General features: G+C 37.2%; 123 protein-coding genes, 7 tRNA genes and 2 riboswitches (2 of these 132 running past the window's edge). Of the genes, 93 read left to right on the top strand and 37 right to left on the bottom strand.

Features of this window, described 5'->3' with window-relative positions:
* Nucleotides 1-1,171, top strand: partial view of a peptidoglycan D,D-transpeptidase FtsI family protein gene (locus GH754_RS10030; RefSeq protein ID WP_153728570.1) — the 3' portion only. The gene continues 569 nt to the left of window position 1, outside the view; the window shows 1,171 of its 1,740 coding nt (coding positions 570-1,740); its start codon lies beyond the left edge, outside the window; its stop codon occupies nt 1,169-1,171.
* A 7-nt stretch (nt 1,172-1,178) separates the two neighbouring features.
* On the opposite strand, the gene GH754_RS10025 is transcribed toward GH754_RS10030, so the two are convergent.
* Nucleotides 1,179-1,424 carry a KTSC domain-containing protein gene (locus tag GH754_RS10025; protein ID WP_153728569.1) on the bottom strand — a complete coding sequence of 82 codons (246 nt, stop codon included), beginning with the start codon at nt 1,422-1,424 and terminating at the stop codon, nt 1,179-1,181.
* A 204-nt stretch (nt 1,425-1,628) separates the two neighbouring features.
* On the opposite strand from GH754_RS10025, the gene GH754_RS10020 reads away from it, so the two are divergent.
* Both GH754_RS10020 and mtnN read left to right on the top strand, forming a co-directional pair.
* Nucleotides 1,629-2,426 carry a YrrS family protein gene (locus tag GH754_RS10020; RefSeq protein WP_194841327.1) on the top strand — a complete coding sequence of 266 codons (798 nt, stop codon included), beginning with the start codon at nt 1,629-1,631 and terminating at the stop codon, nt 2,424-2,426.
* A 1-nt stretch (nt 2,427) separates the two neighbouring features.
* Nucleotides 2,428-3,123, top strand: a complete 696-nt coding sequence (gene mtnN, locus GH754_RS10015; RefSeq protein WP_323741958.1) for a 5'-methylthioadenosine/S-adenosylhomocysteine nucleosidase — start codon at nt 2,428-2,430, stop codon at nt 3,121-3,123.
* 66 nt (nt 3,124-3,189) lie between these two features.
* Here the strand turns inward: mtnN and GH754_RS10010 are convergent, their stop codons facing one another.
* From GH754_RS10010 to sda, 9 genes are all read right to left on the bottom strand, one after another.
* Nucleotides 3,190-3,363: a hypothetical protein gene (locus GH754_RS10010; RefSeq protein WP_228550211.1), complete on the bottom strand. Its 174-nt coding sequence runs from the start codon at nt 3,361-3,363 to the stop codon at nt 3,190-3,192.
* 84 nt (nt 3,364-3,447) lie between these two features.
* Nucleotides 3,448-4,116: an RNA polymerase sporulation sigma factor SigK gene (sigK, locus tag GH754_RS10005; RefSeq protein ID WP_153728606.1), complete on the bottom strand. Its 669-nt coding sequence runs from the start codon at nt 4,114-4,116 to the stop codon at nt 3,448-3,450.
* 453 nt (nt 4,117-4,569) lie between these two features.
* On the bottom strand, nt 4,570-4,917 hold the full coding sequence (mnhG, locus tag GH754_RS10000) for a monovalent cation/H(+) antiporter subunit G (RefSeq protein WP_153728566.1): 348 nt from the start codon (nt 4,915-4,917) through the stop codon (nt 4,570-4,572).
* Nucleotides 4,898-5,200, bottom strand: coding sequence for a Na(+)/H(+) antiporter subunit F1 (locus GH754_RS09995; protein ID WP_153728565.1), 303 nt, complete (start codon nt 5,198-5,200; stop codon nt 4,898-4,900). The genes mnhG and GH754_RS09995 overlap by 20 nt, the downstream gene beginning before the upstream one ends.
* 1 nt (nt 5,201) lies before the next feature.
* Nucleotides 5,202-5,678: a Na+/H+ antiporter subunit E gene (locus GH754_RS09990; RefSeq protein ID WP_153728564.1), complete on the bottom strand. Its 477-nt coding sequence runs from the start codon at nt 5,676-5,678 to the stop codon at nt 5,202-5,204.
* Nucleotides 5,679-5,683: 5 nt separating this feature from the next.
* The gene (locus GH754_RS09985; protein ID WP_153728563.1) at nt 5,684-7,162 is read right to left on the bottom strand and encodes a Na+/H+ antiporter subunit D; all 1,479 of its coding nucleotides are present in this window, start codon (nt 7,160-7,162) and stop codon (nt 5,684-5,686) included.
* Nucleotides 7,155-7,493, bottom strand: coding sequence for a Na(+)/H(+) antiporter subunit C (locus tag GH754_RS09980; protein WP_153728562.1), 339 nt, complete (start codon nt 7,491-7,493; stop codon nt 7,155-7,157). Before GH754_RS09980 ends, GH754_RS09985 begins: the two co-directional genes overlap by 8 nt.
* A gap of 2 nt (nt 7,494-7,495) precedes the next feature.
* Nucleotides 7,496-9,835, bottom strand: a complete 2,340-nt coding sequence (locus tag GH754_RS09975) for a Na+/H+ antiporter subunit A (protein WP_153728561.1) — start codon at nt 9,833-9,835, stop codon at nt 7,496-7,498.
* A gap of 175 nt (nt 9,836-10,010) precedes the next feature.
* Nucleotides 10,011-10,151: a sporulation histidine kinase inhibitor Sda gene (gene sda / locus GH754_RS09970; RefSeq protein ID WP_153728605.1), complete on the bottom strand. Its 141-nt coding sequence runs from the start codon at nt 10,149-10,151 to the stop codon at nt 10,011-10,013.
* Between the two features lie 434 nt (nt 10,152-10,585).
* Between sda and GH754_RS09965 the strand changes: the two genes are divergently transcribed.
* Genes GH754_RS09965 through GH754_RS09930 form a run of 8 tightly spaced genes read left to right on the top strand, consistent with a single transcriptional unit; the run spans nt 10,586 to nt 15,620 of the window.
* The gene (locus GH754_RS09965) at nt 10,586-11,101 is read left to right on the top strand and encodes a YqeG family HAD IIIA-type phosphatase (protein ID WP_153728560.1); all 516 of its coding nucleotides are present in this window, start codon (nt 10,586-10,588) and stop codon (nt 11,099-11,101) included.
* A 3-nt stretch (nt 11,102-11,104) separates the two neighbouring features.
* Nucleotides 11,105-12,202: a ribosome biogenesis GTPase YqeH gene (gene yqeH, locus GH754_RS09960; protein WP_153728559.1), complete on the top strand. Its 1,098-nt coding sequence runs from the start codon at nt 11,105-11,107 to the stop codon at nt 12,200-12,202.
* A gap of 15 nt (nt 12,203-12,217) precedes the next feature.
* On the top strand, nt 12,218-13,066 hold the full coding sequence (aroE, locus tag GH754_RS09955) for a shikimate dehydrogenase (RefSeq protein ID WP_153728558.1): 849 nt from the start codon (nt 12,218-12,220) through the stop codon (nt 13,064-13,066).
* Nucleotides 13,066-13,356: a ribosome assembly RNA-binding protein YhbY gene (gene yhbY / locus GH754_RS09950; protein ID WP_153728557.1), complete on the top strand. Its 291-nt coding sequence runs from the start codon at nt 13,066-13,068 to the stop codon at nt 13,354-13,356. Before aroE ends, yhbY begins: the two co-directional genes overlap by 1 nt.
* Nucleotides 13,357-13,370: 14 nt before the next feature.
* Nucleotides 13,371-13,940 carry a nicotinate-nucleotide adenylyltransferase gene (locus GH754_RS09945; RefSeq protein WP_153728556.1) on the top strand — a complete coding sequence of 190 codons (570 nt, stop codon included), beginning with the start codon at nt 13,371-13,373 and terminating at the stop codon, nt 13,938-13,940.
* Entirely contained in the window at nt 13,927-14,496 is a 570-nt protein-coding gene (yqeK, locus tag GH754_RS09940) for a bis(5'-nucleosyl)-tetraphosphatase (symmetrical) YqeK (protein WP_153728555.1), read from the top strand. The genes GH754_RS09945 and yqeK overlap by 14 nt, the downstream gene beginning before the upstream one ends.
* Nucleotides 14,497-14,510: 14 nt before the next feature.
* Nucleotides 14,511-14,876 (top strand): ribosome silencing factor, encoded by a 366-nt coding sequence (gene rsfS, locus GH754_RS09935; RefSeq protein ID WP_153728554.1) that lies wholly within the window; start codon nt 14,511-14,513, stop codon nt 14,874-14,876.
* Nucleotides 14,877-14,882: 6 nt separating this feature from the next.
* Nucleotides 14,883-15,620: a class I SAM-dependent DNA methyltransferase gene (locus tag GH754_RS09930; RefSeq protein ID WP_153728553.1), complete on the top strand. Its 738-nt coding sequence runs from the start codon at nt 14,883-14,885 to the stop codon at nt 15,618-15,620.
* A 100-nt stretch (nt 15,621-15,720) separates the two neighbouring features.
* On the opposite strand, the gene comER is transcribed toward GH754_RS09930, so the two are convergent.
* Nucleotides 15,721-16,539 carry a late competence protein ComER gene (gene comER / locus GH754_RS09925; protein WP_153728552.1) on the bottom strand — a complete coding sequence of 273 codons (819 nt, stop codon included), beginning with the start codon at nt 16,537-16,539 and terminating at the stop codon, nt 15,721-15,723.
* A 62-nt stretch (nt 16,540-16,601) separates the two neighbouring features.
* On the opposite strand from comER, the gene GH754_RS09920 reads away from it, so the two are divergent.
* The 3 genes from GH754_RS09920 to GH754_RS09910 all read left to right on the top strand — a co-directional run bounded on the left by GH754_RS09920 (nt 16,602) and on the right by GH754_RS09910 (nt 20,164).
* Nucleotides 16,602-17,225, top strand: a complete 624-nt coding sequence (locus GH754_RS09920; protein ID WP_153728551.1) for a helix-hairpin-helix domain-containing protein — start codon at nt 16,602-16,604, stop codon at nt 17,223-17,225.
* Nucleotides 17,226-17,309: 84 nt separating this feature from the next.
* Nucleotides 17,310-17,879, top strand: a complete 570-nt coding sequence (locus GH754_RS09915) for a ComE operon protein 2 (RefSeq protein ID WP_153728550.1) — start codon at nt 17,310-17,312, stop codon at nt 17,877-17,879.
* 8 nt (nt 17,880-17,887) lie between these two features.
* Nucleotides 17,888-20,164 carry a DNA internalization-related competence protein ComEC/Rec2 gene (locus GH754_RS09910; protein WP_323741957.1) on the top strand — a complete coding sequence of 759 codons (2,277 nt, stop codon included), beginning with the start codon at nt 17,888-17,890 and terminating at the stop codon, nt 20,162-20,164.
* 61 nt (nt 20,165-20,225) lie between these two features.
* Here the strand turns inward: GH754_RS09910 and GH754_RS09905 are convergent, their stop codons facing one another.
* Entirely contained in the window at nt 20,226-20,363 is a 138-nt protein-coding gene (locus tag GH754_RS09905; RefSeq protein WP_323741956.1) for a YqzM family protein, read from the bottom strand.
* Nucleotides 20,364-20,705: 342 nt separating this feature from the next.
* Between GH754_RS09905 and holA the strand changes: the two genes are divergently transcribed.
* On the top strand, nt 20,706-21,731 hold the full coding sequence (holA, locus tag GH754_RS09900) for a DNA polymerase III subunit delta (protein WP_153728548.1): 1,026 nt from the start codon (nt 20,706-20,708) through the stop codon (nt 21,729-21,731).
* Nucleotides 21,732-21,775: 44 nt separating this feature from the next.
* Here the strand turns inward: holA and rpsT are convergent, their stop codons facing one another.
* Nucleotides 21,776-22,042 (bottom strand): 30S ribosomal protein S20, encoded by a 267-nt coding sequence (gene rpsT, locus GH754_RS09895; protein WP_153728547.1) that lies wholly within the window; start codon nt 22,040-22,042, stop codon nt 21,776-21,778.
* A gap of 164 nt (nt 22,043-22,206) precedes the next feature.
* Here rpsT and gpr point away from each other — a divergent pair, with 164 nt between their 5' ends.
* The 12 genes from gpr (at nt 22,207) to GH754_RS09835 (ending at nt 36,475) form a co-directional block, all read left to right on the top strand.
* On the top strand, nt 22,207-23,313 hold the full coding sequence (gene gpr, locus GH754_RS09890; RefSeq protein WP_153728546.1) for a GPR endopeptidase: 1,107 nt from the start codon (nt 22,207-22,209) through the stop codon (nt 23,311-23,313).
* Nucleotides 23,314-23,480: 167 nt separating this feature from the next.
* Entirely contained in the window at nt 23,481-23,828 is a 348-nt protein-coding gene (locus GH754_RS09885; protein ID WP_153728545.1) for a hypothetical protein, read from the top strand.
* A gap of 329 nt (nt 23,829-24,157) precedes the next feature.
* Nucleotides 24,158-25,969, top strand: coding sequence for a translation elongation factor 4 (gene lepA / locus GH754_RS09880; RefSeq protein WP_153728544.1), 1,812 nt, complete (start codon nt 24,158-24,160; stop codon nt 25,967-25,969).
* A gap of 78 nt (nt 25,970-26,047) precedes the next feature.
* Nucleotides 26,048-27,193: a radical SAM family heme chaperone HemW gene (gene hemW, locus GH754_RS09875; protein ID WP_153728543.1), complete on the top strand. Its 1,146-nt coding sequence runs from the start codon at nt 26,048-26,050 to the stop codon at nt 27,191-27,193.
* Between the two features lie 130 nt (nt 27,194-27,323).
* Nucleotides 27,324-28,355 (top strand): heat-inducible transcriptional repressor HrcA, encoded by a 1,032-nt coding sequence (hrcA, locus tag GH754_RS09870; protein ID WP_153728542.1) that lies wholly within the window; start codon nt 27,324-27,326, stop codon nt 28,353-28,355.
* A 130-nt stretch (nt 28,356-28,485) separates the two neighbouring features.
* Nucleotides 28,486-29,067: a nucleotide exchange factor GrpE gene (gene grpE, locus GH754_RS09865; protein WP_323741955.1), complete on the top strand. Its 582-nt coding sequence runs from the start codon at nt 28,486-28,488 to the stop codon at nt 29,065-29,067.
* A gap of 35 nt (nt 29,068-29,102) precedes the next feature.
* Entirely contained in the window at nt 29,103-30,947 is a 1,845-nt protein-coding gene (dnaK, locus tag GH754_RS09860) for a molecular chaperone DnaK (protein WP_153728541.1), read from the top strand.
* A gap of 176 nt (nt 30,948-31,123) precedes the next feature.
* Complete coding sequence (gene dnaJ / locus GH754_RS09855; protein WP_323741954.1) at nt 31,124-32,254, top strand: molecular chaperone DnaJ; 1,131 nt, start codon at nt 31,124-31,126, stop codon at nt 32,252-32,254.
* 66 nt (nt 32,255-32,320) lie between these two features.
* Nucleotides 32,321-33,262, top strand: coding sequence for a 50S ribosomal protein L11 methyltransferase (gene prmA / locus GH754_RS09850; protein WP_153728540.1), 942 nt, complete (start codon nt 32,321-32,323; stop codon nt 33,260-33,262).
* A 21-nt stretch (nt 33,263-33,283) separates the two neighbouring features.
* Nucleotides 33,284-34,036, top strand: a complete 753-nt coding sequence (locus GH754_RS09845; protein ID WP_323741953.1) for a 16S rRNA (uracil(1498)-N(3))-methyltransferase — start codon at nt 33,284-33,286, stop codon at nt 34,034-34,036.
* 6 nt (nt 34,037-34,042) lie between these two features.
* Complete coding sequence (mtaB, locus tag GH754_RS09840) at nt 34,043-35,398, top strand: tRNA (N(6)-L-threonylcarbamoyladenosine(37)-C(2))-methylthiotransferase MtaB (protein WP_323741952.1); 1,356 nt, start codon at nt 34,043-34,045, stop codon at nt 35,396-35,398.
* A 513-nt stretch (nt 35,399-35,911) separates the two neighbouring features.
* A complete protein-coding gene (locus GH754_RS09835; RefSeq protein WP_153728539.1) occupies nt 35,912-36,475 on the top strand; it encodes a histidine phosphatase family protein in 564 nt (187 codons plus the stop codon).
* Nucleotides 36,476-36,528: 53 nt separating this feature from the next.
* Here GH754_RS09835 and GH754_RS09830 read toward each other — a convergent pair whose 3' ends face one another.
* Nucleotides 36,529-37,728: an MFS transporter gene (locus GH754_RS09830; RefSeq protein WP_267206656.1), complete on the bottom strand. Its 1,200-nt coding sequence runs from the start codon at nt 37,726-37,728 to the stop codon at nt 36,529-36,531.
* A 175-nt stretch (nt 37,729-37,903) separates the two neighbouring features.
* Here GH754_RS09830 and GH754_RS09825 point away from each other — a divergent pair, with 175 nt between their 5' ends.
* On the top strand, nt 37,904-38,515 hold the full coding sequence (locus GH754_RS09825) for a YpjP family protein (RefSeq protein ID WP_153728537.1): 612 nt from the start codon (nt 37,904-37,906) through the stop codon (nt 38,513-38,515).
* Nucleotides 38,516-38,642: 127 nt separating this feature from the next.
* The gene (deoC, locus tag GH754_RS09820) at nt 38,643-39,314 is read left to right on the top strand and encodes a deoxyribose-phosphate aldolase (protein ID WP_153728536.1); all 672 of its coding nucleotides are present in this window, start codon (nt 38,643-38,645) and stop codon (nt 39,312-39,314) included.
* Nucleotides 39,315-39,378: 64 nt separating this feature from the next.
* Here deoC and GH754_RS09815 read toward each other — a convergent pair whose 3' ends face one another.
* Nucleotides 39,379-40,305: a Na/Pi symporter gene (locus GH754_RS09815; protein ID WP_153728535.1), complete on the bottom strand. Its 927-nt coding sequence runs from the start codon at nt 40,303-40,305 to the stop codon at nt 39,379-39,381.
* A gap of 194 nt (nt 40,306-40,499) precedes the next feature.
* On the opposite strand from GH754_RS09815, the gene rpsU reads away from it, so the two are divergent.
* The 22 genes from rpsU (at nt 40,500) to GH754_RS09705 (ending at nt 59,917) form a co-directional block, all read left to right on the top strand.
* Entirely contained in the window at nt 40,500-40,673 is a 174-nt protein-coding gene (rpsU, locus tag GH754_RS09810; RefSeq protein ID WP_153728534.1) for a 30S ribosomal protein S21, read from the top strand.
* Nucleotides 40,674-40,690: 17 nt separating this feature from the next.
* Nucleotides 40,691-41,137, top strand: a complete 447-nt coding sequence (locus tag GH754_RS09805; RefSeq protein WP_323741951.1) for a GatB/YqeY domain-containing protein — start codon at nt 40,691-40,693, stop codon at nt 41,135-41,137.
* Nucleotides 41,138-41,326: 189 nt separating this feature from the next.
* Nucleotides 41,327-42,655, top strand: coding sequence for an NfeD family protein (locus GH754_RS09800; RefSeq protein WP_153728533.1), 1,329 nt, complete (start codon nt 41,327-41,329; stop codon nt 42,653-42,655).
* Between the two features lie 14 nt (nt 42,656-42,669).
* A complete protein-coding gene (floA, locus tag GH754_RS09795; protein WP_153728532.1) occupies nt 42,670-43,659 on the top strand; it encodes a flotillin-like protein FloA in 990 nt (329 codons plus the stop codon).
* Between the two features lie 30 nt (nt 43,660-43,689).
* Nucleotides 43,690-44,160 carry a hypothetical protein gene (locus tag GH754_RS09790; RefSeq protein ID WP_153728531.1) on the top strand — a complete coding sequence of 157 codons (471 nt, stop codon included), beginning with the start codon at nt 43,690-43,692 and terminating at the stop codon, nt 44,158-44,160.
* A gap of 81 nt (nt 44,161-44,241) precedes the next feature.
* Complete coding sequence (yqfC, locus tag GH754_RS09785; protein ID WP_407690662.1) at nt 44,242-44,523, top strand: sporulation protein YqfC; 282 nt, start codon at nt 44,242-44,244, stop codon at nt 44,521-44,523.
* Between the two features lie 99 nt (nt 44,524-44,622).
* Nucleotides 44,623-45,855, top strand: a complete 1,233-nt coding sequence (yqfD, locus tag GH754_RS09780; RefSeq protein WP_194841325.1) for a sporulation protein YqfD — start codon at nt 44,623-44,625, stop codon at nt 45,853-45,855.
* Nucleotides 45,856-45,857: 2 nt separating this feature from the next.
* A complete protein-coding gene (locus GH754_RS09775; protein WP_153728528.1) occupies nt 45,858-46,817 on the top strand; it encodes a PhoH family protein in 960 nt (319 codons plus the stop codon).
* A gap of 76 nt (nt 46,818-46,893) precedes the next feature.
* Nucleotides 46,894-49,017, top strand: coding sequence for an HD family phosphohydrolase (locus tag GH754_RS09770; RefSeq protein ID WP_153728527.1), 2,124 nt, complete (start codon nt 46,894-46,896; stop codon nt 49,015-49,017).
* Entirely contained in the window at nt 49,017-49,484 is a 468-nt protein-coding gene (gene ybeY / locus GH754_RS09765) for an rRNA maturation RNase YbeY (protein WP_153728526.1), read from the top strand. Before GH754_RS09770 ends, ybeY begins: the two co-directional genes overlap by 1 nt.
* Entirely contained in the window at nt 49,459-49,842 is a 384-nt protein-coding gene (locus GH754_RS09760) for a diacylglycerol kinase family protein (protein WP_153728525.1), read from the top strand. The genes ybeY and GH754_RS09760 overlap by 26 nt, the downstream gene beginning before the upstream one ends.
* A gap of 223 nt (nt 49,843-50,065) precedes the next feature.
* The gene (gene era, locus GH754_RS09755; protein ID WP_153728524.1) at nt 50,066-50,974 is read left to right on the top strand and encodes a GTPase Era; all 909 of its coding nucleotides are present in this window, start codon (nt 50,066-50,068) and stop codon (nt 50,972-50,974) included.
* A gap of 114 nt (nt 50,975-51,088) precedes the next feature.
* Complete coding sequence (locus GH754_RS09750) at nt 51,089-51,232, top strand: YqzL family protein (RefSeq protein WP_153728523.1); 144 nt, start codon at nt 51,089-51,091, stop codon at nt 51,230-51,232.
* A 25-nt stretch (nt 51,233-51,257) separates the two neighbouring features.
* Nucleotides 51,258-52,007, top strand: coding sequence for a DNA repair protein RecO (gene recO / locus GH754_RS09745; protein ID WP_153728522.1), 750 nt, complete (start codon nt 51,258-51,260; stop codon nt 52,005-52,007).
* Between the two features lie 134 nt (nt 52,008-52,141).
* Nucleotides 52,142-52,771, top strand: coding sequence for a helix-turn-helix transcriptional regulator (locus tag GH754_RS09740; RefSeq protein WP_153728521.1), 630 nt, complete (start codon nt 52,142-52,144; stop codon nt 52,769-52,771).
* A gap of 23 nt (nt 52,772-52,794) precedes the next feature.
* A complete protein-coding gene (locus tag GH754_RS09735) occupies nt 52,795-53,598 on the top strand; it encodes a pyruvate, water dikinase regulatory protein (RefSeq protein WP_153728520.1) in 804 nt (267 codons plus the stop codon).
* A gap of 452 nt (nt 53,599-54,050) precedes the next feature.
* Nucleotides 54,051-55,874: a DNA primase gene (dnaG, locus tag GH754_RS09730; RefSeq protein WP_153728519.1), complete on the top strand. Its 1,824-nt coding sequence runs from the start codon at nt 54,051-54,053 to the stop codon at nt 55,872-55,874.
* Between the two features lie 23 nt (nt 55,875-55,897).
* Nucleotides 55,898-57,016 (top strand): RNA polymerase sigma factor RpoD, encoded by a 1,119-nt coding sequence (gene rpoD / locus GH754_RS09725; RefSeq protein WP_153728518.1) that lies wholly within the window; start codon nt 55,898-55,900, stop codon nt 57,014-57,016.
* A 107-nt stretch (nt 57,017-57,123) separates the two neighbouring features.
* On the top strand, nt 57,124-57,453 hold the full coding sequence (locus tag GH754_RS09720) for a hypothetical protein (RefSeq protein WP_153728517.1): 330 nt from the start codon (nt 57,124-57,126) through the stop codon (nt 57,451-57,453).
* A 174-nt stretch (nt 57,454-57,627) separates the two neighbouring features.
* A complete protein-coding gene (cccA, locus tag GH754_RS09715; protein ID WP_153728516.1) occupies nt 57,628-58,008 on the top strand; it encodes a cytochrome c550 in 381 nt (126 codons plus the stop codon).
* Between the two features lie 92 nt (nt 58,009-58,100).
* Nucleotides 58,101-58,793 (top strand): tRNA (adenine(22)-N(1))-methyltransferase, encoded by a 693-nt coding sequence (locus tag GH754_RS09710; RefSeq protein WP_228550209.1) that lies wholly within the window; start codon nt 58,101-58,103, stop codon nt 58,791-58,793.
* 2 nt (nt 58,794-58,795) lie between these two features.
* On the top strand, nt 58,796-59,917 hold the full coding sequence (locus GH754_RS09705) for a Nif3-like dinuclear metal center hexameric protein (RefSeq protein WP_153728514.1): 1,122 nt from the start codon (nt 58,796-58,798) through the stop codon (nt 59,915-59,917).
* Nucleotides 59,918-59,965: 48 nt separating this feature from the next.
* Here GH754_RS09705 and GH754_RS09700 read toward each other — a convergent pair whose 3' ends face one another.
* Entirely contained in the window at nt 59,966-60,913 is a 948-nt protein-coding gene (locus tag GH754_RS09700) for a 4-hydroxy-3-methylbut-2-enyl diphosphate reductase (protein WP_153728513.1), read from the bottom strand.
* A 244-nt stretch (nt 60,914-61,157) separates the two neighbouring features.
* Between GH754_RS09700 and GH754_RS09695 the strand changes: the two genes are divergently transcribed.
* The gene (locus GH754_RS09695) at nt 61,158-62,492 is read left to right on the top strand and encodes a DEAD/DEAH box helicase (RefSeq protein WP_153728512.1); all 1,335 of its coding nucleotides are present in this window, start codon (nt 61,158-61,160) and stop codon (nt 62,490-62,492) included.
* 16 nt (nt 62,493-62,508) lie between these two features.
* Nucleotides 62,509-63,402, top strand: coding sequence for a deoxyribonuclease IV (locus GH754_RS09690; RefSeq protein WP_153728511.1), 894 nt, complete (start codon nt 62,509-62,511; stop codon nt 63,400-63,402).
* A 30-nt stretch (nt 63,403-63,432) separates the two neighbouring features.
* On the opposite strand, the gene GH754_RS09685 is transcribed toward GH754_RS09690, so the two are convergent.
* Entirely contained in the window at nt 63,433-63,717 is a 285-nt protein-coding gene (locus tag GH754_RS09685) for a DUF2624 domain-containing protein (protein ID WP_153728510.1), read from the bottom strand.
* 162 nt (nt 63,718-63,879) lie between these two features.
* Between GH754_RS09685 and GH754_RS09680 the strand changes: the two genes are divergently transcribed.
* Nucleotides 63,880-64,335 (top strand): hypothetical protein, encoded by a 456-nt coding sequence (locus GH754_RS09680; RefSeq protein WP_153728509.1) that lies wholly within the window; start codon nt 63,880-63,882, stop codon nt 64,333-64,335.
* A 35-nt stretch (nt 64,336-64,370) separates the two neighbouring features.
* Here GH754_RS09680 and ispG read toward each other — a convergent pair whose 3' ends face one another.
* The gene (gene ispG / locus GH754_RS09675; protein WP_323741964.1) at nt 64,371-65,468 is read right to left on the bottom strand and encodes a flavodoxin-dependent (E)-4-hydroxy-3-methylbut-2-enyl-diphosphate synthase; all 1,098 of its coding nucleotides are present in this window, start codon (nt 65,466-65,468) and stop codon (nt 64,371-64,373) included.
* Nucleotides 65,469-65,648: 180 nt separating this feature from the next.
* The gene (locus GH754_RS09670) at nt 65,649-66,035 is read right to left on the bottom strand and encodes a LysM peptidoglycan-binding domain-containing protein (RefSeq protein ID WP_153728507.1); all 387 of its coding nucleotides are present in this window, start codon (nt 66,033-66,035) and stop codon (nt 65,649-65,651) included.
* Nucleotides 66,036-66,152: 117 nt separating this feature from the next.
* On the opposite strand from GH754_RS09670, the gene GH754_RS09665 reads away from it, so the two are divergent.
* The 19 genes from GH754_RS09665 (at nt 66,153) to GH754_RS09575 (ending at nt 81,381) form a co-directional block, all read left to right on the top strand.
* Nucleotides 66,153-66,785: an NfeD family protein gene (locus GH754_RS09665; protein WP_228550208.1), complete on the top strand. Its 633-nt coding sequence runs from the start codon at nt 66,153-66,155 to the stop codon at nt 66,783-66,785.
* Between the two features lie 87 nt (nt 66,786-66,872).
* Nucleotides 66,873-68,618: a methyl-accepting chemotaxis protein gene (locus GH754_RS09660; RefSeq protein ID WP_153728506.1), complete on the top strand. Its 1,746-nt coding sequence runs from the start codon at nt 66,873-66,875 to the stop codon at nt 68,616-68,618.
* 213 nt (nt 68,619-68,831) lie between these two features.
* Complete coding sequence (locus GH754_RS09655; RefSeq protein ID WP_153728505.1) at nt 68,832-70,472, top strand: Na/Pi cotransporter family protein; 1,641 nt, start codon at nt 68,832-68,834, stop codon at nt 70,470-70,472.
* Nucleotides 70,473-70,704: 232 nt separating this feature from the next.
* Nucleotides 70,705-70,779: transfer RNA gene (locus tag GH754_RS09650), tRNA-Asn, on the top strand.
* A gap of 3 nt (nt 70,780-70,782) precedes the next feature.
* Nucleotides 70,783-70,859 (top strand) — tRNA-Met (locus GH754_RS09645).
* Between the two features lie 11 nt (nt 70,860-70,870).
* A tRNA-His gene (locus GH754_RS09640) sits at nt 70,871-70,946 on the top strand.
* Between the two features lie 14 nt (nt 70,947-70,960).
* A tRNA-Ile gene (locus GH754_RS09635) sits at nt 70,961-71,037 on the top strand.
* A gap of 7 nt (nt 71,038-71,044) precedes the next feature.
* Nucleotides 71,045-71,137, top strand: a tRNA-Ser gene (locus GH754_RS09630).
* A gap of 4 nt (nt 71,138-71,141) precedes the next feature.
* A tRNA-Phe gene (locus GH754_RS09625) sits at nt 71,142-71,217 on the top strand.
* A gap of 230 nt (nt 71,218-71,447) precedes the next feature.
* On the top strand, nt 71,448-72,059 hold the full coding sequence (gene sodA, locus GH754_RS09620) for a superoxide dismutase SodA (protein WP_153728504.1): 612 nt from the start codon (nt 71,448-71,450) through the stop codon (nt 72,057-72,059).
* A 136-nt stretch (nt 72,060-72,195) separates the two neighbouring features.
* Nucleotides 72,196-73,488: an MFS transporter gene (locus tag GH754_RS09615; protein ID WP_153728503.1), complete on the top strand. Its 1,293-nt coding sequence runs from the start codon at nt 72,196-72,198 to the stop codon at nt 73,486-73,488.
* A gap of 74 nt (nt 73,489-73,562) precedes the next feature.
* A complete protein-coding gene (locus tag GH754_RS09610) occupies nt 73,563-75,671 on the top strand; it encodes a peptidoglycan D,D-transpeptidase FtsI family protein (RefSeq protein ID WP_228550207.1) in 2,109 nt (702 codons plus the stop codon).
* 137 nt (nt 75,672-75,808) lie between these two features.
* A complete protein-coding gene (locus GH754_RS09605; RefSeq protein WP_153728502.1) occupies nt 75,809-76,828 on the top strand; it encodes a PstS family phosphate ABC transporter substrate-binding protein in 1,020 nt (339 codons plus the stop codon).
* Nucleotides 76,829-76,926: 98 nt separating this feature from the next.
* Nucleotides 76,927-77,871 carry a phosphate ABC transporter permease subunit PstC gene (gene pstC / locus GH754_RS09600; protein WP_153728501.1) on the top strand — a complete coding sequence of 315 codons (945 nt, stop codon included), beginning with the start codon at nt 76,927-76,929 and terminating at the stop codon, nt 77,869-77,871.
* On the top strand, nt 77,871-78,749 hold the full coding sequence (gene pstA, locus GH754_RS09595) for a phosphate ABC transporter permease PstA (protein WP_153728500.1): 879 nt from the start codon (nt 77,871-77,873) through the stop codon (nt 78,747-78,749). Before pstC ends, pstA begins: the two co-directional genes overlap by 1 nt.
* Before the next feature lie 34 nt (nt 78,750-78,783).
* The gene (gene pstB, locus GH754_RS09590) at nt 78,784-79,575 is read left to right on the top strand and encodes a phosphate ABC transporter ATP-binding protein PstB (RefSeq protein WP_407690665.1); all 792 of its coding nucleotides are present in this window, start codon (nt 78,784-78,786) and stop codon (nt 79,573-79,575) included.
* Between the two features lie 19 nt (nt 79,576-79,594).
* A complete protein-coding gene (gene phoU / locus GH754_RS09585) occupies nt 79,595-80,254 on the top strand; it encodes a phosphate signaling complex protein PhoU (protein ID WP_153728498.1) in 660 nt (219 codons plus the stop codon).
* Between the two features lie 376 nt (nt 80,255-80,630).
* A complete protein-coding gene (locus tag GH754_RS09580) occupies nt 80,631-81,083 on the top strand; it encodes a DUF4871 domain-containing protein (protein WP_323741950.1) in 453 nt (150 codons plus the stop codon).
* 133 nt (nt 81,084-81,216) lie between these two features.
* Nucleotides 81,217-81,381, top strand: a complete 165-nt coding sequence (locus GH754_RS09575) for a hypothetical protein (protein ID WP_153728497.1) — start codon at nt 81,217-81,219, stop codon at nt 81,379-81,381.
* A 192-nt stretch (nt 81,382-81,573) separates the two neighbouring features.
* On the opposite strand, the gene GH754_RS09570 is transcribed toward GH754_RS09575, so the two are convergent.
* Together GH754_RS09570 and GH754_RS09565 are read right to left on the bottom strand one after the other, a co-directional pair.
* Complete coding sequence (locus GH754_RS09570) at nt 81,574-82,089, bottom strand: MltG/YceG/YrrL family protein (protein ID WP_228550206.1); 516 nt, start codon at nt 82,087-82,089, stop codon at nt 81,574-81,576.
* Complete coding sequence (locus GH754_RS09565) at nt 82,086-82,478, bottom strand: hypothetical protein (RefSeq protein ID WP_153728496.1); 393 nt, start codon at nt 82,476-82,478, stop codon at nt 82,086-82,088. Before GH754_RS09565 ends, GH754_RS09570 begins: the two co-directional genes overlap by 4 nt.
* Before the next feature lie 234 nt (nt 82,479-82,712).
* On the opposite strand from GH754_RS09565, the gene rpmG reads away from it, so the two are divergent.
* From rpmG to GH754_RS09550, 3 genes are all read left to right on the top strand, one after another.
* A complete protein-coding gene (gene rpmG, locus GH754_RS09560) occupies nt 82,713-82,862 on the top strand; it encodes a 50S ribosomal protein L33 (protein ID WP_153728495.1) in 150 nt (49 codons plus the stop codon).
* Between the two features lie 80 nt (nt 82,863-82,942).
* Nucleotides 82,943-83,503, top strand: a complete 561-nt coding sequence (locus GH754_RS09555) for a 5-formyltetrahydrofolate cyclo-ligase (RefSeq protein WP_153728494.1) — start codon at nt 82,943-82,945, stop codon at nt 83,501-83,503.
* 377 nt (nt 83,504-83,880) lie between these two features.
* Nucleotides 83,881-85,446 carry a rhomboid family intramembrane serine protease gene (locus GH754_RS09550; protein ID WP_194841324.1) on the top strand — a complete coding sequence of 522 codons (1,566 nt, stop codon included), beginning with the start codon at nt 83,881-83,883 and terminating at the stop codon, nt 85,444-85,446.
* Here GH754_RS09550 and GH754_RS09545 read toward each other — a convergent pair.
* Complete coding sequence (locus GH754_RS09545; protein ID WP_153728492.1) at nt 85,417-86,286, bottom strand: hypothetical protein; 870 nt, start codon at nt 86,284-86,286, stop codon at nt 85,417-85,419. The two genes, GH754_RS09550 and GH754_RS09545, sit on opposite strands and share 30 nt — an antisense overlap.
* A 163-nt stretch (nt 86,287-86,449) precedes the next feature.
* Between GH754_RS09545 and GH754_RS09540 the strand changes: the two genes are divergently transcribed.
* The 4 genes from GH754_RS09540 to GH754_RS09525 all read left to right on the top strand — a co-directional run bounded on the left by GH754_RS09540 (nt 86,450) and on the right by GH754_RS09525 (nt 91,784).
* Nucleotides 86,450-87,904: a spore germination protein gene (locus GH754_RS09540; protein WP_153728491.1), complete on the top strand. Its 1,455-nt coding sequence runs from the start codon at nt 86,450-86,452 to the stop codon at nt 87,902-87,904.
* Between the two features lie 341 nt (nt 87,905-88,245).
* Nucleotides 88,246-88,452, top strand: coding sequence for a YqgQ family protein (locus GH754_RS09535; RefSeq protein ID WP_153728490.1), 207 nt, complete (start codon nt 88,246-88,248; stop codon nt 88,450-88,452).
* Between the two features lie 5 nt (nt 88,453-88,457).
* Nucleotides 88,458-89,417 (top strand): ROK family glucokinase, encoded by a 960-nt coding sequence (locus tag GH754_RS09530; protein WP_153728489.1) that lies wholly within the window; start codon nt 88,458-88,460, stop codon nt 89,415-89,417.
* Nucleotides 89,418-89,909: 492 nt separating this feature from the next.
* A complete protein-coding gene (locus GH754_RS09525) occupies nt 89,910-91,784 on the top strand; it encodes an LTA synthase family protein (RefSeq protein WP_153728488.1) in 1,875 nt (624 codons plus the stop codon).
* A gap of 100 nt (nt 91,785-91,884) precedes the next feature.
* Here GH754_RS09525 and GH754_RS09520 read toward each other — a convergent pair whose 3' ends face one another.
* Complete coding sequence (locus GH754_RS09520) at nt 91,885-92,055, bottom strand: DUF2759 domain-containing protein (protein WP_153728487.1); 171 nt, start codon at nt 92,053-92,055, stop codon at nt 91,885-91,887.
* Nucleotides 92,056-92,205: 150 nt separating this feature from the next.
* Here GH754_RS09520 and GH754_RS09515 point away from each other — a divergent pair, with 150 nt between their 5' ends.
* Together GH754_RS09515 and GH754_RS09510 are read left to right on the top strand one after the other, a co-directional pair.
* On the top strand, nt 92,206-92,826 hold the full coding sequence (locus GH754_RS09515) for an MBL fold metallo-hydrolase (RefSeq protein ID WP_153728486.1): 621 nt from the start codon (nt 92,206-92,208) through the stop codon (nt 92,824-92,826).
* A 169-nt stretch (nt 92,827-92,995) separates the two neighbouring features.
* Nucleotides 92,996-94,129: an SAM-dependent methyltransferase gene (locus tag GH754_RS09510; protein WP_153728485.1), complete on the top strand. Its 1,134-nt coding sequence runs from the start codon at nt 92,996-92,998 to the stop codon at nt 94,127-94,129.
* A gap of 34 nt (nt 94,130-94,163) precedes the next feature.
* Here GH754_RS09510 and GH754_RS09505 read toward each other — a convergent pair whose 3' ends face one another.
* From GH754_RS09505 to comGA, 10 genes are all read right to left on the bottom strand, one after another.
* The gene (locus tag GH754_RS09505) at nt 94,164-94,406 is read right to left on the bottom strand and encodes a DUF2626 domain-containing protein (RefSeq protein WP_153728484.1); all 243 of its coding nucleotides are present in this window, start codon (nt 94,404-94,406) and stop codon (nt 94,164-94,166) included.
* 150 nt (nt 94,407-94,556) lie between these two features.
* Nucleotides 94,557-95,246: a helix-turn-helix transcriptional regulator gene (locus GH754_RS09500; protein WP_323741949.1), complete on the bottom strand. Its 690-nt coding sequence runs from the start codon at nt 95,244-95,246 to the stop codon at nt 94,557-94,559.
* Nucleotides 95,247-95,362: 116 nt separating this feature from the next.
* Nucleotides 95,363-95,434: transfer RNA gene (locus GH754_RS09495), tRNA-Gln, on the bottom strand.
* Nucleotides 95,435-95,473: 39 nt separating this feature from the next.
* Entirely contained in the window at nt 95,474-95,881 is a 408-nt protein-coding gene (gene comGG / locus GH754_RS09490; protein ID WP_153728483.1) for a competence type IV pilus minor pilin ComGG, read from the bottom strand.
* Nucleotides 95,835-96,314, bottom strand: a complete 480-nt coding sequence (gene comGF / locus GH754_RS19660; protein WP_153728482.1) for a competence type IV pilus minor pilin ComGF — start codon at nt 96,312-96,314, stop codon at nt 95,835-95,837. The genes comGG and comGF overlap by 47 nt, the downstream gene beginning before the upstream one ends.
* Complete coding sequence (locus GH754_RS09480) at nt 96,259-96,597, bottom strand: hypothetical protein (RefSeq protein ID WP_153728481.1); 339 nt, start codon at nt 96,595-96,597, stop codon at nt 96,259-96,261. The genes comGF and GH754_RS09480 overlap by 56 nt, the downstream gene beginning before the upstream one ends.
* A complete protein-coding gene (comGD, locus tag GH754_RS09475) occupies nt 96,578-97,027 on the bottom strand; it encodes a competence type IV pilus minor pilin ComGD (RefSeq protein WP_153728480.1) in 450 nt (149 codons plus the stop codon). Before comGD ends, GH754_RS09480 begins: the two co-directional genes overlap by 20 nt.
* Nucleotides 97,020-97,307, bottom strand: coding sequence for a competence type IV pilus major pilin ComGC (gene comGC, locus GH754_RS19655; protein ID WP_153728479.1), 288 nt, complete (start codon nt 97,305-97,307; stop codon nt 97,020-97,022). Before comGC ends, comGD begins: the two co-directional genes overlap by 8 nt.
* Before the next feature lie 18 nt (nt 97,308-97,325).
* Nucleotides 97,326-98,396: a competence type IV pilus assembly protein ComGB gene (gene comGB, locus GH754_RS09465; protein ID WP_153728478.1), complete on the bottom strand. Its 1,071-nt coding sequence runs from the start codon at nt 98,394-98,396 to the stop codon at nt 97,326-97,328.
* The gene (gene comGA / locus GH754_RS09460) at nt 98,362-99,369 is read right to left on the bottom strand and encodes a competence type IV pilus ATPase ComGA (RefSeq protein WP_153728477.1); all 1,008 of its coding nucleotides are present in this window, start codon (nt 99,367-99,369) and stop codon (nt 98,362-98,364) included. The genes comGB and comGA overlap by 35 nt, the downstream gene beginning before the upstream one ends.
* 175 nt (nt 99,370-99,544) lie before the next feature.
* Here comGA and GH754_RS09455 point away from each other — a divergent pair, with 175 nt between their 5' ends.
* A complete protein-coding gene (locus GH754_RS09455) occupies nt 99,545-100,045 on the top strand; it encodes a shikimate kinase (protein WP_153728476.1) in 501 nt (166 codons plus the stop codon).
* A gap of 45 nt (nt 100,046-100,090) precedes the next feature.
* Nucleotides 100,091-100,279 (top strand): YqzE family protein, encoded by a 189-nt coding sequence (locus GH754_RS09450; RefSeq protein WP_153728475.1) that lies wholly within the window; start codon nt 100,091-100,093, stop codon nt 100,277-100,279.
* 14 nt (nt 100,280-100,293) lie between these two features.
* Here the strand turns inward: GH754_RS09450 and GH754_RS09445 are convergent, their stop codons facing one another.
* Together GH754_RS09445 and GH754_RS09440 are read right to left on the bottom strand one after the other, a co-directional pair.
* Nucleotides 100,294-101,118 (bottom strand): YqhG family protein, encoded by an 825-nt coding sequence (locus tag GH754_RS09445; RefSeq protein WP_153728474.1) that lies wholly within the window; start codon nt 101,116-101,118, stop codon nt 100,294-100,296.
* A complete protein-coding gene (locus GH754_RS09440) occupies nt 101,096-102,763 on the bottom strand; it encodes a DEAD/DEAH box helicase (RefSeq protein ID WP_153728473.1) in 1,668 nt (555 codons plus the stop codon). Before GH754_RS09440 ends, GH754_RS09445 begins: the two co-directional genes overlap by 23 nt.
* 173 nt (nt 102,764-102,936) lie before the next feature.
* Nucleotides 102,937-103,030: riboswitch (glycine riboswitch) on the top strand.
* Between the two features lie 3 nt (nt 103,031-103,033).
* A riboswitch (glycine riboswitch) is annotated at nt 103,034-103,117 on the top strand.
* 77 nt (nt 103,118-103,194) lie between these two features.
* Between GH754_RS09440 and gcvT the strand changes: the two genes are divergently transcribed.
* The 3 genes from gcvT to gcvPB are packed head-to-tail and all read left to right on the top strand — an operon-like array spanning nt 103,195 to nt 107,121.
* Nucleotides 103,195-104,298 carry a glycine cleavage system aminomethyltransferase GcvT gene (gene gcvT, locus GH754_RS09435; protein ID WP_153728472.1) on the top strand — a complete coding sequence of 368 codons (1,104 nt, stop codon included), beginning with the start codon at nt 103,195-103,197 and terminating at the stop codon, nt 104,296-104,298.
* A 14-nt stretch (nt 104,299-104,312) separates the two neighbouring features.
* Nucleotides 104,313-105,662, top strand: a complete 1,350-nt coding sequence (gene gcvPA / locus GH754_RS09430) for an aminomethyl-transferring glycine dehydrogenase subunit GcvPA (protein ID WP_153728471.1) — start codon at nt 104,313-104,315, stop codon at nt 105,660-105,662.
* A complete protein-coding gene (gcvPB, locus tag GH754_RS09425; protein ID WP_153728470.1) occupies nt 105,655-107,121 on the top strand; it encodes an aminomethyl-transferring glycine dehydrogenase subunit GcvPB in 1,467 nt (488 codons plus the stop codon). Before gcvPA ends, gcvPB begins: the two co-directional genes overlap by 8 nt.
* A 51-nt stretch (nt 107,122-107,172) precedes the next feature.
* Here the strand turns inward: gcvPB and GH754_RS09420 are convergent, their stop codons facing one another.
* On the bottom strand, nt 107,173-107,547 hold the full coding sequence (locus tag GH754_RS09420) for a rhodanese-like domain-containing protein (RefSeq protein WP_153728469.1): 375 nt from the start codon (nt 107,545-107,547) through the stop codon (nt 107,173-107,175).
* A 514-nt stretch (nt 107,548-108,061) separates the two neighbouring features.
* Between GH754_RS09420 and GH754_RS09415 the strand changes: the two genes are divergently transcribed.
* Nucleotides 108,062-110,635: a vitamin B12-dependent ribonucleotide reductase gene (locus GH754_RS09415; protein ID WP_153728468.1), complete on the top strand. Its 2,574-nt coding sequence runs from the start codon at nt 108,062-108,064 to the stop codon at nt 110,633-110,635.
* 396 nt (nt 110,636-111,031) lie between these two features.
* Nucleotides 111,032-111,922, top strand: coding sequence for a patatin-like phospholipase family protein (locus GH754_RS09410; protein WP_153728467.1), 891 nt, complete (start codon nt 111,032-111,034; stop codon nt 111,920-111,922).
* Nucleotides 111,923-111,938: 16 nt separating this feature from the next.
* On the opposite strand, the gene GH754_RS09405 is transcribed toward GH754_RS09410, so the two are convergent.
* Entirely contained in the window at nt 111,939-112,322 is a 384-nt protein-coding gene (locus tag GH754_RS09405; RefSeq protein ID WP_153728466.1) for an SA1362 family protein, read from the bottom strand.
* 434 nt (nt 112,323-112,756) lie between these two features.
* Between GH754_RS09405 and GH754_RS09400 the strand changes: the two genes are divergently transcribed.
* The 4 genes in view from GH754_RS09400 to efp are tightly spaced (at most 55 nt apart) and all read left to right on the top strand, a layout consistent with a single transcriptional unit that may run on beyond the window.
* On the top strand, nt 112,757-113,278 hold the full coding sequence (locus GH754_RS09400; protein ID WP_153728465.1) for a YqhR family membrane protein: 522 nt from the start codon (nt 112,757-112,759) through the stop codon (nt 113,276-113,278).
* Nucleotides 113,279-113,333: 55 nt separating this feature from the next.
* Nucleotides 113,334-113,768 carry a type II 3-dehydroquinate dehydratase gene (gene aroQ, locus GH754_RS09395; RefSeq protein WP_153728464.1) on the top strand — a complete coding sequence of 145 codons (435 nt, stop codon included), beginning with the start codon at nt 113,334-113,336 and terminating at the stop codon, nt 113,766-113,768.
* A gap of 14 nt (nt 113,769-113,782) precedes the next feature.
* Nucleotides 113,783-114,844, top strand: coding sequence for a M24 family metallopeptidase (locus tag GH754_RS09390; protein WP_323741948.1), 1,062 nt, complete (start codon nt 113,783-113,785; stop codon nt 114,842-114,844).
* A 22-nt stretch (nt 114,845-114,866) separates the two neighbouring features.
* Nucleotides 114,867-115,343, top strand: the 5' portion of a protein-coding gene (gene efp, locus GH754_RS09385) for an elongation factor P (RefSeq protein WP_153728462.1). Its footprint extends 81 nt past the window's final position; the window shows 477 of its 558 coding nt (coding positions 1-477); it begins with the start codon at nt 114,867-114,869; the stop codon falls past the right edge of the window.

Raw genomic sequence — 115,343 nt, 5'->3', positions numbered from 1 at the left:
GCAAAAGGCGTTTGACTCTTTCCTAATCGAAGGCGAACAAGAGCAGCTTCTTTTCCATGTGGATGGGAATGGACGCCCAATGTTTGGTTTTGACTTAAAATATACTGGATATGAAAATGGCTTCTATCCTGTAAAAGTCAAAACAACCATTGATCAAAATTTGCAACAAAAAGCAGAGGAGCTACTAAATAAGTATGAAATCAACAAAGGCGGTATCGTTCTACTAGATGTAAAAACTCGAGATGTGCTGGCAATGGCAAGTCGTCCTCATATCAATCCTAATAACCCCTATCAGAAGGAAAGTATTCGAAACCAAATGCTAACTCAACAGTTCCCTGGCTCTGTGTTTAAAACCGTTATTGCAGCAGCTTCGATTGAAGCAGGTTTGGTAGATGAGGCGAGGTCATTTGATTGTTCATTACATATGTATGGGAAAAAGAAATCATCAAGAGACCTTGGAAACTTAAATTTTGAACAAAGCTTTGCGGAAAGCTGTAATCGTGCATTTGGACAGCTCGGAATCGAATTAATGAATCAAGATAAAGAATTGATTGAAAAATATGCAGAAAAGCTTGGGTTATTAGGTCCAGTAGGTTGGCGTGGAGATGTATTTCGTTATCAGGGTTTTGAACAATTTCCAGAAGAAGAACAGGGACAAATATGGGGGAATGAAGCTGACCAATCTGTTGAAAAAGCCATTATCCAAACATCAATTGGCCAAAAAAATGTGAAAGTAACACCATTGGCTGTTGCCAACATGATGGCTACAATTGCTAGCAATGGCAAGAAAAAAAGTGTGCGAGTTGTCGATCGTATTTTATATCAAAATGGTGCGACAATGACTACATTTGCAGAACAAACACAGGACCAAAGTCAAATAGAGCCCTACACCGCAACAAAATTAAAGCCATTACTTCATCTTGTTACAGAATCAGGAACAGCCGAATCATTAAAGGGCTTGTCAGTCGCTGGTAAAACGGGAACAGCTGAAATGGATACAGACGGGGATAATAAAACAGACTTTGAGAACTATTGGTTTGGTGGTTTCTTTCCATATGAAAAGCCTAAATACGCTATGGTGGCTGTAGATCTACACCACCAACCCAATAGCTCATCGAATATATATTCTGTTTATAAAGACATGGTACAGTTTATAAACGATATAGAGTAACAATTAATTATATCGAGATTGAAACATCATTTTGATGCTGAATAAAAGGGAACTGCGCTTTAAATATTTCAACTAATTTTTCCTTGTCGCAGGCTGTAATGAATTGAAAAATGTCTTGTTCACTAATAGAATGAAATTCAACTATCTGCCCATTCAAATAAAAGATAAAAAGCTTTTGACTCTCTTTATCATATCCGATTTCTTTGAACTCAGTTAGGTTCCATAAGTCTTGGTTAAATATGGTTTTTTTCATATTCAATCCCCTTTCTCACATAGAATATTAGATGTATATGTAGCAAGTCCTTCCGTTATGTCAAAACTAGAAAAATTTTGACATAAAAAATGGGGAATCGACGAAGGGGAACTTGCAGGTATGCTAAAATAATTGTAATAGAGATGTAAGTTTACAACTGGGACAACCATCGGTATACTTTTGTTGAAGGGAGAGGGATATGTCGTGTCTAATTCATTCTTTGATGATGATTCTAGGGTAGATAAGTACAGTAAACGGAGGAAAAATACAAAATTAATTAACTCTCTAATTATTTTAGCTGTGTTATTAGGAGTATTTCTCGCCTTTACTTGGATTTTTGATGACGAAGAAGAACAAGCGACAACAGATTCCGTAAACGAACAAGAGAATGAAGCGAGTAGCAGTGGGGAAGAAGCAGAGGAAGCAACAAGTGAACCGTCAGAAACTGAAGACGAGAACAACCAATCAGAAGATTCTACTGTAGAAAACGAGGATGAATCAACAAATACGAGCGAAGAATCAGCTGAGCAAAACAATGAAAATGAGGATTTACCTGAAACATCCAGTGAGAATATCAGCACAAGTGAGGACCCAAATGTCTTACGAGTGATTGAAAGAGATTGGCAGCCGATTGGCACAGAACAAGAGGAACCACATACAACCACATACGAAAAAGGAACAGTGGACTGGGAAGAGATGTGGCGAGCTGCAGCATATGGAGCAGGTTTAAGTGAAGGTGATACCATCAATTGGTGGGTAACAAATGGTGGTGACCCACAAAGAGTTGTCACAACGATTTCAGACAAAGCTGAAACACAAACCTATCGTGTGTATTTACAATGGGTTGCAAATGAAGGATGGCAACCGACAAAAGTAGAAGAATTAAAAGAAAACGATCAAAAAGACCGATTTGCAAATGATGAAGGTGAACAAGACGATCAAGCTAATCAAAATGATGTAAATACAGAGGAACAAACCGAACAACAAGAAAGTGGTGAATAGTGTGACTGTAGGCATAATTGGAGCAATGGATGAAGAAATAGAGCTAATAAAATCAAAAATGACTATAGAGTATGAAGAAAAAGTTGCAGGTTCTTTATTCTATCAAGGTCAATTACATGGTATTCAGGTGGTTTTACTTAAATCGGGGATTGGAAAAGTCAATGCGGCCATGTCTACTACCATTTTAATGGAGCGATATCAACCTGAATATATTATTAATACAGGGTCAGCAGGTGGTTTTGCAAAGCAATTAGAGGTAGGGGACATTGTGATTTCCGACAGGATTGTACATCACGATGTAGATGTAACGGCATTTAATTATGACTATGGACAAGTACCACAGTTGCCTACTTATTTTGAAGCGGATGAGAACCTTATTTCCTTGGCAATAAAAGCGGCAGAGAGTCTACCTGATGTACAGACTGTAAAAGGATTAATCGCAACAGGTGATTCATTTATGGACGATGCGGAACGTGTTCAATTTGTGCGAGAGAGGTTTCCGAAAATTGAGGCAAGTGAGATGGAAGCAGCAGCTATCGCTCAGGTTAGTCATCAGTATCAGGTGCCTTTTGTCATTATTCGCTCATTATCAGATATTGCAGGAAAGGACTCGTCTGTATCCTTCGATCAATATTTAGATAAAGCTGCTAAGCATGCAGCGACCCTTATTATGAATATTATTGATCAGTTATCATAGAAAAAAGGGGACCTTCTCGAATTCAAGAGAAAGTCCCCTTTTTGCTTGTGAAGGACTGTAGCTTTTTTATAGATAGTATTGATAATAATAATAACCGCCGAAAATGAGCAAGAGTATCAATAGGACTACTGCTAGAGCTAACCAAAAGCCACCATACCCATTGTATCCATAAGGCCCATAAGGCTCAGGGTATCCATAGCCATACGGTGAGCCATATGGTATATAGCCGTCATAGAACAATGCCATCACCTCATTTTAGTGCTCTTATCCATACCATATGCAGAGGTGAACTTAATTGTATAGGACAATGCCTAATGAAGCTGCTTAGTTGTTGGATTTTCTTTGTTCCCGATGAAAGGCATGATAAATTTTCATAAGTGCTCTTTTTTCAATTCTTGATACATAGCTTCTGGATATCCCTAGGTTTTTAGCAATTTCTCGCTGTGTTAGCTCCTTAAAATTTCCTAACCCATACCGCTTCATGATCACATCTTTTTCTCTCTCATCCAAAATATTTAAAAATTCATGCACCTTTTCAATTTCCATATTTGTTTGGATACGATCCACAATATCAGGATTATCCATTTTTAATATATCCATTAATGAAATTTCATTTCCCTCTTTATCCTGTCCAATTGGGTCATGTAAGGAAACATCCTTTCTCGTTTTCTTTAAAGAGCGTAAAAACATCAAAATTTCATTCTCAATACAACGCGCTGCATATGTGGCTAGTTTAGTCCCCTTATCAGGTGAGTAGCTTTCGATTCCCTTAATAAGTCCAACTGTACCGATGGAAATTAAGTCTTCCTGGTCTTCACGGGTGTTCTCATACTTTTTTACAATGTGAGCAACGAGTCGCAGGTTGTGTTCAATTAACATATTCCTTGCGTGTTCATCACCCTGCTGCATCAATCTTAAGTATTTCGCTTCATCCTCTGACGAAAGGGGTTGAGGAAAAGCATTATTTTTAATATAGGAGGCAAAGAAGAACATTTCTTTCACAAATAATGCTAACGTTTTTAATATACTGAGCAATTGCAACACCTCCGTTAAGCATTTAGGCAAAAGCCTATATCTTCACACTATGAGGAGATGTTTTATTTTGTGTCTGTCCAAAAACGAATTTTTTGATGGTATTTTTTTACTTGATTCCCTTGTGGGGCTTTGTTTTCTGAGTGAGATAGACAGCTCGGAGCTGCTTTTAGCAAATGAGAGAGGATGTTCATGTATTTTGGGCTAAACTTTAGCGTCATCACTGCCATTATCATCATCAAGTGTCATTTCTTCAGCAAATTCATCCTCCTTAAGCATTTATCTTCAATCTTTAGCATTCTACCTAGGAACTTCAGCACAACACCGCACAAGCACTACACCCACACACGCAGCACAACAACCCCCATAAACACAAAAAAACACAGCCCCATCACTGAAGCTGTGTCCTCCCTATTAATGATTTTTCATACTCTCCTTATTCTCATCAAAATCATCCTTAACACTACCTTCCCAAAGCCTGACCCCACTATTGTGGGCTGCTCGGGAAATCATGTGTCCAGAGACCGGTGCGGTTAGTAGAATAAAGATAATACCTAAGATTAGTTTCCCACTAACAATTTCCGCATCGAAATACATGAATAGAAAAGCGGCGAGTAGTATACTGGCTACACCTAATGTCGATGCTTTTGTCGCAGCATGCAATCTAGTATAAACATCGGGAAATCGTAAAATACCGAGTGAACCAGATATCACAATAAAGGTGCCAATCAATAATAGAATACTAATTATGATCTCGGTCAATGATAACACCCTTTTCTAAAAATTTTGCGATAGCAATTGTGCCGATAAACAGTAAGATACCGATTAATAATATGACATCATTAAATTGAGTAGTAACTAAAAAGATAGCAAGCAATCCAGCAAGAGCCATTAAATTAATGCCAATAGTATCTAGTGCAACGGCCCGATCAGGATTCGTGGGTCCCTTTAGCACGCGATACAATAAAATAAAAATGGAAATGGATATTCCAACAATGCAGATAATGACGACTGTTTCTAACAGGGGTGATAGCTCATGTTCCATATTATCTGGTCACCTCCAGAATAGCTTTTTCAAACGTTTCTTTAATCGAATTAATCTCTTCCTCTGCATCTGGTATATCCATAGCGTGTATATAAAGATAGGCGTGATCATGGGAGACTGCTATGGATAATGTACCAGGTGTTAAGGAGATTAAGTTTGCAAGTAAGGTAATCTCCCAGTTGCTTTTAAGGTCTGTAGGTAAGGCGAAAATACCAGGCTGAAAATTTAGCTTTGGTTTATAAACTAGCTTTAATATGTTTATGTTTGACAATATCAATTCTTTTACGAATAAAAAAATTAGCTTAATTATGCGAAAGACACGTTTCATGTAGAATGTATCAGGAATAAAACGCTGCATGATTAATAATAGGAAAATCCCGACAACATACCCTACGAAGAATTGGGTGAATGTGTAATCTTCCTGCAAAAACATCCACATAATCGCAATTATTAAATTAAAAACAATTTGTAATGGCATCGCTTTTACTCCTTTAACACAGAATCAATATAGCTACCTTGATCAAGTAATTCAGTCGTAATTGTATCGACGTGAGGGTAAAACCACTCAGCCCCGATACCTAATATAATAGAAAGAGTCAACAGGAATACAGCTGGCATCATCAACTTACGAGCTTGTTTAGGCTGCACCTTTATATCCGGTTTTTCTCCCCAAAAGCCTCTCATAAAAATGCGCATCATGGATAATAAGATGAGCAAGCTTGTGAGTAAGCCTATGACTACAATGACAAATCGTTCTTCTTCAATACCTCCACGCAATAGCAATAGCTTTCCGATAAAGCCACTAAATGGCGGAATCCCAGCTAGTACGAGTGAACCAATGAAAAACATCCAACCTAAAAGAGGATAGTGGTGAATCATACCCTTCATTTTCGTTAAATCAGATGTTCCGGCCAGATAGGCTAAAGCTCCAACCATTAAGAATAATGCCGCCTTAATGATCATGTCATGGATTAAGTAATAGACAGAGCCGGAAATACCCGCATCATTCAGTAATCCAATCCCCATTAGCATAAAGCCAACAGCTGGGATGATGTTATAAGCAATGATAAGCTTAATATTATTTGTTGAAAGAGCGCCAATAACACCGAATAGCATGGATAATGCAGCTAACCAAATAAACAGTTCATGGGTCACTCCAGTATCGTTCGTGAACATTAAAGTAAAGGTTCTTAAAATCGAATAAATCCCCACTTTGGTTAACAGAGCCCCAAATAAAGCTGATACAACAGTGTTTGGTACGATGTAGGACTTTGGCAACCAAAAATAAAGCGGGAATATCGCCCCTTTTGTTGCGAATACGAAAAACAACACAATTCCGATAGTCGTTAGAATCCCAGTTTGTTCAACCTCTTGAACGCGTTGAGCAATCTGTGCCATGTTTATCGTACCGACAACGGAATAAAGAAAGGCTACGGTTGTAACAAAGAGCATGGAAGAAAATAGATTTAAGAGAACATACTTAAGTGATTCTCTTAGTTGAACTCGTTCTCCTCCTAAAATAACTAACCCATAAGAAGCCATTAGTAAAACTTCATAGAAAACGAAAAGGTTGAATAGGTCACCGGTAAGAAATGCTCCAGATACCCCTGTAATTAATAGGAAATAGAATGTGTAGAAATAAAATTGTTCCTGCTTAAGAGATAATGAATGCTGCGCAAAAAACACACAGGCTGTTGCAATAATATTCGTGGTTATGACCAAGAAAATGGCTAAGCGATCTGCGACCATTACAATGCCGTATGGAGCAACCCAATCCCCGGTTTCTAACACAACTGTTCCATTTTGAATGACATAATAACCAATCCATACTGCTACTCCTAAGTTTAAAAGGGTCACTAATTTAGCAAAGAATCGTACAGCTTTTATTTTTTTATGAAAAAAGATGGTAATAATACCTGCTACTAACGGTATTAAAATCGGTAAAACTGCTATGTTACTCATGTTCACTTCCCCTTAATTCTTCCATATTATCAGTCTTATTTAATGTTGATGCCCGGTAAGCAAGCACTAATAAAAAGCTTGTGACCCCAAAGCTAATTACAATGGAAGTCAATATTAGAGCCTGTGGCAGGGGATCTGTAAAAGGACCTGCCCCTTCAACAATAATGGGTGGGTCCCCTCGCTTTAGTTTCCCCATTGTTAAGATAAAGAGGTGGGCACCGTGCGATAGAAGCACAGTCCCAATAATAATTCGTAAAATTTGTTTTTGGAGTAAATTATAAATCGCTGTTGCAAACAGAAGTCCAGCGAGTACTGCCATAATAATTTCCATGTTTATTTCGCCTCCTTATCATGGCGAAGTTTGATGAGAGCATAGATAGCAAGTGCTGCAATACCTAACACCGTGATTTCAAACAAGGTATCTAGACCACGCATATCAACTAAAATGACATTGACAACATTATGACCTCCGCCTAAAGGAACCGACTCTTCTATGAAATACTCCGAAATAGGGCTAAATAGTTTGGAGCTGTGAGAACTAATTCCAATTAGCGTAACTAAAACCCCAAAGCCTACAGAAATTAAAAAGTTAATAGACTTAACACCTGGATGTGACGGTAGGTTTTTAAGCTCTGGCAGATGCTTAAAGCAAAGTAAGAATAAGGCTACTGTGACCGTCTCCACAATTAATTGAGTTAAGGCCAAATCAGGTGCCCGATAAATAACAAATAGCACAGAGAGACCATAACCAACTACACCGACAATAATAATGAGAGATAAGCGATTGTTCGTAAAAATCGATGCAATTGCAGCAATAGCCATTGTAAGACCTACTAAGATTTCAGGAATGGTGATCGGTGCTAAATCATCGAATTCAATCGTAACCCCATTGGTGATAAAAAGAATGGCACCTGTAATGATTAAAATTGAGCCTAAAATATATGAAACATAGTGACGAATAGAGCCTGTCATATAGGTTTCTGTAATCTTAGTTGAGCCCTTTTCTATGGAATCCACAATATAGTTGTAGAGTTCATTAAAGCTTAGCCTTCTAGGGAACACCGTATAAACGGAAGTCCATTTCTTTCGTGTAATAGCTAGTATCGTACCTACACCTACCACAATTAAGGACATGCGAAGAGCAGGGGATTCCCACCCGTGCCAAAACTTCACCTCATGTGCATGAAATCCGTCTCCAAATACAGCTGTAGCAGCATGAGCTAGGAAGGATTCATTGACCATGTTCGGGAATAATCCGATTAAGATAACTCCTAGAACCAAAATGGAAGGTGAAATCAGCATACCTAAAGGCGCTTCATGTGGCTTTGTTTTTAATTCATGTTCTTTATATTTACCTCTAAATGTACTAAAGAACAGGTACATGGAATAAACAAATGTGAAAATACTCCCGATGACAGCGATGTATGGAATAGCTTGCTGCAAGAACTCAACAAAGGCGCCACTAAAGCCTGGTAGGTCAATAGCTGATTCAAAAAATAACTCTTTACTATAGAAACCATTAAAAAATGGTAAAGGGACACCAGCCATAGAAAAGACACCGAATAAGGCTAAAGTTGCTGACATAGGCATAAAGGTCATGAGTCCGCCAAGCTTACGAACGTCTCTTGTCCCAGTTTCATGGTCAACAATACCTGCAATCATAAACAAACTACCTTTAAAGGTTGCGTGATTCAAAATATGAAATACCGCAGCAAATATGGCGACATCTGTACCAAAACCGAGCATTGCCATAATCATGCCTAATTGACTGACTGTTGAAAAAGCAAGGATTCCTTTTAAATCGGTTTGACGAACCGCCATAAAGGATGCCCAGAACAGGGTAACGATTCCAAAAAGGCTGACGATAATAAAGAAACTCGGTTCTCCGCCTAATATAGGTGAAAATCGTGCCACTAAGAATATACCTGCTTTAACCATCGTGGCTGAATGCAAGTAAGCACTAACAGGTGTTGGTGCCTCCATCGCGTCAGGTAACCATATATGAAACGGAAATTGAGCTGATTTTGTAAATGCTCCTAACAAAATGAATACTAGAATTAATGGGAACAAGCTATGGTTTACAATAAGATCCTTTTGCTCAATCATAGCTTGAATACTGGTGGTTTCGGTAATCACAGATAAGGTGATTAATCCCCCAAAAAGACTAAGGCCACCAAAAACTGTGATGAGCATTGATTTCAATGCGCCATAGCGTGAACGTTCACGGTAATGCCAATACCCAATGAGTAAAAAGGATGATAAAGATGTGAACTCCCAGAAAGAATAAAGCACAAACACATTATCTGAAAGGACAACACCAAGCATGGAAAACATAAAAATATATAAGTAAATATAAAATTGCTTTAATTGTTCTGACTTATGTAAATAATAGATGGAATAGAGGACGACGAGAGAGCCAATACCACTTATGAGCAGAACGAAGAGTAGGCTTAATCCGTCCAGGTAAAAATCAATTGAAATATTAAGGGAAGGAATCCAAGAATAGGATTCAGAATGTGGTGTAAAGTTTTCACCGACAAATTGAACAAAGTAAATGAAAATTAAAATTGGAACAGGTAGTATGAACCAGCCCGTATGTACTCTCTCTTTCCATTTACTCAATAATGGTATGAGCAATGTTATGATTAAAGGGGCAAAAACTGCATAAATCATCTAAACAAAATCCTCCCTATTCAGTTTATAAAATATCTTTTTCATTCTAACTGATTTTAAATTATATATACAAACATATTGTAGCTTTAAATTATTAACTGAATCAAATAAAAACCCCCTTATTACAAAAAGTATTTGTAATAAGGGGTATATATAAACGAAAAGATTTTTTACGTTAACCACTTTGTCTAATTTTGTGAAATAATGATCTTCTTTGTATTTCATCCTCGATTAATTGAATAAATTCTTTACTTAATTTAAGTTCACATGCCTTATGATATGATTCAATTAACAGCTCGTCCGACAAATGTTCCATAATTATGAAGCCAATATGTTGGCCGCTCACCTCCTGTACAAAACTCTTTCTTAATAAAAAATTTGTGAGCTAATATGAGGTCTTAAAACCCCGCTTATTAAGGCATATAGAAACTTCAGCAAGACTAAATTTTCTATATTTTTACTCTATCACGAATGGGGGTAATGCACAATAACGCCGATATCCACACTGTACTGTGAATAAGTTGTGAGTTATTAATTGGAAATGTTGTTTTTATGCTGTTGATTATGTTAATAAAGTTATCCACAGTCGTGATATGGCGCAATTTGTCGAAAGGTTTTTGGTCATTTAAACTGAATTTCAACATAAAATAGTTAGTTTATTTATGATTTATTTTGAATCAAATCCGTAAATTGTATATGATGTTAGATGATACCAACATTGAATAGATGCTTAAGTTAGAGGTGAACAAGTTGTTAAAAAGGTTTTTACCTAATGAACATGTCAAAACAGTATTTGAAGTCACGCCTGAAGAATTAAAGGAAAAAGGAATTAATGGAATTATTACCGATTTAGATAATACCTTAGTTGCTTGGGACCAAAAAGATGCGACTCCTGAGATTATTGAATGGTTCAAACTCATGAAAGACCACGGTATCCAAGTGACGGTCATGTCCAATAATAATGAAGAGAGAGTTCGACATTTTTCAAAGCCTTTGGACATCCCCTTTATATATAAAGCCCGAAAACCATTATCACGAGCTTTTCGGAAGGCTCAAAAGGCAATGAACCTGCCAAAAGATCAAATTGTAGTAGTTGGAGATCAGCTGCTTACAGATGTCTTGGGTGGGAATTCGGCTAAATTTTATACCATTTTAGTTGTCCCCGTTGTAAAAACGGATGGTGTTGTGACAAAATTTAACCGAAGAATTGAACGCATGCTCCTAAACTGGTTTCGAAAAAAAGGCTTAATTACGTGGGAGGAATAGAGAATGAGTGAAATTATATGTCACGGTTGTGGTGTTGAAATACAAACCGAGGATAAAAAAGGGCTAGGTTATGCACCTCCTTCTGCTTTAAATCGCGAAGAGATTACCTGTCAACGTTGTTTTAGGCTAAAGCATTATAACGAAGTGCAGGATGTCTCTTTAACAGATGATGACTTTCTGAAAATGTTAACGCAGATTGGCGATTCTAACGCTTTAGTTGTTAAGGTCATCGATATCTTTGATTTTAATGGAAGCTTTATTCCAGGTCTTGCAAGATTTACGGGTCAAAATCCAATTATATTAGTTGGAAATAAAGTTGACTTATTACCTAAATCCATTAATCCTAACAAGGTGAAAAATTGGATGAGAAAAGCGGCAAAGGATTTAGGTCTGAAAGTTGAGGATGTCTTTTTAGTTTCAGCCAAAAAAGGTATAGGGATGGATGAAGTTGCTACTGGGATTGAAAAGATTAGGAATAATCAAGATGTCTATGTAGTGGGTTGTACAAATGTTGGGAAGTCAACCTTCATTAATTATTTAATTCACGAAACGACAGGAGAAAAAGAAGCGATTACGACATCCTATTTTCCAGGCACAACTCTTGGCTTTATTGATATTCCTCTAGATGAAAGAACGTCGATGTACGATACACCAGGAGTGATTAATCGACATCAGATGGCTCATTACATATCAGAACAGGATTTAAAAGTAATCACACCGAAGAAAGAGATTAAATCACGAGTCTATCAACTCAACGAGGGACAAACTTTATATTTCGGAGGCTTAGCACGTCTTGACTTTGAAAAAGGGGATCGGAAATCCTTTGTCTGTTACTTTTCAAATGAGTTGATGATTCATCGGACAAAAACGGAAAAAGCTGATGAGCTCTATCAAAATCATATAGGTGAATTGCTGGAGCCGCCTAATGCTGATACTTTAGAGGAATTACCGACACTTAAGCCCCAATCCTTTCATATAAAAGAAAAAACAGATATTGTGTTTTCGGGATTAGGCTGGGTGACAGTGACAGAAGGGGGAACAACGGTGACTGCCTATATTCCTGAGGGGGTTCGTGTTTCCCTAAGAGAGGCTTTAATTTAAGGGGGAAGAGAGTTTATGGGTTACGAGCTAGGTGTCATTGGCAATCCGATTAAGCATTCCTTATCACCTTGGATTCATGGACAATTTATGGAGATGGCAGAAGTAGAAGGCCGTTATTTACCATATGAGATTCAAGAGGAACAATTAGAAGAGAGAATCTCAGAGTTCAAGCTTATGAAGATGGATGGTTTTAATGTAACCATTCCCTATAAGGAAAAAATAATGGAACTTATCGATGAAGTAGAGGAGAGTGCCAAGTCAATAGGTGCCGTTAATACCGTTGTTTACAAAAATGGAAAACTGATAGGCTATAATACGGATGGGAAAGGGTATATTTCATCTTTAAAAAATAGCTATCCAGATTTGTTTGACCAGACCGGTGATAAAAAGGTTCTTATGATTGGAGCGGGAGGTGCCGCTAGGGGAATTTATGATGCCCTGAACCGTGAAGGCTTTACAATGATTGATATTGCCAATCGCACATTAGAACGTGCAGAAAAGATACGTTCTATTAAGCAACCAGATGTTGATACAACCATATTGTCGTTACAAAAGGCTGAGGAAAATATCAGTAAATACGACCTAATTGTGCAAACGACAAATATAGGAATGACTCCGGATGTTGGATTGATGCCAATAGAATTGCAAAATATAAGGAATAATACGGTTATAAGTGATATTATTTATAATCCAATTGAAACAAAATTCTTACAAACAGCTAAGAAAAAAGGAGCTCGAATCCATTATGGACATGGCATGCTCTTATATCAAGCAGCATTAGCATTTGAATTATGGACAGGTCAAAAAGTGGATCCATCTAACTTGCTAGAGCGACTTGAACAAAAATTGAAAGGTGGTTCATGATGTTAACTGGAAAACAGAAACGCTTCTTGAGATCAAAGGCACACCATTTAAAGCCTATTTTCCAAGTAGGAAAAGCAGGTGTAAACGATAATTTAATTACACAAATCAATGAAGCACTCGAAAAACGTGAATTAATAAAAGTAAGCATATTACAAAATTGTTTTGAGGATAAAGACGAGGTTGCTAAAGAGATAGCAGAAAAGTCTAACAGTCAACTAGTCCAATTAATTGGGCTCACAATTGTATTATATAAAGAATCTGTTGAAAATAAACAGATTGAATTACCGTAGAAAAGGTAGATGTTATGAGAAAAATAGGATTATTAGGTGGAACATTCGACCCGCCGCATATTGGACATCTTATTATCGGGGAAGAGGTATATCAGAAGCTGAAACTGGATGAGATTTGGTTTATACCTTCCTCTGTTCCTCCGCATAAGGATACAACAACAACCGAACCTGAACATCGAAAGGAAATGGTTGATCTGTCAATTCGGGAAAATCCTCACTTCCGTTTAGAGACATTTGAACTTGAGCGGGAGGGAAGGTCGTATACAGTTGATACGATAAAAGCTCTACAATCTAGCCATCCTGATGATGAATTCTTCTTTATTATCGGTGCAGACATGGTGGAGTATTTACCTAAATGGCATAAAATAGATGAATTGATGGGTATGGTCCAGTTTGTAGGTGTAGCAAGAGAAGGTTATTCTTTAGCTAGTGCTTATTCCATTACAGAGGTTGAAATCCCCATGATTGAGATTTCATCTACCGAAATCAGGAAACGCTTGGATGCTGGAAACCCGGTATATTACTGGATTCTAAATGAAGTGTTGGATTATATAAGGGAGCAGGAATTATATGGATTTAAATGATGCGTTGGAGATTGTACGTCCGCATTTAAAAACACAACGCTATGAGCATACAGTGCGAGTTGTTGATACAGCGGTAAAATTAGCAAAGCAAAATGATGTTGATCAACATCAAACAGAGTTAGCTGCAGCTTTTCATGATATTGCTAAATACCATCCAAAGGAAGAGATGGAGCGTACCATTTCGAGTGAACCCAAACTTCCAAAGGATTTATTGGAATATCATCATGAATTATGGCACGGTCCTGTGGGAGCTTATGTAATAGAAAATAAGTATGGGATAAATGATGAACAAATATTAAATGCGATTCGATACCATACGACCGGACGTGCTCATATGGGGACACTTGAAAAAGTTGTATTTTTAGCTGACTATATTGAGCCAGGTAGAAAGTTCCCTGGCGTTGATGAGGTTAGAGAATCTGCTTGGAAAGATTTAAATCAAGGCTGTCGACACGCCTTAAAAAACACGATAAATTTTTTGATGAGTAAAAAGCAGCCGATTTATCCGGACACATTTCAGGCTTATAATGATCTAACCAGATATTTAAATAACTAATGGAGGATGATGGGATGGATAGTAAAGAACTACTACAATTAGCAGCCAAAGCATGTGATGATAAAAGAGCAGAAGATATTATTGCACTTGATATGAAAGATGTTTCATTAATCGCGGATTATTTTCTTATTTGCCATGGTAGCAATGAACGTCAAGTACAGGCTATTGCTCGTGAAATTAAAGAGCAAGTTGCAGAACAGGGACATGAAGTGAAAAAAACAGAAGGCTTTGAACAATCGCGTTGGGTTTTAGTTGATTTAGATGATGTTGTTTGTCATATTTTCCATAAAGAGGAGCGTCGGTATTATAACCTGGAACGTTTATGGGGAGATGCCGATCTCGTGCCTGCCAGTGATTTGTTAGTTAGTAGTGAGGGGTAAGGTAACATGACCTATCAAAGTTTCGCACATTATTATGATCAGTTAATGGATCAGGCACCCTATGAACAATGGCTGTATTTTACCCAAACAATCATCAAACAATATCAATCCAAAACGACGTCTATTTTGGACTTAGGGTGTGGTACAGGTGAGATTTCCGCTCGATTAGCAAAGTCTGGATACGATGTCACAGGTGTGGATTTATCGTCTGAGATGTTGTCCATTGCCAATCAGAAAACGCAGGAACGTAATTTATCTGTTACCTGGGTAGAACAGGATATTCGAACCTTTAACAGTTCCATGAAATATGATTTAGCCGTCAGCTATTGTGATGTCGTGAACTACATTACGGATCCACAAGATTTAAAATCTATGTTTACACATATTTATCAAGCACTACAAACAGATGGCCTATTTATGTTTGATATACACTCGGAAAATTATATAGAATTTTTAACAAATCAGACCTTTGCCGAGGTTCGAGACGAAGTGTCTTACATTTGGTTTTGTGACGAAGGGGAAGAGCCATTATCGGTTCAACATGATTTATCTTTTTTTGTGAAAAATGATCGGGGTTCCTATGACCGTTTTGATGAATTTCACGAACAGCGGACATTTCCAGTAAGCTTTTATCAGGAAACTTTACAGCAAATCGGGTTTGATATACTTGGCACTTATAGTGATTTTTCAACCGATTCTTTAGATGAACAAGCAGATCGAATCTTTTTTGTCTGTAAAAAATAATGTAAAAGAGGAAGCGAAATGCTTCCTCTTTTATATTTTCGGATAAATTTTTGATTTTCGTCATACTAAGAAGGATATTATCTATTCATGTCGAATGTTATTACTTGGATAACTGATTTGCTACATGATGACGATCCTCACCATACTTATCGTGGGTAGCTTGGAGTAAGTGATAAAATAAGTCCCCTAATTCATCATCGAAAACCTTCAAACCTGCACCTGTAACGCCACCTTTAACCGTTACCTTCTCCTGAAGACTTTTTAGTGAATAATGTCCTTCCTCAATTAATTTACCAAAGCCAACAATCATTTTCTCAGCAAATAAGGTCCCATTTTCCTCATCTAACCCGTAATCCTTAGATGCCCTTATGAATGCTTGAATAAGATAGCTTAAGAATGCGGGTCCACACGATACAATATCAGATGATACTCTTGTGACGGCCTCATCTATCTCAACAGGAATGGAAAACAATTTACAGCTTTGAATGAGATAGGCTTTCATCGTTTCCTCTATTCTATCGGAAAAGGTTAATAATGTAGCACCTGCTGTCGCTCGATTTGTAATACTTGGAATAATGCGTGCTGTTTGACAAGGAACAACCTGGTCGAGTTCTTGAACAGAAATTGGACTAGTTATAGAAACTATACATTGTTCAGGGCGTAGGTGTTTATTGATTTGATTTAAAAAAGGGATTACTTGTAGGGGCTTGACACATACAAAAATAATATCGGCATTCTTAACTACTCTTTCGGGTGTCGTACAAACATTAATAGACGGGTAATGATCCTTTATGTCAAAGGCCTTCGCTAATGTACGATTATGAATCCATAGGTCATCCTCAGCAACAACCCCACTCGTTAACCAAGCGTCAATTAAAACACTTCCCATGTTTCCTGTTCCTATGACTCCCCATTTCATATCTGTTCCCTCCTTTACACCCATGTATCTCTTTTTATTTGTATGAAGGCAAAACATTAATTATGAAAGAAGGTAGAATTAAAAAAGTGAAAGTGAACAAACGAATACTGTTTAAATTGTGGATTGGTTTTATTTTGGTAATATTTGTTCTTGTAGTTGTAATGACAAATCGTGGAGAAGAGGCTGAAGTAGAACAGGTCATCTTAGAGAAGGAACCAGATGTAAAGGTGGAAGAGGATTCTCTTGGCAAAAGTGAAAATTTTGAGGTAGAGCAAGTGAAAGTAGATGTGAAGGGTGCGGTTCACCATCCCGGGGTATATCAGTTATCTTCAGATGCTCGAGTAAATGATGCCCTTACCTTGGCAGGTGGAATGACAGAACAAGCGGATCCTTTGTCAGTGAATTTGGCTGAGCGTGTATATGATGAAATGGCTATTGTTGTATTGAAGGCTAATGAAGAAGTTGAATACACCACGATAAATGAAAAGAGTGGCAAGATTCGTATCAATCATGCCTTAGTACAGGATTTATTAACCCTGCCAGGTATTGGTCCTGCCAAAGCGGAAGCTATCATTCAGTATCGGGAGGAAAATGGACCGTTTCAAAGTAAGGATGACATAGTAAATGTAACAGGTATTGGTGAAAAAACGCTTGAAAAATTTATTGATAAAATTACCGTGCCGTAATTGCGCGAATGATGTAGAATCGGTAAACTAGCTAATATGGAACAAGTTATCAGGTTGAACAGAACTTACTAAGGTGGGGATAGCATGGAAAGAATCTCGTGGGACCAATATTTTATGGCTCAAAGCCATTTGTTAGCATTAAGAAGCACATGTGAGCGTTTAGCAGTAGGAGCAACGATTGTTCGAGATAAAAGAATTATTGCTGGAGGGTATAATGGTAGTGTATCTGGTGGAGTTCATTGTATTGATGAAGGCTGTTATGTCATAGAGGGGCATTGTGTTCGAACCGTCCATGCAGAGGTAAATGCCTTATTACAGTGTGCGAAATTTGGTGTACCTACCGACGGTGCAGAGGTCTATGTAACACACTTCCCTTGTTTGCAATGCTGTAAATCTCTAATTCAAGCCGGAATTAAACGAGTTTTTTATGCGGAAGATTATAAAAATCATCCTTATGCAATTGAATTGTTTGAAGATGCTGGTGTAGAAGTTGTGAAAGTAGAGCTTGATTATTTAAACATTGATACAAAAGCAAAGGAAAAAGTATTATTTTATTCCAAACTGTTTCAGCAATTAGAAGATGCAGGTCTTTCTTCTGATGAAATGGAAGAATTACGTGCGGAAGCAAATCGTCTATTTACGAATCTAGATTAAGAAAAAAGGTGGATATATTGAAGGGAAAATGGCATTGGATTTTTATCCTTTCCTTGTTCTCATTGTGGAACGAGTCCCAGATCGTTTGGCTAGGATTGTGGTTTTTGCTTATTTTATTTTATATACACCAAAGGCGAAAACCTAAATCCTGGCTCTTTTTTATTCTTTCCTCAGCTTCAATCCTATTCTTCTCCCATTATTCTTCATTTGAGGACACCCATTATGAAGTTAACAAAGAAAATACCTTTATTGAGGGGGAAATTCGTTCAAACCCAGAAATACACCCGACACATATAACGTTTACCCTGAATGATAGCTTAACGAAAGAGAAGATTCTCATAAATGTCTATGATTATAATGAGCGGTATACAGACAGTTTTCAGTATGGGGCATCCTGTCAAATCACAGGTACCCTTACTACTCCAATTCCAGCACGAAATCCTGGAGCATTTGATTATCAGTCCTATTTACAGTCAATGGGTATCTTTGTACAAATGAACGTTAAAGAAACTGACATTGAATGTACAGGACAGGGGTGGATTGCCTTTCCACTGAACATTAAACAACAAATTCTGACCTCATTAGAATTACGATATGAGTCCTCTAGTTACAATTGGATAAAGGCCCTAATATTCGGGGATAAGAGTCAACTATCTGCGCATTTAATCACGGATTTTCAACACTGGAACCTCTCTCATCTACTAGCTATATCAGGTCTTCATGTGGGGTTAATTATCTTATTTCTGTATTTATTGTGTACTCGAGTATTTCAAATGTCTGTTGAAAGAACTAAGTATCTTCTCCTCATTTTGCTCCCTATCTATGCAATCCTTGCTAATGGTGCTCCGCCTGTCTTAAGAGCTGTTTTCATGGCAGAGGTTTTGTTTCTGTCCTCTCTTTTTAAATGGAGATGGTCCTTAATCGATGTAATTAGTGTTACGGGGATCTTCTTTATTATTCTTGATCCAACTTTAATTACACAGTTAAGCTTTCAATTTTCCTTCCTAGTCACCTTTTCCTTAATATTGTCGAGCAAAATTTTAGTAATGACACCATCTTTCCTTTGGGGGAGCCTGTATGTTAGTTTTATCAGTCAAATGGTTCTCATTCCACTGCAATTGCTTCACTTTTATTATGTTAGTCCTCTTTCTTTACTCGCTAATCTTTTGTTTGTTCCGTATTTTTCCTTTATCGTGATCCCGATAACCTTAATCGCTGTGCTCTTGTCCTGGACTCCTACTTTGCTTACCCTTCCGATTGACTTTTTTTTAACGAATATACATGAACCATTTTTAAATACCTTACTCAGCTTTGCAAATGGGCAAAAATTTTTGTGGGTCATTGGGGAAATATCCCTTCTTACAATTGGGGTTTATTATGCCTTGTTTTATGTTTTCATGAAGCAACTTGAGGGTAATAGAAGAAAACCTGCTCTTGTTTTTGCATCGTTACTTGTACTCCTTCTGTTAGCTGAACAATTGAAACCCTATTTTAATCCTCACGGGCAGGTAACGATGTTAGATGTGGGGCAGGGCGATACCATTGTTATAGAACTACCAAAACGGAAGGGTATTATCATGATTGATGCAGCAGCCGAAGTTACGCTTCCATTTGATGATGAAACCGAAGTCGAGGAAAATGCAACAGCGAAACGAATCATTCAACCTTTCTTGTGGTCTAAAGGAATTACGAAAATCGACCATCTCATCATCACACACGCAGATCAAGATCATGCAGGCAGTTATCCTTTTATTATGGAGCAATTTGATGTGAAAAATTTATATACACATCGGGATATGAAAATAGACAAAAAACTTTCCACTTCAGCACAATACCAGCCTCTTTCTGAAGGAATGAAATTAAATATTGCTGGTACATCCTTCTATGTACTTCATCCCAAACAGGAATATGAATACCAATCCGAAAATAACAAATCCATCGTGCTTTTGACCCGCCTAGGCAATCAGTCATTTTTATTTACTGGTGATATTGATTCGGAAATTGAACATAAACTGATGGAACGTTATCCAAAACTACAAGTGGATATATTAAAAGTTGCCCATCATGGGAGTGAATTTTCTACTTCTGAACGCTTCCTAAAAAGCACGCGACCGAAACATGCACTAATTTCTGTTGGAAGGAATAACATATACGGACATCCAGCCTACGAAGCAATCACCCGCTTGCAACAACAACAAATTAATATCCATCGAACAGATAAACATGGTGCAATTATTTATATTTTCACCGCAAATCAAGGAACGTTTTCACACATGTACCCATAAAATACGAGTGAGTTCAAAAAAATAGAGAGACTTTGTTTAAAGTCTCTCTACATTTGGCGATTTAGAATTTGGCTACAACTTCAAAGACCACGCCGATAAAGAAAATGATAAAAAAGAAGAGAAATGAAAATCCAAATCCTTTAATGGAGTCAATTACATCATGGTTTTGGGATTGTACCTGTTTTTCAAATTCATTCACTGTTACCCCTCCTATATCATGTCTTAGTATAGTCGATTTACTTTAAAAAATCTATATGATCAGCAAAAGTTCATAAATCATTTCCAAATCCTGCTTTGTCAACACTTTACACCTATATTTCAATTCAATAAAACACACTCTATGTATGTAAGCAAACATCGTCTAAATGACAGTTTCCCGGGACTGGACGTTTAGGCGTTCATATAGATTTTGGGGGGAATGGCTCGCACCCATTTCCCTCTTTATCATATCATAAAAATGACTCGGTTGATAAATTTTGTAGCCATTCAAATAAAATTTCTTTATACTGAATGAAGACAAGCTATTTTTGGGGTGAAAACCGTGTCTTATTTTGAAGCTATTCAGACTATACATAATGGAAATAATATCCCTTTGTATTTACTATTTGGAAGCGAAACCTATTTAATACAAGATTTACAACAAAAGATTATCAAAAGTACGCTGGATGATCCAGACGATGATATGAATTTTTCATCATTCGATATGGAAGAAACACCGATTCAGGATGCTATTTTAGATGCAGAAACCTTCCCTTTTTTCGGGGATCGAAAAGTGTTGTTACTTAAGAACGCCTTCTTTTTTAAAGCCAATCCAGATAAATCGAAAGTGGAGCATCAGTTGGAAGTACTGGAGAATTATCTTGATCATCCAGTTGACCACACCGTTGTTATCTTGGTTGCTCCCTATGAAAAGATTGACGAAAGAAGAAAAATCGTTAAGAAAATGAGGAAGGTTGGACAAGTCGTCAAATGTGCGCCACCAAAGGAATATGAGTTGAAAAAGTGGATTGATTTATTGGCTAAAGATCTCAAAATACATATTGAACCGAATGCCATACAGCTCTTGATTGATGAAGTGGGTACAGATTTAATGTCTATGCAAAAGGAATTAGAGAAGTTTTCTCACTATGTAGAAGGGAATGAGCCTGTTACAAAGGAAATAGTGGAAAAGCTAGTATCGAGGCATACGGAATCATCAGCATTTAAAATGATTGATGCTGTCATGAATAGGAATGTAGTTGCATCGATTGGTGTTTTTAAAGATTTACTGAAACAAAATGAGGAGCCAATTGCCTTAGTGGCGTTATTAGCCTCTCAAATTAGATTGATTCTACAATGTAAACTGTTAAAAAATAAAGGCTATACGAAACCACAAATGGATAAAAAGATTAAGTCTCATCCATATGCCATTAAGATGGCCTTGGAGCGGGAACGTAATTTTAGTGTTGAACAGTTATATAAGATGATGTCACTGTTGACGAAAACCGATGAACAAATGAAACGTGGAGAGGTCAACAAAGAATTAGCGTTTGAGCTACTTTTATATAATTTCGTTGAACAACATTAAGATCAAAAAAGGAGCAGTCCCAAATGGGATTGCTCCTTTTCGTTTTATGCGCCAAGACCGTTTACTTTTTTATAAAGACTAGATTTCTTACGGTCACCATTGTTTTTGTGAATGATTCCTTTTTGAACAGCTTTATCAATTTTGCTGACTGCATCTTTTAGTGCATCTTTAGCTTGCTCAGCATTTTTTTGTTCAACTAGATCTTCTACGCGTTTAACAGAAGAGCGCATTTCAGATTTGAATGCTTGCTGTTGATTACGACTGTCTTCATTAATTCTTACACGTTTAATAGCGGATTTAATATTTGGCATTTATTTCACCTCCTGAAGAAGCTCTTTAATGTCTGATAGTAGAACAAAAGACATTTTACCAGAGCATAATAAAGTTTTCAATAGAAAGTGTCAAGATTCCCTCCTTGTCGTATAAGAAACTTTTCAAATGGAAAACATGAAATAATGAAATGGAGGGACGTTGTATGGAAAAAAATGAAAAATTGTATCAAGTACGAACCGACCTTGCGATAGAGGCAAGAGAAATGGTTGTTGAACAAGAGGATACAGCCAAACAAACGGAAGAAATTAAAGGGGTAAAAGTAAAGGAACGCCAAGAGGGCGATATGAAAATAACATATGTAGACATTGATGAAGAAGGATCGAAAGCAATTGGAAAAAAAGCTGGATCTTATTTAACTCTAGAAACACAGAGTATACGAAATCAGGATACTAAGATGCAGACCGAAACCTCTAATGTTGTTGCCAGGGAATTGGAGCGCTATTTATCCATGAACAATATTGCACCGGATGCCTCTTGCTTAGTGGTAGGGCTGGGTAATCGTAATGTTACACCTGATGCTCTTGGACCCTATACCGTAGAGGAGCTGCTCGTTACAAATCATTTATTCAAGCTGCAACCAGAGTATGTATCTGAAGGCTACCGTCCTGTTTCTGCACTTTCTCCAGGGGTGATGGGACTGACAGGTATTGAAACGAGCGATATTATTTTTGGTGTCATCAATAAAGTGAAACCGGATTTTGTTATTGCTATTGACGCGCTTGCTTCAAGGTCAATTGAACGAGTCAATGCAACTATACAAATCTCAGACACAGGTATTCACCCAGGTTCTGGTGTGGGCAATAAGCGAAAGGATTTGAGTAAGGAAACGCTAGGGATCCCAGTCATCTCGATCGGAATTCCAACCGTTGTGGATGCAGTTACTATCACAAGCGATACGATTGACTTTTTACTTAAGCATTTTGGAAGAGAAATGAATGAACAAGGGAAGCCATCCAAAGCGTTAACCCCATCTGGAATGACCTTTGGGGAAAAGAAAAAATTTACTGAAGAGGACCTTCCAGATGATGAAAAAAGGAAAACCTTTATGGGGATTGTTGGGGGACTTGCAGAAGAAGAAAAACGTCAATTAATTAAAGAGGTGTTAGCCCCCTTAGGTCATAATTTAATGGTTACGCCAAAGGAAGTTGATGGATTTATAGAGGATACGGCTAATCTTTTAGCTGCTGGCATAAATGGTGCTTTACACGAGGCAGTTCGTAAAGAAGACAAAGAAAATTATACGAAGTAGGAAGACAATTGCGGAACGAGCAATTGTCTTCTCAAAACTAGCAGTAAAAAAATAGTTCTATTTCCTAGCTATTCTCCATATAAATTTTAATAGAGTAAATAGATTCGAAGCTCGCCTTGAGAAAGCGTTGGAGATAGAGCTTATTTTTACAATTGGGAGTTGATCATATGGTACGGTTTACCATTACATTTTTCGTTATGGTTATATTATTTTTAGGTGGTGTCATTGTTGGGTTTGATCAAGCTGGAACAGGCATGAATAACTTGAGCGGAAATGACGTTAATGAATATGATGCAGTAGAGGCCTCTAAGCAAGGTGACGATTATCAAGTAGACTTGCTAGGTGAATCCTTTGAACAGAAGCCTATAGAAGAGAAGAAAGAAGAGTATCAGGACATTAATCAAGGATTATTTACGGAAAAATTAGCGGCAACTGTTGAAGGTGGCGTGAAATGGTTTTTCAATATGTTAATTGAAGGTGCCTACCAAATATCTGAATTATTCTATCGTGTTTAGCAACCTGTATCAATCAGGTTGTTTTATTTTATGGTCAGGTTTGCGTGAATAATATAAAAGCGGTGCAATTTTAGATATCTAGGCTTAGTCACTGAGTTTCGGCTTCAAAAGGTTTTCTAGATTTAGAAAAGCAATTCATAGCAAATCAGATTCAATAAATTTCGCAAATGATTCAATGAATCAATTCCCATTATTAGGCTACAATTCCAGTGATTTGGTTTTTTCTGTAATTTTATATTAAGCAGTACCCTCAACATTGATTGTTTCGTTCCCTATTGCTATAATCGAACCTAGCATTGTGCGTGTTTTAAAACAGGAGTGATGGGATTTTGACAAACGTAAAACAAAAAAACATAAGAAACTTTTCAATCATCGCACATATAGACCATGGGAAATCGACTTTAGCTGACCGAATTTTAGAGCAAACTAAAGCATTATCTCAACGTGAAATGAAAGAACAATTTCTTGATGCGATGGATTTAGAACGAGAAAGAGGAATTACTATTAAACTGAATGCTGTTCAATTACAATACACGTCTAAAGCCGGTGAGGACTATGTCTTTCACTTAATCGACACTCCAGGGCATGTCGATTTTACATATGAGGTTTCTAGGAGCTTAGCCGCATGTGAAGGGGCGATATTAGTTGTTGATGCAGCTCAAGGGATTGAGGCTCAGACACTTGCCAACGTCTATTTAGCCCTTGACAATGATTTAGAGATCATCCCTGTCATTAACAAAATTGATTTACCAAGCGCAGACCCTGACCGGGTTAAGCAAGAAATTGAAGATGTTATTGGGATTGATGCTGATAATGCCATCTTAGCTTCAGCAAAATCAGGAATAGGGATAGATGACATTTTAGAGAGGATTGTTGAGGAAATCCCACCACCTGCTGGCGAACCTGAAGATCCATTAAAAGCACTTATTTTTGATTCCTTATATGATCCATACCGAGGTGTCATTGCTTATACATGTATTAAAGAAGGCAGTGTAAAGATCGGCGATAAAATTAAGATGATGGCAACTGGAAAAGAGTTTGAAGTGAATGAGGTCGGTGTGTTTAACCCTAAACCAGTTCCAAAAACAGAACTTTCAGTTGGAGATGTTGGGTATTTGACGGCTTCAATTAAAAACGTAGGGGATTCTCGAGTAGGGGATACCATTACCCTTGCTAATAACCCGGCAGCAGAACCATTACCAGGTTATAAACGCCTTAACCCGATGGTATATTGTGGGTTATTCCCAGTTGATGCGAATAACTATAATGATTTACGTGAAGCTCTGGAACGTTTGGAATTGAATGATTCTGCACTACAATATGAGGCCGAAACATCACAGGCATTAGGATTTGGTTTTCGTTGTGGCTTCTTGGGCCTTCTACATATGGAAATTATCCAAGAAAGAATTGAACGAGAATTTAATATTGATTTAATTACGACAGCGCCAAGTGTTATCTATGAAGTAGAAATGACAGATGGCGAAATAAAAGAGATTGAGAACCCATCTCTTATGCCTGATCCGCAACTGATTTCCGAAATTCGAGAGCCATTCGTAAATGCCACCATTATGGTTCCAAACGATTTCGTTGGGGCAGTTATGGAAATTTGTCAGAAGAAACGCGGTGATTTTATTGATATGCAATATATGGATGAACACCGTGTCAATATCGTTTATGATATACCACTATCTGAAATCGTTTATGACTTTTTTGATCAGCTTAAGTCTCAAACAAAAGGCTACGCATCATTTGATTATGAATTAAAAGGGTATAAACCTTCTAAGTTAGTGAAAATGGATATTCTTCTGAATGGGGAACAAATTGATGCCTTATCCTTTATTGTTCATCATGATTTCGCTTATGACCGTGGGAAGATCATTGTTGAGAAATTAAAGAAAATTATTCCTAGACAACAATTTGAGGTTCCGGTACAGGCTGCGATTGGAAATAACATTGTGGCACGTTCCACCATTAAGGCGATGCGAAAAAATGTACTTTCAAAATGTTATGGTGGAGATATCTCCAGAAAACGTAAATTACTCGAGAAGCAAAAAGAGGGTAAAAAGCGAATGAAGATGGTTGGGAAGGTAGAAGTCCCTCAAGAGGCATTCATGACTGTATTACAAATGGATGAAGATTAAAGTGAATCATCAAACCATGCCGCAGGATTCCGTCTTGCGGCTTTCGCTATTCTATACAATGAGAAAAGGGTGTAGTCATTGATTCAATCAGTTTATATTCATATCCCTTTTTGTCATGAGATTTGTCATTACTGTGATTTTACGAAAAACTACTACAATGAATCACAAGCTGACCAATATCTCGATGCACTGAAAAAGGAAATGGAGCTTTATATAGGTACAGAAAAGAAACAAGTAAAAACCATCTACATTGGTGGAGGCACCCCAACAAGTCTGTCAGATGCACAATTTCAGAGACTTTTGTCTATCGTTAATGACTACTTTGATGTCGGTCAAGCGACCGAATTTACAATAGAAGCAAATCCAGGTGAATTCTCATCTGAAAAGGCAAAAATGCTAAGAAATTACGGGGCCAATCGTATTTCCCTCGGTGTACAAGTATTAGATGATGAATTTTTAAAAATGCTGAATCGTAACCACCAAGTTCGTGATGTTGAAGAAACAGTGGCCAAGCTACAAGCAAACAACCTATCGAATATTAGCATGGACTTTATTTATGCACTGCCAGGACAATCTATTGAGCACTTTGAGCGTACGTTGAATTCAGCTTTAGCTTATCAGCTACCTCACTATTCGGCTTATGCCTTACAAATTGAACCCAAAACTGTGTTTTATATGCGATATCAAAAAGGGAAGCTATCTAAGCCACCTGAGGAGGATGAAGCTGAGATGTATGAACTGCTCGTTTCGAAAATGGAGCAAAACGGTCTTCATCACTATGAAGTGAGTAATTTTGGAAAGCCTGGATTTGAAAGTCAGCATAATCTAACCTATTGGGACAATGAGTATTACTTTGGATTTGGGGCAGGAGCCCATGGATATTTACAGGGAAAACGAATCGTTAACCTGCGCCCCATCAATCATTATATAGAACGGTTAAAGGGTAACGAGAAACCTATTTTACATGAAGAAATCATTACGAAAAAAGAAGAGATTGAAGAGCAAATGTTTCTTGGACTTAGAAAAGCAGAAGGGGTTTCTAAGAAGCTATTCAAATCCAAATTCCAGATAAATATGGATGTTCTATACAATGATGCCATTAGGGAGTTAAAGCAGAAAAAGTGGCTTGTAGAAGATGATGAATTTGTCAAACTAACACCTGAGGGCATGTTGTTTGGAAATGAAGTATTTAGCATGTTTTTACTGGATGAGGATTTCGAATAAGTCCAGTCAACAAGCTGTTTTGAGACGATATTCCATTTAGGTCTAGATTATTGACAATCGTATTTCGGTTTGATAAGTTATTATTAGAATTAGCACTCGATAAACATGAGTGCTAACAGGGGTGATCATCTTGCTTACAGAACGTCAGCTACTTATATTACAAGTGATTATTGATGATTTTATCCATACTGCCCAACCGATAGGATCTAGAGCTATTTCAAAAAGGGAAGATGTGAAGTATAGCTCTGCTACCATCCGGAATGAGATGGCCGATTTAGAGGAGATGGGCTTTTTAGAAAAAACCCATTCCTCTTCTGGCAGGATTCCATCTGAACAAGGGTACCGTTTTTATGTAGATCATTTAATGTCCCCGTTTTTATTATCAGGGCAGGACATGAATTTGATTCAAAGTATGTTTGGGGATCAGCTGATGGAATTTGAGCGAGTTGTGAACAAATCCGCCCAAATTTTATCTGATTTAACCAACTATACTTCCATCATTTTGGGGCCAGAAGTGTTTGAGACAGAGTTGAAACAACTTCAGATTTTGCCATTAAACAACCAATCTGCAGTGGCCATTCTAGTCACAAATACAGGTCATGTAGAGCATCGTTCCTTTACCATTCCTGTAGGCCTAGAGCCATCAGATCTGGAAAAAACGGTCCGAATTTTAAATGACAAACTTAAGGGTGTACCCATCTATAAATTAAATGAAAAAATTGAACGAGAAGTTGTGACTCTTTTGAAGAAGCATACGACCGATTTTAAAAAGTCCTATGACTATATTCAAGCGGCCCTGTTTAGTGAGGAGCCTACACAGCTGTATGTCAGTGGTAAAACAAATATTATGATGCAGCCGGAATTTAAGGACATTGAAAAGGTTCGGAATTTGTTTTCAGCCATTGAGGAGGAAAATCAAATTGCACCTCTCCTACGTTCACAAAACAAAGGTATCAATGTCATCATCGGTCATGAGAATGAGCATGCAGCAATGAGAGACTGTAGCTTAATAACAGCTTCCTATGCACTTGGTGAAGAGCATATGGGAACAATTGCTTTGTTGGGCCCAACTCGGATGGAATACTCAAAGGTTATCTCTCTATTGAATGTCCTATCCAATCAAATGACAAAAACGTTTAAGAGTTGGTATCAAAACTCCTAGTATCGGTAATAGATAATAGATGGGGAAAAGGATTTCTCCCCATCCATCTTTTTGCTTTAAATCTGAAATGTTTCATGATATATTCTTAAACGGTTAAATAGTTGCACTAGAAGAAAGCGAGGTGACAGGAGTGGAAGATCAGCACAAAGAAGAAATGGTAGATGAGGAAGTAGAAAACGAAGAAACTGAAAATGTGGAAGAAGTAACAGTAGAGGATGTTTCTGTTGAGGAAAAAGAAGATAGCCAGCAACTAGATTCTCTTCAATCTGAGCTCGAAAAGGTGAAAAAGGAAAAAGATGAGCTTTATCAAAAGATGCTTAGAGCTCAAGCTGATTTTGACAATTACAAGCGCCGTTCAAAAAAAGAGCGTGAAAACGACTTAAAATATAAATCTCAAGACGTTGTGACAGAGATATTACCTGTCTTAGATAATTTTGAGAGAGCATTAAAGACCGCGGTTGAAGATGAAGGTGTAAAATCCTTTGTTGACGGAGTAAATATGGTGTATAACCAGCTTGTTACAGCCTTGGAGAAAGCGGGAGTAGAAGAAATTGAAGCAGATGGAAAACCATTCGACCCTCAATTTCACCAAGCCGTTATGCAAGAATCTGATGAAGAAAAAGAATCAAACACCGTTACCGAAGTATTACAAAAAGGATATCTGTTAAAGGATCGTGTAATCCGTCCGGCAATGGTAAAAGTAAATCAGTAAGACTTACATAAAGAAATAAAGGAGGAACATGAACCATGAGTAAAATAATAGGTATTGACTTAGGGACAACAAACTCATGTATCGCTGTAATGGAAGGCGATGAATCAAAAGTAATTCCAAATCCTGAAGGTAATCGTACAACACCATCTGTTGTAGCATTTAAAAATGGTGAAAGACAAGTTGGGGAAGTAGCAAAGCGTCAAGCAATTACAAACCCTAATACCATTCAGTCTATTAAACGTCACATGGGTACGGACTATAAAGTGGAAATTGAAGGTAAAGAATATACACCTCAAGAAATTTCAGCTATTATTCTACAACACCTTAAATCTTCAGCTGAAGATTATCTAGGTGAAACAGTTGAAAAGGCAGTTATTACAGTACCTGCTTACTTCAATGATGCAGAACGTCAAGCAACTAAAGATGCAGGTAAAATTGCAGGACTTGAAGTTGAAAGAATTATTAACGAGCCAACTGCAGCTGCACTTGCTTACGGTATTAACAAGGATGAAGATCAAACTGTACTAGTTTATGACCTTGGTGGAGGAACATTTGACGTTTCTATCCTTGATATTGGCGATGGTACTTTTGAGGTTGTTTCAACTGCTGGTGACAACCGTCTAGGTGGAGATGACTTTGACCAAGTAATCATCGATCATATGGTTTCTGAATTTAAAAAAGAAAATGGCATTGACTTATCCAAAGATAAGATGGCCCTTCAGCGCTTAAAAGACGCTGCTGAAAAAGCGAAGAAAGACTTATCTGGTGTTACTCAAACGCAAATTTCACTACCATTTATTACAGCAGGTGAAGCAGGCCCATTACACTTAGAGATGAATCTAACTCGTGCTAAATTTGAAGAGCTTTCATCTGATTTAGTAGAACGTACAATGGGACCTACACGTAAGGCGCTTCAAGATGCTAGCTTAAGTGCAGGTGAAATTGACCATGTTATTCTAGTAGGTGGTTCAACTCGTATTCCAGCCGTTCAAGAAGCCATTCGTAAAGAAATTGGTAAAGATCCTTCTAAGGGTGTAAACCCAGATGAGGTTGTTGCACTTGGTGCGGCTATCCAAGGTGGAGTTTTACAAGGTGATGTACAAGACGTTGTATTATTAGACGTAACACCATTATCTCTAGGGATCGAAACAATGGGTGGAGTAACAACAAAATTAATTGAACGTAACACAACTATTCCAACAAGTCATTCACAAGTTTTCTCAACTGCAGCCGATAATCAAACAGCCGTTGACATTCACGTCTTACAAGGGGAACGTGAAATGGCTCAAGATAACAAAACATTAGGCCGTTTCCAATTAACAGATATCCCACCTGCACCACGTGGAGTACCACAAATCGAGGTATCCTTTGATATTGATGCTAACGGTATTGTGAACGTTCGTGCGAAGGATATGGGTACAAACAAAGAGCAATCCATCACCATTAAGTCTTCTTCTGGTTTATCTGATGAAGAGGTAGACAAAATGGTAAAAGAAGCAGAAGAAAATGCTGAAGCAGATAAAAAGCGTCGTGAGCAAATCGACCTTCGTAACGAAGCAGATCAGCTAATCTTTACTACCGATAAAACCATTAAAGACTTAGGTGAACAAGTCTCTGATGATGAAAAAGCAAAAGCTGAGGAAGCGAAAGAAGCATTACAAAAAGCACTTGAAGGTGAAGACTTCGAAGATATTAAAGCGAAGAAAGAAGCTTTAGAAGAGCAAGTACAAAATCTATCTGTAAAGCTTTATGAACAAGCTCAACAACAAGCACAAGCTCAGGCAGGTGCTGAGGGTGCTGGCCAAGGTGCTAATGGCGGCGGAGACGATGTTGTAGACGCAGACTATGAAGAAGTAAATGATGACCAACAAAACAAGTAAGGTTGTCAAAATACGATAAGCAATGAGTGAAACAAAAAAAGTCAAAGTCAGGGGATATCTTGGCTTTGACTTTTTTACTAGAAAACCACTAAATTGGTTCGTTCACCATTGCACATGAATAATTACTAATGTTATGATAATCTTTATGTGATAAGATTCGGGAGAGTGATGGGCAAGTGAGTAAAAGAGACTATTATGAAGTACTTGGAGTATCCAAGGACGCTTCTAAAGATGAAATCAAAAAATCATATCGTAAGCTTGCACGGAAATATCACCCGGATGTAAGTAAAGAACCGGATGCAGCTGATAAATTTAAAGAGGTAAAGGAAGCTTACGAGGTCCTAAGTGACCAACAAAAGCGAGCGCAATATGATCAATTTGGTCATGCAGGCGCAAATGCAGGTGGCCAAGGCTTTGGTGGATTTGGTGCAGAAGACTTTGGTGGATTCGGAGACATTTTTGATATGTTCTTTGGCGGCGGTGGAAGACGTCGTGATCCAAATGCACCAAGAAAAGGTGCAGACCTGCAGTATACGATGGATCTAGAATTTGAAGAAGCCATTTTCGGTAAAGAAACAGACATAAAGATACCAAAAGAAGAAACATGCGAAACATGTAATGGTTCGGGAGCAAAAGCGGGCAGTAAGCCTGAAACATGCTCACACTGTCAAGGTTCGGGCCAACTAAATCAAGAGCAAAATACACCATTTGGCCGAATTGTCAATCGCCGTGTATGTCACTACTGTGAAGGAACTGGACAAATTGTGAAAGATAAATGCCGTACTTGTGGTGGCGCAGGTAAGGTGAAAAAACATAAGAAAATTCACATCAATATTCCTGCAGGTATTGATAACGGTCAACAAATCCGCGTAGCGGGGCAAGGTGAACCAGGCGTAAATGGTGGACCTTCTGGGGATTTATTTGTTGTTGCTCGCGTACGACCACATGAGTTCTTTGATCGTGAGGGCGATGATATCCACTGTGAATTACCGCTAACCTTTGCACAAGCAGCCTTAGGAGACGAAATTGAAGTCCCAACAGTTCATGGACGTGTAAAGTTAAAAATTCCTGCTGGCACCCAAACCGGAACACATTTCCGATTAAGAGGAAAAGGCGCACCTAACGTACATGGTCAAGGTAAGGGTGATCAGCATATTCGTGTTCGAGTGATGACTCCTAAGAAGCTAACGGATCGACAAAAGGAACTATTACGTGAATTTAATGAAATTGAAGGAAATGAGTCAACAGAAGAACAACAAGACAATATTTTTCAACGCATGAAAAGGGCTTTTAAGGGCGAAGAATAATAGTTTAGCTGAATGAGAATCGGCATAAGGTTGATGAAGATATTAAGATGAAGTGAGTTGATTCCAATGAAATGGTCAGAAGTCTGTATTCATACGACAAATGAAGCGATTGAACCTATCTCCAATATTCTACATGAGACAGGTGCAAGTGGTGTTGTGATTGAAGATGCTCTCGATTTAGTAAAGGACCATGATTCACTCTACGGAGAAGTGTTTGAACTAAATCCAGATGACTATCCAGACGAAGGGGTTTATGTGAAGGCCTATTTGCCTGTAAATAGCTTTCTTGGAGAAACGGTGGAACAAATCAAGCAAGCCATTACTAATCTTATTCAATTTGATATTGATATTGGGGCTAATAAGGTCACGATTAGTGAAATCAATGAACAAGAATGGGCAACTGCTTGGAAAAAGTACTACAAACCGGTAAAAATCTCTGAAAAAGTAACGATTATTCCAACTTGGGAAGACTATGAACCAGTTGAGAGTGATGAAATTATAATTGAGCTTGACCCTGGCATGGCTTTTGGTACGGGCACCCACCCAACTACAGTTTTAAGTTTACAAGCATTGGAACAACACATTCATAAAGATGATCTTGTCATTGATGTCGGTTCTGGTTCAGGTGTGTTAAGTATTGCATCCGTATTATTTGGTGCAAAGCAAGTCTATGCTTTTGATTTGGACGATATTGCGGTAAAGAGTACGACCATTAATGCAAAACTAAATCAAGTAAATGCACAAATCGAAGCACAGCAAAATGACCTCCTTAAAGGTGTGGAGGTAGAGGCTGATGTTGTAGTGTCCAATATATTAGCAGAGGTCATCGTACAGTTTACACATGACGCATTTGACCGTTTGAAGCCTGGTGGAATCTTTATTACATCTGGAATCATTCAAGGGAAAAAAGATGTCGTCAAGGAAAGCTTATTAGATGCTGGTTTTGAGATAGTAGAGAAAAACCAAATGGAAGATTGGATTTCATTTGTAGCTAAAAAACCATCATAAATGTGAAGGCAGGTAGGTATTGTGCAACGTTATTTTATACCTCAATCCGGATGGACAAACCAGCAAGTTGAGATCACAAATGATGATGCACATCATATATCAAAAGTGATGCGTATGAAACCAGAGGATCAAATTTATTGCTGCCATCCTGATGGAAAAACAGCCTTATGCGAAATAGAAGAAATAACCAATGGCAAAGTCATTTGTCATATTGTAGAATGGATAACTGAGCATAAGGAATTGCCAGTCCATATAACAATTGCCCAAGGCTTGCCTAAAGGTGACAAGCTTGATTTAATTGTTCAAAAAGGGACAGAATTAGGGGCATCTGCCTTCATTCCTTTTAATGGTGAGCGTTCGGTTGTGAAATGGGATGATAAAAAGGCAAATAAGAAGATCACTAGACTTTCCAAAATTGCTAAGGAAGCCAGTGAGCAGTCTCATCGAACGAAAATTCCCACTATACATGAACTCGAAAGTTTTTCAGGACTCTTGCAGAAAAGTGAAGCATTTGATCATTGTATCGTAGCGAGTGAGGTTGAAGCGAAGAAGGACACTCCTACCTACATAAGTGATTTGATAGAAGGTATTCAACCAGATGATCATGTGTTAGTTGTGATTGGACCTGAAGGCGGCTTTTCAGATCAAGAATTGGCTAAACTTGCTGAAAAAGGTTTTGGTTTTACCCGTTTTGGACCTAGAATATTACGTACCGAAACGGCCCCGCTGTATTTCCTAGCCGTTATGTCGTATCAATTTGAAGAACTGAGGTGAGCTAGAGTGACTACTGTAGCCTTTCATACATTAGGATGTAAAGTAAATCATTATGAAACTGAAGGTATCTGGAACCACTTTAAAGAGCAGGGCTATGAACGGGTTGATTTTGATCACAAGTCTGATGTTTATGTTATCAATACCTGTACAGTTACTAATACCGGCGATAAGAAAAGTCGTCAAACGATTAGACGGGCGATTCGTAAAAATCCGGATGCAGTCATTTGTGTAACGGGATGCTATGCCCAAACCTCTCCAGACGAAATCCTAGAGATTCCTGGTGTTGATGTCGTTGTAGGTACACAAGACCGGAAAAAAATGATTGACTATATTGAGCAATCTAAACAGGAACGCGGACCGATAAACGGTGTTGGTAAAATCATGAAGACTCGTGAATTTGAAGAAATGGATGTGCCTGTGTTTACAGACCGCACAAGAGCATCTCTTAAAATTCAAGAGGGCTGTAACAACTTCTGTACATTCTGTATTATTCCTTGGGCTCGTGGCTTACTCCGTTCACGTAAACCAGAAGATGTGATGAATCAAGCCCAACAGCTTGTAGATGCTGGTTATAAGGAGATTGTTCTAACCGGAATTCACACTGCTGGTTACGGCGAAGATATGAAGGATTATAACTTTGCTCAGCTTTTACGTGATTTGGAGAACAATATTAAGGGGCTTAAGAGAATACGTATTTCCTCTATTGAAGCAAGTCAAATAACTGATGAAGTAATTGAAGTGTTGGATCAATCCGAAAAAATTGTTCGCCACTTGCATATTCCACTTCAATCAGGATCAGACACGGTTTTAAAACGGATGCGTAGAAAATATACAACAGCGTTTTACAAACAAAAAATTGATAAAATTAAAAAGGCATTACCAGGTCTTGCGATTACATCAGATGTAATTGTAGGTTTCCCAGGTGAAACAGAGGAAGAATTTATGGAAACCTTTAATTTTATTAAAGAAATTGGCTATTCTGAACTGCACGTATTCCCTTACTCTAAACGTACAGGAACCCCAGCAGCAAGAATGAAGGACCAAGTAGATGATGATACGAAAAATGAGCGCGTTCATCGTTTAATCGAACTTTCCAATCAATTAGCCAAGGAATATGCCTCTAAGTATGAGGGTGAAGTATTAGAAGTTATACCAGAAGAGCATTCGAAAGAGGATCCGGATAGTAACATTTATGTGGGCTACACAGATAACTATCTAAAAGTGAAGCTCGAAGCAACGGAAGATATGATTGGTAAAATTGTTCGTGTGAAGATTACGAAAGCGGGTTATCCATATAATGAAGGACAATTTGTTCGCGTAATGGACGATGCAACAATGGATGAGGTTTCATTATCTTCTTAAGTCAGCGGAGGTTAACCAATATTTTTGGTTAACTTCTTTTTTTATACATAGCTGTATTCGTAAGCGTTTTTGTTTTTTATACTTTGCAGTAGATGTAAACTGCGACGTAGCCAAATTTAGACTATTCTGTACTGAATAATATGAGTGCATGGATACCGTTCCGGCAGAATACTTCGCTTTCCATGGGCACAGCCTCAGCCTCCTCGGAAGCAAAGACTGCTTCCTGCCGGGCCTTCACCACGCTTCCTCCCATAGGAGTCTCCGTATTCTGCCTCCACTATAGGAGTGTTCTGATTCTTGTGATTTTAAAAGCTATGGACATACAAAATGTTTCTCCTTCAAAATGAACAAAGTACTGTTTTTAGCGAAGTGTATTTCCAGAGCGATGGTTTAGCACTCATCTTATAGATCATTGGAAAAAAGTCACGCTAGAGATATGTCGCATTTTATATCTTCTATGTATTAGAAAAGAGAGTAATGATTTAATCGTAAGCTATAAGGAGAGGACTTTATATGACAACCAACCTCTATTTAGTCAGACATGCACATTCGACTTATACACCAGATGAGTTGGGTCGACCGTTGTCGGTACAAGGGTTGAAAGATGCGGAGACGGTTACGAAGCTATTAAAAAATGTTCAGGTAGATAAGGTGATATCAAGCCCCTATAAACGTGCGAAACAAACAGTTGAAGGTATAGCTGAACACATTGGGCAAGAGATAGAAATGATGGACGCCTTTAAGGAGAGAAGGTTAGCAGAAGAATCGGTTGAGGATTTTCATACAGCTATCGCTAAAGTTTGGGAGGATGAAACCTTTTCCTGGAAGGGTGGCGAGTCTAACCTTGTAGCTCAAAGAAGAGGTGTTGAAGCCATCCATCAACTATTAAAAAAATATAATGGCAAATCAATTGTTATCGGTACGCACGGAAACATCATGGTACTGATCATGAATTACTTTGATCAAAGCTATAACTTCAAATTTTGGCAAGAGCTAGAGATGCCTGATATTTATCAACTTACTTTTAATGAAGAGTTCTTGATTAGGGTGAGGAGAGTATGGGAAGGAAACTATTGAAAACCAAAGTATACAAGAATTTAAAGACTGTATACTTTGGTTATATAAAAGTATCATATATGTCGTTTATAGAAATATAACCATCCAACACCTAACAAGATTAAAAGCATCCCTGCAATGTAGTAAACGGTTGTTAAACTGTAAAATTCGATTATGATAAAGGAAATAAGAGGCCCTAGGGCGGCACCAATATCAACCACAATCGTATGGGCTGTAATAATCTTCACCCGGTCAGTTTGAGCGGCTGCACTGGCTGCCAGGGTATCAGTTGTTGTCACAAACATAGTAGAAAGCAATTGAAAGATCAGTAATGCTATGAGCAAAATAAAAAGTGATTGAAGGTTACCTAAAACGATAAACAAAAGACCCCCACCGAACAAGGGAATAAGTAATATCCTCAACATGGTTTTTGAGGCATCTAGCCATTTTCCAATGAGTGGTGCTACAAAAGGGTCCCATCCCCAACGAATTGCCTGAACGATACCAGCTAATGTAGCAGCGCCGATTGTCATTTGTAATAGATTCCATTCGTTCATATAAACGCGCTCGATCAATGGACTTAGGGTGGAAGCAAATAATCCAAACACAATAAAACCCATCGCAACCCCAGTCACTAAAACCATCACCACATATTTAGATACCCATTTACTCTTTGAGATAGTACTTGTCTCTTTGTTGTCCTCTTGATCTGTTCTCCTAGAAACAGGGACTAAGAACCAAACAGCTGGAATAGCTAAAACACCCAGTGCTCCAAATAGAGACGTAACAAAAAGAATGGAAGTTTGGTCAACCAGTAACCCCCCCGCTAACATCCCTACTAGCCCACCAATTCCCCACAGTCCATTATACAGTCCAACATATTGTCCTCGAGATTGATCATTTGCTACATCGATAACTGTTAGATAACCACCCAAACGAAGAAGAGACCACGCCACACCCCATAATGCTCTCATCAAGACCAGTAACCAAAAGTGCTGCAGAATGCCATAGGACATTGTGGTTAAAACAGTTAAACCTAAGGCGATTAAAACTCCTGTTCTTAATTGGAATTTTTGATAAAACATTCCAACTAAAGGGTTGATTGGCAAGCGAATAAAACGATTTATGGAAAGGAGTACTCCAATTTGCCAAAGAGCTCTGAGCCCAAAATCTTGCCAGTAAATAGGTAGTACAACGAAAAGCATAGAGTCACCCATGACAGCTATTGCCGTTATTAAGGCAATACCCACAACTCTCTTTTTTGCTGACATCATAAAATAAATATCCTCCAATTTTTGATTAAGGTTCATTTTACCATGGTTAAAGCAAAAGAATGAAAAAAGTTTTATAGTTAGTTAGTTTACATTTCTATTAAAATTACATTAGATTAATAGACATTTTTTCTAAACATGATAAAATTTTAATTAAGAGATATGAGGGGGAATTACAATGAAACCGTGGTTAAGAAAATTATCTGTCGTTCTTGTAACCGTTTTAACATTAGGGATATATACCCCTCCAATAACGCTAGATACGGATGCCTCAGCTGAAAGCAATGAAATTACCTCATCCAAAGCGAAAGTTAACGATGAGTCAACCATTGTCAATGAGAATCCAGTCATTGTAGATGACGACATTCAAGAAGATGAATCATCTGAAGACACTGCTGTTGAATCCATAAAAGAACTTGCGAAGGCTCAAGCTATTACTAAACTAGGTCCTAAAATCTTAACGCAGGTTGAAGATGAATTTACGAACTATATTTTACCGAATATCGAACAAGTATTAACTTCTATTATAACGGAGATGGGTGAGGAAGATGCTCATTATTTCGGTATAACGGAAGAGACAACAGCGGGCTATGGGGAAAGAATTTTTGATTTATACGATGTAAGGACCAACCAAGATATAGCTAGGTTCCATGTGCGTCGTGAGAATCGACCACAAGAGGGCTTTTGGTTTAATTTCCATTACCATTTACAAAAAGATAACTTTCAGAAACATTATAATTTAGGGGATATTTATTACGATAAAAATACACCACCTAAATGGATGTCTTAGGTTTCATAGTTGAGGGCTTTCTAGTTAGGAAAGCCCTCTTTTGACTCTTATGGTACATAGCATTTTCATTTAGGGAATGTTAATATTAAACCGGTACATAAAATGATAAATAAAGTAGGTGAAATTCATGAGCGAAGGTCTTGCAAAAAAAATTGATCACACACAATTAAAACCTGAAACTCAAAAGGAAAAAATTGATCAAATTTGCGATGAAGCGAAGCAGTATGAGTTTGCTTCTGTTTGTGTCAATCCATATTGGGTTTCATATTGCTATGAAAAACTCAAAAATACGCCTGTTAAGGTTTGTACAGTGATAGGATTTCCGCTTGGAGCTACAACTTCTGAGGTGAAGGCATTTGAAACAAAGAATGCAATAGAAAATGGGGCTGAAGAAGTGGACATGGTCATCAATGTTGGCGCGTTAAAGGATGGTGACGCTGACACCGTTCGGGCTGATATTGAAGCTGTTGTTAAAGAAGCACAAGGGAAGGCCTTGGTTAAAGTAATTATCGAAACGTCTCTACTAACAAATGATGAAAAAGTAAAAGCCTGTCAGCTAGCAAAAGAAGCTAAAGCTGATTATGTTAAAACATCTACCGGATTTTCAGGTGGCGGTGCTACTGTTGAAGACATTGAATTAATGCGTAAAACAGTTGGTCCAGAGATGGGAGTAAAAGCATCTGGCGGTGTCCGTGACGGTAAAGCAACAGATGATATGATCAAAGCAGGGGCAACACGTATTGGTGCTAGTGCAGGTGTTGCGATTGTAACTGGTGGAGAAGGTAACGAATCTTATTAACGAAATTATATACAGCCCTCATCCTTATTTGGATAGGGCTGTTTCCAATTTTATTAATATACGACTAAATTTTTTTACTGGTAAGCTTAATAAATGTTGCCAAAGGCTTAATAAAGGGTAAAAACAATAAACTAGTGATGATGTTGAATAGGACAGATGCATGAGCTAACTGTCTTCCAGGGATAGGCGTCACATTAACGACCAAATCTCCAAGCCAATGAATAAAAGGAATGAAACATAATACCCCTATAAGATTAATCCACACATGCGCATATGCTGTCCACTTGGCTTCTATTCTACTGCCAATAGAAGCTAAAATAGCTGTAAAACATGTCCCGATATTGGCCCCTAAAACCATAGCAATACCACTACTAAGATTTAATAGATTCTCATTCATAAAGCTCATAATCATGCCTGTAAATGCACTAGATGATTGAATAATGCCAGTAATTATGACTCCAAATAAGATACTATAACTGGTATTGGTACTAATCGTATATAATCCATTTTCAATGTAGGGAGTCCTTTGAATTGGCTCCACAAGACTCTCAAATCCATAGAGAGCAGTAAAAATGGTTCCTAAGCCAAATAATACACAGCCAATGGAAAAAATGACTTGCTTATGGATACACATAAGTATGAAACCAAGAATCAGGGTGGACCACATCAACCATAGATTAGAAAGAGCCATGATTTCTGCTGTAACAGTTGTCCCAACATTGGCTCCCAAAATAATCGCAATTGCATGAGTAAATGGAAGTAATCCTACCGATGTCAAACTTACGATTAGGACAATGGTCGTGGAACTGCTTTGTAAAACAGCTGTAATAGCGATGCCAATTAGAAATCCTTTGAGTGGATTGGAAGTGTGCTTCATGAGCCACATCTTCGTCTTGTGGTAGGATATTTGCTGTATACCTGTTTTTAATAGAATCATACCAAATAGAAAAATGCCAATATATACAATAAACATCGACCATATACTTTCCAATGTATTCACCTCAATACATTGTATGGACAAGTCGACTATTCATGTCCATATTTTTATTTTCTATGCATTTCTTATAGAATTGTTCGGTAAAAAGTTGACCATAGGCGTATATTTTAATATAATATGAAAAGATATGTATCACTCGGTACATGTCACCGAGATTGTTTTGTGTAGTTGGAGGGAGGGAAATAAGCATGTCAAATACTCGCGTACGTAAGAATGAGTCTCTTGAAGATGCACTTCGTCGCTTTAAACGTACAGTTTCTAAGAGCGGAACTTTATCTGAGTACCGTAAACGTGAATACTACGAAAAGCCAAGCGTAAGAAGAAAGAAGAAATCAGAGGCTGCAAGGAAGCGTAAAAAGTAAAAGAGGGTGTAGTATAAGTGACTTTGCTTGATCGTCTTAATCATGATATGAAGGAAGCAATGAGAAGTAAGGATAAACAAGCATTAGGTGTTATCCGTATGGTAAAAGCTTCGATTCAAAATGAAGCGATTAAATTGGGGAAAGACCAATTGACAGAGGACGAAGAATTGTCTGTGCTATCGCGCGAGTTAAAGCAAAGAAATGATTCCCTCCAAGAATTTGAAAATGCCGGCCGAGATGACTTAGTTGAAAAAACTAAGGATGAATTAAATGTTTTACAAAAATACATGCCTGAGCAGTTATCCGATGAAGAGTTAACCGAATTGGTTGTAGATACAATAAAAGCTGTCGGTGCCGAATCAAAATCTGACATGGGTAAAGTAATGGGTGCTTTAATGCCGAAAGTAAAAGGAAAAGCGGACGGCGGAAAAGTGAATCAACTCGTTATGGAACACTTATCGTAAAGAAAACCTGTCAGAGATAGGTCGGAATTGAAAAAGGTTGCCACTTTTGGCAGCCTTTTTTTCACATTTACCCAAGCTAGTTTACTGTGTACATAATCATCATCATTTTAATAGCCTTAATATTTTTTGAAACATTTTAATGGATCAAAACGTAAACGTTAATATGAGGCTAGAAAGGAGTGATAAGGGATGCCGAGATTCAAGTGGAGTCGGTTGATAACCGTTACTGCACTTCTACTAATACTATTTCCACTCTTCCAGACGCATGCCGAGGGCAATGGGGAAGGAAAAGTTGTTTACGTTATACCAGTGGAAGACAATGTTGAGCGTGGTTTGGCCGCTTTTTTAGAACGTAGTATCGAGGAAGCCCATAAAAGTGGAGCCGATCATATTATCTTTGAAATTAACACTCCAGGGGGAGCCGTTGCTGCTGCTGGTGAAATTGCTGATATTTTGCTAGACCTAGAAATTCCGAACACAGCATATGTTCTGAATGAAGCTTTATCTGCTGGTTCCTATATAGCCTTGAATGCCGATCAAATCTATATGAAGCCTACTGCAACCATGGGAGCATCTGGGGTTATTAATTCAGATGGAACAGCAGCTGATAAGAAAGCACAATCAGCATGGATAGCGGATATGACAGCTGCTGCAGAACATAATGGACGAGATCCTTTATATGCGCAGGCGATGGCAGATGCCTCTATTGATTTACCTGAATATCGGGCTGGGGAAGGGGAGTTTTTAACTCTTCGTGCCAACGAGGCCGTTGAGGTTCAATATGCAGAAGGAATCGCCGAAGAACGCACTGAATTGTTATCGATGCTAAACCTTGAAAATGCGCAAGTGCAGACTTCTGAACCTACATTAGCAGAACATATTGCTAGGTTTGTGACAAATCCTGTGGTCGTTCCGATTCTACTGTCTGTAGCCAGTCTTGGGTTTATTGTGGAGCTTTATTCTCCTGGCTTTGGCATACCTGGTGCAATGGGTTTGGCATCACTTATACTGTTTTTCTATGGGCATATGATAGCAGGACTCGCAGGCTTTGAAGCCCTTATATTATTAATAGCAGGTATAGTTTGTATTGCAATTGAATTTTTTGTGCCAGGAGGAATCCTTGGTATAATCGGTGTAGGTGCAATCCTTGTTTCTCTGTTTATGTCAGGTGCAGATTTAGGACATATGGCCATGAGTGTTAGCATTGCTATACTTGTTTCCATTATTGTATCTGTCATCTTATTTAAAAAGGTAGGTCTCGAAAAAGGACTGCTACGAAATATTATATTAAGCGAACGAACAACAACCGAAAAAGGGTTTGTTTCAACAATTAATCGATTAGAATTAATTGGATTAGTAGGGAAAACTCTAACCCCCTTACGCCCTTCAGGAACAGCTATTTTTGATGATGAAAGATTAGATGTGGTAACTGAGGGTGGATATATTCAGCAGGGGAAAGAGGTCAAAATTGTTAAAGTTGAAGGCTCTCGTATTGTAGTGAGAGAACAAATAGATTAAAGGAGGAAAAATCAATGGAATATGAAGCATTAATGCCAATCGTTTTTATTGGAATCATCATTATTGCTATTGCACTTTTATTTACCTTCATTCCAGTAACTCTCTGGATTAGTGCAATTGCAGCAGGAGTCAGAATCAATATTTTTTCTTTAGTAGGAATGCGTTTACGTAGAGTAGTTCCTAGAATGGTCATCAACCCTCTAATTAAAGCCCATAAAGCGGGTGTGGATGTTCACACAAATCAACTTGAAGGGCACTATTTAGCAGGTGGTAATGTTGACCGCGTCGTGAATGCACTAATTGCTGCACAAAGAGCTAACATTGAATTGAGTTTTGAACGTGCTGCAGCGATTGATTTGGCTGGGCGTGATGTGCTTGAAGCCGTTCAAATGAGTGTAAACCCTAAAGTTATCGAAACACCATTTATTGCGGGTATTGCAATGGATGGTATTGAAGTGAAAGCAAAGGCAAGAATTACAGTTCGTGCCAACATTGATCGATTAGTTGGGGGTGCTGGTGAAGAAACGATCATTGCCCGTGTTGGTGAAGGAATCGTTTCTACTATCGGTAGCTCTGATGCTCATACAAAGGTTCTGGAAAATCCTGATTTAATTTCACAAACTGTCCTATCTAAAGGTCTGGATTCTGGGACTGCTTTTGAGATTTTATCCATTGATATTGCAGACATTGATATTGGGAAGAACATTGGTGCAACCTTGCAAACAGATCAAGCTGAAGCAGATAAAAACATTGCGCAAGCGAAAGCCGAAGAACGTCGTGCAATGGCAGTTGCTCAAGAGCAAGAAATGGTTGCTCGCGTTCAAGAAATGCAGGCTAAAGTTGTGGAAGCTGAGGCTGAGGTACCACTTGCAATGGCTGAAGCTTTACGGTCAGGAAATATTGGTGTAATGGATTATCAAAATCTGAAAAATATAATGGCTGATACTGATATGAGAGACATGATTAGTAAATTAAGTAAGCATGAAGATGAAGATCATGAATAAGATGAATAAGATTCATAAGGGGGCGAGAAAATGGACTTTTTAGCCATTTTGGTAGCGCTCGTCTTTGGAGCTATCAGTCTTTTTACCGGCAAAGATCAGGAGGTTGAAAAAAATCCTAGGCCAGTAGCCGGACCAAAACCAACTCCAACCCCGTCTGGGAGGACCTATCAGGAAACAAGATCCCAAGAACGGGATACTGTGAGTCAGCGGGAGCGGAAAGACGAAAACATAACTACTGCAAGAGAAGCAACCAAAGAGCATACAATAACTTCTGAAAACAGCCATGTAGGTAGTCAAGATATTACCAAGAGCAAAATCGTTGAACCTTCCCTTTCGCTAGAACGACGAAAAGAACAAAACAATCCAGCTTTTAGTTCAATTTCGATGAAAAAGCAATTAAAGCAAAAGCGAATTGTCGAAAGTTTAATTATGAACGAAGTATTAAGCTCACCTAGAGCTCATAATCCTTATCGTTCAAACTATCAGCGAAAAATAAAATAAGGAATTTTCTTTAAGCACGAAATGTAGTGATACATTTCGTGCTTTTTTCATACATATATATTCAGGGAGGGGGCTATTTTGATGAACAAATGGCGAGGTCGAATGAAACAATGGGTAGCACATTATTTCAATCTCCCTGATGATGTATTACTTGATCTTCCGAGAATCACAACAATTGGCCAATTACACGCATATATTGAGAATCACCATGGCCTCGTAACATTTACTGAAAACGAAATTGTTGTAAAGACAAATCAAGGATATGTACGCGTTAGAGGAGAGAATTTTGTACTTAAGACTATGCTTCAAGAAGAAATCATTATAGAGGGTAAAATTCAGGATGTTCAATATGTAGATAACTAACACGTGCCTGGCACTTTATTGACTTTCGCCATTACTGGCGAAAATCGATTCTCAGTGCCTGGCACTTGCCGAATTTGGTACATGTTAAGGGGTGGAGTTATGAAATTTAAGCAAGGTCTGTTTTTTAAGGGGTACATAACGATACAAATTAAAGGAAAAAAGCCTGAATTGTTTTTAAATCAATGTATACGAGAGGACATAGCTATTTGGGATATTAGGAGAAATAGTGAAATGGAAATTGAGGCAAAGGTCCATTTGAAAAATTTAACTAACATTCGACAGATTCGGAGGAGGTTAGGATATAAGGTTTCTTTAAAAGAAAAAAATGGACTACCCTTTATTTTAGCACACCTTAGATTTAGAAAGCCCCTGATAATTGGTCTCTTTTTAAGCTTAGTCCTAATCTTTATTTTATCCAACATGGTTTGGCAAGTAAAAATTGTTGGGGTATCACCTGAAATGGAGTATAAAATACAAGAAAGATTGGATGATTATGGGTTAAAGGAAGGGGTATTCAAATTTACCCTTCGTTCGGTGGATGATATTGAACGTAATATTACCAACGAATTAAAGGATATAATGTGGCTTGGAATCGAGGAAAAAGGGACAACTTATATTGTACAAGGTGTGGAAAAAACAGTGGTAGACAAAGAACAAAAAAGCATGCCACAGCACCTTGTGGCGAGTAAAGATGGCACCATTATGGAAATGCTAGTTGAAAAGGGGTCACCTAAGGTAGCCGTTTATCAAAAGGTGAAAAAAGGTGATATTCTTGTATCCGGTATAATCGAGGAGGGAAATGGGAATATAAATGGTGAAAAAGAAGACGCGGATGACCAAAAAGACAGACAACAATACGTGCATTCCAAGGGAACGGTAATGGCTGAAACTTGGTATACAACAGAAACAACGGTACCACTGACATATAAGCATCAATCGCTAACTGGAGACAAAGACCATCACTACAGTCTAAAAATCGGAAATTTCTCTATTCCTATATGGGATTTCCTTTCTCCCGATTATAAGGAAAAGCACATGGAAAAAGAGGATAATTCCTTGTATTTCTTGAATTTTAAGTTACCTTTCTCCATCGAAAAGAAAACCATCTTCGAGAAAGAAACTACAACAGGGAAAAGAGATGAAAAAACAGCCATTGCTGAAGGGATTGCACAGGCAAAAAGAGAATTAAAAAAGCATACTAACCACGATGCTGAGATTCTAGATGAAAGAATTTTGCACGAAAAGGTAGAGAATGGTAAAGTAAAGTTAGAATTATTGTTTATTGTTAAAGAAGACATTGCAAAACCTCAACCCATTAATCAAGGAGAATAGAAATGCAGGATAACTTAAAGACAATAGATTTAGAACTTGCTTCACCAGACGAAGCACTATCCTTGTTTGGAACAGAAGATAGAAACCTGAAGCAATTGGAAGAGTTCTTACCCGTTACGATTGTAACACGGGGACAAACGGTCCAAGTATCAGGGAATGAAAATTACGTTCGGATAGTCGAGGAAGTATTACATGCTATATTAAAGGTTATTCGTAAAGGGTTAACCATTACAGAACGTGATGTGATTTATGGAATTGAACTAGCCAAAACTGGAAAAATAGAGCAGTTTGAAGCCTTATTTGAGGATGAGCTTACTAAAAATGCAAAGGGTAAATCCATACGAGTCAAAACACTCGGACAAAGAGAATACATTTCTGCCATCAAAACCAACGATTTAGTTTTTGGAATAGGCCCTGCAGGAACAGGTAAGACATACTTAGCTGTTGTAATGGCCATTCAAGCGTTGCGTTCAGGTAGCGTAAAACGTATTATTTTAACCAGACCAGCTGTTGAAGCAGGGGAAAGTCTTGGATTTTTACCAGGGGATTTAAAGGAAAAGGTTGACCCGTATTTGCGTCCACTTTATGATGCCCTCCACGATGTGATGGGTACAGAGCATACAGTTAGATTAATGGAAAGAGGCACTATTGAAGTTGCACCGCTTGCATATATGAGGGGACGAACACTTGATGATGCATTTGTGATTTTAGATGAGGCCCAAAATACGACGCCTGAACAAATGAAAATGTTTTTAACTAGGCTTGGTTTTGGGTCTAAAATGGTCATTAATGGGGACATCACACAAATTGACTTACCAAAAGGAGTTCGATCTGGCTTAAACGTTGCAGAAACACGATTAAAAGATGTAAAGGGTATCTCTTTTACTAATTTAAAGCAATCAGATGTAGTTAGACACCCACTTGTGCAAAAAATAATTGATGCCTATGAAGATAAGGATTAGTCAGCGATGTAAGACCCAATATTAGGGTCTTATTTCTGTATATAAAGAGATTTTAACACTTGGGAGTAGGGGAAATATGAGAAAGCCTTTATGGAAGAATATAAAAAACAAAATGGAAATGAAGGATTCTTCTGTTTGGATGATGATTTGTATCATCTTAATCGGTCTTTTTTTCTTTGTCATGGCAGCACCAAATCTTCAGCCACAATCCTATGAAATTGAGGAATTTACAGAGGCGCAAGAGACTATTTATTCTCCAGTTACGATAGAGGATCAAAAAGAAACGGAGTCTAAAATTCAAAGAGCAGTCCAAGCCGTAGATGAACAGTACACAATTTCTGATCAGATTACACAAGACCGCATGGAATACATCAATGAAATTTTTGATGCTGCTGAAAAAATTAACCAAATGGAGGCAGACGGTAAAGGAGAAAAAAGTGAAACAGAGCGTCTAAGTGAATACGAAAGCTTGTTAGGAAATGAAATTACTAAAAATGTCAATACTGAAACGTTGGCCACCATATTATCAGCGGAAGCAGAAGAGCTTCTAGAGGCTAAACAATTTTTACTAGAGCACACACGCGAAATTATGACCTCGGGCGTTAAAAGTAGTAATTTACGGCAAAAAGAGATTGAATTTAACCGTAATGTTGTGTATTCGCCATTTTCAGACTCACTAAAAGATGCTTTAAGTGAGCTTGGAAGCTTTTTTATCGTTGAAAATTCCTTCTTTGATGCTGAAAAAACGGCTGAAGAAAGACGTAAAGCAGCAAGTAATGTAGATCCCGTGATGATTAGAGCTGGAGAGACACTAGTTGAATCAGGGGATATGATCACGAGTGAAATATATGAGGACTTGCTTCTCGTGGGTGTCTTGAAAAATGAACGAAATCTACTGCCATATATCGGCTTAGGATTATTAATTCTCATTTTATCAGGTTTACTATACTTAGAATGGTTAAACCAACGAGATTGGGATAAGAAAACTGTATTTACCATTTTTATTATCAGTATTGGCGCCGTTTCTACTATGAAAATATTTAGTTATTTTGATACGAATGAGCTCCGTTTGTTTTTAGCAGTTCCAGCAGCAACTGGGGTTATGGTTATTAAATGGTTAATTAATGACAGATTCGCTATTATTCTTGCTATTATATATTCTGTCATGGCAGCTATTTTGTTTAATTTTCATATGCCCGGGTTTTTAAATGTGGAGGCAGGTCTATACATGCTCTTTTCCCAATTAACAGGCATCTACCTCTTTCAAAATATGAGAGATCGTGGTGAAATGGTTAAGGTCGGATTGGGTATATTAGTGGTAAACGTTCTTACCATTCTATTTTTCACTTTAATTTCGTTTACACCAATTGATTGGAGAGAATTATTCACACTGATTGGATTTGGGTTTGGAGGTGCATTTTTCACTTCTGTATTAACGCTCGGGCTCATGCCTTTTTTTGAAACAGGTTTAAATATATTATCAGAATCCAAGCTTCTAAGCTTGGCCAATCCGAATCATCCATTACTTAGAAAGATTTTAGTAGAGGCGCCAGGTACATATCACCATAGTGTTATGGTAGCAAACCTAAGTGAGGCAGCATGTGAGGCCGTTGGGGCTAATGGATTGTTGGCGCGAGTCGCAGCCTACTACCATGACCTCGGGAAAACTGTAAATCCACGGTATTTTATTGAAAATCAAATGGGGGAAAAAAATCCTCATGATTTACTACAACCTGAACAGAGTGCTAAAATCATAATAAATCACCCATATGACGGTGCATATTTACTAAGAGAACATAAAATGCCAAAGGAAATCACTGATATAGCCGAACAACATCATGGACAAAGCTTATTAAAGTTCTTTTATTACAAAGCTAAAGAAGCAGATGATGAAGTGAAACAATCCCAATATCGTTATCCAGGTCCAAAGCCACAAACAAAGGAAGCTGCTATCGTATTTATTTGTGACTCTGTGGAAGCGGCAGTACGTTCCATGAATCAACCTTCCGTAGAGAAGCTTGAGGAGGTTGTGAAGTCCATTATTCATGATAAGTTGATTGATGGGCAATTGTCGGAATGTCCATTGACTTTTCAAAATCTAAACCAAATTGAAATAGCTGTATGTGAATTGTTAAAAGGTATTTTTCATTCTCGTATAAAATATCCGGACCAAGCAGTAGCCGCAAAGGAGGAAAACTGATGCACATTGACTTTCTAGATGAAACAAAAGAGGTTACAGAAGAACACATTGATTTATTAAACAGATTATTAAAATTCTCAGCTGAGCAAGAGGAGATTAGTCACCAAGCGGAAATGTCCGTCACCTTTGTCAATAATGAGCAAATTCAAATGATTAATCGTAATTATCGCCAAAAGGACCAGCCTACAGATGTTATTTCATTTGCTATGCAGGATGAAGTGGAGGGTGAAATGGAAATCATAGGTGAAGAAGGACCACTTCTATTGGGTGATATTATTATTTCGATTGAAAAGGCTAAAGAACAGGCTAAAGAATACCAACATTCCTTTGAACGGGAGTTAGGCTTCCTAGCTGTCCACGGTTTCTTACATCTTTTAGGGTATGATCATATGGAAGAGGCAGATGAGAAAAAAATGTTTGCTAAACAAGAGGAATATTTAAATGAGTTCGGACTCAAACGAAAATAATGTGAAGAAGGGTATTGGTTTTGGGTTTGCGTTCAATGGTATATTACTTGCTTTTAGAGCGGAAAAAAACTTCCGAATCCATATCTTGATTGCTTTTGTAGTTATTACACTTGGATTACTTGTAGGTCTTTCCATTGTAGAATGGCTGTTAGTTTCGTTGTGTATCGGTTTTGTTTTAGTCACTGAAATGATAAATTCTGCAATAGAGGCGTTAATCGATCACCTATTCCCTGATTACCATGAGGTGGCAGGAAGAGTAAAAGACCTTTCAGCAGGTGCCGTTCTTGTAGCTGCTATATGCACAGCTGTAATTGGGGTAATTATATTCCTTCCAAAAATCTATCACATAATAGTTTAGCTCAAGTGTCTCCCAGTAAGGAAGGCACTTTTTTGTATTTATCGAAATATGGATAAACGTACAATTTTATAGTATGTTTGTGGAGATTTTGTCGTTTGTATGAAATTAATTTTAATTTATTGTAGAATAGAACTAACTAAAAAGCCGTTTCTGGTTTTTAATACGTATAGAAGATTCACTTAAACTATAGATGTACAAGCAAAACACCAATGGAGGATACAAAATGGATAATCAACCTTTTCGTTCAGGATTTATTGCAATCGTTGGCAGACCCAATGTTGGAAAATCCACATTTATGAACCGTGTAATTGGTCAAAAAATTGCTATTATGAGTGATAAACCGCAGACAACACGGAACAAAGTGCAGGGTGTGTTAACAGAGGAAGATGCTCAGCTTATTTTTATTGATACACCAGGAATCCATAAACCCAAGCATAAGCTAGGAGATTTTATGGTAAAACAGGCGGAGCATACCTTAAATGAAGTTGATATGATTTTATTTATGGTCAATGCGAAAGAAGGATATGGAGCAGGTGATCAATTTATTTTAGATCGACTGCAATCGGTGAAACAGCCTGTCTATTTAGTCATTAATAAAATTGATCAAGTCCATCCTGATGAGCTGTTGAAATTAATTGATCAATATCGGACTAAATTAGACTTTGCTGAAATTGTTCCAATATCAGCTTTAGAGGGTAATAACGTAGACCATTTATTAGATGTGATGAAAAATAATCTACCAGAAGGTCCGCAATACTATCCAGAAGATCAAATCACAGACCATCCTGAACGATTTATTATTAGTGAGTTAATTCGGGAGAAAGCATTACAACTAACCCGTGAAGAAATTCCGCATTCAATTGCAGTTGTCATTGACCAGATTGAGGAACGAGATCAACGAAAAGCAGTCTATGTTCAAGCAACCATCGTTACTGAACGTTCCTCACAAAAAGGAATTATCATTGGAAAACAGGGATCCATGCTTAAACAAATTGGTAAATTAGCGAGAAAAGACATTGAGGCACTATTGGGATCCAAAATTTATTTAGAGCTTTGGGTAAAGGTCCAAAAGGATTGGCGTAATCGTATGACACAATTACGTGAATATGGATTCAATGAGGATGAGTATTAACATACATGGAAAATATTAAAACTCATGAACCAACAATACATGGTCAAGCTATAGGTAAACATGTTTTTTCAGCACCAAATAGTTGAAAAAGCAGAAAGGTGGGTTTCGAAAATAATGATTGATTTTACATGGAAAGTGTTCAGTCAGACAGGGAATATTGAAACCTATTTACTTATGAAGGAACTTGAGAACTCACACAAACCAAAATCGGAATCAGAAGATGAAAAGGATATTGTGGAATTGGATTCTAATTTTTAATGTCCATAAAGTAAGGTGAAGTGTATTGGAAAAAGTCGAAGGTATTGTTATTCGTACGCAGGATTATAGTGAAACACATAAAATAGTAACATTATTTACGAAGGAAAGAGGAAAAGTAGGTCTTATAGCTCGTGGAGCTAAAAAGCCAAAAAGTCAAATGGCTGCGTTAACGCAGCCATTTGTTTATGGTGTTTTTTTAATTCAACCGAGCCGGAATTTAGGAACTTTATATCAAGGTGATGTAACGCATTCCATGAGGAAAATGCGGGAAGATATCATTAAAACAGCCTATGCAGCGTATTTAGCTGAGTTAACTGATAAGGTTTTAGAAAATCAAGCACCAGATCCCTTTCTATTCGACCAATTATTACATACTTTTGAACGTATAGAAAACGATGATAGTCCAGAAATAATTGCTATGATTTATGAGCTGAAAATATTTGAAAAGGGCGGCTTTGCCCCCGAGCTTAGGTATTGTGTCAATTGTGGCCGTGATGAAGGAATTACCCATTTTTCGATAACAGAGGGTGGATTTTTGTGCTCAAATTGTTCATATATGGACGAGAGAGCGGTTATGCTCAATAAAAGCTTGTTTAAAATCCTTCAGGCGATTCGATTTGTCAATGTAGAACGAATAGGGAAAGTTACAATTAAAGAAGAAAACCGAAAAAAGCTCCGTCAGCTGCTAGATGCGTATTATGATCACTTTGGGGGCTTCTATTTAAGGTCGCGAAAATTCCTGCAGCAACTAGACATTTTTTACGACCAATCATAATGCGAAACGTTCTACTTTATTTTTACCACCTTAATAGGCTATAATATTTATATATGGTATGTCATAATTAAACTTATCATTATCATACATGTCTTACTAATGATACGCAGTGTAATGAATGAGGTGGTGAAATCATGGAACTAACCGCACGCCAAGAACAGATTATTGAAATTGTTAAAGAAAATGGCCCGATAACGGGTGAAAATATAGCAGACCAGCTAAATTTGACGCGAGCTACTTTGAGACCTGATTTAGCTATATTAACCATGGCAGGATTTTTAGACGCCCGCCCTAGGGTAGGGTATTTTTTTACGGGGAAAACAGGTACCGAGCTTCTTACTGAAAAATTAAAAAAGATTACTGTAAAGGAATTTCAGTCTATACCGGTTGTAGTGAATGAAAATGTTTCAGTCTATGATGCCATTACAACAATGTTTTTAGAGGATGTTGGGACACTATTTGTTGTGAATGAAAAATCACTGTTAGTTGGGGTATTATCTCGGAAGGATTTATTGCGAGCGAGCATTGGCAAGCAAGACCTTGCTGATATTCCGGTACATATTATTATGACTAGAATGCCGAATATTACCTATTGTGAGAAAGACGACTTGCTTATTGAAGCCGCTCAGCAATTGATTGAAAAACAAATAGACAGCCTTCCTGTGATTCTGAAGAAGGACGAGGGTCTAGAAGTTGTGGGTAGAATCACCAAAACCAACATGACAAAGGTGCTTGTAAATTTAGTACGAGATGAGTTACATTAAACACAAGGATGGGAGGAGAGAGAATGGACCAACCAATTGTATACGTCGTATCAGATTCAGTTGGTGAGACAGCGGAATTGGTTGTCAAAGCCAGCTTAAGTCAATTTAATAATGGCAATTTCAAGATACAACGGATTCCATATGTAGATGATGAAGGTACGATCTTAGAAGCGATAGAACTGGCAAAATCGAATCAAGCGATGCTAGGTTACACACTTGTAAAGCCAGAGCTCCGAGCTTTTCTAAAGGAGAATGCAGAAAAGAATAAAATCATTGCTGTTGATATTATGGGACCGATGATTGACGCTATGAGTCAGCATTTAAATAAAGATCCAAGACTTGAGCCTGGTTTAGTACATAAACTTGATGAAGATTATTTTAAGCGGATTGAGGCTGTTGAGTTTGCTGTGAAATATGATGACGGAAGGGACCCAAGAGGCATACTACTTGCTGACATTATTTTAATCGGGGTATCACGAACATCGAAAACGCCATTGTCTCAATTTCTAGCCCATAAGAAATTAAAGGTGGCCAATGTTCCTATTGTTCCTGAGGTAGAGCCACCTGAAGAGCTTTATAAAATTCATCCAGCTAAATGTATTGCTTTAAAAATTACACCTGAGAAGTTAAATCATATTCGTCAAGAACGATTAAAAGCACTTGGTTTAAATGAAAGCGCCAATTATGCCAATATTAATCGCATAAAAGAAGAGTTAGATTATTTTAACAAGATTGTTGATAAACTCGGATGTCAGGTTATTGATGTATCAAACAAAGCAGTTGAGGAAACAGCTAATGTCGTGCAAAATATGATACGAGTAAAATAAAACAAAAAGGGTTTGTGAGAATTGCATTCTTACAAACCTTTTTCTGTTAAATTATAAAAAAACATAGTAAAATTAGTCATAATGTATTATAATTATTTTTTTGTGGTAAAAATGGAAATATGTTTAGAATTAAGTATAGTCGAATAAAATAGTAGTGATTTATTTTTTTGCATAGGAGGAATCAGATAAATTTTGTCGAAGTTCATTACCTGTATGGCAAAATTAAATCACTTACACGTTTACATTCACCATTTTTACATAATTTGTTACATTAGAAGTAATGTCCTGTTTGCTCAGTGAATAACATGTAAGAAGGTGTTCTTATAATTTAATAAGGCGTGCAATTGCCACATGGCGTTAAAATTAACAAAACAAAACTTTATTAAATTTTTGTCGATTTATGAAGGGATTTCTTTAAAAATCTAGAATATCAATAAAACATGGTGATTAAAATGCCTGAACAAGTATCAGAAAAATTTATAGACGACCTTAGATCAGATAGTGATATTGTAGAAATTGTAAGTGAGTTTGTACAGTTGAAAAAAAGGGGGCGTAACTATTTAGGGTTATGTCCTTTTCATAATGAAAATACGCCATCCTTTACAGTATCGCCAGACAAACAAATTTTTCGTTGTTTTGGTTGTGGGAAGGGCGGGAATGTCATTACCTTTTTAATGGAAATAGAAGGGATATCCTTCTATGATGCTATCTCCCGTCTAGCAGAAAGTACTGGTAAGAGTCTTCCTGATAACTTTAATGCTAGGAACCAGACTTCCTTAAGTGCTGAAGCCCAAAGTATGTTAGAGGCTCATGAATGGTTATCAAAATTATACCATCATTTGCTTAAACATACAAAAGAGGGTAAGGAAGGATCAACCTATTTAGACAATAGGGGGATTCAACAAGAAACGATTGATGCCTTTCAACTTGGTTTTGCACCAGATAAGGATAACTTTACGGCTTCTTTTCTTGAGAAAAAAGGATTTCACTTACAAACTATGGTAAAAGCAGGATTATTGACTAACCATCAAGAACAAAAGTTTAAGGATAGTTTTCGTGGCAGAGTGATCTTCCCTATCCGTAATCACCAAGGAAAAACGGTAGCTTTTGGTGGCAGAATTGTTTCCGATGGCGAACCGAAGTATTTGAATAGTCCAGAAACAGATTTATTTCATAAAGGAAATATGTTTTATAATTTTGATTTGGCTCGTAATCACATCCGAAAAACTGGCGAGGCTATATTATTTGAGGGTTATATGGATGTCATTACAGCTTATCAAGCTGGGATTCAAAATGGTATTGCATCTCTAGGTACATCCTTAACGGAGAAACAGGCGAGGCTGCTCCGTAGATATGTAGACCAGGTTGTGATTTGTTATGATGCAGACCCTGCAGGACTAGAGGCCACAAAAAAGGCAGCAAATATCTTACAAAATGCAGGATGTTATGTTAAAATTGCAAAGTTAAAACAAGGTATGGATCCTGATGACTATATCAAAGAGTATGGAAGTGAAAGCTTTAGAAATCATGTCATAGGCGCTAGTGTTACATACATGTCATTTCAACTAGATTATTTAAAAAAGGATTATAACCTTCAGGTAGAGAGCGAACGCATGCAATATATAGAAAAGGCATTAGATGAAATTGCAACAATCCAGAAGCCATTTGAGAGAGATCATTATTTAAAGGAACTTGGGGAACGTTTTGATATCTCAAAGGAAGCCATGCAGCAAGAAATTGCATATAGACGAAGGAAGTTCGAGAAATATAAGGATAATCAGCAACCTGAAAGACATACTAACATTAGAAAAAATGTAAATACAGATGAAAAGCTCTATCCTGCTTTTCATAATGCCGAACGTCATCTCATTTCCCTTATGCTAAAAAATAAAAATATTGCAGAACAAGTACAAGAGGAACTTGGGGGAAATTTCTTAATTACAGAGCATCAAGTTCTAGTCACTTATTTATACGCCTTTTATGAAGAGGGGCATGAGCCAAATGTAAGCCTATTTATGGAATATCTTCCAGAATCGGAATTGAAAAATCTGACGGCACAGCTTGCAATGAAAAACGTGTCAGATGAAATATCAGAGCAAGCTATTCAGGATTATATGTATACCGTTAAAAGTGAACACCATAGAAAGAACGAATTACAGTCGTTAGAATTGCAACAAAAGGAAGCAGAAAGAAATAATGACCCAGTTACGGCAGCGAAAATTGCCATGAATATTCTTAATCTTAAAAAGGAATGGAAACAATTGAAACATAGGTGAAGTTGTTTGGAAGGAGGGGTACTATGGCAGATAAACCATCTCGTGCGAAAGAAACAGATCAAGACTTAACCATAGACCAAGTAAAAGAACAATTAATTGAAATGGGTAAGAAACGTGGTGTACTTGCTTATGAGGAAGTTGCCGATCGGATGTCCCATTTTGAATTAGAATCAGACCAAATGGATGAATTTTACGAACATCTTAGTGAGCAAGGGATTGAAGTCATTGGTGACAATGATGAGGACCCAAGCATGCAACAAATAGCTAAAGAAGAGGAATTTGACTTAAATGACTTAAGTGTCCCACCGGGGATAAAAATCAATGACCCAGTTCGTATGTACCTTAAGGAAATCGGTAGAGTAGACTTACTGTCCGCTGAGGAGGAAGTTGAACTAGCAACACGTATTGAACAAGGTGATGAAGAGGCAAAACGCAGACTGGCTGAAGCGAACCTTCGACTTGTCGTAAGTATTGCCAAAAGATATGTTGGACGTGGTATGCTGTTCTTAGACTTGATTCAGGAAGGAAACATGGGTCTAATCAAAGCAGTTGAAAAGTTTGATTACCAAAAAGGTTTTAAATTTAGTACCTATGCAACGTGGTGGATTCGTCAGGCTATTACAAGAGCAATAGCCGACCAGGCACGTACCATTCGTATTCCAGTTCATATGGTTGAGACTATTAACAAATTAATACGGGTACAAAGACAATTACTACAGGATTTAGGACGTGAACCTACTCCAGAAGAAATTGCTCAAGAGATGGACCTTACGCCAGACAAGGTTCGAGAAATCTTGAAAATTGCGCAAGAACCAGTGTCACTAGAAACGCCAATCGGCGAAGAGGATGATTCACACTTAGGTGACTTTATTGAAGTTCAAGAAGCAACATCTCCATCAGATCATGCAGCCTATGAATTGTTAAAGGAACAGCTTGAGGATGTTCTTGATACACTAACTGACCGTGAAGAAAATGTTTTAAGACTTCGATTTGGCTTAGACGATGGACGCACACGTACACTAGAAGAAGTCGGAAAAGTTTTCGGTGTCACGCGAGAGCGTATTCGTCAAATTGAGGCTAAAGCGTTACGTAAACTACGTCACCCTAGCCGTAGTAAGCGTCTTAAAGACTTTTTAGAATAGGTAGTTTATTTTATGTTCAGTCGTTGTGCTCCTTGCATAACGACTGTCCCTTTTTTGTACAATCAATCAGTAACCAAGTTCCCTTTAATATTTGAGGAGTGGGCATGATGCAACAGGATCGTAAGCATGTAATTCTAAATGAATTACAATATTGGAAAAAGAATCGAATGTTACCCGATGTCTATTGTGATTATTTAATTGCACTCTATTCAGAAGGACAAGGGATAGATCACAAAAAGAAAAAAGCAAGACCAAAACGATTTTCAAAATTACTTATGATTGTGGATTTAATTTTTTTGCTTTTACTGATACCGTTTTCATTTCTTATCATACATTTTACTGAAATTAATCTTGGTTTGCAAATTGGCTTACTAATTTTATTGCTGACTATTGGTATCATCCATTTGTACTTTTTTTTATCGCTGAAGAAAACCTAAGCAATTTGTATTTGTAATGATTTTACTTTATCTTGGTAATATATATAAATAATGAGATTTCATTAAATTTTCATTTTTTCCCCTTTCTTTGCAGGATGTTTTAAAGTAAAATATGTATAGTTTGTATATACTTAATAATGATGTTCATAGGGGATTACATAAGGAGGAAAAATTATGAAAAAGAATCCAGTTATACCATACGCAATTATTGGTGTTTTAGGGATTGTTGCCATGATTATTTTAGCTTCTGTTGGGGCTAATCAAATGGATGAAGTTAGAGGTGAAGGTGAAGAAGGTAAGGCATCAGAGGAGCAAAGTGGCGGAGAGGCCGTTATGGATGCTGAAACACTCTTCCAAAATAATTGCTCCATGTGCCATGGTGCTGATTTAGCTGGGTCTGGATCTGCTCCAGCATTAAATAAAGTTGGTAGTAAATACTCAGCTAAAGAGATTGCTGATATAATTAATAATGGTAAAGGCTCAGGAATGCCAGGTGGACTTGTACAACCTGAACAAGCAACAGCATTATCTGAATGGCTTGCAGAAAAGAAATAAAATGAGGGAGAAAAGCTTTCTATTATAGAAAGCTTTTCTTTTTGGATACATAGGAAATGAAAAGTATAATAGCATAAAGTGAGGTTATGATTATGACCGATATCAATATCTCTGAACGTTTAAAAAGGATTTCGCAATATATTCCCCCTAAAAACAAATTTGCAGATATAGGCTCTGACCATGCATATCTTCCTTGTTATGTTTGTTTAGAGGACTTGTCTGCCTCAGCTATTGCTGGTGAGATTAATCAAGGCCCATTTCAAAAGGCACTCGAACAAGTTAATCGATATGACTTGCAAAACCGAATTGAAGTCAGACAAGGTGATGGCCTATCTGTAATTTATCCAAAAGAAGTACAAAGTGTTGTCATTGCTGGGATGGGTGGCACATTAATTACAAGCATTTTAGAACAAGGACATGAAAACCTTCGTGGAGTGAAACGGATTATTACCCAGCCCAATATTAATGCGAAAAGTATTCGTCAGTGGTTTAATGAGCATAACTATGACATTGTGAGTGAAGAGGTTTTAGAAGAGGATGGGTATTTTTATGAAATCGTGGTTGGGGATTATTCAGACTCGGATTTAACTACATTATCTGAAAAAGAATTGTATCTTGGCCCTATTAATTTAAGGAATAAGGGGGATGCATTTATTCAAAAATGGTCATCTGTGCTGGATAAAAAAATTCATATAGTCAAGCAAATGAAGGAAGCTACTCAACCCGACAAAGTGAAAATTACTGAATTCGAGCAGCAAATCAATTGGATTAAGGAGGAATTGTAACAATGAGTAAACCTATAACTGGCCAAGAATTGATTCGTATGTTTGAAGGATGGGTACCAAAGTCTCTTGCGATGGACGGAGATAAAATCGGATTACACGTAGGAACCTTAAACAAAAAAGTAAATAAGGTGATGGTTACCCTTGATGTACTTGAAAATGTAGTTGATGAGGCTATTGAAAATGAGGTCGACCTAATCATTGCTCATCACCCCTTTATTTTTAGTCCGCTAAAGGCTATTCATCAAGATCAAGAAAAAGGAAGAATAATTGAAAAGCTAATCAAACATGATATTGCTGTTTACGTTGCTCATACCAATTTAGATATGGCAAATGGTGGAGTGAACGATATGCTTATGGACGCATTAGGTATTCAAGATCATAAGGTTCTCATTCAAATGGGGAATGAGGAGCTCATTAAAATTGTGATATTTGTACCAGATTCCCATCAGGAAGAGGTTCGTAATGCACTGGGTGAGAGTGGAGCAGGCCACATTGGCTTATATAGCCACTGTACGTTTCAATCACCAGGCCAAGGTACATTTAAACCTCTAGAAGGAACCAATCCATACATAGGCTCTAAAGGAGAACTAGAGAAGGTTGACGAGGTTCGGATGGAAACCATATTACCTAAGTCTATTTTGCCTCAAGTATTAAAAGCAGCACAGGAAGCTCACCCATACGAGGAAATGGCTTATGATTTATATCCACTGCAAAATGAAGGGAATGCCTATGGACTTGGTAGAATAGGAAAATTAAAGGAAGCCATGACGCTTGAAGATTTTGCTGAGCATGTCAAAAGCAGTTTAGATTTACCTGCGTTAAGAGTGGTAGGTAATCTTAAGCGGAAGGTGCAAACCATCGGGGTCATTGGTGGAGATGGAAATAAATTTGTTTCCCAAGTAAAACGTAAAGGTGCTGATGTGTTTATTACGGGAGACTTATACTATCATACAGCTCATGACGCCATGGGAATTGGGTTAAATGTTATTGATCCCGGTCACCATATAGAAAAGGTAATGAAAGATGGCGTGAAGCATAAGCTGGAGAAAGAATGTAAAGATAAAAATTACGATATTGACATTATAACTTCTAAGGCAAATACCGAACCATTTCAATTTCTATAAAATAGCATTAAAAAAAGCCCCGATTCGCTTTTAGAATCGGGGCTCTTTTTACGCCTTTTTTTCTTTAACTTTAGGGAGAATCTTCTTTTTCTCAACGGTTGAAACAGGATTCCACTTATTAGAATCATCTGGTTCAAAGCCCTCGATGAATTTAATGACTTCCTTTGTAATAGGTGTTGGTGTGGATGCACCAGCGGTAATGGCTACCTTTGAGACACCTTCTAACCACTCACGTTTTAATTCGGATATATCAGCAATACGATATGCTTTGGTTCCAGCAATCTCTTCTGATACCTGTGCTAAGCGGTTTGAGTTGTTTGAGCGTGGATCTCCTACAACAATAGTTAAATCTGCTTCTTTTGCTTGCTCAGCTACTGCCTCCTGACGAACTTGAGTCGCCATACAAATTTCCTGAACCATTTCAGTTTGTGGAAACTTTTCTTTTACCTTTTGCATGACATCATAAACATCCCATTGGCTCATAGTGGTTTGGTTGGTCACAATGATTTTCTCTACATCTAATGTTAATTTTTCAACATCTTCCTCTGTTTGTACCACATGAACATGACCTGGTGCGACTCCCACGGCACCCTCAGGCTCAGGATGACCTTTTTTACCTATATAAACTACTTCAAAGTTCTCTTTAACTTTTTCCCGTATTAGATTATGGGTTTTGGTTACATCTGGACACGTCGCATCGAGTACTGTTAATCCTTTAGCTTTTGCACGCTCCATGACTTCTGGTGAAACCCCGTGGGCTGTAAAGATTACGGTTCCTTCTTCAATTTCTTCTAATAATTCTGCGCGATTTTTGCCATCTAGTGTAATGACACCTTCATCCTTGAATGCTTCTGTTACATGGTTGTTATGAACAATCATTCCAAGTATATAAATAGGCCTCGGTAGGTTCGGGTCCCTTGTTGCATTCTTCGCAATAACCATAGCATCAACTACCCCATAGCAATAGCCGCGCGGAGCAATTTTAATTACTTCCATCACATGTTTCCCCCTCATAAGCAAAATCTATTAGAAAACCTTGGCTAATCGCACATGGCGAAAGCCTTTTTCAAATATCAATCAACTATTTATTCCTGATTGTATAAGAAATATGTGTATGATTTTCTTGCTTTTCTTTTATTATAAAGGTTAGAAGACATTTAGACAAAAGTTTCGTGAATTGGCATTCTTGTGTCTACTCTTATATAATATACGTGCACGAATAAAAAGGAGAACTAAACATATGAAACAAAATCAGTTTGAAAAATTTGAGCTTCAACCATACTTATACCAAGTATTAGAACGTTTATCATTTGTAGAAGCAACTCGGATCCAGGAAGAAGTAATTCCTGTTGCTTTAACAGGGGAGAGTCTAATCGGTCAATCCCATACCGGTTCGGGGAAAACACACGCGTATTTACTTCCCTTATTCAACCAAATTGACGAGTCGAAAAAGGATGTACAAGTGGTTATTACCGTTCCGACAAGAGAATTGGCCATGCAAATTTTTGATGAGATTCGAAAAATCATTGATTACGGAGATAAAGAGGATTCATTACGAGCAAAACTCCTTATCGGTGGAACGGATAAACAAAAAATGATGGACAAATTAAAGGAGCCGCCACACATTGTGGTAGGTACTCCGGGAAGAATTCTTGATTTAGTTCAAGAAGGGGCATTAGATTTATACTCAGCTTTTGCCATGGTCGTTGATGAAGCGGACCTATTAATTGATTTAGGACTCATTCAAGAGACGGATCAAATTTTAGTTCGCATGAAAAAAGACATTCAGCTTATGGTTTTTTCTGCTACCATTCCAGTGCAGCTACAGCATTTCCTTAAAAAATATATGGAAAGCCCAAAGCATATTAAAATTGAGGATCAAGGACCTGTTCCAGAAAAAATGGAACATCGGCTTATGCCTTTAAGGCACAGAGAGCCTGCTGAAATGATTGTTGAAGTAACAAAGCTTATACACCCATATTTGGCCTTGATTTTTGTAAATAAAAAGGACAACGCTGATGAATTAGCAGCGCAGCTTTATCAAAAAGGCTTAGATGTTGGAATTATTCACGGTGGCCTGACTCCAAGAGAGAGAAAGCGAACATTAAAAAATGTAAAGGATTTAAAATATCAATACATTGTTGCAACAGACTTAGCGGCGAGGGGCATCGATATTCCAGGTGTTAGTCATATTTTTAATGCAGAGCTACCTAAAGACCCAGAAGATTATATTCACCGTGTGGGAAGAACAGCAAGAGCCGGCTTAGAAGGAACAGCCATTAGTTTCTATACGGATTATGATTATAAGCTCATAGAAAAATTAGAGAAATCAGGTATTTCCTTTACAAATTATGATATAAAAAACAATGACTGGGTTGAGGTTAAGGAGTGGAATCAACGAAAAAAGAGAGAAAAACATGACAATGAGTTAAATCAGGAAGCTTGGAAAAAGGTTCGTAAAAAGAAAAAGGTCAAACCAGGCTACAAAAAGAAAATGAAGAATGAGGCTGAAAAAATCAAAAGAGACCTAAAGAGGAAGCAGCAAGAGAAAAGATTTAAACGGGGAAAAAATTAACAAAGGAGAGGGAAGAATGTTAAAAATAGGATCACATGTTTCCATGAAGGGGAAGAAAATGTTAGAAGGAGCAAGTGAAGAAGCCGCCACCTACAATGCAAGTACATTCATGATTTATACAGGTGCACCACAAAATACGAGAAGAAAAGCGATTGAAGAGCTTAATATCGAAGCTGGAACTAAACACATGAAAGAACATGGGATTGAAGATATAATTGTACATGCCCCATACATTATCAATATCGGAAATACGACCAAACCAGAAACCTTTGAGCTTGGGGTAAATTTCCTTCGTTCTGAGATTGAGCGAACAGAGGCAATCGGAGCAAAGCAAATCGTCCTACACCCAGGTGCACATGTGGGAGCAGGTGCTGACAAGGGTATTCAAAAAATCATTGAAGGACTTAATGAAGTGATTGATCCAAAACAGGATGTCCAAATTGCATTAGAAACAATGGCCGGAAAAGGTTCCGAATGTGGAAGAACCTTTGAGGAACTAGCACAAATTATTGAGGGTGTCACTCATAACGATAAACTGTCGGTTTGTATGGATACTTGCCATATTCATGATGCAGGCTATGACATCATCAATGATTTTGATGGAGTTCTATCTGAGTTCAATCGAATCATTGGACTCGATCGTATTAAGGTTTTACACATAAATGACAGTAAAAATGAACGTGGGGCTCACAAAGACCGACATGAAAACATTGGTTTCGGAAAAATTGGCTTTGAGACATTAAAATATATTGTCCATCACCCAGATTTCATGAGCATTCCTAAAATTTTAGAAACACCATATGTGGGTGAAGACAAAAAGAACAAAAAGCCACCATATAAGTATGAAATTGAAATGCTGAAGGAAAAAAGCTTTAATGAAGAAATGAAAAACCATTTACTAACGGTATAAGAAAAACTCCGCTAAGGTTAGCGGAGTTTCTTATTTAAATAAATGATCGATGCCGTAGCTTTGAACCATATTTTGAAACAATTTATTAGCTTTTTGAGCCGTTTTTTCGTCTGTTACCTGGGCAATTTTTTTAAGTAATTTAAAACGATCACGCTCACTAAAGGGGTCAAGGGAGTTTTTTCGAACATAGGCTAAAATTTTGTCAGCTTGGTCATGGGTCAAGTGGAAGTTATATTGCTTACCATGCTTTATTAAATCCTTAGTTGTTAAAGAAGCAAATTTATCTCGCACCATTTGCCGAATCATTTTTTTCATAAAAGATCAACCTCATATTTGGATTCGTTAATACAGTATATGTTGTTAAATGTAAATGTTCACCCTTTTTCATAGTTGATGGTTAATAATCCCACGTAAGTTCAAAGAAATTCTACATAACATATGGTTGTACCTCTTCATGGAAAGTGAGGGATTGACCAAATGACTTCACAGAATAATGATGCCAATAATCACAATAGGGAAACAAATTATGTAGAAGGTGATTGGGGACCAAGCCCCGAGAATACGAATTATTATTCACAGGGGCAATTAGGTGCCAATTCCAATTTTGATGGTGCAGAGGACCTCGATATCAGGGAACAAAAAAGAGAAGAGGAATTTGCAGCGGAAGCAGCTATTGGAGCGGATGAATTAAATCGAGTCCGTGCAGGCGAACGTGAAACGCACATGGAAGAAGACGGTGAAGCAGGTTGGGGATGGGCAGCCATTATCCTATCTGTGTTAGCCTTTTTCATGTGGCCGCTTGTTATGGGTATAGCTGGAATTGTTGTCGGTGTTATGGCAAAACGAAGAGGTGCTGACACACTGGGTAATATTGCAATTGTAGCTGGTATCGCAGCAATTGTGATTAACTTAATATTAGCTCCATTTGTCTGACGAAATAGAAAGCCCCCAATATTGGGGGCTTTTTTTTAAACTTCAACCTCTTTTTCAGCTTGTTCTTTTTTATATTCCTCAGCAAGCTTATCGACTTCTTTTTTCAGTTCTTCAACCATAATGTCTTCAGGTACTTTACGGATAATTTCCCCATGTCTAAAGAGCAATCCTTCTCCTCTCGCTCCTGCAATCCCGATGTCTGCTTCTCTTGCTTCACCAGGACCATTAACAGCACAGCCTAGGACAGCAACTTTAATTGGTGCCTTGATTTTTGAGATGTACTCTTCCACTTCATTTGCAATCGAAATTAAGTCGATTTCAATTCGCCCGCATGTTGGGCAGGAAATTAATGTTGCTGCGTTTGATGCAAGACCAAAGGTTTTAAGCAATTCGCGTGCAACCTTCACTTCCTCAACTGGGTCTGCACTTAACGAAATACGGAGCGTACTACCGATTCCTTTGCTTAAAATAGCTCCTAAGCCTGCAGCACTTTTGACTGTACCAGCAAACAGTGTTCCGGATTCAGTAATCCCTAAATGAAGAGGATATGGTATTACTTCTGCAGCCTTTTCGTATGCTTCAATAGCTAGCTTTACATCAGACGCCTTTAAGGACACGATAATGTCATGAAAATCCAAATCCTCAAGAATCTTGATATGATGTAGAGCACTTTCTACCATACCATCTGCTGTAGGATAGCCATATTTTTGTAGGATATGTTTTTCAAGTGAACCAGCATTAACACCTATTCTAATTGGAATGCCTTTTTCTTTAGCTGCATTTACTACAGCTTCGACTTTTTCTCGTTTGCCAATATTCCCTGGATTGATACGGATCTTGTCAGCCCCGCCTTCAATGGCTTTAAGAGCAAGACGATAATCAAAATGAATATCAACTACTAGAGGAATATTAATTTGCTTCTTTATTTCAGGAATTGCATTCGCGGCTCTTTCATCTGGACATGCTACGCGTACAACTTGGCACCCTGCTTCAACGAGACGTCCGATTTCATTAACAGTCGCTTCAACGTCATGTGTTTTTGTGGTGGTCATAGATTGGATTACAACTTCATCCTTACCACCAATTGTAAGATTTCCAACACGAACCTGTCGTGTTTCTTTACGATGTGTTATTTGAGACATAAATAACGCTCCTTTACGTCATTCGAATAAAGTTTAAATAGACAATATCTTAATACATTATAAGGGCTTTATTCGAAATTGAGAAGTAGGAGAGCTCGAAAAGTCTTTTTTTCTACAGATAAAGTTATTTAGGGGATAGTGTAAGAAATCTAGATGTCCGCACATTTTTTGTTATTCCTCAATATATTCCGGAAAGAAATAGGTCTCTCCAATTCTGATGTTATGCGGGTCAGCATCAGGGTTTAAGGTTTGGAAATCTTCAAGTATCTTCTGGATAGGAATGGAGCGACTATTCACTTTTTCAGCAATAGATAACACTGTATCTCCTGCAGATACGGTGTGTGATACGGGCTTGTAATCAACTTTAGCTTCGTTATTTTTTTCTTTATTGACTTGTTTTTCCTTCTTAGCTGGTACTTTTACCTCTACGTCGCTTTCCGCTGTGTTATTTGCTGTGCTAGAAGTTGAAGTGGCAATCCCTGTGGTCATGTCATGTATAATGCTCCTAGCAAATAATATGAGTAATAAAATGAATATGATTTTTTTAAATTTAGTCACGGCGTTCCCCTCCAGAACGATTTATTACTTATAAGTGAAACCTTTATGTTTATTGAATCGTATATAATATTTAGCTGAATTACGCCTTAAGTTGTACATGAAAGGGGAGTGGAAAGCTTGTTATTTTTAACTTCTAGTTTAGGTGCTTTTATTCTTACTTTTTTAGGAATGATGCTATTAATTGGTGAGTTTTTAGTAAAATTACGTGGCGTATCTGGTGCGTTAGGATTCGGTTTTCTATTCCTTTATTTTGCTACGTATTTATCCCCTGCTAATCTGCTTATTGCTAGCGCATTTTATTTATTAGCGATAGCATTATTAATTATTGACGGAAAAATCCTTAATGACGGCACGTTGTCTGTAATAGGTGTCATCCTTATGTTATTTATTGTTGGTTCTGTAACCTCTAGCTGGTTAACGGGCTTGTATGGGGTTATAGGAGTAATTCTAGGGATTATGTGTAGTTTCCTTTTTTTAAAGGTATTTCCTAAACGAAATATGTGGGACAAAATTACGCTGTTTGATCGATTAACTAAAGAAGCGGGATATAATTCCATGAATGAGTCCTATCAAGAGCTTATTCACCAAAAAGGAATTGCCGTAACAGACTTGAGACCTACAGGAACCATAAAGATTGGTGAACGGGAATATAGTGCAATTTCAAATGGGAAGTGGGTTGGAAGTGGTGAAAAAATTGTTGTTACCCATGCAGATGGAACGAAAATTATGGTGGATGTCGTAGAAGGTTAAGAAAATTTTAACAAAGGCTTAACCCTTTATTTACAATGTGGTGTCATACTTGACCATAGATGTGGTAAAGCATGAGGGGGAAGCCTTTTGAAAATACTGAAAAAGCAGACACAAAATATTTTAGCCAAATTTAAAGGATTCAAATTTAAAGGATTCAAATTTAGAGGATTCAGATTTAAAGGATTAGAACTTACATTTCCATTACGATTGATTTTTATGGTACTGACGTTATTTATTCTTTCTTTATCAATTATAGGAGGAGTATCCTATTCAAAAGTCAAAGAAAGCCAAATGACTTTAGTAAATGAGAGGCTTGAACGTGAAGTATTTATCATGAGAGAGATGGCTAGAAATTATAAATACGCCTATTTGGAAGACGAACATCTTTTTCAAGAGCAGGTTCTTAGTGCAGCAGAAGACCAAAAAATAAAATTAATGCAAAATGATTTAAGTGCCCGCTTGTTACTAATCAGTAATGATGGAACTTTTCAAGAGGTTAATAATAGAAGATTATCTAGTGTAAGTATTACAGATGAAATCATCCAAAGAACAAAAGACAGTGATGAACATTCTTTTATAGCTGATTGGCAAAATCGAGAGTGGCTTTTTACATTTGGTTCGATTCAAGAACTTCAAGGTACATTTGTAATTGCAGTGCCAACAAGTGATATTGCTGCATCTGCAAAATCATTAGCTAACTATTTTTTAATGGCTGGAATCATAAGTGTAATTATTATTTCTTTCATTATTTCATTTATTATGAAAAAAATGACTAGCCCATTAACAGACTTACGGAATGAGATGAAAAAGGCTCGAAATGGAGACTTGAAAAATGTAGCATACACAAACAGTAACATTCCTGAAATACGTTCTTTAAGTAAAAGTTTTAAAATGCTTATGGATCAAATTTCTTCCATGTTCGATAACATCGATAATGCGGTAACGCAGCTTAATGTTACAGGTGATGAATTGTCAGCTTCTTCAGGGGATTTAACTTCAAAACAAAATTTCATGAAACAAGATTTACAAAACGTGATGGATAATTCCAAAAAAACACAATCTACATTTTCAACTTACGAAGAAACATTTATGGAGCTAACAAAACTAATGGATTTGCTTTTAACAGAATTTAGAACAATGAAGGAGAAGCAAAATGACATGAATGAAACGGTTGAATTTGGAACTTCAGGAGTAACAGCTATAATACATGCCCTTGAAAAATCACATACAGCCATTGAACGTTTATCGTTTAAAATAGAGGATTTCCAGGAATACTCCTCCAATATCAAGGAAGCGGGTAGTATGATACGTGATTTAGCAGATCAAACAAGATTACTTTCTCTAAATGCTAAAATAGAAGCTGCAAGAGCTGGTGAATTTGGGAAGGGATTTGGAGTAGTAGCTTCTGAAGTTGGAAAGCTTGCAGAGGATTCGAGATCCGCTGCCATTGAAATTGATCAAAAAGTAAATGATACAGTTCAAATAGGGGAATTCTTTACCAAGGAATTTCATTTATTAGCCAAAGAATTATCCATTCAATTACATAATGTAAATGAATCAAGTAAAATGTACCAAGATTTATCTTCAGCTATTCAAGTTGTTAACAATCAAATAAGCCGTTCAACGGATGAAGTAGAAAATACCATAGCAGTAATACCTGAGTTAGAACAAGCCTTTCAAAACTTACATCAGAATACAATAGATACCATACAATCTGTAGAAGCCTTATATGAAACAACTGAGTTACAGCAAAAAATTATGGATGAAACAGAAGACATTCGAATTCAGTTAGTAGCGCTAGGACAATCCTTATCAACGCTTATAAGAGAATAGTTAATATCTTTAAAAAATCCCTTTTTTTTAAGGGATTTTTTATTGTCAGTCGGGGAAATTAACTAACAATACTCAGTTATTTCCAAAAAGGAATGTTAAGATAATGTAAATTTTGTAGAAAATCCTTTACAATCTTTTTCTTTTTCTTTAATAATGTAGAAGGCATGATAATAATAGATATAAAAATTGATCTTGGATAAGGGGTTGAATGTTTTGGAACTTGATGTTCAAACACTAATATTTCAATTTATTGGTGGTCTAGGTATTTTCCTATTTGGTATTAAGTACATGGGAGATGGTTTACAAAAAGCTGCTGGTGATCGTCTCCGTGAAATTTTAGATAAATTCACATCCAATCCATTTATGGGTGTCTTAACTGGTGCTATTGTTACGATTTTAATTCAAAGTAGTTCTGGGACAACTGTTCTTGTTGTCGGTTTAGTAAACGCAGGTTTTATGACACTTAGACAAGCCATCGGGGTTGTTATGGGTGCAAATATTGGTACAACCGTTACAGCGTTTATAATTGGGATTGATGTCGACGAATATGCGTTGCCAATCATAGCACTAGGTGCGTTTTTAATCTTTTTCTTTAAAAATAAGAAATTTACGTATTTTGGACAGGTTCTCTTTGGCTTAGGGGCACTTTTTTATGGTCTTTCCTTAATGTCCGATGGTATGAAACCACTTAGGTCATTACAAGCCTTTCAGGACTTAACATTAAGCATGAGTGAAATTCCGCTATTAGGGGTTGTAGTAGGGACTTTATTTACTGTAATAGTTCAAAGTTCAAGTGCAACAATCGGGATTTTACAAGGTTTATTTGATCAAGGCGCTATTGCTTTAGATGCAGCACTTCCTGTTTTATTTGGGGACAATATCGGTACTACCATTACAGCAGTTCTTGCAGCATTAGGTGCCAGTGTTGCAGCTAAACGAGCAGCTCTAACCCATGTTATTTTTAACCTGCTCGGTACAACGATCTTTTTGATACTACTTATTCCATTTACACATTTCGTTGAATTTTTACAGGCACAATTAGACTTGAATCCTAAGGCAACCATCGCTTTTGCTCATGGTACGTTTAATTTCACAAATACTTTTATTCAAATTTGGTTTGTAGGGATACTTGCCTTCATCGTAACCAAAATCATACCTGGGGAAGATTCTTATGTAGACGCCAAACCAAGGCATCTTGATCCCCTTATCGTTCAGCAGTCACCATCAGTTGCGTTAGGGCAGGCAAAAGAGGAATCACTAAGAATGGGACAATTAGCCATAAAAGGTTTGGAAGAAACGAGCAACTATTTAAATACTAAACAGCAAAAACATTCTGAAGTGGCTCTCTCGCTGGAAAGTGCTATTAACAATTTAGATCGAAAAATTACTGATTATTTAGCTAAGATTTCAAGTTCATCTTTAACTGAATCAGAAGGGAAATTACACTCTTCTATTGTGGATAACATTAGAGATATTGAACGAATAGGTGACCATTTCGAAAATATTGTGGAGTTAGTGGATTACAAGATCTCTAATAAAGTAAATCTTACTGAACAAGCTATGGAAGATTTAAATGAAATGTATAATTTAACTCAAATCACAGTTAAGCAGGCATTAGAGGCTTATGAGAACTCTGATCATAAAGCAGCGCTTGAAGTGATTCAAAAAGAAGAAAAAATCGATAGTATGGAACGAAATTATCGTAAAAAACACATTTTGCGTCTGAATGAAGGGGTCTGCTCAGGATCGGCTGGAATTGTGTTTGTCGATATTATAAGTAACCTTGAACGTATTGGTGATCACGCTGTAAATATTGCGCAAGAGGTTATTGGAAAAGAAAATAATAACGAATAAGTATCTATATAAGACTAAAATCCCATACAAAATTAAATGTATGGGATTTTAGTCTTTATCTAGGAAAACAAAAAAATCCTTGAATCATGAACGTGGACATGCTATATTACATTTGTTCTCAAAAAAATTCTTTTTTATAATTTTTGTTGACAGATGTCTATAATCATGTTAAATTATATCTTGTCGCTGAAAATTGTATTGAAACATTTTTGGGCGAACTACTTTTTCTTATTCCACCGTAGCTCAGTGGTAGAGCAATCGGCTGTTAACCGATCGGTCGTAGGTTCGAATCCTACCGGTGGAGCCATATGGCGGCGTAGCTCAGCTGGCGAGAGCGTACGGTTCATACCCGTGAGGTCGGGGGTTCGATCCCCTCCGCCGCTACCAAACTACATATGGCGGCTGTGGCGAAGTGGTTAACGCACCGGATTGTGGCTCCGGCATTCGTGGGTTCGATTCCCACCAGTCGCCCCATAAATAATACTTTAGGACCCTTAGCTCAGCTGGTTAGAGCTATCGGCTCATAACCGATCGGTCGCAGGTTCGAATCCTGCAGGGTCCACCATATGTACGGAGGAGTACCCAAGTCTGGCTGAAGGGATCGGTCTTGAAAACCGACAGGGGTGTCAAAGCCCGCGGGGGTTCGAATCCCTCCTCCTCCGCCAGAATGGCTCGGTAGCTCAGTCGGTAGAGCAACGGACTGAAAATCCGTGTGTCGGCGGTTCGATTCCGTCCCGAGCCACCATGATTTAGAAAATGAATTCTCCTTTCCAAATAGAGTAATGTAAAGCAAGCAGATTAACTGCTTGCTTTTTTATTGTCTGAATGTAATGGATATAATTTACATGATAGGCAAAAATCTATAGCAAAATTGTTGCATCAAAAAGAATCCCTTGTTAATCTTAATTATAGGGAATAACACTACTTAGATATTGTTTTCCTATTTCCATTACATATAATAAGGAGGAATTTACAATGGCTAAATTTGAATTACCAGATTTACCTTACGCATACGATGCTTTAGAGCCTCACATCGACAAAGAAACAATGAACATTCACCACACAAAGCACCATAACACTTATGTAACAAAATTAAATGGTGCACTTGAAGGACAAGCAGATCTACAAGATAAGTCACTAGAGGACTTACTTTCAAACCTTGATGCTGTACCTGAAAGTGTACGTACAGCAGTACGTAACAACGGTGGAGGACATGCCAACCACAGCCTGTTCTGGACTATACTTTCTCCAAATGGTGGAGGAGAGCCTACTGGAGAGGTAGCTGAAAAAATCAATGCTGCTTTCGGTAGCTTTGACAAATTCAAGGAAGAGTTTGCTGCTGCAGCTGCAGGCCGCTTCGGTTCAGGCTGGGCTTGGTTAGTTGTAAACAATGGTGATGTTGAAGTCACAAGCACTCCAAACCAAGATACACCACTTATGGAAGGTAAAACACCTATTCTAGGTCTTGATGTTTGGGAGCATGCTTACTACCTTAAATATCAAAACAAGCGTCCTGACTACATTTCTGCATTTTGGAATGTTGTAAATTGGGATGAAGTAGAAAAACGCTATCAAGCAGCTAAATAATATAAGAAATTTTAAGGAGCAGAGGGAATAATCCTCTGCTCCTTTTTTAATTTTATGAATCACTTGTTTCCCCCTTTTCACTGAATATATAGGGTTATGTTGAAGAAAATAATATATAGAGAAAAGGGGTTTTAATATGGGTTCAAGGTTAAAAGCTATTGTAGGTCATGTTGATATAAATCGTGATTTAATTCTTTTGCTTGCCATCGGTGGATTGTATTCGGTTAGTATTTTTCTTTCCAATACTTTTGTGAACATTTTCCTTTGGAAACAAGCAGGGAATTATGGCACTATAGCCTTTTATAATTTAGCTGTATATATCTTACAGCCGTTAACATTTATCTTAGCTGGAAGATGGGCTAAAAAAGTGGACCGTGTTATTGTCTTACGTTTAGGTGTGACTTTTTTATCCCTTTTTTTTATGACGGTTTTAATGGTTGGAGAGCATGCAGCAAAGTATAACATTATATTAGGTGGTATCTTAGGAATTGGGTATGGATTTTATTGGCTAGCATTTCATGTGTTAACCTTTGAAATTACTGAACCTGAAACTAGGGATTTTTTCAACGGTTTTTTTGGCTTGCTCCAATCATTTGGTGGGATGATTGGCCCATTTACAGCAGGGCTCATTATTTCTAAAATGGAAGCCAATACGGGTTATACAACTATTTTTACCATTTCGCTTATTTTATTTGTCGTTGCTGTTGGCTGTAGTTTCTTCATTAATCGAAGAAGCGCAGAAGGGGAATATAATTTTCGCATCATTTTAGCTGAACGTAAACATAATAAAAATTGGCTTCGCGTTTTGCAGGCTAACTACTCTCAAGGTCTTCGTGAAGGGATATTCCTATTTGTGATTGCCATTTGGGTATTTTTAATTACAGATAGCGAACTAGCCTTAGGAACCTTTAACTTAGTATTTTCTGGTTTTTCATTCTTCTTTTATTATATTGCAACAAGAATGATTAAACCTCATCTAAGGAAAAAAGGAATCCTGATTGGTGGGGTAATCCTGTACGCATCTATATATTTGATTATATTCTTTCCAAGTTATACTGTATTGTTAATTTATGCAGCGATTATCGGTGTGGCTTATCCAATTATTTATGTGCCTTACTTTTCCATATCTTATGATGTGATTGGTACATCAAGAATGGCGAAGGAAAAACGAATTGAGTACATTGTGGTAAGAGAATTGTTCTTAAATTCTGGTCGAGTAAGCTCAATTCTTTTGTTTTTACTAATTACCTTTATTTTTGATGCGGAGAAAAGTATTCCTTTCCTTTTAGGTGGAGTGGGAATCGGTCACCTATTAATTTCCTTTTTCTTCCGAGACATTCAATTCTCTCCGAAAAAACCTAAGGAAACCGTGGACAAGGAGAATGAACCCTTAATTAATAAAGAGGTTACGGAAGAAGAAAATCGATAGAATAACCTATAAATCGACATTTCGTGTTATAATAATTTAGCAGGTACAACATGAAATAAGGGGAGGGGAGCCCTTTGCCAAAAAAGAGTAAAACACATTTACCATTACGGTTAAATATATTATTTTTTCTAATTTTTATTATGTTTGCCTTTTTAATTGTGCAGCTAGGGATTGTTCAAATATTACATGGGGAAGCAGCACAAAAAGAAATTGAACGTACAGAGGATACAACGACTGCAAACCCGGTCCCGAGGGGGAAAATGTATGATCGATATGGCCGTTTATTAGTTGATAATAAGCCTTTATATTCGATAACCTACACACCGCCTAAAAATGTACAGCCTAGTGAAAAGCTGGATTTAGCAGAAAAGCTTGCCCAATATATTGATAAAAACACAGATAAAGTAACAGAGTGGGATAAAAAAGATTATTGGGTAATGCAGAATAGAGAAGAGGCATATAGTCGTTTGACACCAGAAGAACAGGAATTAAGTTCAAAGGAGCAATACTATGCCGTCATTGAAAAGGTAACAGACGAAGATATTAAAGAAATAAATGAAAATAAGCAAGTTCTCGAAATTTTAGCCATAAAGAGGGAATTGGATCAAGCTCCTGCACTAACACCGCATATTATCAAAAACCAAAATATTTCCGAAAAAGAATATGCGGTTGTGGCAGAGCATTTAAGCGAGCTACCTGGCATTAATGTATCCACCGACTGGGAGCGAGAAAAAGTCTATGGAGAGACATTTGCAAACTTTATTGGTGGGATCTCAGACCATGGCGATGGCATTCCAAGAGAGAAGGTAGATTATTATTTGTCTCGTCAATACAGTCGAAATGACCGTGTGGGTGAGAGCTTTTTAGAGGAAGAGTATGAAACTGTTCTCAAGGGACAAAAAGAGCTTATAGAGCATGTTACTGACCAGAGCGGTAAGTTAATTGATTCTGAAGTAGTTCGAGAGGGTAAGCAAGGGAAAAGCTTAAAACTAACGGTTGACATCGAATTGCAGGAAAAAGTTGATAAAATAATAAGGGAAGAAATGAAAAAAATCATCGATAAGTATCCAAGAAATAAATACTTAAAAGATGGATTAGTTGTGATGTCAGATCCCAAAACAGGTGAAATTTTGGCCATAAGCGGCCAAAGATATGATCATGAAAAACATGAGTTTACTGATCAATCCTACCGTGTAGTTTATGATGCTCATCGTCCTGGTTCAGCGGTAAAGGGTGCAACGGTTTTAGCTGGGTATGATTCAGGGGTTATTAACATAGGAAGTTCTTTTTATGATGCACCAATTAAAATTAGTCAAACACCTGAAAAAAGTTCATACATCACACTTGGGCATGTGAATGATTTGGAGGCTATTGCAAAGTCTTCAAACGTATATATGTTTTATGTAGCGTTACGAATGGGTGGAGATTATACCAATTATCGCTACGCTCAGAACGTCCCATCTAAAGTGAAGGATAGCGATAAAACCTTATTAGAGCTAAGAAATTATTTTAAACAATTTGGTTTAGGCGTTGAAACAGGTGTGGATCTTCCATATGAGGCAACTGGATATAAAGGTGATTCCCCAAATCCTGGTCTATTAATGGACTATGCGATTGGACAGTATGATACGTTTACGGCTTTACAATTAAATCAGTATGTATCGACCATTGCAAATGGTGGATATCGAATTCAGCCACATTTAGTAAAAGGGATATACAACTCTAGTTCAGATAATGGCCTTAACTCTTTATACAAAAGTATAGAGCCAAAAGTATTAAATCAAATTGAAATGGATGAAAAATATATAAACCGGGTGCAGGAAGGATTTAGAAGAGTGTTCCAGCATCCTAATGGAACAGCTGACCATGTTTTTAATAGTAAATCGTATAACCCGGCGGGAAAAACAGGTACAGCCCAAAATGAAATATATGCACCAAATGCAAAAGGAGAAATAGAAAAAGTAGCAGATGTTGAAAACTTAACCCTAGTAGGTTACGCCCCTTATGATGATCCAGAGGTTGCTTTTTCCGTAATTGTTCCAAATGTAGGTTTGGAATCTGGAGACGGGATTAACCTACAAATTGGTAGCCGAATTTTAGACGCTTATTTCGATCTGAAGGAAGAGCGACAAAAGAATGGGATTTCAATTAACAATGAACAGGAAAATAATGAGAATGACTAGGAGAATGGATAAAGTATCCATTCTCTTTTTTTGGATTTACGAAACCTTTACATTCTATTCATACGAGATTAATAGTTAAAACTTATGATAGTTTATGTAGGAAATGATAAGACATTCAAAACTAGGGGGAGAGACAAATGCAAAAGTTGAAACGATTCGCCGTACTATTCGCCATGATGTTTGTAGTTGGAGTGATTGCAGCATGTGGACAAACAGATGGGGAAGATGATGAAACAAATGCAGAGTCAGACACAACAGAGCAAGCCAATGAAAGCAACAGTGGAGACTCAGGTGAAGCGGAAGCAGTAACCGGTACAGTAAAACTTGCAGGTTCTTCAACCGTTTTCCCAATAATGGAATATGCAACTTATGAGTTCACTCAAGAAAATCCAGAAGTAAATACACCGCTTGAAAGCATTGGTTCTGGTGGAGGCTTTGAGCGATCCACTAAAGGCGAAATTGACTTCAGTAACGCATCACGACCAATTAAAGATGAGGAAAAAGCTATCGCTGAAGAAAATGGTATTGAGTTAATTGAAACAGTTCTAGCTTATGATGGACTATCGGTAGTTGTGAGTCAGAAAAATGACTTTTTAGAGGAGCTCACAGTTGAACAACTTCGAGATATTTTCCTTGCAGAGCGTGAAAATAAAAAGTGGTCTGATATTGATTCATCTTGGCCTGATGAGGAAATCGTAATTTATTCACCAGGACATGATTCTGGTACATTTGATTACTTTAATGAAGTAATTTTAGAAGAAAAACCGATGCGTGAAGGAGAAGGGGTTACCCTTTCTGAGGATGATAATTTACTTGTAAGAGGAATTCAGGATGACCCATATGCGATTGGCTATTTTGGCTATGCGTACTACTTGGAAAACCAAGACACTTTAAAAGCATTAGCTATTGATGGGGGAGATGGACCAGTAGCTCCAAATGGAGATACCATCCAAGATGGTTCCTATAGCCCATTATCTCGTCCACTGTTCACCTATATTAACAAGGCATCTTTAGAAGAGAATAAAGCCGTTCAAGCCTTTACAGAATTCTTATTTACTGGCGCTGCTGGTGCAGGTGCAGAGCAAGTCGGCTATGTTCCACTTACTGAAGATGAGTACCAATCGCAATTGAAAGAGTTACAAGCTATTTATCAATAGGATTATGACTATGAGGGCAGGAAAACCTGTCCTCATTTTCCCTTGAATAAGTTTTGATTACTTCATAGAGCTTTACAAGTTGAAAGGAGTTTAGAGCGATGGAGCTTCATAGAACTGAGTCGCAAAGCTTTACGATTAAAGCTAAAATCCAAGCAAAAAAAGAAAGACAGCAAACCCTTAGAAAAATAGAAAAATTAATCCCTATGTTTTTGTTTTTATGTGCGGTGATTTCCGTATTAACGACATTAGGCATTTTATATACCTTATTAAGCTCAGCCTTTACTTTTTTTAGTGAGGTTTCAATTTCGGAATTCTTTCTTAACACAGATTGGAAGCCATGGTCAGGTTCATTTGGAATTCTCCCATTAATCACAGGCACACTACTGATTACGCTAATTGCAATTATCGTTGCCATTCCACTTGGACTAGCGGCTGCCATTTTCTTAAGCGAATATGCCAGTGATCGAACAAGGAGAATTGTAAAACCTCTACTAGAAATTTTAGCTGGTATTCCGACCGTCGTGTATGGTTTTTTCGCATTAACTTTTGTGACACCGATCTTACAAGGGTTTTTATCTGATGTGAAAATTTTTAACGCCTTAAGCGGAGGAATTGTGGTCGGGATTATGATCATTCCGCTAATTGCTTCACTTTCTGAGGATGCGATGAATGCAGTGCCAAACAGTTTACGCGAGGGTGCCTTTGCGATGGGCGCGACTAGATTTGAAGTGGCTATGAAAGTGGTTGTACCTGCAGCCCTATCTGGTATTATATCTTCGTTTGTACTTGGAATATCTAGAGCAATTGGGGAAACCATGATAGTTACCATTGCGGCGGGTCAGTCGCCAAATTTAACGTTTGACCCGACTCAGTCCATTCAAACCCTAACCTCATTTATTGTTCAAGGTACATCAGGTGACACCACTTATGGATCAACCATTTACTATAGTATCTATGCAGTCGGTATTACTTTATTTGTCTTTACCTTACTGATGAATTTAATTTCCCAATATATTGCAAGGCGTTTTAGGGAGGAATATTAATGACAAACCTCAATAAAGATACATGGTCAAAAAAATTGAAGCAAAGACTGAGGAAAAACAAAGTTTTCCATGCACTTTTTTTCATTTCTACTTCGATAGGATTAATTGTTTTAGCCATGCTTTTATATCGTGTTCTATCTCAAGGAATGGACACACTTTCCTTTGATTTTGTTAAAAATTTTCCTGCCCCCTATCCAGAACGAGCGGGAATTTTTGCTGGATTGATAGGTTCCCTTTATCTTATGGGAATTGTAGCGGTCTTTTCCATTGTAGTAGGCATTTCAACAGCTATCTATTTGGAGGAATATGCACCTAAGGGGAAAATGACTAGCTTTATACAAAGTAATATACAGAATTTAGCGGGTGTTCCCTCTGTTGTATTTGGTTTACTTGGATTAACCATATTCGTTTATGTAATGGGATTTGACTATTCACTTCTTTCTGGTGGATTAACGATGAGCTTGTTGGTTCTTCCAATCATCGTCGTTGCTGCTCAAGAAGCCATTCGTTCAGTCCCCAAGGAGTTAAGAGAAGCATCTGCAGGCATGGGAGCTACAAAATGGCAGACCATTTTGCGGGTGATTCTTCCGGCTGCTTTACCTGGTATGATTACGGGCTCAATTCTTGCTTTATCCAGAGCAATTGGGGAAACAGCTCCATTATTAGTTGTCGGGGCAACAGCGGCCATCTATACCTTACCTGATTCTGTATTTGGCTCATATACTGTGATGCCGATTCAAATTTATAGCTGGATTAGTAGACCAGGTGATGAGTGGCCTTTATTAGCAGCAGCAGGAATCATTGTGTTATTGGTTGTCTTATTATTAATGAATGCTGTCGCCGTGTATATTCGAAATAAATTTCAACAACGTTATTAGGAGGATGTTCAAAATGTCATTAATCGCAAAGCCAATGGTAAACAACACAAGTGAACAGACAGAACAAGCCAAGAGTAAAGTGTTTGAAGTGTCAGGCTTAAATTTATGGTATGGAGAAGACCAAGCGCTTAAAAATATTAATATGAAAATTGTGGAAAACGAAATTACAGCTATTATTGGACCATCTGGTTGTGGAAAATCTACCTTTCTGAAAACCTTAAATAGAATGGTAGAAATGGTGCCAATTGTTAAAACGTCTGGGACGATTAAATATAAAGGTGAAAATATTTTTAATGCTAAACAAAGTGTAGAGGATTTACGTACGCATGTTGGGATGGTTTTTCAAAAGCCCAACCCTTTCCCAAAATCGATTTATGAAAATGTAGCTTATGGTCCGAAAATCCATGGAATTAAAAAGAAAAAGGATTTAGACCTAATCGTTGAAAAAAGCTTAAAAGATGCAGCCATCTGGGATGAAGTGAAGGATCGTTTACATGAAAATGCATATGGGTTATCAGGAGGACAACAGCAGCGCCTATGTATAGCCAGATGTTTAGCGATTGAACCTGATGTGATTTTAATGGATGAGCCAACTTCAGCACTTGACCCAATTTCAACTTTAAAAGTAGAAGAATTGGTTCAGCAATTGCGAGAAAAGTACAGCATTGTGATTGTGACTCACAATATGCAGCAAGCTGCCCGCGTTTCCGATCAAACGGCCTTTTTCCTTAATGGAGAATTAGTGGAATTCTCAAATACTGACAAGCTATTTTCGAATCCTGAAGATAGACGAACTGAGGATTATATTACTGGACGGTTCGGCTAATAAAAAAGGAGGAGTAACCATGACGATAAGAAATCAATTTGATGGTGAGCTAAATGAGGTAAAGACCTTAATTCACGAGCTTGCAAATGGTGCTGATAATGCTTTGAAGAACGCAGTTGAGAGTCTATATCATAGGGATGTAGAAAAGGCACAAGAGGTGGTTGACAGGGATAATGATCTTGATAAAAAAGAATTGGATATTCATGACAAGACCATTCTATTAATTGCCAAGCAGCAACCTGTCGCAAGTGATTTAAGGAGATTGGTTATTGCTCTAAAAATCTCATCCGATATAGAACGGATGGCGGATCACGCAGTTAATATTGCAAAAGCGACAATACGCCTTGGGGAAAACCATGGCCTAACCGTCCACCCGAAGATTAGTCAAATGGCAGAAAAAGCTCGAGATATGGCTTCATTAGCTATTAAGGCCTTTGAGTATGAGGATATTTCACTCGCCAGACAGCTATCAGGGCTGGATGACGAAATCGATGAAATGTATGGACTGGTCATTCGTGAAATGCTGGATGAAACAGCGTCAAATCCACAGATGAACCAATATATAATGGAAATGGCATTTAGTGCAAGGTTTATTGAAAGGTATGCTGATCATATTACGAATATAGGAGAAAATATTTTCTACCTAGTAAAAGGAGAAACGTATAATTTAAATGATTAACAAATGAAATGAAAATAGCCTTAAACAAAAAAAGCACAGTTGCTAAAATAAAGGGTCCGTTTTCAGGTGCATATAGCTTAAATGACATATAAAATGACGCGATAATTGGTCGCGTCATTTTTCCTTTTATATCAATTTTTGATCATTTTAATATAATTTGACACACAAAATGACAGTTGTTTTTTCATAGGACAATAAGCATTGTACACGCAAAATAGTACGTCAATTTCGGTGCCATTTAGAATGTAAATTAAACCGATTTCATTCCAAAACATCCCATTTACTTGATATAATTATAAAAAAGCTTGTTGAACTAAAGAAGCAGATTTGTTGAATAAAAGGTTTGTATTTGAAGAGAACTTTAAGGAGGATATAAGTGAAAAAAGTGATTTTATTTTTGGTATGTTTATTATTGTTGATAGGTTGTTCTTATGAGACCGCAAAAACATCCAAACAAAATTGGGAAGAAAGCGCTACATTTGTTAGAAAAAGTGGATTTGTTTTTCGTATAGGCGATAATGGAAGATTTGGCTTTGGAGAATATGGTCCCTTTATTGCAGGTGAAACCCAAAAATATATGTGGCATTTTTGGGGTGACGCAGATACGTTAACAAAGCCATTTAAAGTAATCGGTGTTAGTAAAGAAACAAGTGAAAAAATAACTGTTCTTCAAAAACAAAATAATATGAATACTCTTGCTCCTAATAATGGTGCAGATCATCACTTGCCTTCTTATATGGAGTTACCAAATCCAGGGTTATGGAAGTTAGAAGTTTATTTCGGTGATGAATTGTTTGGGAATATTATTGTGAACGTAATAGAGAAATAAATACAGACCTTGTTTATCTAACGGGGGCGTTTCTGGAACAAGCAGGAACGCTTATTTTATTATCGAGGCAGGATTATAATAAAAGATAATAACATTAAAAATTTTGTTTAAACAATTGGGATAGGAGGATTCTATGAAAGACTGGCACGTTATTTTTCTTGGGGCTTGTATTTTAATTGGCGCATTTTGGATAGGTATTGCAATTGATGGAGTCAATATGAACATTAGCGATTTAATTACAGCCGTACAGGGAGTTGCTGATACAATTGAATATATATATAACAATAGCAATAAGTGAATCACTACACTTAAAGTAATGGGAGCTTTAATTTAAAAGGATCGTCTTATGATGTAAGACGATCCTGATTTTTTATGATGACATTTAGTGTGTCATTTCATTTACCAATTTAGGTGTCATTTATATGAATATTTTTAAAAATGCACCTCAAAACGGAACGCTTTATTGCTAAAACTGTGCTTTGCAAATTTCTTAATTGGTCAATACTTCGGCAATTTCATTATGGCTCATTCCGGATTGAATCTCAAATGTGCCAATTTGTATGAGTCTTGCATAATCGTTTTCTTCTAAATATTGTTCAAATTCCGTTTCGTTGTCAATGATGCCTTCCTCAGCGAGTTTAGAGGATATTTCATTAATCATCATTCCTGGTGTAACCTCAATTGTAATGGTTTTAGGCTCTTCTGAATTAGTTTTTTCCTCAGCAATTTCCTTATCATCTTTTTCTGTGTTTTCGTCATTACCCTTGTCTGACTGTTGTTGGTCATTCTTATCTTGTTGTTGCTTTTGAGATTCCAACGTTTCATTTAGTTTAGTCCATTCCTGCTGTTCAACGGTATGATACCCTTCATTTGCTAGGAAGGTTGTTGCCTCTTTGACGGTTAAGGCCTGCTGGCTTGTTGAATCATCATCCATTAGGTAAATAACCCCAATTATGAGAGTAGCAGTTAAAATACCCAATGAAAAGGAACGTAATGCATATTTCATTGAGCATCATCCTCGCTTTTCTCCATTGCACCTGGATAAATTTGTTGTAAGATAGCTCGTACATCATGCACCTTTAACGCTGTACTATTGGCAATTTGATCAATTGAAAAACCTACATCATGTAATTTTTTAATTTGATCATATACAGGTGGTTGCTTTTCATCAGACGAAGGTGTTGGTATGTCGAGGTCCGATGATACGGAATCCGATACTAATAATTCTTCTTCTAATACTTTCATTTTGTTTTTCAGACGATAAGTTTCTTGTAGCGTAGATATGGAAACATCTTCAATTTGATCCTCTAGATCCTTAAATTTGTCATTTGTAAAGAAAGAGAGGATAAAAAGAATAATCCCAACTACGACTAATGTGATTAATGTGAAAATCATGATAGTCCTCCTTTTAATCTATTCTAGTTATATCATATAATGGTGGAGTAGAAAATGAGGGATTATTACCAATTTCTTTTCCATTTAATAGATTCGTTACTTAAGATTCATTACTGGGGGTAATTTCTAATAATGAACTCTTGAATATATGTCGAAGCTTTGGTATTATGTATTAGTCTTACGATAAATGAAATGAAACGCTATGTACTGATATTGGAATGGAGGGAAAGAATCATGCGTGTACAAGTGACTCTAGCGTGCACTGAATCAAGTGACCGTAACTATATTACAACTAAAAACAAAAGAAACAATGCAGAACGTTTAGAATTAACAAAATTCTGCCCTCGCTGTAACAAACATACGTTACACCGTGAAACTAAGTAATAAAAATTAGAGTGTTTGGAATTCCGGTTATAGGGATTCAGACACTCTTTTTATATATAAAGAAATCTAAGGAGATAAAGATGGAGAAAAAACAACTACGTCAAAAAGGCAAACAAATTCTATCAGAGATGACAAGTTCTAAGAGAGAAAAGGTCTCTAAACAGATTGCAGAACATTTTCGAAAGACATCTTGGTGGCAACAAGCAAATGTAATGGGTGCAACTATTGCTCAAAGACATGAAATCGACACTACATACATAATTGAATTTGCGTGGAATTCAGGTAAGACTGTAGTGGTTCCTAAGTGTTTCCCAAAACAAGATCATTCGATGGCATTTTATCAAATTACGGATTTTAACCAGCTAGAAAAAGTGTACGCCGGATTATTAGAGCCAATCCCTTCTGAAAGTACCTTATATGAAAAGAAAGAAATTGATTTACTCCTTGTTCCTGGATTGTTATTTGATCAGAAGGGTTATCGGATTGGTCATGGTGGGGGATATTACGATCGCTATCTAAAAGGTTTTAATCATACTACGGTTTCAATAGCCACAAAACAACAAATCACCTCAGAAGTACCCCACAACGAATATGACATCCCTGTACAGCACATTATCACGGAGGATGGTGTCCTCTATTAAGTTTTACTCATTAGTTGTATATTTTGATAAAATATACAAAACCTAAAGGTAACTTCAATGAAGGGGTGTATGATGTGCGCTATTTCATCTGGGTATGTCTATTAGGTGTGGGTATATTTTATCTCTATGAACGACGCTTTAAAGTCATGAAATTTATTATATCTGTTGATATACTACGTAAAACCTTTACCAGGTTATTTATAAACTTACCTGGAATGAGAAAAAAGTTTATGGAATCTACTTTTTCACGTTCAGCTTCATAGTGCTGAACGTTTTTTATTGGTAAAAGGTTATATGAACCTTGAAGGAAAGAAGTACGTGAATGATTCCGAATTGACTGTTTTCGTGGTATGATAGGAGTTAGGGAGCGTGAATTCATGTACATTTATGATGAATATTATTTTTGGAGCATTGCTCACCAATTATTAGTTAAACATGAATTTAATTTGTTGCAGGTGAATGAACAAAACCAGGAAGTATGGCTCGAAAAATCCATGCAAAAAAAGTCTGTTGTGATTCGCTTATACTTGAGAAGTTTTGACTGGGCCAACCATGTAAAACAGGACCTTGCAACAGTCATGCAAAGAGTAAGTAATATTCAAAAGGCATTAAAACATAAAGATATCACTGTACATAACGTTTACGTTGCAGAAAATGGACCTGTGGATGATTGGGAGTCGTTAAAAAAGCCACATAAATTAAAAGATAAGAAAAATATATTGGTTCAGTCTTATTATTTAGAGGAAAGCGTAAGAAATAGTGAGTTGAATCGTTTGTTTGATACACTTAATCTTACAGGACCTAATATGTCAGTTGATGAAAAAGATCCTGAAGAAACTGCAAATCAAGTTCATCGTCTGAAGCATCAAATGATGAAATATCATCACCAAAAGAAAAAAGAAATTGAATCTCTTTTTACATATGGCAAGCCTAGATTTACCTATTTTCTGTTAGCCGTCAATATCATTATGTTTTATTTATTAAGCACAACTCCAGGTGGATCAACGGATACAAAAAATTTAATTAATTGGGGAGCTAAATTTAATCCTTATATATTGGAAGGGGAATGGTGGCGAATATTTTCATCCATGTTTCTCCACATAGGTGGTTTACATATTTTTATGAACATGATTGCCCTCTACTATTTAGGCAATACTGTGGAACGAATGTACGGTAGCATAAAGTTTGTGTGTATCTATATATTAGCCGGGCTTTTTGGAGGTATGGCAAGCTTTGCACTTAATGATGCTGTTGCCGCTGGTGCTTCTGGGGCGATCTTTGGATTGTTTGGTGCGCTGCTATTTTTTGGTCTCGTCAACAAAAAACTGTTTTTTCAAACGATGGGAAGTAACCTCTTATTTATTATCGGTTTAAATATTTTTCTAGGTATCAGCGTGCCTAGTATTGATAATAGTGCACACGTGGGCGGGCTTATAGGTGGCTTTTTGGCCGCTGCTATGGTACAGATGCCGAAACGTAAAAAAGCACTCATTCAATTAAGCTCTTTTGTGTTGTATGCGGTGGCCATGGTTGGGTTAATGTTTTATGGAATAGAGCAGTCTGACACAAGCAACAGTCCACAAACGGCAGCTGTTTTAGCTCAAGAGTACTTGGAGGAGGAGCGTTATGATGAAGCCATTGATTTGTTATCAGTTGCAATACAGGAAAACGAAAACAAAAATGAACTACTATATTTTAACCGCTCCGTCGCTTATTACTACACGAATAACATGGATAATGCCCGCAGTGACCTAGAAACTGTCATTGAAATAAATCCTGAGTTTGCAGAAGCTCATTATAATCTTGCACTTGTTTATAGTAATCTTGATTTGTATGATCAGGCATATGAACACGCTGAGCAGGCAGTAAAGTTAAAACCAGACCAAAAAGACTGGGTTGACTTTAAAGAGCAATTAACTGAAATCAGGAATTCTTTGAATTAAACGATGATGCTGTCCGCTTGGATCTTTAAATAGTACAAAAATAAATTCTCCTTTATGATCAACTAATATAATCGGCATATAAGTATTAATAGCCTTAAATTCATGATCGTTATGACTTGGAATTCCGGTTACATAATTTTTATAAAGTCCTTCCCATAATTGACCAATGACTTGTCTAGTTTGTTCGTTGGTTAAGGTCGGGAAGGAATTATTTTTATATTTCCATAAATTGACTAGCGGAATTTCTAAAAAATCTTTTGCTGAAAGATCGTAGTAGTTCATCAGTTCATTCCAATAGTAGTTGAGTGTTTGATTTTTTGCATGATCTAGTGTTTGCTCCCACTCTTTTTCATTCTTCTCAACAGGTTCCTTGAAGGATTCTAGTGGTGCGTGAGGGGAGTCAATGACATATAGCTCATCATAAGTCATATCTTGAATACTTTTTATGACATCATCAGGATAATGAACTTCTCCATGATGAAACGTAATGGCTTCATAATGACTACTATCCTCACCATTTACAACAGTCTTTTGGGTGAGCGCATTCGCTTCTTCCTTCCATTGATTTAATATCCCCTTTAGTTTTCCATCTACAAAAAGAAGTGAAATGTCTTGTCTTAGATATACGGGTTCTGTTAGTTGCGAATAAATGTCCCATTGAATTTTATAAGAATCTTCATCCATTTCGGTAAGTAATTTTAAATTAGTGGACGTTTCCGTAAATTCTTTGCTTTCATCAAATGGAAAGTATTTGATTACTTTTTGCTCCTTGCTATCAAAGTTCACAATGATTATGGATAAGATCAGGGTGATGAGTAATACATAACTGATATTTTTCATGACATCCATTCCCTCTTTCTTATAGCCTGTCTTCATTTAAATGTATGACCTGTTTTTTACCGATATTCTTTTTTGAAGACGGATTATTTCTACTGTGTATGTATGTTTACTACAAAATAACGAAAACTAATTTTTAGTAGAAAAAAAGCAGATAGGTGAGTCTATGTCAGAAAAACAACCCATAATGAAGAGCTTTGAACGCAATATTGAATATATGAAAGAACGCCTTGGTGTGGACAAAAGCTTTGACATTATTCATCTAGACTTGGAATATGCCGAGAAAAGAATGGCTATGTTTATGGTGGATGGATTTGTTAAGGATGACATTTTGCATTATTTAATGAAACTCTTAGCAAAGCTTGAACCGGAGCAGTTAGAGCCAGATCCATTTGAGAAACTGTTAAAAAAATATATTCCTTATGTTGAGATTGATTTTGTTGATGACTTAAATAAAGCCGGGGATTTAGTTTTATCAGGACCTACAGCTTTATTTGTTGAAGGGCTTTCCAAAATCATTATGATTGACGCACGTACTTATCCTGTAAGAGGGCCAGCAGAGCCTGACTTGGAGCGAGTAGTTCGAGGTTCTCGTGATGGATATGTAGAAACGATTGTATTCAATACTGCTCTTACGCGAAGAAGAGTGCGTGACCGTTCACTTAGGATGGAGTATTTGCAAATTGGAAGGCGCTCTAAAACAGATATTTGCTTATGTTATATAGATGAAATTGCCGATGATCAAAATGTTGAACATCTTAAGAAGACATTAAAGGCGATTGATACTGATGGGTTGCCAATGGCTGAGAAAACAGTTGAGGAGTTTTTGGAAGGAAGGCATTGGAATCCATACCCAACCATTCGTTACACGGAAAGACCTGATACAGCTGCAGCTCATCTCTATGAAGGGCATGTCTTAGTTATTATTGACGGCTCTCCTAGTGTGATGATTACACCAGCCACTTATTGGCATCACTTACAACATGCAGAGGAGTACCGGCAAAAGCCAGCTGTCGGTTCTTATTTACGATTTGTCCGTTTTATTTCAGTTTGGCTATCTTTATTTGTATTACCTTTATACTATTTGTTATCGACAGACCCCAATCTCTTACCAGCGGGTTTGGAATTTATTGGACCTAGTAAGCCGGGTGTGTTGCCGCTGATAGCACAATTTATCATAGCCGAAATAGGGATTGATATGCTCCGAATGGCTGCGATTCACACACCTTCTTCACTCGCAACAGCACTAGGTTTAGTTGCGGCTATAATGATTGGACAGGTAGCGGTTGAGGTTGGACTGTTTTCCAGTGAGGTTGTACTATATTTATCCATTGCTGTGATGGGTACATTTGCAACCCCAAGCTATGAATTGAGTATGGCCAATCGGTTAGCTCGAATTATTTTTCTATTGGTTGCGAGTTTCTTTGGACCAACAGGTTATGTCGTGGCAATTACGATTTTTCTTCTGTATTTATCCAACATCAAGGCCTTTCATATTCCATATTTATGGCCTTTTATGCCATTTGACTTTCGAGCGATTCGAGACATTGTAATACGTGCACCTATGCCACTCAAAAATAGACGACCAAGTTTTCTTGATCCGAAAGACCCAGACCGCTAATTGTTAGCGGTCTTTTTAAAGGCTGTTTTCGTAAACGTTGGTGCTTTTATACTTTGAGGTTGATAGAAACTGCGACGTAGTTATAAGCTTTAAGACTCGCAAAGTCGTTCAGATGATGAGTGCATGTTTATCGTTTCAGCAGTATTTTTTCGATTGTCATGAGTGAGTCGTGACGACCGAAAAATTGGCAAGGAGCCAAATATGGGTGTCATGAGAGGTTCATGACGACCCAAAAAACAGCAAGGAGCCAATAACAGTCGTCATGAGGGGTTCATGCCTTACAACTCTTATTTATATTCCTTTTTCAACCGTTCGTTGTTATAATAGGTCCAGGTGATAATATGAATACAATTTATGACGTTCAACAACTACTTAAAAAATTTGGGACAATCATTTATATTGGCGACCGACTTGCTGATTTGGAGCTCATGGAAAATGAGATAAGAGAATTATATCAGGCACAATGCATCACAACAAAAGAATATCAAATGGCTATTTTATTGCTACGTCAAGAGGCATCACAGTATAGAGATCAAACAAAAGGGTGACAAACATGGAAAAGTATTACATAGGTGTTGATATAGGTGGTACAAGTATAAAACAAGCATTAATTACCACAACAGGAGTTATAGTAGATAAGTGGGAAACACCTACCGATAAACAAAGAGGTGGATCACTAATTCCTTTACATATCGCAACATCAATTAAACAAAAATTAGCTGAACACCACATAAACAAAGAACAAATCATTGGGATAGGGGCTGGTGCTCCTGGCTTTGTCGATGTAAAAAATGGTGTTATCTACGAGGCTGTTAATATCGGATGGGAAAATTTTCACTTAAAAGGGCTAATCGAGAAAGAATTAGATATTTCAACATATGTGTTGAATGATGCCAATTTAGCTGCATTAGGAGAAAATTGGTTAGGAGCAGGTCAAGGACATGATCACTTAATAGTCGTTACGCTTGGAACTGGTGTTGGCGGGGGAATCATCGTCAATGACCAAGTTATCAATGGTGTTAATGGGACAGGCGGGGAAATAGGTCATATTATCGTGACTCCAAATGAAGGGGAACACTGTAACTGTGGAAGACTCGGGTGTATTGAAACATATGCGTCCGCAACAGGTATAGCAAGGCTTGGTATTCAGGCAATCCAGGAAGGGAAAACGACTTCTCTCAGCCAAGTTTATGACACAACCGGAACGCTTACTTCCAAGGATGTATTTGCTGAAGCGAGTAAAGGGGACCAAGTAGCCCAGGCAATCATTGACTATATTGCTGATTTGCTCGGGAGAATGCTTGCAAACCTTTCCGTCGCTATAAACCCATCTAAAATTGTCATTGGTGGAGGCGTTTCAAAAGCTGGTGAACAGCTTTTGCAGCCAATAAGATTGTCATTTGAATCTTATGCGCTCAACCGTATAGCAGATGCTTGTGACATTGCCATAGCCCAATTGGGTAATGATGCAGGTGTAATTGGTGCAGCTTACTTCGTTAAACAGCAACAATAAGATTACAATGCAATAAAAATGTAAACCACTCAAATTGTGTAGTCCGTTCATTCGTACTACACAATTTTTTTATTGATGAATACACTTAAGGGTGTACCAAGGGTAACGCTATTATTTTTCATTTTAGTCTTGAAATCTTAATACATTTGTAAAGGAATTTGTTGGAAAAACCTATTGACTTTAAAGTTAAAGACGTTAAAATAAAGTGGTTAGTTTTTACACAGATTTCATTTTAAAGATGGCTGTGGCCTGTACAGCCACAAAGACTCCTGTTATAATTGGAAGTCATTAACAAAAATAATGTAAAAAGTTTTTTAAAAAATTTTGTAGGGGACATTGTTCATTAAGACGTTAATAGAATGGATAATTTAAAATTAAATGAAACATTTTTATGATGTTAAACGTCATAGTATATAGAGAAAAAAACTATTAATATTTGAAAATACGTTATCCACAAAATAGAAAGTTAAGCGACAAGGAGGAAGTTGCAGTATGCTACAGCGTTTTAAAATGCCCTTATTTTTGATTGCGGCCTTAATGTTTGGCTTGAAATCGTATATTCTATATCGGTTTGTCTTTGATTTATCAATTGAAAATACAATGCAAGAAATTATATTATTTGTGAATCCATTTGCTACATCAATCGTAATTTTCTCGTTTGCTGTACTTATGAAGCCAGAACGACAGAAGAAATATATAAAATATATGGCCCTATTTGGAACAATTCTATTATATGTAAACTTAGGTTACTATCGAAACTTTACCGACTTTATTACATTACCAACAATCATGCAATTCAAAAACCTTGGAGATTTGGGATCCAGCGCAACTTCATCAATAAAAATGGGCGATATCTTATTATTTGTTGATATCATTATCCTTTTTTACTTATCGAGGAAATCACAAACTGGTCTCGTTTACCAGTTTCAAAGAAAAAGCAAGCTTTCCATTTTAGCTCTTTCATTTGCAATTCTACTCACAAACTTTGTACTCGCTGAAATTGAACGTCCAATGCTATTTAAACGTGGCTTTGACCGTGAGTATCTTGTGAAGAACGTAGGATTATTTAACTACCATGTCTATGATATTGTCATTAATTCTAAAACAAAGGTTCAAAAGGTATTAGCTGATGGAAGTAAACTAAATGATGTTGAAGAGTATGTCGACAAGAACGTTGATCAGCCTAAATCTGATTTATGGGGTATAGCTAAAGACAAAAACATTATTTACATCTCATTAGAGTCCGTTCAGAGCTTTGTGATTAACAAAAAAATAAATGGAGAGGAAATCACACCTTTCTTAAACGATCTTATTGAGGACAGTTATTATTTTAAAAACTTTTACCATCAGACGAACTTAGGGAAAACATCTGACTCAGAATTTATCGTTGAAAACTCCCTATACCCTTTACCGAATGGTTCTGTATTCTTTACACATGCTCAAAATGATTATCATGCTGTTCCAGAAATTATAAAAGATGAAGGCTATTATTCAGCCGTATTCCATGCAAATAATAAGTCCTTCTGGAATCGTGATGTCATGTATGAATCATTAGGATATGACCAATTTTATTCTGAGCGTTTTTACAACGTAAATAAGGAGAATACAATTGGCTGGGGATTAAATGATAAATCCTTCTTTGATCAATCTATAAAATATTTAGAAAGCATGCCAAAGCCTTTTTATTCAAAGTTTATTACGTTAACGAATCATCATCCGTTTGAACTAGATGAAAAGAATGCTAATATTGATCAATTTGATTCAAATTCCAGAACATTGAATCAATATTTCCCAACTGTCCGTTACACAGATGAAGCTGTAAAGCAATTTTTTGAACAGTTAAAAGAAAGTGGCTTGTACGAAGATTCCATTATCATTTTATATGGTGACCATTATGGTATTAGTGATTATCACAACAAAGCAATGGGTCAATTCCTAGGTAAGAAAATTACACCATATGACAATATTCAATTACAAAGAGTTCCGTTAATTGTTCATATTCCTGGAAATGAGGATGACCGCGTCATTGATAAAGTCTCTGGACAAATTGACCTAAAACCAACCGTGTTAAATATGTTAGGAATTGAAAATAAGAATGACATTACATTTGGAACTGACTTATTTGCTAAGAAACCAAACGATTTTATCGCATTTAGAAATGGTGACTTTGTCAATGAAGAGAATGTATTTACTGAAGGCACTTGCTATGACCGTAAAACAGGAGAAGAGGTAGACATGAAGGCATGTGAACCATTAAAGGATAAAGTTCTTGAAGAGCTAGGATATTCAGATGAACTAATCTATGGGGATCTGTTTAGGTTCTTTGATTTCGGAAATACACCTAATAACCAAAATAAAAATAAGTAAATAATAAGATCCCGTATCACATTGTGATACGGGATCTTATTTAATGTTATAATAATAGGCAATCACTAGCGTATATGGCTAAATGATTGCCTATTTGTCATTACGAATTAGGAAATAGTTCACTAACAATTGTCATTACTGAAAACCAACCGAAAACGAGTACGGAAATTCCAGCAAACCCTACAGCAAAAATATTTCTTGATTTCAATTCACGGAATACCGCAATAGCACACAAAATCGTAACTACTAAGAGCATGATTCCTAGAACCATTTTAGTAACCCCCTTTTTATAAGTGCAAAATGTGCGTTAAAATAAGATAAAGCTATACTTAATATGTATTTCGTTTCCCACTCTCATACATTTTATATAAATTTCTATGCTTTGTCGAGGATTTTCACAAAATTTTAGGAGGATGAATTTATGGAGGTAAAACAATTATCATTAGGGCCATTAGGAACAAATTGCTACATTCTTCATGATAAAAAACAAGCAATGATCGTAGACCCTGGTGGTGACGCAGAAAGGCTTAAATCATACATAAGAGAAGAAGGGCTAAAGCCAATAGCTATTTTACTTACACATGCACATTTTGATCATATAGGCGCAGTAGAAGACATAAGTAAGGAGCATAATTTAGAGGTTTATTTACATCGTGAGGAACATCAGTGGCTGAAGGACCCTATGCTTAATGGTTCAAAATTATTTGGAGTTACAGCACCAATTACCACGAGTGAGGCGGACCATGAACTTAATGAGGGCTCGTTAACGATTGCAAATTGGACATTTGAGGTTTTTCACACACCAGGTCATTCACCAGGTAGTGTTTCCTTTGTTTTTGAGAATGATGGATTTGTGATTGCTGGAGATACATTATTCCAAGGAGGAATTGGTAGAACCGATTTACCAAATGGAAATCATAATCAGTTGATCAATAGCATAACTCAAAAACTCTTTACTTTAGATGATGAGACAATTGTATACCCTGGACATGGTCCTGAAACAACTGTTGGGTTTGAAAAACAAAACAATCCATTTTTCTAGGATAACTCAAAACTAAAAAAAAGACATGAGTAAAGCCCCTTCTAAAAAGAAGGGGCTTTGGGGGGATGTGCTCTGCTCTTAATTGGTTAGGGATTAGTTAAGCTACTAATAAAACTATATAACTATTTAAACACTGTGTCAATAGTGTAAACTAAAAAAGGAGTCAAAAATGAAAGAAATTATCCGTAATTTGATTCGTAATTCTGATGAATATGCAATTCCTTATGACACTTTTATAGAACAGGCTTTATATCATCCGGCTCATGGTTATTACACGAAAGAACATGAGGTGTTTGGTAAAGAAGGGGACTTTTTTACGGCTAGCACAACGGGAAGTGTATTTGCAGAGGTGATGGCTCATTATTTTATTCGGGCTGCTAATATACTGCAACTGCCATTGAACATTTTGGAACTAGGTGGTGGTAATGGACGTTTTGCCAAACAAGTCTTAGCTACTTTAGAGAAATACGAGGTAGAACGAGTCAATTATATTTTTATTGAAAAAAATCTGTATTCTAGGGAAAAGGTTCAACAGGTGGTACCTAAGCAGTGGGGTTTCCAATCCTATCAATCTATTCATGCTTTTAACGAGGATAACATTCATTTTGAAGGCATAGTATTCTCAAATGAGTTTTTAGACGCTCAGCCGGTTTCTGTGGTTGTAAATCGGGGGGATTTACTCAAGGAGATTTGGGTCACTTTAGATGAGTCAGGGGAGTTCGTTGAGGTAGAAAGGAAATGTTCGCAGCAACTATTGGAGTGGATAGAGAAATACCAAATCAATCTTGCTAACAACCAAAAAATAGAGGTGCCACTCTACATGGAACCCATATTGAATAACATTTCCGGTGTTGTAAAGAAAGGGCTAATCATAACGTTTGATTACGGATATCAGTCTGAAGAGATAAAACATCCAAGTCGAAAGGATGGTAGTTTACGAGGCTATGACCATCATCAATTAAAGCCAAATGTTCTAAAGAATGTGGGAAACATGGATATTACTCATCATGTTCTATGGGAGCCGTGGATTGAGATTGGCCATGAAAAGGATATTAAGACCCTGAGCTTATTAAATCAAAGTCGATTTTTACAAGATTACGGACGTATATTGGATTACTTAGGAACGAATGATGTCAATCATCCATTTTCGCCTGAAGCCAAACGTAATCGCACCATCATGACATTGATAAATGGAGAATGGATGGGCAATATGCTTGATGTATGTATACAAACCAAAGGGGTAAATGATTCGTTAACCAATAAGTTTATACAAAAATACGAAAAAGAAAGGTCCAGGACATAATCCTGGACCTTTCCTTGCAATTGTACTTTTGTTTTTAATGACCAAATGATGGTACTAAAAGGAATGATGTATAGTACGTAAATCCAATAAAAAAGACAGTACAATATGCACCGAATATGTACATGTACAGGCGCTCAGATAGCTTTAGGTATCCTAGTGTTACAAAGAATACAGTTTGAGCCAAAAACAGCATGGATGTATTTAACATATCCCCTACGTAAAACATGACAGTAAAAATACCAGTCCAAAACCCGAGCACACGAAACATACGATCCATATCTATCCCCCTCCTTTTACGGGTGAGTCATCAAAAGTTATTATAAACTACCTAAAAAAGAAAGTAAATGAACTTTTTGTTACACTATAATAATTTATAAGTTCCAATCGGTAGACAGTATAAGAGCAACTCGGCAACTAAAGGTTTGCGCTAAACCGTTGTTTTGTACATACATGCTTGACAACCATCTAACATATTACTTTCTTTTAGAGTTACATCCGTGTATAACTCTTCTAGCATCCCTCTTATGAAGTAACGGTGCATCTCACATATGGTTTGATTTTCATCTTGAAATGCGATCTCTTTAAAGGGACAGTTGAAAATTTTGATGGAAACTACATTGGAGCCCTCATTATAGTTAACTTCTGGATGTAAACCAAGCATTACTGAAGTCTCTCTCAGGATATCTAGCTTTTGTGTTTTCGTTAAGGTATCCGCTTTACTTCTTGGATATTTTGTGGTCAAAATATGTTTGCCATATTTTTTTCCGGTTTCCAGTAAAGCTTCCTTACCTGGATCCCCCAGTGAAAGTAAGGTTTCAATTGCTATTTTAGCTAACGTTTCATAATCACGAAATGGAAATTGTAATTGAACAACTTCATCAGATAATTGGTAAATTCGGTAAGGGCGACCACCTTTTTGGTTCTTTTGTAGCTTAGAATTTACCATCCCTATATCTTCTAGTTTCGTTAAATGTAGTCTTGCTACATTTGGATGTATGCCAAAACGTTCAGCAATTTCCTGAACATTTACAACATCATGCTTTTGAGAAATATACTCATAAATGTTAAGGCGTGTACCGTCATTTAATACGTTTGTAATCTTTAAAGTTTCTTTCACGGTATGTTTCCTCCCCCAAGGAACAAAGGATCATTCATACCTATCATACTAAAAGAATGAGGAAATGAAAATCATTTCCTCTGAATACATCCTGGAATGATGGTGATTATTCCAAACTGGGCTAGCTGGATTCGAACCAGCGAATCACGAGACCAAAACCCGTTGCCTTACCACTTGGCTATAGCCCAATTTTAGATACATTCATAGTATGGCAAACGTGAGATTATTTATTCAGAAAATCCTTGAACAAGAAAAGGTAAATTTACGGTTACGGTGTAAGGGGAATCATTTATGGTTTGAAGTTCAAATCGAGCTTTTATCGTACTTTTATCGATGGCTGAATAGGTAATATGAACTTGTCCATCAGGATAGGAATACAAAAGTGCTTGATCATGTTTGGTCGGGGTTAAGTAGTGAAGATTAGAATAAAATTCATTATATCCAGACAACATTAGGCTTTCTAAAATGATTTGCTCCTCCTGTATGCGAACAAGTTCTCTTTCCGTGTTTAAGGATTGTAATGATTGGTGTACGATTAGCAAAACAGTAAAGAAAACAATGAAAATATAGGGGAACAAGAATCCTTTTTCATTTTTCTTCACCTGGTGAAGGTAATATATAAAATGTTCTTTCATAATGATTTCCCTCCAACATCTTTACTTGAACCTCAAGTTTTATATCTTCTTTCTGAAAGAAGATAGATTCGACATTAAATAAAAGGATCTCATGCCCTGTGAAATTCACTCTTCTCCTAATTGCACTCTCATATTGGTCAATCACGATGAGCTCGTTAACATCATTTTGCATGAGTAGGGTTTTAGAAGTAGCATCTACATTTTCACTTTGATACAACTCCCTCTGAAGGAAGTGAAAAAATGTTGTCATCGAAATTTCTTCCTCTAGGGAGTATTTTTCTATCTTTGAGAAGTGCAATAGGGTTTGTGAAAGATAGGGTACAACAACCAGAAAGATCGTAAGGGAGAGTAGTACAGACAGAAGGGTAAAGCCTTTATTATGATGGTGGCATCTTGATAAATAAGCACTTAGTTTCTGGTATGTTTTTTTCATTTTCCCAATAAACACATCCTCGTCGTACTTTGTTTTGGTATGTGAATTCCAGTGTACCTTGTATGCGGTTGATGGTTATTCGTTTCGTAATATCATGATTTTCATTGTAATGAAGAAGCTCCTGATAAAGAGTGGACACCATACCTAACTGGACTTGTAGGCTGTGACGTTCTTTTAGAAGATGCTGCGTAATCGGCAAAATGGTTAGGGTAATCATGAGGAGAACTGCAAAGGATAAAAGCGTGTCCATCAGAACAAAGCCCTTATGATTGTTTCGTAACATAAAATCTTCCCTTTCCAAATGGAAATGTTACTTTATAGCTTTCTGCTCGGGTATTTACCAGGAACGAACCTGGTGTACGGAGAGTACCAGTTAAATTAAAGGCAAATCGGGTCGGAAAGACGTTTAAATTAAGTTCTATGGTGCGGGGATAGGATCGTTCCATAAGCTTTACTTGTCTTTTTGTGTCTATCAAATGATAGGAGTGGTTATCAGGCTGGAATACTAATCGTACTTCACTCTGATATGTAATCGTATAGTTCTGCATATACAGAATGTCCATTTCTAATGTGTCTAAAAATTGCCTAACCTCAAGCTTTTCATATACATCATCGTTTAGAGGAAGGGTAACAACAAAAATAGTCATAAATAGCGATAGTACGATAAGCATTTCTACTAAGGTGAAACCGGATTGATTATAATATTTAGCCATCGACTACGTCAGATGCCGTGAAATCTGTAATCTCTATCGTTTCATTACAAGGATTATTTCCATCTAGATCTATTTGTGTTAAATCGGTTGGATTAACGCCGTTTTCAATTTTATAAACTTGGATCTGTGATTCTACCATCTCCTTATATGCTTCACAACCCTTAGTATCAATTAGTTCATTGTGTTTCGTGACATTAGGAATCGTAATCAATAACAAAATAGAAATTATCATCAAAACGACGAGCATCTCAATTAATGTAAAACCCTTTTCATTTTTCATTTTCATTCTCCTTTATCTTTAAATCTGTTGAATTAGGTCAAACATAGGAATCAGAATGGAAAAGTAAATCATAACTATCATGACTCCAAAAAGTAAATAGAAGGCAGGTTGAATTAAGCTAAGAACTTTTGTTGTTTTCTCAAGCATCGTTTCGGTAAGAAGTAAAGCATAATTGTGTAAATCCTTCTCTAAAGTCCCATCCTTCAGGCTCCTCTCAAAAATAAGGCTAAGTTCGTCCTCCATCAATTCAAATTCTTGTATTGTATGTTCGAGTACTTTCCCAGTATAAATGGCCTGTATCATTTTAGTTGCATAAATCCTCACAATCGGGAGGTGCCTTTGTTCCGAAATGATTTGCAGAGCCTGTTTAATAGGGATGCCACTTTGTAATAGAGAACTGAAATGAAAACTAAACAAACATGATGTTTCGAGGCTTTTCACTTTTCTAAATACGGGGACATGGCGATAAAGGTTGATTTTTGCACTTGTAGATAATTTATTTTTCACTAAGCCCCAGAGGGTTATAGTAGTTACTATAATCATCATTAATCCAAAAAAAGTAGTTATGATGACATCAATACTTGTAAAAATCTTCGGTGAGGTTGAGGAATGATTGGTTTGAAAGTCTTGATACAGCCCTTGTAATGATGGTAGGAGGAAAAATTTTAAGCTAATCATTAAGCAAAGAAGGATTAAAAGAATTATTAATGGATATTGCATCACCCTTTTAAATTTTTCTTGAAATTGCTGTTGATGAATTAATAACTTTGATGCACTTCCTAAACTCTTACCTAATTGACCGGTAGAACGTGAGAAAAATAAATAAGAGCATACAATAGGAGAGAATCCTAACTGCATAAATATTTGGTCAATATAAGCTCCCTGAACTAGCGATTTTTCAATGTAAGCTGCTAATTGGCCCTGCTTCGAATCTAAAGAAATTAATTGTAGAGCTTTATTAATGGTGTAGCCATTTTCTAATAATGTTGAAAGCCGTTTGGACAATAAAATTTGATCATATAAAGATAGTTTTTTATTTAGTGTTGTGTTCTGACTAAAGCGTACATTCATTAATAAAACCAAGAGCATAGGCTTTCCTCCTTAATTGGGTAAACGATTGAAATGAGGTATTCTTATGAGGGGAAATCCCTTGTATCGCGTGGTGTAGAAGGCTGTTATCGAGCAATTCTAGAATGGCTGCTCGTCCCATGGCTTTATGATGCTGCTTGTGTTCTACAGATATGAGCTGTTGAGAGGCAACCCCAACTAATGTTTGTTCTAAATCGGTTTTTGAGATGCCCATATCCAATAATCTGAAAATGGTACCAAAAGCATTCTTAGCATGAATTGTACTTAAGACCAGGTGACCTGTGAAGGCGGCGTGAAACGCGAATCGCGCTGTGTGTTTATCCCTGATCTCACCAACCATTAAGATATCTGGATCATGTCTTAGAGCGGCTCTTAACCCAGCATCATAGGTAATTCCTGCTTTTTCATTCACCTGTACTTGCAGGATATTGTCTAAATCTCGTTCTATAGGGTCTTCTAGGGTTATGGCTTGGTATGGACTATTCTTCACAAGTGATTGTAATAAGGCATACATAGTTGTTGTTTTGCCGCTTCCTGTCGGGCCGGTGAAAAGGATCATTCCATTAGGTCTCTTAATCCAATTAAGTAACGTATTACTTTGCGAAGGGAACAGGAAGAGCTCCTCTAGTTGTGGAACTAACTGTCGTGGAAGAATTCGAACCGCTAGACTTTCGGATTCATCAACTGGTAGGGTAGAAAAGCGGAGATCAAAAATGAGTTGATGCTGATGGTGGGTCAATGTTCCATTTTGTGGTTTACGTGTTTCGGCTATATCCATACCTGTTGAAAACTTGTAAAAAGCTAACAGCGTATGATACTCGTTTTTTGGAATGGAAAACATAAATGTTCGGTAGCCACCAATGCGAAAAAATATATCTGTTTTTGTATGTACAGGGGAAAAGTGGATATCTGTTGCAGATTTTGATATAGCCTTTTGCAAGATTTGCTTTGATGTTTGCTCAGTAGTATTCAAAACAAACCTCCTTTCAAAATAGGTCGATGTAATGGTATTTTATACATGATTTAAGTATATGTCATGGAAACAAAAAGGGATAATAGCTGATATTTAGAAGTAAATATTGTAAAATACCCCAATAAAAATGGGATTTTAATGTTGAAAAAAGACGTAAAGTAATGGAGTGGACAAAATGAAAAGTATTTGTTTAATTGGTTTTATGGGGAGTGGAAAAACAACGATAGGTGAAGCAGTAGCCAAGAAATTGGATTTGACGTTTTTGGATACTGACAGTGAAATTGAAAAGTGGAGAGAGTTCGATATACCGACTATATTCGAAACGGAAGGCGAAGGTCGTTTTCGCGAATATGAAACTCAAGTGTTAAAAAAACTTCCCTTTCAATCTGCGGTGATTGCAACAGGTGGGGGTATTATTGAAAAGGAAGAGAATCGAAAGTGGTTATCTGAGCATTTCTTTGTAGTTTACTTACAGACGAGTTTTGATGTCATTCAACAACGTCTAGATGGAGATGAAGGTCGTCCATTATGGAATCAAGAGTTGGAAAAAAAAGAGAAGCTTTATAAAGAAAGAAAGCCTAAGTACATAGAATGTGCCGATTTCATTTTAAACATAAGGAAACAAAGTGTGAGTGAGGTTGTCGACCAAATCGTAAGTGGAATAAAACAAATCTAAGCTGGAGATACTGAGGGTAAACACCTAGTTTCGGAGTGATTGCCATTGTCAGGAAACGATCTTGTCAAATATATGACACAAGAATTTATGAAATATATACATTTATCTAAAGATGAAAAAGAACACAGAAAAAAGATTCGTAAGCAAGAAAAAGTGAATAAGTCACATCGATATTTTGGTATGTTACCATCTGCATTAAAAATGTTTTGGAACAATCGGAAGAAGGGAAGTTAAGTTTCCCTTCTTTTTTAATGCAATCCTTTAATGACTTGATTCTTCGTTTCTTCACTTAAATAAAACAATCCCCCATTTATGGTTTCAACTTGAATCTCAGGCATCAGCCTCTTTTGTAAATGATCCAATTCGTTTTGATAACGGGTTGTTAGCTCTTCTTTATCCTCTTCATCACTTGCAGCTAAATAAGATTCATAAAAATGATTAAGGATTTCTTTCTCCTTGTTAAAATGATTAAAAGCATCCTCTGCCCACTCATGTTTTTGGGAATCGATATATTGCTGAATATAATTCTCAATACGCTTATATCCACTAGTGATACGAATAATAGGGGAAATTGTGTAACAATAATCGGGAATTACACTGGAAAAAGAAAGGTCTTGAATGAGCTCCATAAAATTAAATACCATAGTTCCATTGATTAACTGTAGCCCAATGGATAAAATTTCATCCTTTTTTTGTCTGCCCTTGTAGGAGATTCTTATGTTACTCACTAACCAAGGCTGCAACGAGGAACGATTGGTTTGTTCATACTGCATTGTAAAACGTCCCTGTTGTAGTTGGGATTGGAATATTTGATGGAGTCGAGGGGAGCCAAAATGAATCCATTCCCCTTTCTCCTCTCGTCGATCTGGGCTTGATAGAAATGTTAAGGTAGCTGGGGTCCCTTCTTGCCCGATCTTTTTGATGTATTCCCAATAGAAAGGTCGGTTCATTAATAATCGATCTAAATCCTCATTTAAGGTTACGGTTAGTTTTCCGCTTTCGTTTTCTTTAATCTCACATTTATTAAGTGTGAAAAAATTGACCAGGTAATTATGAATGGCTTGTTGTTCCATCTTGATCCACCTCATCTTGGGCAGCATCTTGGAAGGCTGCAGTTAAATTTTCTAGTTTAATTCTTGCTTCGCCAGGTGTTTCTGATTCTGCATAAATTTCCTTAATTTCATTTTCAAGACTTGGGATGTTGAGCTGCTGTAGAATGATATCTAAATCACCAATAACACGCTCAAATAAATTTATTTTTTCATACAACAAGGAAACCAAATGCTCATCAATGGTGTTTTTAATGGCTAAATAATAGATATTGACGTTTTCCTTTTGACCAAAACGATGAACACGACCGATTCTTTGCTCTAAACGCATCGGGTTCCATGGAAGATCATAATGAATCATGTTATGACAAAATTGAAGGTTAATCCCTTCGCCACCTGCTTCAGTAGCAACTAATACCTGTGCGTGATTTTGGAATAATTGCGTCATCCACTCTTTTTTACTGCGTTTGAACCCACCACGAAATGGTACAGAAGAAATCCCATGCTGCTGCAAATACCACTGTAAATAATACTGAGTGGCTCGGTACTCGGTAAAAATTATAAATTTTTCTGTGGAATCTTGAATAATATCGACAACCTTCTGGGCCTTTGAGTGATGGGGAAGCTGCTCAATTTTTTGGATGATTTCTTGATTCCATTCTTCATCCTTGTACTTCTCGGCTTTTTCTTCAAACATCTTTTTTAATGATAGGTATAATGCTTCCCGACTTGAACAAAACTCTCGCTTCAAGGTTATGGATGTAAAAGGGTCTTGAGAAAACAATTCATGATCTAACTGGTCGTATACCTTTTGCTCCTCATCACTAAAGTTAATCCATACCGTTTCAACATTCCGTTTAGTCCACTCAATACCTGTGTCTTCTCTTCGGTTACGAACCATTACATCTTGAATCAATTGCTTTAATTTTTCATCCTCTTTTAAAGCCGTCCGTTTATTGCCAAAAGTTTTGGTAAATTCTTCATAGCTACCTAAAAACCCTGGCTTTAAAATGGTAACGAGATTAAATATATCAGATAATTGGTTTTGAACCGGTGTTGCGGTTAAAAGTAAGCAGTATGTCTTTTTTAAACTGTTTACAAACTGATAATTTTTTGTTTTATGATTTTTAAGCTTGTGAGCTTCATCGATGATAAGAAAATCATAGTGCTGATCAAGAACAATTTCACGATGTGGAGAGCGCTTAGCCGTATCAATGGAAGAAACCACAACATCACACTGTTCCCACACATACAATTTCCGTTGTGAAACGGCTGGGATATAAAATTTTTCATTCAATTCCTTTACCCACTGATTAACTAGAGAAGCAGGAACTAAAATAAGAATTTTCTTGGCTAAACCTCGAATCATATACTCTTTTAGGATTAAGCCAGCCTCAATCGTTTTTCCAAGTCCAACTTCATCAGCCAATATAGCACGACCATTCATTTTCTCCACGACCTGTTTAGCTGTGTCTAGCTGATGCTCTAAGAATTCCATCTGTGGTAGATGTTGAGGCGACTGTAGCCCTTCAAAATCTGGCACATGTAGGTTTTTAGCCGTGTCGTATGCCATTTGGAACATTTCAAAGGATGCGAAAGGACCATTTTCATTAAGTCTGTGGTTAAACTCATTAATAAACTGTTGATCGAACTGATAGTTGATTTTCATAAAACTCTCCCCAGAATGATATATTTTTTGTACTTGCAGGATTTTTCTTACCATTAAGAAAAGTCATATGATATAATAGGAAATAAATAAGTGATACATATTTGATTGACAAGAACACATACATATTCAGTTATGTTAGTATTACCTAATTTCATAAATTCATAACAACGCGAATGATTACTTGGGGAGAGACTGCTTTTGAGCAGCGCCGAAGGAGCAAGCAATAATTATTGTGAATCTCTCAGGCAAAAAGACTCAAGTAGGACGCAACTCTGGAGAGTGTTCACAAACCGTGAACCACCCAAGAAGAAAGTGGCAGGTATGTCATGAAACTTTCTGGTACCACTGACAGAGAATTCCCTTAATTTTATTAAGAGAATTCTTTTTTTTATGTCTTTTTCTGAACAATCAAAATCATAGGAGGTTTTTATATGGCTGATCTAAAAAGAACACCACTTTTTCCACTCTATGAAGAATTTAATGCCAAGACAGTAGACTTCGGGGGATGGGACTTACCTGTTCAGTTTACCGGCATTAAAAATGAGCATGAAGCCACAAGAACAAAGGCGGGGCTTTTCGATGTATCTCATATGGGTGAAATTTCAGTTTCAGGTCCTAATAGTGAAGCATTTTTACAAAAGATGTTTACGAATGACCTCTCAAAATTAACTGCAAATCGCGCCCAGTACACAATTATGTGCTATGAAAATGGGGGGACAGTTGATGATTTAGTAGTTTATAAGAAGGATGATGAGGAATTTTTATTGGTGGTCAATGCTGCAAACACCGATAAAGACTTTGAGTGGTTACAAAAGCACGTAACAGATGGGGTAGAGGTAAAAAATATTTCAAGTGATATTGTTCAGTTAGCTCTACAAGGTCCCAGTGCAGAGAAAATACTTCAAACTCTTACCGAAACAGATTTATCTGAAATTAAATTTTTCCGCTTTAAGGATGGAGTTCAATTTGATGGTACAAAACAGAGCGCATTAGTGTCACGTACCGGATATACCGGAGAGGATGGATTCGAGATTTACTTGGATCAATCCGAGGGTCCTATACTGTGGAAAAAGATTCTAGAGGCAGGTAAAGATGAGGGAGTGCAGCCTGTAGGCCTAGGGGCAAGAGATACACTGCGTTTTGAAGCCACTTTAGCACTATATGGTCAGGAATTATCACCTGAGATTACACCTATAGAGGCTGGCTTATCCTTTGCTGTGAAAACGAACAAGGAAGTAGATTTTATTGGGAAAGAGATTCTTAAAGACCAAAAAGAGAATGGGGCTGACCGTAAACTAGTCGGAATCGAAATGATTGAAAAAGGAATTCCCCGTCACGGCTATGAGGTATTTAAAGGAGAGAAGAAAATTGGTTTCGTAACTTCAGGTACCCAGTCTCCTACATTAAAGAAAAACATCGGTCTTGCAGTTATTGATGTGGCCTATAGTGAAGAAGGAGAAGAGCTTGAAGTACAAGTACGTAAACGCCGCTTGAAGGCTAAAGTCGTACCTACACCATTTTATAAACGAAAATAAGGGGAGGGTAAAACATGAAATTTCGTTATCTACCTATGACAGAAAAAGATAAAAATGATATGCTCTCAACGATTGGAATTCAATCAACAGAAGAGCTGTTTCAGGATATTCCAGATGAAGTTCGATTTAAGGATAGGTTAAGCATAAAAGAGGCTGCAAGTGAACCCGAATTAAAGAAGGAACTTAAGGCTCTAGCTGATCAAAACGTGAACTTAACTACTCACACTTCCTTTTTAGGTGCAGGAGTTTACGATCACTATATTCCTTCTGTTGTTGACCATGTCATTTCACGCTCTGAGTTTTACACCGCCTATACGCCTTATCAGCCAGAAATTTCACAAGGGGAACTTCAGGCTATTTTTGAATTTCAAACGATGATTTGTGAATTAACTGGAATGGAAGTAGCAAATTCCTCTATGTATGACGGGGGAACGGCACTAGCAGAGGCTGTAACCTTAAGTGCAGGTCAAACGAAAAAGAAGAAGGTATTGGTATCCAAAACCATTCATCCTGAGTCGCTAGAAGTCATTAAGACATATGCAAAAGGACCTGGTTTAGAAATCGTTGAAATTGAAGACAAAAATGGTGTGACGGATGTAGAGGCAATCAAAGCAGCATTAGATGACGACGTGGCTGGTGTTGTCGTTCAATATCAAAATTTTTATGGACAAATTGAACCTTTAAAAGAAATTCAACTACTCCTTGAAAATTTAAAAAAGACGATGTTTATTGTCGCGACCAATCCATTAGCATTGGGCTATTTAACACCTCCTGGTGAATTCGGCGCAGATATTGTAACAGGAGATGCACAGGTGTTCGGAATTCCAGCTCAATTTGGTGGACCACACTGTGGATTCTTTGCAACTACTAAAAAACTAATGCGGAAAGTGCCTGGACGTTTAGTGGGGCAAACGGTTGATGAGGAAGGGCAAAGAGGGTATGTTTTAACTTTACAAGCTCGTGAACAGCATATCCGCCGTGACAAGGCAACATCTAATATTTGTTCAAACCAGGCATTAAACGCACTCGCATCATCTGTTGCCATGAGTGCTTTAGGCAAACAGGGCTTAAAAGAAATGGCAAAGATGAATATGCAGAAGGCCCGCTATGCTAAATTGAAGTTTGAGCAAGCTGGTTTCAAGATAGCATTCAATGGTCCGTTCTTTAATGAATTTGTCATTGAGTGTAAAAAGAACGTGTCAGAGCTTAATCATGAACTAGTGGAGAAAGGCTTTATTGGTGGATTTAATCTTGAAAAAATAACTCCAGAGCTGGAAAATCATATGCTTATAGCAGTTACAGAACTCCGTACGAAAGCTGAGATTGATCAATTTGTTAAAGAATTGGGTGATATCAATGGCTAACCAAAAAGATTTCCCGGTGATTTTTGAACTTAGTAAAGAAGGTCGGACAGGGTATAGCTTACCAGAACAAGATGTGCCAGAGGTTAACCTTTCAAACGAATTTGAGGACGAGTATGTAAGAGAGGTAGAACCCGATTTCCCTGAAGTGAGTGAATTACAGTTAATCCGCCATTATACAGCCTTGTCAAAAAGAAATTATGGGGTGGATTCTGGTTTTTACCCGCTCGGTTCATGTACGATGAAATACAATCCCAAAATCAATGAAGATGTAGCGAGATTTGAGGGCTTTTCAACTGTTCATCCACTCCAAGAGACAGAAACAGTGCAGGGTTCACTAGAGTTGATGTATGATTTACAGACATCACTTGAAGAAATCACTGGTATGCACACTGTTACGTTACAGCCGGCAGCAGGGGCACACGGAGAGTGGACTGGACTTATGATGATTCGTGCTCTACATGAACAAAATGGAGATATGAATCGGACGAAGGTCATTGTCCCAGACTCTGCACATGGTACCAATCCAGCTTCAGCTACTGTAGCAGGCTTTGATGCTGTTACCGTTAAATCAGATGAACGTGGTTTAGTGGACCTAGAGGACTTAAAGCGTGTTGTGGGCGATGACACCGCAGCCCTAATGCTCACGAATCCGAATACACTTGGTTTGTTTGAAGAGCATATTTTAGAAATGGCTGAAATTGTTCATGGTGCAGGTGGTAAACTCTATTATGATGGAGCAAACCTCAATGCCATTTTAGGCTATGCCCGTCCTGGGGATATGGGCTTTGATGTTGTGCATTTGAATTTACACAAAACATTTACTGGCCCTCATGGAGGCGGTGGTCCTGGCTCAGGTCCAGTCGGTGTATCAGAAGAACTTTATCCATTCTTACCAAAGCCAGTATTAGTTAAAGGTGAGGACGGTTATTTCTTTGATGGCGATCGTCCGCAATCCATCGGTCGTGTAAAGCCATACTATGGTAACTTTGGAATAAACGTTCGAGCATACACATATATTCGCACAATGGGACCAGATGGCTTGAAACAGGTAAGTGAATATGCCGTACTAAATGCAAACTATTTGATGAGAAGATTACAGGAAAAGTTTATTCTTCCTTTTGATCAGCATTGTAAGCATGAATTTGTTCTCTCGGGTAAAAAACAAAAGAAATTAGGCGTACGTACGTTAGATATGGCTAAACGCCTGTTAGACTTTGGATTTCATCCACCAACCATCTATTTTCCACTAAATGTTGAAGAAGGAATGATGGTGGAGCCAACAGAAACCGAATCTAAGGAAACCTTAGATGAATTTATTGAGGCAATGCATCAAATAGCAGAAGAGGCCGAAAATGAGCCTGAAAAGGTACAGGAAGCACCACATACAACAGTGATCAGTCGCTTGGACGAAACATTAGCAGCAAGAAAACCTGTGCTGAGATACTATAAAGAAGATTAATAAAAAACCCTCTTGGTCAAGTGATTATGACTAAGAGGGTTTTTATTCGAATTATTTTTTAGTTTTTACTTTTCCTGTCCATTTTTTGAAACCACCCTTAAGGTGATTGATATCTTGACAGCCGTGCTTTTTCAAAATACCTGCAGCTCGTTGCGAACGAGTCCCACTTTGACAATATAGGTATACGGGCTTGTCTTGTCTTATTTCCACAAGGCGGTTTTTAATCTGAGATAAAGGAATATTCCTTGCCCCTAAAATATGTCCTCTTTCAAATTCATTAGGCTCTCTTACATCTATTAATTGTGCCTTCCGATAGCCTTGAATAAATTCTTCTTCTGTTAAGGTTTTTAAATACTTTCTTTGAAGAAGAAACCTAATGAGACCATATATAATCGCAGCCACAACTATAATTAAAATAATTTCCATAATTATCCCCTTTCATCATCAAGCGCCTACTACCTATTATAAGAATGTTAACGAAAAGATTCAAAGCATTTCTTATAACAAATTTATGGGAATAGGTCTTTAGGCTTATTTTATTTGGTTAAACTGGATTTAAGTAGTCTAAAACCCAATGAAGATAAGAGTTAAGATATTTCGGTGATTTTGCAACTGACAAAATCCATCAAATTTTTCATTTAGCTCGTAAAAATATCACTTTATCTTTAAATATCTATCATTTATGAATGATTTTAAAATTGACAAAAACGAATCTCTCTGTTCAAAATACAATATGTTGTGTTTTTTGTAAAAATCGATGTACATATATTGTGGTTTTTGTTATGGTATGATAAGTTAAGGATAACAACTTTAGAAGAGCCTCATAGAATACTATGCTATTATACTACGATGATTCAAAACATGATAGGAAAAAATGATAGGATTTGGCCTCGATGTCTGTTTTATCATTGCGCAAGAATAAGAAAGGGTGAGATGTAGTTTGCTAAAATTGAAAGAAGAACAACTGAACATTGATGTGGAACGTTTGAATAAGGACATTAAACTGTTTCCACAAGTACACCCAATCACATCAGATATGAGTATCCTACATAAGGGTGTTTCACGTCTCGTGATGTTGGATAGGTATGCGTTTAAAGACACCGAGAAGGTTACATTAACTGACGGTGACTTCGTTGTGTTAACGGTAAAAGAGGATCCAAAGTTCCCTGCTCGCGGACTTGGATTTATTCAATCAATTGATTGGGAGAACAAACAGGCTAAAGTTGCGGTGGGTCCAGAATTCGTGTCGGTTTTAGACAATGAACAAGAGGCTGAAACAGGTGTTGTTACACGCTCCTTGGATGTCATTGAAAAACCACTCGAAGTTTTTTATGAGCAAATTGCCCTAAGGAACGCAACAGGCTTATCAGCAGTAGAAACCACTGAAGAAAAGCGTAAGGAATCTTTTGAGCGTTTCTATGAGCAGTTAAAGAATCTTAATTTTGTTCCTGCAGGTAGAGTTCTATATGGAGCAGGCGCAGACACTGATGTCACGTACTTCAACTGCTACGTTATGCCGTACATTCAGGATTCTAGAGAAGGAATTTCTGAGCATCGTAAGCAGGTTATGGAGATTATGAGTCGTGGTGGAGGGGTAGGTACGAATGGATCTACTTTACGTCCTCGAAATACACTAGCACGTGGTGTGAATGGAAAATCTTCAGGCTCTGTTTCTTGGTTAGATGACATTGCGAAGTTGACACATCTTGTTGAGCAAGGTGGAAGTCGCAGAGGTGCTCAAATGATCATGCTAGTGGATTCTCACCCTGATATCATCGAATTTATTATTTCTAAAATGCAAAATCCGAGAATCCTAAGGTATTTAATCGAAAACACCAATGATGAACTAATTAAGAAACATGCGGAAGATAAATTGAAATTCACTCCACTGACACAACATGAAGAACAAATGTACCAAGGAATAGTGAACTATAAAAACATTCCTGGATTAGGTGGATTTAGTGAAAAAATTATTAAAGATGCTGAAGAAAAATTGCGTGATGGTGGTACCTACAGTGTAAATAATTCTGAGTTTTTAACAGGTGCTAATATTTCAGTATGCTTAACGAAGGAATTCATGGAAGCTGTTGAAGAAGATGGCGATTATGAGCTAAGATTCCCTGATGTTGAAAACTATGATTCAGAGGAAATGAAGGCTTATAATGAACAATGGCATAAAATTGGAGACGTTCGGGAATGGGAAAAGCTTGGACATAAGGTTCGCGTACACCGTAAAATGAAAGCGAAAGAGCTTTGGAATTTAATTAATATTTGTGCGACTTATTCAGCAGAGCCTGGTATTTTCTTTATTGATAATGCCAACGACATGACGAATGCTAAAAGCTATGGTCAAAAAGTAGTAGCGACAAATCCGTGTGGTGAACAACCACTTGCTCCTTATTCTGTCTGCAACTTAGCTGCTGTAAATCTAGCAGAAATGGCAGATAAGGAAACGAAGACTGTTAATTTTGAAAAGTTAAAGAGTACAGTTGAAGTTGGCGTTCGTATGCAGGATAACGTTATTGATGCAACACCATATTTCCTTGAAGAAAATCGTAAGCAAGCTTTAGGTGAACGTCGTGTTGGCTTGGGCGTTATGGGTCTACATGACTTGTTAATCTATAGTGAAACTGAATATGGTTCAGAAGAAGGAAATAAACTAGTTGATCAGATTTTCGAAACCATTGCGACAACAGCTTATCGAACTTCTATTGAGCTAGCTAAGGAAAAAGGTAGCTTTCCATTCCTAGTAGGTAATACAGAAGAAGAAACACAAGAGTTACGTAAGCGATTTGTCAATACAGGTTACATGCAGAAAATGCCTGAAGATATTCGACAAGGTGTTTTAGAGCATGGTATTCGCAACTCTCATTTATTAACCGTTGCTCCTACAGGCAGCACTGGTACAATGGTTGGTGTTGCAACAGGTTTAGAGCCTTATTTCTCCTTCACCTATTACCGTAGCGGTCGTTTAGGGAAATTTATTGAAGTGAAGGCAGACATTGTTCAGGAATATTTAGATGAAAATCCAGAACAAGATCCAACTAACTTACCAAATTGGTTTGTGACAGCGATGAATCTCGCTCCAGAAGCACATGCTGATACGCAATGCGTGATTCAAAACTGGGTGGATTCTTCTATCTCCAAAACTGTAAATGCACCAAAAGGTTATACAGTTGAACAAGTTCAGCAAGTATATGAGCGCTTGTATAATGGTGGAGCAAAAGGCGGTACAGTGTATGTTGACGGAAGCCGTGACTCACAAGTATTAACCTTAAAGGCAGAGGAAAATACATTTGATGATGAGACTCCAGAACAAAAGGAAGAAAAGCCAGAAAAGCCAGTACCTAAAGTAGTCCTCATGGATACAGTTCAAGAGCTTGATAAGACTAATGTTACCATCGGATCTGAGGTTGGAGATACTTGTCCAGTGTGTCGTAAAGGACAAGTTGAAGACATGGGCGGCTGTAATACGTGTACAAATTGTGGCGCTCAGTTGAAATGTGGATTATAATATTTTGAAGAAAAGAGCGATCTCGAGTTGAGGTCGCTCTTTTTTCATCTTTGAACTTATATGTTCGGTGAAATAGTTAAATAACCCATTATCTGTTCAAATAGTCATCGAGAATTTAATTTAGCAAATTAAAGAACAATTGCTCCAAAATTAGCTTCAATAAAATTTGCATAAGGTTCAATAAATTTTCGGATGGGTTTGATTAACATAATACAAGTAACAATTCATGAAAAAAGTGTTCAATAAAAGAAAACAAGAAGTAATTCGCGTTAAATAGTCTCAATATCCTTCTCTTTACAAACGATTCCAAATCAAAAAAGCCTGCCATAGTTCTACACGTCCCCCCACACGCTTATACATCTATAAATACCTCTTCTTAAAAAGGGGCTGATGTAATTGAAAGTTGATGCTGTTTTTTCCGGTGGGGGCGTGAAGGCGTTTGCCTTTATTGGAGCTATGGAGGTAGCAGATGAACATGGCATATCCTTTGAAAGAGTGGCTGGAACATCTGCAGGAGCGATCATGGCAGCATTGATTGCCGCTGGTTATAGCACTTCTGAGATCAAAGAAATGTTTCTGGAATTAAATTTAAAGTCATTTTTAAAGGAATCAAGATTTGGCAAATTTGTACCGTTTTTAAAATGGTTACTCGTTTATAGCCGGTTAGGATTATATAAAGGAGATGAGTTAGAGCGGTGGGTCGATGAAAAATTAGCTGCCAAGGGAGTTTATACGTTTAATGATTTACCACAGGGTTACTTAAAGATTGTTGCATCGGATTTATCCCTAGGTAAGATGGTGGTGTTTCCAGATGATTTGATGAGGCTTTATCATATTGATAGCCGATCATTCTCGATTGCTAGAGCAGTGAGAATTAGTGCCTCAATTCCCTTTTTCTTTATACCGATTAAGAGATTAGGTCCGCAGGTGGAAAAACATATTCTTGTTGACGGAGGTTTATTGAGTAACTTTCCGTTGTGGGTATTTCAGAATGCTGAGGGGAAACCACTGCGCCCGATTCTAGGCATGAAGCTAAGTTCATCATATGATATTTTACCTAAGCGTAAAATCAACAATACGATTGGATTGTTTATGGCGCTGTTTTCTACAATGATGCATGCCCATGATGCTAGATACATTTCTAAATCCATTGCCACAGAAATCATGTTTATTCCTACAAAGGACATTGATGCAACAGATTTTGATTTAAATGAAAAGGAAAAATATCAGTTGATGGAGTATGGGAGAGAAAGTGCAATAAAGTATTTAAAAAATTGGACTTATTAAGCATAAAACCGAGCATTTAAAATAATGCTCGGTTTTTCTTTTTATCCTTTTTCCCATCAATCACTCTTAAATGAGAGGCTTTTTTTCGTGGGCGTTTATAATCTAATTTCTTTTTCTTCTGTTTGCGTAGTGCTGCATTGTATGTCTGTTTGTCTTGAACCGATCCGCCATATTTTTGTTTTGACTGTTTAACTGCTTTTTTATATTGATTTGAAAATCCACTAGCATTTCTTTTTTTCATAAAGAAATAGAAGATACCAAACAAAAGGGCCGCAAATCCTACAGTCATTAAAATATATTTAAAGAGCTCAGCAGTATTAAAGAGAAGTTGATAAAAAACACCGAATACGGCCAGACCAATTAAAATATAGAAAACTACGCTAAATTTGCGGGTAGACATAGTGGACCTCCCTTCTATCATTCAGTAAAACATTTATATTTAATATGGCTTTTTTACTATCTAAGTTTATAACTTGAATCGATTAATAGTATATGTGCACCTACATTTCTGTCTTCGCCTTAAAGGTAGCAAATTGGTAGGGTTTCTTAAATTATTAATTCTAGAGGAAAAGCAATAATCCTATGTAAAATTGAAACTTTATTTACTCCATTTCAGTTCTTCCCTTTGTGTGGAAAAAATATTCAGTAAAAATACAAATTTAACTAAATTGAACACTATTGATTGATCAAATTCATTACCTAATATATTTGTATGTTTAAAACTGTAAATATATTGTTATTGTACTAGAAAAAATTTTATACGTACATCTTTTGGCGCAGGTCAGGCATGTCTTTTTTTAAATTGGATAGGCTAACGAGAAGAGGTGATGGAAAATGTCAGAAGAAAAAATGGAACAAAATCAACGAGAAAAACCGATGTCGCTTTTGCAAAAATCTCTAGTTACAGGATTTATTGGGGGACTGTTGTGGAGTCTGCTCGGTTCATTGGCCTATTATTTTAATTTTTCTGAAGTGTCACATGCAAGTTTTACATTACGATCCTTTTGGCAAAACCAGTGGACCAATGGTTTCTCAGGAGAAATTTTCAGCATGCTCATCATCGGTGTGCTTTCAATTTTGGCAGCATATATTTATTATTTAGTTTTAAAAAAGCGAGAAGGTATGTTGCCAGGTATCCTGTATGGTGTAGCGATTTGGTTTTTATTTATGTATTTTTTAAATCCTATGTTTTCAGCCGTCCCAATCTTATCTGAGATGACAATGGATACCATTATAACTACAGTTTGTTTACACGTATTATATGGAACATTTATTGGATATTCCATTTCTTTTGAACATAAAAGTCTTGAAGACATGAAAAAGGAAAGGGAGGAAAAATCCTCACAAAATGCCTAATGATGTGGTAAACTAAAAATTAGACAATTTTCTAGAAACTAGGATGGGGAGAGACATGAAACGATTATTAATGCTGAATGGTCCGAATCTAAACTTATTAGGGAAACGTGAGCCTACCATTTATGGTAACAGTGGTTTAGAAGAGGTCGAAACGGAACTTCGTGAGCTATTAGATGTTCATGGTTGGGGATTGTCTTGTTTTCAGTCCAATCATGAGGGAGAATTGATTGATCATATTCACAAGGCAGAGGGGCAGTTTGAAGGTATTATCTTTAACCCTGCGGCCTATACCCACACAAGTGTAGCCTTAAGGGACGCTATAAGTGCAATTAGTGTTCCAGTTATAGAAGTACATATCTCAAACGTACATAATCGGGAGCCATTTAGAAGGGAATCGTTACTTGCTCCAGTTTGCTGGGGGCAAATTGCTGGACTTGGAACTATTGGCTACAAAGTCGCTGCCCAAGCATTTCTAGAAGCAGAAAAATAGAAAGGATGGTTAAAGTGGAGAAACTGGAAAAATTCAGATCAGCCCTTGCTAAGCAAGACTTTGATGGTCTTTTGATTACAAGTGGTAAGAACCGTCGTTACATGACTGGTTTTACAGGAACTGCCGGTGTTGCTCTTATAACGGAAAAGGAAGCTCTTTTTATAACTGACTTTCGTTACACCGTTCAAGCAAATGAACAAGCTAAAGGGTATGAAGTAATTGAGCATAAAATCCCTATCCACCAAGAAGTAGCCAAACAGGTGAAACGTCTAGGGATACAAAAGCTTGGTTTTGAAAAGAACCAAATGACTTATGGTACATATGAAGTATATAAAAATGAAGTCGAAGCAGAATTGGTTCCAGCTTCAGGATTAATTGAAAATTTAAGATTGATTAAAACAAGTGAAGAAATTGACATTATTAAGCATGCTTGTAAAATAGCGGACGAAGCCTTTGATCATATCCTCGGGTTCATCAAACCAGGTGTTAAGGAGATTGATGTATCGAACGAATTAGAATTCTTTATGAGAAAAAATGGTGCAGAATCATCCTCATTTGATATTATAGTTGCATCTGGTTATCGGTCTGCATTACCGCATGGAGTTGCATCCGAGAAGAAGATTGAAAGTGGAGAGCTTGTCACCTTAGACTTTGGTGCTTATTACAAAGGTTATGCTTCAGATATTACGAGAACAGTCGCTGTTGGTGAAATAAGTGACCAATTAAAAGAGATTTATGATACAGTATTACAGGCACAATTAAAGGGAATGGAAGGAATTAAAGCTGGCATTACAGGTGTTGAAGCAGATGCCCTAACAAGAGATTATATTCGAGAAAAGGGTTATGCTGAATACTTTGGTCATTCAACAGGTCACGGAATTGGCTTGGATGTTCATGAAGGACCAGGGCTATCTTTCCGAAATGAACAGGTATTAAAGCCTGGAATGGTGGTAACGGTAGAACCAGGAATCTATGTGAGCAATGTAGGGGGCTGCCGAATTGAGGATGATACCCTCGTAACGGAAAATGGTAATGAAAAGCTTACACATTCTCCAAAGGAATTAATAACATTGTAAAGTGAAGAAAGGGGTTTTCGATTTGATTTCTGTTAATGATTTTCGCACAGGACAAACTATAGAATTAGACGGAGATATTTGGCAGGTTATAGATTTCCAACATGTTAAGCCGGGAAAAGGGGCTGCATTTGTTCGCTCCAAGCTACGAAATCTTCGGAATGGAAACATTCAAGAACGTACATTTCGTGCAGGAGAGAAAGTCAACAAAGCACATTTAGAGCGTAGACAAATGCAATATTTGTATGCATCAGGTGATGTTCACACATTTATGGACCAGGAATCCTTTGAACAGCTTGAGCTACAAACCTCTCAAATTGAAAATGAATTGAACTACTTAAAGGAAAATATGCAGGTAGGTATTTTGCTTTATGAAGGTGAATCACTAGGACTTGAGATGCCAAATACGGTTGAGCTAGAAGTAACCGAAACCGAACCAGGTATTAAAGGAGATACGGCTAGTGGTGGTTCAAAGCCAGCTACTGTAGAAACTGGTTTAGTA

Source organism: Salinibacillus xinjiangensis (assembly GCF_009649735.1).
Lineage (GTDB): Bacteria > Bacillota > Bacilli > Bacillales > Alkalibacillaceae > Salinibacillus > Salinibacillus xinjiangensis.
Note: the sequence above shows the minus strand (reverse complement) of the source record. Positions and strands in the feature narration are given on the sequence as shown.

Coding starts and splice junctions, on each gene's coding strand:
- GH754_RS10025 (WP_153728569.1), bottom strand. CDS start 1,424: ATGAAAAAAACCATATTTAACCAAGACTTATGGAACCTAACTGAGTTC.
- sigK (WP_153728606.1), bottom strand. CDS start 4,116: ATGTTCTTCTTTGCCTCCTATATTAAAAATAATGCTTTTCCTCAACCC.
- GH754_RS09995 (WP_153728565.1), bottom strand. CDS start 5,200: ATGGAACATGAGCTATCACCCCTGTTAGAAACAGTCGTCATTATCTGC.
- GH754_RS09990 (WP_153728564.1), bottom strand. CDS start 5,678: ATGCCATTACAAATTGTTTTTAATTTAATAATTGCGATTATGTGGATG.
- GH754_RS09985 (WP_153728563.1), bottom strand. CDS start 7,162: ATGAGTAACATAGCAGTTTTACCGATTTTAATACCGTTAGTAGCAGGT.
- GH754_RS09980 (WP_153728562.1), bottom strand. CDS start 7,493: ATGGAAATTATTATGGCAGTACTCGCTGGACTTCTGTTTGCAACAGCG.
- GH754_RS09975 (WP_153728561.1), bottom strand. CDS start 9,835: ATGATTTATGCAGTTTTTGCCCCTTTAATCATAACATTGCTCATACCA.
- sda (WP_153728605.1), bottom strand. CDS start 10,151: ATGGAACATTTGTCGGACGAGCTGTTAATTGAATCATATCATAAGGCA.
- yqeH (WP_153728559.1), top strand. CDS start 11,105: ATGAGTGAAATTATATGTCACGGTTGTGGTGTTGAAATACAAACCGAG.
- aroE (WP_153728558.1), top strand. CDS start 12,218: ATGGGTTACGAGCTAGGTGTCATTGGCAATCCGATTAAGCATTCCTTA.
- yhbY (WP_153728557.1), top strand. CDS start 13,066: ATGTTAACTGGAAAACAGAAACGCTTCTTGAGATCAAAGGCACACCAT.
- GH754_RS09945 (WP_153728556.1), top strand. CDS start 13,371: ATGAGAAAAATAGGATTATTAGGTGGAACATTCGACCCGCCGCATATT.
- yqeK (WP_153728555.1), top strand. CDS start 13,927: ATGGATTTAAATGATGCGTTGGAGATTGTACGTCCGCATTTAAAAACA.
- rsfS (WP_153728554.1), top strand. CDS start 14,511: ATGGATAGTAAAGAACTACTACAATTAGCAGCCAAAGCATGTGATGAT.
- GH754_RS09930 (WP_153728553.1), top strand. CDS start 14,883: ATGACCTATCAAAGTTTCGCACATTATTATGATCAGTTAATGGATCAG.
- comER (WP_153728552.1), bottom strand. CDS start 16,539: ATGAAATGGGGAGTCATAGGAACAGGAAACATGGGAAGTGTTTTAATT.
- GH754_RS09920 (WP_153728551.1), top strand. CDS start 16,602: ATGAAAGAAGGTAGAATTAAAAAAGTGAAAGTGAACAAACGAATACTG.
- GH754_RS09915 (WP_153728550.1), top strand. CDS start 17,310: ATGGAAAGAATCTCGTGGGACCAATATTTTATGGCTCAAAGCCATTTG.
- rpsT (WP_153728547.1), bottom strand. CDS start 22,042: ATGCCAAATATTAAATCCGCTATTAAACGTGTAAGAATTAATGAAGAC.
- gpr (WP_153728546.1), top strand. CDS start 22,207: ATGGAAAAAAATGAAAAATTGTATCAAGTACGAACCGACCTTGCGATA.
- GH754_RS09885 (WP_153728545.1), top strand. CDS start 23,481: ATGGTACGGTTTACCATTACATTTTTCGTTATGGTTATATTATTTTTA.
- dnaK (WP_153728541.1), top strand. CDS start 29,103: ATGAGTAAAATAATAGGTATTGACTTAGGGACAACAAACTCATGTATC.
- prmA (WP_153728540.1), top strand. CDS start 32,321: ATGAAATGGTCAGAAGTCTGTATTCATACGACAAATGAAGCGATTGAA.
- GH754_RS09835 (WP_153728539.1), top strand. CDS start 35,912: ATGACAACCAACCTCTATTTAGTCAGACATGCACATTCGACTTATACA.
- GH754_RS09830 (WP_267206656.1), bottom strand. CDS start 37,728: ATGATGTCAGCAAAAAAGAGAGTTGTGGGTATTGCCTTAATAACGGCA.
- GH754_RS09825 (WP_153728537.1), top strand. CDS start 37,904: ATGAAACCGTGGTTAAGAAAATTATCTGTCGTTCTTGTAACCGTTTTA.
- deoC (WP_153728536.1), top strand. CDS start 38,643: ATGAGCGAAGGTCTTGCAAAAAAAATTGATCACACACAATTAAAACCT.
- rpsU (WP_153728534.1), top strand. CDS start 40,500: ATGTCAAATACTCGCGTACGTAAGAATGAGTCTCTTGAAGATGCACTT.
- GH754_RS09800 (WP_153728533.1), top strand. CDS start 41,327: ATGCCGAGATTCAAGTGGAGTCGGTTGATAACCGTTACTGCACTTCTA.
- floA (WP_153728532.1), top strand. CDS start 42,670: ATGGAATATGAAGCATTAATGCCAATCGTTTTTATTGGAATCATCATT.
- GH754_RS09790 (WP_153728531.1), top strand. CDS start 43,690: ATGGACTTTTTAGCCATTTTGGTAGCGCTCGTCTTTGGAGCTATCAGT.
- yqfC (WP_407690662.1), top strand. CDS start 44,242: ATGAACAAATGGCGAGGTCGAATGAAACAATGGGTAGCACATTATTTC.
- yqfD (WP_194841325.1), top strand. CDS start 44,623: ATGAAATTTAAGCAAGGTCTGTTTTTTAAGGGGTACATAACGATACAA.
- GH754_RS09775 (WP_153728528.1), top strand. CDS start 45,858: ATGCAGGATAACTTAAAGACAATAGATTTAGAACTTGCTTCACCAGAC.
- GH754_RS09770 (WP_153728527.1), top strand. CDS start 46,894: ATGAGAAAGCCTTTATGGAAGAATATAAAAAACAAAATGGAAATGAAG.
- ybeY (WP_153728526.1), top strand. CDS start 49,017: ATGCACATTGACTTTCTAGATGAAACAAAAGAGGTTACAGAAGAACAC.
- GH754_RS09760 (WP_153728525.1), top strand. CDS start 49,459: ATGAGTTCGGACTCAAACGAAAATAATGTGAAGAAGGGTATTGGTTTT.
- era (WP_153728524.1), top strand. CDS start 50,066: ATGGATAATCAACCTTTTCGTTCAGGATTTATTGCAATCGTTGGCAGA.
- GH754_RS09750 (WP_153728523.1), top strand. CDS start 51,089: ATGATTGATTTTACATGGAAAGTGTTCAGTCAGACAGGGAATATTGAA.
- GH754_RS09740 (WP_153728521.1), top strand. CDS start 52,142: ATGGAACTAACCGCACGCCAAGAACAGATTATTGAAATTGTTAAAGAA.
- GH754_RS09735 (WP_153728520.1), top strand. CDS start 52,795: ATGGACCAACCAATTGTATACGTCGTATCAGATTCAGTTGGTGAGACA.
- dnaG (WP_153728519.1), top strand. CDS start 54,051: ATGCCTGAACAAGTATCAGAAAAATTTATAGACGACCTTAGATCAGAT.
- rpoD (WP_153728518.1), top strand. CDS start 55,898: ATGGCAGATAAACCATCTCGTGCGAAAGAAACAGATCAAGACTTAACC.
- GH754_RS09720 (WP_153728517.1), top strand. CDS start 57,124: ATGCAACAGGATCGTAAGCATGTAATTCTAAATGAATTACAATATTGG.
- cccA (WP_153728516.1), top strand. CDS start 57,628: ATGAAAAAGAATCCAGTTATACCATACGCAATTATTGGTGTTTTAGGG.
- GH754_RS09710 (WP_228550209.1), top strand. CDS start 58,101: ATGACCGATATCAATATCTCTGAACGTTTAAAAAGGATTTCGCAATAT.
- GH754_RS09705 (WP_153728514.1), top strand. CDS start 58,796: ATGAGTAAACCTATAACTGGCCAAGAATTGATTCGTATGTTTGAAGGA.
- GH754_RS09700 (WP_153728513.1), bottom strand. CDS start 60,913: ATGGAAGTAATTAAAATTGCTCCGCGCGGCTATTGCTATGGGGTAGTT.
- GH754_RS09695 (WP_153728512.1), top strand. CDS start 61,158: ATGAAACAAAATCAGTTTGAAAAATTTGAGCTTCAACCATACTTATAC.
- GH754_RS09690 (WP_153728511.1), top strand. CDS start 62,509: ATGTTAAAAATAGGATCACATGTTTCCATGAAGGGGAAGAAAATGTTA.
- GH754_RS09685 (WP_153728510.1), bottom strand. CDS start 63,717: ATGAAAAAAATGATTCGGCAAATGGTGCGAGATAAATTTGCTTCTTTA.
- GH754_RS09680 (WP_153728509.1), top strand. CDS start 63,880: ATGACTTCACAGAATAATGATGCCAATAATCACAATAGGGAAACAAAT.
- sodA (WP_153728504.1), top strand. CDS start 71,448: ATGGCTAAATTTGAATTACCAGATTTACCTTACGCATACGATGCTTTA.
- GH754_RS09615 (WP_153728503.1), top strand. CDS start 72,196: ATGGGTTCAAGGTTAAAAGCTATTGTAGGTCATGTTGATATAAATCGT.
- GH754_RS09605 (WP_153728502.1), top strand. CDS start 75,809: ATGCAAAAGTTGAAACGATTCGCCGTACTATTCGCCATGATGTTTGTA.
- pstC (WP_153728501.1), top strand. CDS start 76,927: ATGGAGCTTCATAGAACTGAGTCGCAAAGCTTTACGATTAAAGCTAAA.
- pstA (WP_153728500.1), top strand. CDS start 77,871: ATGACAAACCTCAATAAAGATACATGGTCAAAAAAATTGAAGCAAAGA.
- pstB (WP_407690665.1), top strand. CDS start 78,784: ATGGTAAACAACACAAGTGAACAGACAGAACAAGCCAAGAGTAAAGTG.
- phoU (WP_153728498.1), top strand. CDS start 79,595: ATGACGATAAGAAATCAATTTGATGGTGAGCTAAATGAGGTAAAGACC.
- GH754_RS09575 (WP_153728497.1), top strand. CDS start 81,217: ATGAAAGACTGGCACGTTATTTTTCTTGGGGCTTGTATTTTAATTGGC.
- GH754_RS09570 (WP_228550206.1), bottom strand. CDS start 82,089: ATGAAATATGCATTACGTTCCTTTTCATTGGGTATTTTAACTGCTACT.
- GH754_RS09565 (WP_153728496.1), bottom strand. CDS start 82,478: ATGATTTTCACATTAATCACATTAGTCGTAGTTGGGATTATTCTTTTT.
- rpmG (WP_153728495.1), top strand. CDS start 82,713: ATGCGTGTACAAGTGACTCTAGCGTGCACTGAATCAAGTGACCGTAAC.
- GH754_RS09555 (WP_153728494.1), top strand. CDS start 82,943: ATGGAGAAAAAACAACTACGTCAAAAAGGCAAACAAATTCTATCAGAG.
- GH754_RS09550 (WP_194841324.1), top strand. CDS start 83,881: ATGTACATTTATGATGAATATTATTTTTGGAGCATTGCTCACCAATTA.
- GH754_RS09545 (WP_153728492.1), bottom strand. CDS start 86,286: ATGAAAAATATCAGTTATGTATTACTCATCACCCTGATCTTATCCATA.
- GH754_RS09540 (WP_153728491.1), top strand. CDS start 86,450: ATGTCAGAAAAACAACCCATAATGAAGAGCTTTGAACGCAATATTGAA.
- GH754_RS09535 (WP_153728490.1), top strand. CDS start 88,246: ATGAATACAATTTATGACGTTCAACAACTACTTAAAAAATTTGGGACA.
- GH754_RS09530 (WP_153728489.1), top strand. CDS start 88,458: ATGGAAAAGTATTACATAGGTGTTGATATAGGTGGTACAAGTATAAAA.
- GH754_RS09525 (WP_153728488.1), top strand. CDS start 89,910: ATGCTACAGCGTTTTAAAATGCCCTTATTTTTGATTGCGGCCTTAATG.
- GH754_RS09520 (WP_153728487.1), bottom strand. CDS start 92,055: ATGGTTCTAGGAATCATGCTCTTAGTAGTTACGATTTTGTGTGCTATT.
- GH754_RS09515 (WP_153728486.1), top strand. CDS start 92,206: ATGGAGGTAAAACAATTATCATTAGGGCCATTAGGAACAAATTGCTAC.
- GH754_RS09510 (WP_153728485.1), top strand. CDS start 92,996: ATGAAAGAAATTATCCGTAATTTGATTCGTAATTCTGATGAATATGCA.
- GH754_RS09505 (WP_153728484.1), bottom strand. CDS start 94,406: ATGGATCGTATGTTTCGTGTGCTCGGGTTTTGGACTGGTATTTTTACT.
- comGG (WP_153728483.1), bottom strand. CDS start 95,881: ATGAAAGAACATTTTATATATTACCTTCACCAGGTGAAGAAAAATGAA.
- comGF (WP_153728482.1), bottom strand. CDS start 96,314: ATGAAAAAAACATACCAGAAACTAAGTGCTTATTTATCAAGATGCCAC.
- GH754_RS09480 (WP_153728481.1), bottom strand. CDS start 96,597: ATGTTACGAAACAATCATAAGGGCTTTGTTCTGATGGACACGCTTTTA.
- comGD (WP_153728480.1), bottom strand. CDS start 97,027: ATGGCTAAATATTATAATCAATCCGGTTTCACCTTAGTAGAAATGCTT.
- comGC (WP_153728479.1), bottom strand. CDS start 97,307: ATGAAAAATGAAAAGGGTTTTACATTAATTGAGATGCTCGTCGTTTTG.
- comGB (WP_153728478.1), bottom strand. CDS start 98,396: ATGCTCTTGGTTTTATTAATGAATGTACGCTTTAGTCAGAACACAACA.
- GH754_RS09455 (WP_153728476.1), top strand. CDS start 99,545: ATGAAAAGTATTTGTTTAATTGGTTTTATGGGGAGTGGAAAAACAACG.
- GH754_RS09445 (WP_153728474.1), bottom strand. CDS start 101,118: ATGGAACAACAAGCCATTCATAATTACCTGGTCAATTTTTTCACACTT.
- GH754_RS09440 (WP_153728473.1), bottom strand. CDS start 102,763: ATGAAAATCAACTATCAGTTCGATCAACAGTTTATTAATGAGTTTAAC.
- gcvT (WP_153728472.1), top strand. CDS start 103,195: ATGGCTGATCTAAAAAGAACACCACTTTTTCCACTCTATGAAGAATTT.
- gcvPA (WP_153728471.1), top strand. CDS start 104,313: ATGAAATTTCGTTATCTACCTATGACAGAAAAAGATAAAAATGATATG.
- gcvPB (WP_153728470.1), top strand. CDS start 105,655: ATGGCTAACCAAAAAGATTTCCCGGTGATTTTTGAACTTAGTAAAGAA.
- GH754_RS09420 (WP_153728469.1), bottom strand. CDS start 107,547: ATGGAAATTATTTTAATTATAGTTGTGGCTGCGATTATATATGGTCTC.
- GH754_RS09405 (WP_153728466.1), bottom strand. CDS start 112,322: ATGTCTACCCGCAAATTTAGCGTAGTTTTCTATATTTTAATTGGTCTG.
- GH754_RS09400 (WP_153728465.1), top strand. CDS start 112,757: ATGTCAGAAGAAAAAATGGAACAAAATCAACGAGAAAAACCGATGTCG.
- aroQ (WP_153728464.1), top strand. CDS start 113,334: ATGAAACGATTATTAATGCTGAATGGTCCGAATCTAAACTTATTAGGG.